This is a genomic window from Streptomyces regalis, from assembly GCF_001509475.1.
GTDB classification, from domain to species: Bacteria; Actinomycetota; Actinomycetes; order Streptomycetales; family Streptomycetaceae; genus Streptomyces; species Streptomyces regalis.
Genome location: NZ_LLZG01000047.1, coordinates 1 through 115,343 on the forward strand (window position 1 = coordinate 1; position 115,343 = coordinate 115,343).

83 protein-coding genes and 10 pseudogenes are annotated in these 115,343 nt (G+C 69.2%); 49 read left to right on the forward strand and 44 right to left on the reverse strand.

From position 1 onward, the window contains the following. Positions 1–4,516 (reverse strand): ATP-dependent helicase (locus ADL12_RS08850; RefSeq protein WP_062700323.1); only part of this gene is annotated, 4,516 nt, incomplete at its 3' end. Between the two features lie 169 nt (positions 4,517–4,685). On the opposite strand from ADL12_RS08850, the pseudogene ADL12_RS08855 reads away from it, so the two are divergent. The 3 genes and pseudogenes from ADL12_RS08855 (at position 4,686) to ADL12_RS08865 (ending at position 6,592) form a co-directional block, all read left to right on the forward strand. Next, positions 4,686–5,524 (forward strand): annotated as a pseudogene (locus ADL12_RS08855) (AraC family transcriptional regulator). 22 nt (positions 5,525–5,546) lie between these two features. Further along, entirely contained in the window at positions 5,547–6,287 is a 741-nt protein-coding gene (locus tag ADL12_RS08860) for an AzlC family ABC transporter permease (protein WP_062700325.1), read from the forward strand. Then, positions 6,284–6,592, forward strand: a complete 309-nt coding sequence (locus ADL12_RS08865; protein ID WP_062700327.1) for an AzlD domain-containing protein — start codon at positions 6,284–6,286, stop codon at positions 6,590–6,592. The genes ADL12_RS08860 and ADL12_RS08865 overlap by 4 nt, the downstream gene beginning before the upstream one ends. Positions 6,593–6,599: 7 nt before the next feature. Here the strand turns inward: ADL12_RS08865 and ADL12_RS08870 are convergent, their stop codons facing one another. Next, positions 6,600–7,544: a hypothetical protein gene (locus ADL12_RS08870; RefSeq protein ID WP_062700329.1), complete on the reverse strand. Its 945-nt coding sequence runs from the start codon at positions 7,542–7,544 to the stop codon at positions 6,600–6,602. 968 nt (positions 7,545–8,512) lie between these two features. Here ADL12_RS08870 and ADL12_RS53825 point away from each other — a divergent pair. Then, on the forward strand, positions 8,513–8,650 hold the full coding sequence (locus ADL12_RS53825) for a hypothetical protein (RefSeq protein WP_159053114.1): 138 nt from the start codon (positions 8,513–8,515) through the stop codon (positions 8,648–8,650). A 206-nt stretch (positions 8,651–8,856) separates the two neighbouring features. Here the strand turns inward: ADL12_RS53825 and ADL12_RS08875 are convergent, their stop codons facing one another. After that, positions 8,857–9,387 carry a secondary thiamine-phosphate synthase enzyme YjbQ gene (locus ADL12_RS08875; RefSeq protein WP_062700331.1) on the reverse strand — a complete coding sequence of 177 codons (531 nt, stop codon included), beginning with the start codon at positions 9,385–9,387 and terminating at the stop codon, positions 8,857–8,859. Positions 9,388–10,018: 631 nt separating this feature from the next. Here ADL12_RS08875 and ADL12_RS08880 point away from each other — a divergent pair. The 3 genes from ADL12_RS08880 (at position 10,019) to ADL12_RS08890 (ending at position 13,566) form a co-directional block, all read left to right on the forward strand. Next, on the forward strand, positions 10,019–11,902 hold the full coding sequence (locus ADL12_RS08880; RefSeq protein WP_208614499.1) for a PLP-dependent aminotransferase family protein: 1,884 nt from the start codon (positions 10,019–10,021) through the stop codon (positions 11,900–11,902). Positions 11,903–12,386: 484 nt separating this feature from the next. After that, positions 12,387–12,674 (forward strand): hypothetical protein, encoded by a 288-nt coding sequence (locus ADL12_RS08885; RefSeq protein WP_062700335.1) that lies wholly within the window; start codon positions 12,387–12,389, stop codon positions 12,672–12,674. Between the two features lie 52 nt (positions 12,675–12,726). Next, positions 12,727–13,566, forward strand: coding sequence for a transposase family protein (locus ADL12_RS08890; RefSeq protein ID WP_062700338.1), 840 nt, complete (start codon positions 12,727–12,729; stop codon positions 13,564–13,566). A gap of 432 nt (positions 13,567–13,998) precedes the next feature. On the opposite strand, the gene ADL12_RS53830 is transcribed toward ADL12_RS08890, so the two are convergent. From ADL12_RS53830 to ADL12_RS53835, 3 genes are read right to left on the reverse strand one after another with little or no spacing between them, the layout of a single operon-like run. After that, positions 13,999–14,163, reverse strand: coding sequence for a hypothetical protein (locus tag ADL12_RS53830; RefSeq protein ID WP_159053115.1), 165 nt, complete (start codon positions 14,161–14,163; stop codon positions 13,999–14,001). After that, complete coding sequence (locus ADL12_RS08895; RefSeq protein ID WP_079051926.1) at positions 14,160–15,446, reverse strand: M20 metallopeptidase family protein; 1,287 nt, start codon at positions 15,444–15,446, stop codon at positions 14,160–14,162. Before ADL12_RS08895 ends, ADL12_RS53830 begins: the two co-directional genes overlap by 4 nt. Further along, positions 15,443–15,613: a hypothetical protein gene (locus ADL12_RS53835; protein WP_159053116.1), complete on the reverse strand. Its 171-nt coding sequence runs from the start codon at positions 15,611–15,613 to the stop codon at positions 15,443–15,445. The genes ADL12_RS08895 and ADL12_RS53835 overlap by 4 nt, the downstream gene beginning before the upstream one ends. A 427-nt stretch (positions 15,614–16,040) precedes the next feature. On the opposite strand from ADL12_RS53835, the pseudogene ADL12_RS58410 reads away from it, so the two are divergent. Continuing rightward, positions 16,041–26,412, forward strand: a pseudogene (locus ADL12_RS58410) (amino acid adenylation domain-containing protein). Positions 26,413–26,523: 111 nt separating this feature from the next. Then, positions 26,524–28,815, forward strand: a complete 2,292-nt coding sequence (locus ADL12_RS08920) for an ABC transporter ATP-binding protein (protein WP_062700347.1) — start codon at positions 26,524–26,526, stop codon at positions 28,813–28,815. A gap of 121 nt (positions 28,816–28,936) precedes the next feature. Here ADL12_RS08920 and ADL12_RS08925 read toward each other — a convergent pair whose 3' ends face one another. From ADL12_RS08925 to ADL12_RS08940, 4 genes are all read right to left on the reverse strand, one after another. Then, the gene (locus ADL12_RS08925; protein ID WP_062700348.1) at positions 28,937–29,209 is read right to left on the reverse strand and encodes a DUF5132 domain-containing protein; all 273 of its coding nucleotides are present in this window, start codon (positions 29,207–29,209) and stop codon (positions 28,937–28,939) included. Between the two features lie 129 nt (positions 29,210–29,338). Next, positions 29,339–29,551, reverse strand: coding sequence for a hypothetical protein (locus ADL12_RS08930; RefSeq protein ID WP_062700350.1), 213 nt, complete (start codon positions 29,549–29,551; stop codon positions 29,339–29,341). A 145-nt stretch (positions 29,552–29,696) separates the two neighbouring features. Then, the gene (locus ADL12_RS08935) at positions 29,697–29,912 is read right to left on the reverse strand and encodes an MbtH family protein (protein WP_062700352.1); all 216 of its coding nucleotides are present in this window, start codon (positions 29,910–29,912) and stop codon (positions 29,697–29,699) included. After that, complete coding sequence (locus ADL12_RS08940; RefSeq protein WP_062700354.1) at positions 29,912–30,199, reverse strand: DUF5132 domain-containing protein; 288 nt, start codon at positions 30,197–30,199, stop codon at positions 29,912–29,914. The genes ADL12_RS08935 and ADL12_RS08940 overlap by 1 nt, the downstream gene beginning before the upstream one ends. Before the next feature lie 297 nt (positions 30,200–30,496). On the opposite strand from ADL12_RS08940, the gene ADL12_RS08945 reads away from it, so the two are divergent. The 13 genes and pseudogenes from ADL12_RS08945 (at position 30,497) to ADL12_RS08995 (ending at position 44,539) form a co-directional block, all read left to right on the forward strand. Beyond that, positions 30,497–31,636 (forward strand): acyl-CoA dehydrogenase family protein, encoded by a 1,140-nt coding sequence (locus ADL12_RS08945; RefSeq protein WP_062700357.1) that lies wholly within the window; start codon positions 30,497–30,499, stop codon positions 31,634–31,636. A gap of 4 nt (positions 31,637–31,640) precedes the next feature. Further along, positions 31,641–33,182: an amino acid adenylation domain-containing protein gene (locus tag ADL12_RS08950; protein WP_062700359.1), complete on the forward strand. Its 1,542-nt coding sequence runs from the start codon at positions 31,641–31,643 to the stop codon at positions 33,180–33,182. Beyond that, complete coding sequence (locus ADL12_RS08955; RefSeq protein WP_062700361.1) at positions 33,166–33,450, forward strand: acyl carrier protein; 285 nt, start codon at positions 33,166–33,168, stop codon at positions 33,448–33,450. The genes ADL12_RS08950 and ADL12_RS08955 overlap by 17 nt, the downstream gene beginning before the upstream one ends. A gap of 679 nt (positions 33,451–34,129) precedes the next feature. Next, complete coding sequence (locus ADL12_RS08960; RefSeq protein WP_062700363.1) at positions 34,130–35,359, forward strand: cytochrome P450; 1,230 nt, start codon at positions 34,130–34,132, stop codon at positions 35,357–35,359. Between the two features lie 38 nt (positions 35,360–35,397). Beyond that, positions 35,398–35,595 (forward strand): flavin reductase family protein, encoded by a 198-nt coding sequence (locus ADL12_RS58420; RefSeq protein ID WP_425265081.1) that lies wholly within the window; start codon positions 35,398–35,400, stop codon positions 35,593–35,595. 81 nt (positions 35,596–35,676) lie between these two features. Then, positions 35,677–35,958, forward strand: a complete 282-nt coding sequence (locus ADL12_RS08965) for a transposase family protein (protein WP_244187826.1) — start codon at positions 35,677–35,679, stop codon at positions 35,956–35,958. 227 nt (positions 35,959–36,185) lie between these two features. Beyond that, on the forward strand, positions 36,186–37,130 hold the full coding sequence (locus ADL12_RS08970) for a PLAT/LH2 domain-containing protein (RefSeq protein WP_062700367.1): 945 nt from the start codon (positions 36,186–36,188) through the stop codon (positions 37,128–37,130). Positions 37,131–37,299: 169 nt separating this feature from the next. After that, positions 37,300–37,611 (forward strand): annotated as a pseudogene (locus ADL12_RS49975) (transposase); the annotation flags it as partial. Between the two features lie 447 nt (positions 37,612–38,058). Beyond that, positions 38,059–39,792 (forward strand): NAD(P)/FAD-dependent oxidoreductase, encoded by a 1,734-nt coding sequence (locus tag ADL12_RS08975; RefSeq protein WP_062700369.1) that lies wholly within the window; start codon positions 38,059–38,061, stop codon positions 39,790–39,792. 31 nt (positions 39,793–39,823) lie between these two features. After that, on the forward strand, positions 39,824–41,515 hold the full coding sequence (locus ADL12_RS08980; protein ID WP_062700371.1) for a pyranose oxidase: 1,692 nt from the start codon (positions 39,824–39,826) through the stop codon (positions 41,513–41,515). A gap of 19 nt (positions 41,516–41,534) precedes the next feature. After that, a complete protein-coding gene (locus tag ADL12_RS08985; RefSeq protein WP_062700373.1) occupies positions 41,535–42,470 on the forward strand; it encodes a TIM barrel protein in 936 nt (311 codons plus the stop codon). Beyond that, complete coding sequence (locus ADL12_RS08990; RefSeq protein WP_062700375.1) at positions 42,470–43,783, forward strand: FG-GAP repeat domain-containing protein; 1,314 nt, start codon at positions 42,470–42,472, stop codon at positions 43,781–43,783. Before ADL12_RS08985 ends, ADL12_RS08990 begins: the two co-directional genes overlap by 1 nt. 354 nt (positions 43,784–44,137) lie before the next feature. After that, complete coding sequence (locus tag ADL12_RS08995; RefSeq protein WP_062700377.1) at positions 44,138–44,539, forward strand: PLP-dependent aminotransferase family protein; 402 nt, start codon at positions 44,138–44,140, stop codon at positions 44,537–44,539. A 392-nt stretch (positions 44,540–44,931) separates the two neighbouring features. Here the strand turns inward: ADL12_RS08995 and ADL12_RS09000 are convergent, their stop codons facing one another. The 6 genes from ADL12_RS09000 to ADL12_RS09030 form a co-directional block, all read right to left on the reverse strand. Then, positions 44,932–46,455 carry an AMP-binding protein gene (locus ADL12_RS09000; protein WP_062700379.1) on the reverse strand — a complete coding sequence of 508 codons (1,524 nt, stop codon included), beginning with the start codon at positions 46,453–46,455 and terminating at the stop codon, positions 44,932–44,934. Positions 46,456–46,695: 240 nt separating this feature from the next. Further along, positions 46,696–47,625, reverse strand: coding sequence for a cupin domain-containing protein (locus ADL12_RS09005; protein ID WP_062700381.1), 930 nt, complete (start codon positions 47,623–47,625; stop codon positions 46,696–46,698). 806 nt (positions 47,626–48,431) lie between these two features. Continuing rightward, on the reverse strand, positions 48,432–52,289 hold the full coding sequence (gene fxsT / locus ADL12_RS09015) for an FxSxx-COOH system tetratricopeptide repeat protein (protein ID WP_062700384.1): 3,858 nt from the start codon (positions 52,287–52,289) through the stop codon (positions 48,432–48,434). Beyond that, the gene (locus ADL12_RS09020) at positions 52,273–53,547 is read right to left on the reverse strand and encodes a TIR-like protein FxsC (RefSeq protein WP_062700386.1); all 1,275 of its coding nucleotides are present in this window, start codon (positions 53,545–53,547) and stop codon (positions 52,273–52,275) included. Before ADL12_RS09020 ends, fxsT begins: the two co-directional genes overlap by 17 nt. Positions 53,548–53,572: 25 nt before the next feature. Then, on the reverse strand, positions 53,573–54,418 hold the full coding sequence (locus ADL12_RS09025) for a macro domain-containing protein (RefSeq protein ID WP_062700388.1): 846 nt from the start codon (positions 54,416–54,418) through the stop codon (positions 53,573–53,575). Between the two features lie 26 nt (positions 54,419–54,444). After that, the gene (locus ADL12_RS09030) at positions 54,445–55,191 is read right to left on the reverse strand and encodes a TIR domain-containing protein (RefSeq protein WP_062700390.1); all 747 of its coding nucleotides are present in this window, start codon (positions 55,189–55,191) and stop codon (positions 54,445–54,447) included. Positions 55,192–55,354: 163 nt separating this feature from the next. Here ADL12_RS09030 and ADL12_RS09035 point away from each other — a divergent pair, with 163 nt between their 5' ends. Continuing rightward, positions 55,355–57,394: a KGGVGR-motif variant AAA ATPase gene (locus ADL12_RS09035; protein WP_062700392.1), complete on the forward strand. Its 2,040-nt coding sequence runs from the start codon at positions 55,355–55,357 to the stop codon at positions 57,392–57,394. On the opposite strand, the gene ADL12_RS09040 is transcribed toward ADL12_RS09035, so the two are convergent. Genes ADL12_RS09040 through ADL12_RS56240 form a run of 3 tightly spaced genes read right to left on the reverse strand, consistent with a single transcriptional unit; the run spans position 57,359 to position 58,460 of the window. Then, on the reverse strand, positions 57,359–57,934 hold the full coding sequence (locus tag ADL12_RS09040) for an IS3 family transposase (RefSeq protein WP_244187827.1): 576 nt from the start codon (positions 57,932–57,934) through the stop codon (positions 57,359–57,361). The genes ADL12_RS09035 and ADL12_RS09040 overlap by 36 nt on opposite strands. A 35-nt stretch (positions 57,935–57,969) precedes the next feature. After that, positions 57,970–58,299, reverse strand: a complete 330-nt coding sequence (locus ADL12_RS52535) for an IS3 family transposase (protein WP_107119865.1) — start codon at positions 58,297–58,299, stop codon at positions 57,970–57,972. A gap of 2 nt (positions 58,300–58,301) precedes the next feature. Beyond that, positions 58,302–58,460 carry a hypothetical protein gene (locus ADL12_RS56240; protein WP_244187828.1) on the reverse strand — a complete coding sequence of 53 codons (159 nt, stop codon included), beginning with the start codon at positions 58,458–58,460 and terminating at the stop codon, positions 58,302–58,304. Between the two features lie 77 nt (positions 58,461–58,537). On the opposite strand from ADL12_RS56240, the pseudogene ADL12_RS09055 reads away from it, so the two are divergent. The 3 genes and pseudogenes from ADL12_RS09055 to ADL12_RS58060 form a co-directional block, all read left to right on the forward strand. Continuing rightward, a pseudogene (locus tag ADL12_RS09055) lies at positions 58,538–59,080 on the forward strand (hypothetical protein). Positions 59,081–59,090: 10 nt separating this feature from the next. After that, positions 59,091–62,906 carry a hypothetical protein gene (locus ADL12_RS09060; protein ID WP_159053117.1) on the forward strand — a complete coding sequence of 1,272 codons (3,816 nt, stop codon included), beginning with the start codon at positions 59,091–59,093 and terminating at the stop codon, positions 62,904–62,906. A 157-nt stretch (positions 62,907–63,063) separates the two neighbouring features. Then, positions 63,064–63,234 (forward strand): annotated as a pseudogene (locus ADL12_RS58060) (transposase); the annotation flags it as partial. Between the two features lie 156 nt (positions 63,235–63,390). Here the strand turns inward: ADL12_RS58060 and ADL12_RS58065 are convergent. Both ADL12_RS58065 and ADL12_RS09065 read right to left on the reverse strand, forming a co-directional pair. Continuing rightward, positions 63,391–63,557: pseudogene (locus ADL12_RS58065) on the reverse strand (1-acyl-sn-glycerol-3-phosphate acyltransferase); the annotation flags it as partial. Positions 63,558–63,748: 191 nt separating this feature from the next. After that, the gene (locus ADL12_RS09065; protein WP_062700483.1) at positions 63,749–63,961 is read right to left on the reverse strand and encodes a hypothetical protein; all 213 of its coding nucleotides are present in this window, start codon (positions 63,959–63,961) and stop codon (positions 63,749–63,751) included. 420 nt (positions 63,962–64,381) lie between these two features. On the opposite strand from ADL12_RS09065, the pseudogene ADL12_RS09070 reads away from it, so the two are divergent. Further along, a pseudogene (locus ADL12_RS09070) lies at positions 64,382–65,857 on the forward strand (SpoIIE family protein phosphatase); the annotation flags it as partial. 215 nt (positions 65,858–66,072) lie between these two features. On the opposite strand, the gene sufC reads toward ADL12_RS09070, so the two are convergent. Then, positions 66,073–66,837 carry a Fe-S cluster assembly ATPase SufC gene (gene sufC / locus ADL12_RS09075; protein ID WP_062700395.1) on the reverse strand — a complete coding sequence of 255 codons (765 nt, stop codon included), beginning with the start codon at positions 66,835–66,837 and terminating at the stop codon, positions 66,073–66,075. 176 nt (positions 66,838–67,013) lie between these two features. Between sufC and ADL12_RS09080 the strand changes: the two genes are divergently transcribed. Continuing rightward, the gene (locus ADL12_RS09080; RefSeq protein WP_062700396.1) at positions 67,014–67,244 is read left to right on the forward strand and encodes a hypothetical protein; all 231 of its coding nucleotides are present in this window, start codon (positions 67,014–67,016) and stop codon (positions 67,242–67,244) included. 27 nt (positions 67,245–67,271) lie between these two features. Here the strand turns inward: ADL12_RS09080 and ADL12_RS53840 are convergent, their stop codons facing one another. Then, the gene (locus ADL12_RS53840) at positions 67,272–67,439 is read right to left on the reverse strand and encodes a hypothetical protein (protein ID WP_159053118.1); all 168 of its coding nucleotides are present in this window, start codon (positions 67,437–67,439) and stop codon (positions 67,272–67,274) included. Positions 67,440–67,848: 409 nt separating this feature from the next. Here ADL12_RS53840 and ADL12_RS09085 point away from each other — a divergent pair, with 409 nt between their 5' ends. The 4 genes and pseudogenes from ADL12_RS09085 to ADL12_RS09100 all read left to right on the forward strand — a co-directional run bounded on the left by ADL12_RS09085 (position 67,849) and on the right by ADL12_RS09100 (position 70,785). Then, positions 67,849–68,280 carry a DUF2267 domain-containing protein gene (locus ADL12_RS09085; RefSeq protein ID WP_062700397.1) on the forward strand — a complete coding sequence of 144 codons (432 nt, stop codon included), beginning with the start codon at positions 67,849–67,851 and terminating at the stop codon, positions 68,278–68,280. 182 nt (positions 68,281–68,462) lie between these two features. Continuing rightward, positions 68,463–68,672, forward strand: a complete 210-nt coding sequence (locus tag ADL12_RS09090) for a hypothetical protein (RefSeq protein WP_062700398.1) — start codon at positions 68,463–68,465, stop codon at positions 68,670–68,672. A 75-nt stretch (positions 68,673–68,747) separates the two neighbouring features. Continuing rightward, entirely contained in the window at positions 68,748–69,632 is an 885-nt protein-coding gene (locus tag ADL12_RS09095) for a universal stress protein (protein WP_062700400.1), read from the forward strand. A gap of 437 nt (positions 69,633–70,069) precedes the next feature. After that, positions 70,070–70,785 (forward strand): annotated as a pseudogene (locus tag ADL12_RS09100) (transposase). 16 nt (positions 70,786–70,801) lie between these two features. On the opposite strand, the gene ADL12_RS09105 reads toward ADL12_RS09100, so the two are convergent. Beyond that, a complete protein-coding gene (locus tag ADL12_RS09105; protein WP_062700404.1) occupies positions 70,802–71,371 on the reverse strand; it encodes an SMI1/KNR4 family protein in 570 nt (189 codons plus the stop codon). Between the two features lie 781 nt (positions 71,372–72,152). Here ADL12_RS09105 and ADL12_RS49990 point away from each other — a divergent pair. Beyond that, positions 72,153–73,190: pseudogene (locus tag ADL12_RS49990) on the forward strand (multicopper oxidase family protein); the annotation flags it as partial. Between the two features lie 155 nt (positions 73,191–73,345). Here ADL12_RS49990 and ADL12_RS09120 read toward each other — a convergent pair. Further along, a complete protein-coding gene (locus ADL12_RS09120) occupies positions 73,346–74,824 on the reverse strand; it encodes a SulP family inorganic anion transporter (protein WP_062700410.1) in 1,479 nt (492 codons plus the stop codon). 562 nt (positions 74,825–75,386) lie between these two features. On the opposite strand from ADL12_RS09120, the gene ADL12_RS09125 reads away from it, so the two are divergent. From ADL12_RS09125 to ADL12_RS09135, 3 genes are all read left to right on the forward strand, one after another. Beyond that, a complete protein-coding gene (locus tag ADL12_RS09125; protein ID WP_244187829.1) occupies positions 75,387–76,760 on the forward strand; it encodes a TrkH family potassium uptake protein in 1,374 nt (457 codons plus the stop codon). Then, complete coding sequence (locus ADL12_RS09130; RefSeq protein WP_208614501.1) at positions 76,753–77,478, forward strand: potassium channel family protein; 726 nt, start codon at positions 76,753–76,755, stop codon at positions 77,476–77,478. Before ADL12_RS09125 ends, ADL12_RS09130 begins: the two co-directional genes overlap by 8 nt. Before the next feature lie 111 nt (positions 77,479–77,589). Beyond that, positions 77,590–77,892 carry a hypothetical protein gene (locus tag ADL12_RS09135; RefSeq protein ID WP_159053119.1) on the forward strand — a complete coding sequence of 101 codons (303 nt, stop codon included), beginning with the start codon at positions 77,590–77,592 and terminating at the stop codon, positions 77,890–77,892. A 16-nt stretch (positions 77,893–77,908) separates the two neighbouring features. Here ADL12_RS09135 and ADL12_RS09140 read toward each other — a convergent pair whose 3' ends face one another. From ADL12_RS09140 to kdpF, 3 genes and pseudogenes are all read right to left on the reverse strand, one after another. Beyond that, positions 77,909–80,473 carry a sensor histidine kinase gene (locus ADL12_RS09140; protein WP_062700415.1) on the reverse strand — a complete coding sequence of 855 codons (2,565 nt, stop codon included), beginning with the start codon at positions 80,471–80,473 and terminating at the stop codon, positions 77,909–77,911. A gap of 56 nt (positions 80,474–80,529) precedes the next feature. Continuing rightward, positions 80,530–80,619: pseudogene (locus ADL12_RS52550) on the reverse strand (DNA-binding response regulator); the annotation flags it as partial. A 70-nt stretch (positions 80,620–80,689) separates the two neighbouring features. Further along, the gene (gene kdpF / locus ADL12_RS56255; RefSeq protein WP_244187843.1) at positions 80,690–80,755 is read right to left on the reverse strand and encodes a K(+)-transporting ATPase subunit F; all 66 of its coding nucleotides are present in this window, start codon (positions 80,753–80,755) and stop codon (positions 80,690–80,692) included. A 330-nt stretch (positions 80,756–81,085) separates the two neighbouring features. On the opposite strand from kdpF, the gene ADL12_RS09145 reads away from it, so the two are divergent. The 5 genes from ADL12_RS09145 (at position 81,086) to ADL12_RS09165 (ending at position 86,194) form a co-directional block, all read left to right on the forward strand. Next, a complete protein-coding gene (locus tag ADL12_RS09145; RefSeq protein ID WP_062700485.1) occupies positions 81,086–82,216 on the forward strand; it encodes a site-2 protease family protein in 1,131 nt (376 codons plus the stop codon). A gap of 176 nt (positions 82,217–82,392) precedes the next feature. Beyond that, positions 82,393–82,908: a hypothetical protein gene (locus tag ADL12_RS09150; RefSeq protein ID WP_062700416.1), complete on the forward strand. Its 516-nt coding sequence runs from the start codon at positions 82,393–82,395 to the stop codon at positions 82,906–82,908. 119 nt (positions 82,909–83,027) lie between these two features. After that, on the forward strand, positions 83,028–84,461 hold the full coding sequence (locus ADL12_RS09155) for a flotillin family protein (protein WP_062700417.1): 1,434 nt from the start codon (positions 83,028–83,030) through the stop codon (positions 84,459–84,461). 93 nt (positions 84,462–84,554) lie between these two features. Beyond that, positions 84,555–84,908, forward strand: coding sequence for a hypothetical protein (locus ADL12_RS09160; protein ID WP_062700418.1), 354 nt, complete (start codon positions 84,555–84,557; stop codon positions 84,906–84,908). Next, positions 84,905–86,194, forward strand: coding sequence for a hypothetical protein (locus ADL12_RS09165; protein ID WP_062700419.1), 1,290 nt, complete (start codon positions 84,905–84,907; stop codon positions 86,192–86,194). The genes ADL12_RS09160 and ADL12_RS09165 overlap by 4 nt, the downstream gene beginning before the upstream one ends. Positions 86,195–86,441: 247 nt before the next feature. On the opposite strand, the gene ADL12_RS09170 is transcribed toward ADL12_RS09165, so the two are convergent. After that, the gene (locus ADL12_RS09170) at positions 86,442–86,894 is read right to left on the reverse strand and encodes an Rv1733c family protein (RefSeq protein ID WP_159053120.1); all 453 of its coding nucleotides are present in this window, start codon (positions 86,892–86,894) and stop codon (positions 86,442–86,444) included. Between the two features lie 175 nt (positions 86,895–87,069). Here ADL12_RS09170 and ADL12_RS09175 point away from each other — a divergent pair, with 175 nt between their 5' ends. Beyond that, positions 87,070–87,570, forward strand: a complete 501-nt coding sequence (locus ADL12_RS09175) for a CBS domain-containing protein (protein ID WP_062700421.1) — start codon at positions 87,070–87,072, stop codon at positions 87,568–87,570. Positions 87,571–87,598: 28 nt separating this feature from the next. Here the strand turns inward: ADL12_RS09175 and ADL12_RS09180 are convergent, their stop codons facing one another. The 5 genes from ADL12_RS09180 to ADL12_RS09200 form a co-directional block, all read right to left on the reverse strand. After that, the gene (locus tag ADL12_RS09180) at positions 87,599–88,156 is read right to left on the reverse strand and encodes a hypothetical protein (RefSeq protein ID WP_244187830.1); all 558 of its coding nucleotides are present in this window, start codon (positions 88,154–88,156) and stop codon (positions 87,599–87,601) included. Positions 88,157–88,225: 69 nt separating this feature from the next. Beyond that, entirely contained in the window at positions 88,226–88,819 is a 594-nt protein-coding gene (locus ADL12_RS09185; RefSeq protein ID WP_244187831.1) for a hypothetical protein, read from the reverse strand. Between the two features lies 1 nt (position 88,820). Next, entirely contained in the window at positions 88,821–93,713 is a 4,893-nt protein-coding gene (locus tag ADL12_RS09190; RefSeq protein ID WP_062700422.1) for a DNA repair ATPase, read from the reverse strand. A 79-nt stretch (positions 93,714–93,792) separates the two neighbouring features. Then, positions 93,793–95,838, reverse strand: a complete 2,046-nt coding sequence (locus ADL12_RS09195) for a flotillin family protein (RefSeq protein WP_062700423.1) — start codon at positions 95,836–95,838, stop codon at positions 93,793–93,795. 118 nt (positions 95,839–95,956) lie between these two features. Then, positions 95,957–96,391 carry a hypothetical protein gene (locus tag ADL12_RS09200; RefSeq protein ID WP_062700425.1) on the reverse strand — a complete coding sequence of 145 codons (435 nt, stop codon included), beginning with the start codon at positions 96,389–96,391 and terminating at the stop codon, positions 95,957–95,959. 412 nt (positions 96,392–96,803) lie between these two features. On the opposite strand from ADL12_RS09200, the gene ADL12_RS09205 reads away from it, so the two are divergent. The 4 genes from ADL12_RS09205 (at position 96,804) to ADL12_RS09220 (ending at position 103,163) form a co-directional block, all read left to right on the forward strand. After that, positions 96,804–98,768: an NAD-binding protein gene (locus ADL12_RS09205; protein WP_062700426.1), complete on the forward strand. Its 1,965-nt coding sequence runs from the start codon at positions 96,804–96,806 to the stop codon at positions 98,766–98,768. 439 nt (positions 98,769–99,207) lie between these two features. Then, positions 99,208–100,728 (forward strand): potassium/proton antiporter, encoded by a 1,521-nt coding sequence (locus ADL12_RS09210; RefSeq protein WP_062700428.1) that lies wholly within the window; start codon positions 99,208–99,210, stop codon positions 100,726–100,728. Positions 100,729–100,836: 108 nt separating this feature from the next. Continuing rightward, entirely contained in the window at positions 100,837–101,661 is an 825-nt protein-coding gene (locus tag ADL12_RS09215; protein ID WP_062700430.1) for a hypothetical protein, read from the forward strand. A 440-nt stretch (positions 101,662–102,101) separates the two neighbouring features. Further along, positions 102,102–103,163 (forward strand): PucR family transcriptional regulator, encoded by a 1,062-nt coding sequence (locus tag ADL12_RS09220; protein ID WP_062700432.1) that lies wholly within the window; start codon positions 102,102–102,104, stop codon positions 103,161–103,163. A gap of 383 nt (positions 103,164–103,546) precedes the next feature. Here ADL12_RS09220 and ADL12_RS09225 read toward each other — a convergent pair whose 3' ends face one another. Both ADL12_RS09225 and ADL12_RS09230 read right to left on the reverse strand, forming a co-directional pair. After that, complete coding sequence (locus tag ADL12_RS09225; protein WP_062700434.1) at positions 103,547–103,963, reverse strand: SRPBCC family protein; 417 nt, start codon at positions 103,961–103,963, stop codon at positions 103,547–103,549. A 26-nt stretch (positions 103,964–103,989) separates the two neighbouring features. Next, entirely contained in the window at positions 103,990–104,352 is a 363-nt protein-coding gene (locus tag ADL12_RS09230; protein ID WP_062700437.1) for a VOC family protein, read from the reverse strand. Positions 104,353–104,479: 127 nt separating this feature from the next. Here ADL12_RS09230 and ADL12_RS09235 point away from each other — a divergent pair, with 127 nt between their 5' ends. Beyond that, on the forward strand, positions 104,480–105,349 hold the full coding sequence (locus tag ADL12_RS09235; RefSeq protein ID WP_244187832.1) for an AraC family transcriptional regulator: 870 nt from the start codon (positions 104,480–104,482) through the stop codon (positions 105,347–105,349). Positions 105,350–105,451: 102 nt separating this feature from the next. On the opposite strand, the gene ADL12_RS09240 is transcribed toward ADL12_RS09235, so the two are convergent. The 8 genes from ADL12_RS09240 to ADL12_RS09275 form a co-directional block, all read right to left on the reverse strand. Beyond that, positions 105,452–106,276, reverse strand: a complete 825-nt coding sequence (locus ADL12_RS09240) for a proline iminopeptidase-family hydrolase (RefSeq protein ID WP_062700439.1) — start codon at positions 106,274–106,276, stop codon at positions 105,452–105,454. A 272-nt stretch (positions 106,277–106,548) separates the two neighbouring features. Beyond that, positions 106,549–107,595 (reverse strand): SPFH domain-containing protein, encoded by a 1,047-nt coding sequence (locus tag ADL12_RS09245; RefSeq protein WP_062700441.1) that lies wholly within the window; start codon positions 107,593–107,595, stop codon positions 106,549–106,551. 4 nt (positions 107,596–107,599) lie between these two features. Continuing rightward, positions 107,600–108,031 (reverse strand): NfeD family protein, encoded by a 432-nt coding sequence (locus tag ADL12_RS09250; RefSeq protein WP_062700443.1) that lies wholly within the window; start codon positions 108,029–108,031, stop codon positions 107,600–107,602. 242 nt (positions 108,032–108,273) lie between these two features. Next, positions 108,274–108,684 (reverse strand): GNAT family N-acetyltransferase, encoded by a 411-nt coding sequence (locus ADL12_RS09255; protein ID WP_062700444.1) that lies wholly within the window; start codon positions 108,682–108,684, stop codon positions 108,274–108,276. A 374-nt stretch (positions 108,685–109,058) separates the two neighbouring features. Beyond that, positions 109,059–110,357 (reverse strand): ArsB/NhaD family transporter, encoded by a 1,299-nt coding sequence (locus tag ADL12_RS09260; protein ID WP_062700445.1) that lies wholly within the window; start codon positions 110,355–110,357, stop codon positions 109,059–109,061. Further along, positions 110,354–110,812: a CBS domain-containing protein gene (locus ADL12_RS09265; RefSeq protein ID WP_062700446.1), complete on the reverse strand. Its 459-nt coding sequence runs from the start codon at positions 110,810–110,812 to the stop codon at positions 110,354–110,356. The genes ADL12_RS09260 and ADL12_RS09265 overlap by 4 nt, the downstream gene beginning before the upstream one ends. Then, positions 110,799–112,040: a cation:proton antiporter gene (locus tag ADL12_RS09270; protein ID WP_062700447.1), complete on the reverse strand. Its 1,242-nt coding sequence runs from the start codon at positions 112,038–112,040 to the stop codon at positions 110,799–110,801. Before ADL12_RS09270 ends, ADL12_RS09265 begins: the two co-directional genes overlap by 14 nt. Positions 112,041–112,491: 451 nt before the next feature. Beyond that, complete coding sequence (locus ADL12_RS09275) at positions 112,492–112,953, reverse strand: GbsR/MarR family transcriptional regulator (protein WP_062700448.1); 462 nt, start codon at positions 112,951–112,953, stop codon at positions 112,492–112,494. A 74-nt stretch (positions 112,954–113,027) separates the two neighbouring features. Here ADL12_RS09275 and ADL12_RS09280 point away from each other — a divergent pair, with 74 nt between their 5' ends. Together ADL12_RS09280 and ADL12_RS09285 are read left to right on the forward strand one after the other, a co-directional pair. Beyond that, complete coding sequence (locus ADL12_RS09280) at positions 113,028–113,951, forward strand: ABC transporter ATP-binding protein (protein WP_062700449.1); 924 nt, start codon at positions 113,028–113,030, stop codon at positions 113,949–113,951. Between the two features lie 49 nt (positions 113,952–114,000). Then, on the forward strand, positions 114,001–114,789 hold the full coding sequence (locus ADL12_RS09285) for an ABC transporter permease (protein WP_062700450.1): 789 nt from the start codon (positions 114,001–114,003) through the stop codon (positions 114,787–114,789). The last annotated feature ends 554 nt before the right edge of the window (positions 114,790–115,343 follow it).

Below are 115,343 nucleotides of genomic sequence, written 5' to 3' on the forward strand. Positions count from 1 at the left end.
GCCGGGCGGGGCCTTGGGGGGTGCGGCCGCGCTGGGGGGCCAGGTCGCGGGGGGAGACGTAGTCGCCTGGGCCGAGGTGGGCGTCCAGGAAGTCGTGGTCGAGGTCCGGGATGTCGTAGGTGGGGGTGCCGTCGGGGTTGTCGTACGCGGGGGTGTTGCCTTGGTCGGCGCCAGTGGTGCCGAAGCCGTCGAGGGTGCCGTAGGTGTCGGATGCGCTGAAGTCGTCGGGGGCACCGCCGGTGTCGGGGGCGCCCGGGGCGGGCAGGCCGTCGCCTCGGTCGCGGGCGTTGGCCACCGCTCGGAGGCGGTCGACCGCGCCGTCCATCGCGAACTGGGCGGCGCCGAGCCCTTCGACCACATAGCCGCGGCGCGCCTGGCCGCTCTCCTCGAAGGCGGACAGGATGCGATACGTCGCCGAGAAGCCGCCCTCGACGCCCTCCGCGGCGACCGCTCCCCGGGTCACCACGCCGTGTCGGTCGAGGAGTGCGCGGGCCAGGGCGTGGGCGCGCACGGTGGGGTCGGGTTCGTGTGCTGGGAGCAGGGACCAGCGGCCGGCGACGGTGGGCGGGCCGGTGCGGGAGGCGGGGCGTGCGGCGGCTGTGAGGGAGCCGTAGCGGCCGCGCGGGACCGTGCGCTTGGCGCGGTGGGCGGTGGAGCCCGCGGTGCGGCCCGAGCCCAGCAGGGAGCGCATGGGGGCGAGCGTGTCGTTCGTCAGGCGCCCCGACCAGGCCAGGTCCCAGAGGATATCGGCGAGTTGGGGGTCGGTGACGTCGGGGTGGGTGGTGGCACGGACCTGGTCGGCGATCTGGCGGAAGAACAGCCCGTAGCCGCCGGACAGGGTGTCCAGGACGGACTGGTGCAGTGCCGTCAGCTCCAGGGGGTGGGGCTGTGGCAGGAGCAGGGGGGCCGCGTCCGCCATGTACAGGGAGACCCAGCCGTCCTTGCCGGGGAGCGAGCCCGCTCCGGCCCAGACGACCTCGCCGGCTGCGGTGAGTTCGTCGAGCATCGCGGGGGTGTAGTTGGCGACGCGGGACGGCAGGACGAGCTTCTCCAGGGCGGACGCGGGTACGGACGCGCCCTGCAACTGCTCGATGGCGCGGACCAGCCCGTCGATGCCGCGCAGCCCGTGGCCCTTGCCGATGTGCTGCCACTGGGGCAGGAACTGCGCGAGCGCGGCCGGTGGCACCGGCTCCAGTTCATGACGCAGGGCGGCGAGGGACCGGCGGCGCAGGCGGCGCAGCACCGCCGCGTCGCACCACTCCTGGCCGATGCCGGCCGGGTGGAACTCGCCTTGTACGACCCTCCCGTTCGCCGCCAGCCGCTGGAGGGCGCCGTCTGTGATGGCCACGCCCAAGCCGAAGCGGGCCGCCGCCGTGGCCGACGTGAACGGGCCGTGGGTGCGGGCATAGCGCGCGAGGAGGTCGCCGAGCGGGTCCTTGACCGGCTCGGTGAAGGCTTCGGGGACGCCGACCGGCAGGGCCGTGCCGAGGGCGTCGCGCAGGCGGCCCGCGTCCTCGATCGCCGCCCAGTGGTCGGTGCCGGCGATGCGGACCTTGATCGCGCGGCGGGCGGCGGCCAACTCCTGGGCCCAGTGCGGTTCGGCGCCCCGCTCGGTCAGCTCGGCGTCGGTGAGCGGGCCGAGGAGACGGAGGACATCGGCGACGCCTTCGATGTCCTTGACGCGACGGTCCTCGGTGCGCCACTGGAGTTCTTGTTCCAGCTCGGTCAGTACCTCGGCGTCGAGCAGCTCGCGCAGTTCCGCCTGGCCGAGCAGCTCGGCCAGCAGCCGCGAGTCCAGTGACAGGGCGGCGGCGCGGCGCTCGGCGAGCGGCGAGTCCCCCTCGTACAGGAACTGGGCGACGTACCCGAAGAGGAGGGAGCGGGCGAAGGGGGACGGCTCGGGGGTGGTGACCTCGACGAGGCGCACCTTGCGGGACTCGAGGTCGCCCATGAGCTCGGTCAGGCCCGGGACGTCGAAGACGTCCTGCAGGCATTCGCGGACCGCCTCCAGGACGATCGGGAACGAGCCGAACTCGCTTGCCACCTGGAGCAGTTGCGCGGCCCGCTGGCGCTGCTGCCACAGCGGGGTGCGCTTGCCGGGGTTACGGCGCGGCAGCAGCAGTGCGCGCGCGGCGCACTCGCGGAAGCGGGCCGCGAACAGGGCCGAGCCGCCCACCTGGTCGGTGACGAGCTGGTCGACGTCGCCCTTGTCGAAGACGACGTCCGCCGCGCCGACGGGTGCCTGGTCGGCGTCGTACTCCGTGCCGGCCTTGGTCGGTTCCTGGTCGAGGAGGTCCAGGCCCATGAGGTCGGCGTCGGGCAGGCGCAGCACGATGCCGTCGTCGGCGTGCATGACCTGGGCGTCCATGCCGTACCGCTCGGAGAGCTTCGCGCCGAGGGCGAGTGCCCAGGGGGCGTGGACCTGGGCGCCGAAGGGGGAGTGCACGACGACCCGCCAGTCGCCGAGTTCGTCGCGGAAGCGCTCGACGACGATGGTGCGGTCGTCCGGGACGTGGCCACAGGCCTCGCGCTGTTCGTCCAGGTAGGACAGGATGTTGTCGGCCGCCCAGGCGTCCAGGCCGGCGGTGAGGAGGCGGAGGCGGGCGTCTTCCCTGGGCAGCGAGCCGACCTCGCGCAGGAACGCGCCCACCGCGCGGCCCAGTTCGAGCGGGCGGCCCAACTGGTCGCCCTTCCAGAAGGGAAGCCTGCCCGGTACGCCCGGGGCGGGGGAGACCAGGACGCGGTCGCGCGTGATGTCCTCGATACGCCAGGAACTGGTGCCGAGCGTGAAGACGTCCCCGACGCGGGACTCGTACACCATCTCTTCGTCGAGTTCGCCGACCCTGCCGCCGCCCTTCTTGGGGTCGGCTCCGGCGAGGAAGACCCCGAAGAGGCCGCGGTCGGGGATGGTGCCCCCGGAGGTGACGGCCAGTCGCTGTGCGCCGGGGCGGCCGGTGATCGTGCCGGCCACGCGGTCCCAGACCACGCGTGGGCGAAGCTCCGCGAAGGCGTCGGACGGGTACCGGCCGGCCAGCATGTCGAGGACCGCGGTGAAGGCGGATTCGGGGAGGGACGCGAAGGGGGCGGCTCGGCGGACGCTGGCGAGGAGGTCGTCGAGCTGCCAGGTGTCCATCGCCGTCATGGCGACGAGCTGCTGGGCGAGGACGTCCAGGGGGTTGGCCGGGACCTTGAGGGACTCGATGGACCCGGTGCGCATCCGTTCGGTGACCACGGCTGCCTGGACGAGGTCGCCGCGGTACTTCGGGAAGACCACGCCGGTGGAGACGGCGCCGACCTGGTGCCCTGCGCGGCCCACGCGCTGCAGGCCGGAGGCGACGGAGGGAGGTGATTCGACCTGGACGACGAGGTCGACCGCGCCCATGTCGATGCCCAGTTCGAGGCTGGACGTGGCCACCACTGCGGGGAGGCGGCCCGCCTTGAGGTCCTCCTCGACCAGGGCGCGCTGTTCCTTGGAGACCGAGCCGTGGTGGGCACGCGCGATGACCGGCGGTGCGCCCTGGGCCGCGCCCGAACCGCCCATGAGCTCGGCCGGGGCATGGTGCTCGTCCAGGGTTTCGCCGGTGGCCCGCTCGTAGGCGATCTCGTTGAGGCGGTTGCACAGGCGCTCCGCGAGCCGGCGGGAGTTGGCGAAGACGATCGTGGAGCGGTGGGCTTGGACCAGGTCGGTGATCCGCTCCTCCACGTGCGGCCAGATCGAGGGGCGTTCCGCGCCTTCGGAGCCGTCGGCGACCGGGGAGCCGCCGAGTTCGGCGAGATCCTCGACGGGGACCACGACCGAGAGGTCGAATTCCTTGCCCGACTTCGGCTGGACGATCTCCACCTTGCGGCGCGGGGAGAGGTAACGGGCCACCTCGTCGACCGGGCGGACGGTCGCGGAGAGGCCGATGCGGCGGGCCGGCTTCGCAAGGAGCTCGTCCAGGCGCTCCAAGGAGAGCGCGAGGTGGGCGCCGCGCTTGGTGCCCGCCACCGCGTGGACCTCGTCGAGGATCACCGTCTCGATGCCGGTCAGGGCGTCGCGGGTCGCTGACGTCAGCATCAGGAAGAGGGATTCCGGGGTGGTGATCAGAATGTCCGGGGGGCGGGTCGACAGGGCCCGGCGCTCTGCGGCGGGGGTGTCGCCCGAGCGGATGCCGACCTTCACTTCGGGCTCGGGCAGGCCCAGGCGTACGGATTCCTGGCGGATGCCGGTCAGAGGGCTGCGGAGGTTGCGCTCCACGTCGACGGCGAGGGCCTTGAGAGGGGAGACGTAGAGGACGCGGCAGCGCTTCTTGGGGTCGGCGGGTGGGGGTGTGGAGGCGAGTTGGTCCAGGGCGGCGAGGAAGGCGGCCAGGGTCTTGCCGGAGCCGGTGGGGGCGACCACCAGCACGTCCGAGCCCTCGCGGATGGCCTGCCACGCGCCTGACTGGGCTGCGGTGGGCGCGGAGAACGCCCCCGTGAACCAGCCGCGGGTCGCGGGGGAGAAGCCTTGCAGGGCTCGGGCTGCTGAGCTGACCATGCGTCCATCCTGCACCCGGGGACTGACAATGGGGCTGAGCTGGGGAAATGTCTTCGGCACGCGGCTGCCGCCCACGGAGGTCCGGTGGTTGGGCCGGGGGTGCCTGCGGCGGCCCTGGGCGGCTGGGGGCCACCCGGACGACCGCCGTCGTCCCGGCGAGAATGGATGCATGGCGGGTTCAGGCGAGCGGGCGCGGCACTGGCGGTACGCCGAATTGCCCGGAGTCGATCTGCTGCGGGCCGGTACATCCGGAAGACGTTCGTGCGGCACACCCACGAGAGCTTTGTGATCGCCGCCATCGCCGATGGTGTGGAGGTCTTTCACTGCCGGGGTGCCGATCAGTACGCGGGGGCCGGTGCCCTGGCCCTGGTCAATCCGGATACGCCGCATACGGGGCGGGCGGGGGTTCCCGAGGGGTGGCAGTACGGGGCTGTGTACCCGTTGCCGGAGGTGGTGGCCGAGGTCGCGGCCGAGACCACCGTGATCCGCGGGACACCGGGGTTCATCAGGCCGGTGCTCGATGATCCGTACACCGTGGGGCTCGTGCATCAGGTGCTGCGTGCCGCTGACGAGGGCAACGCGCTGGCCGCCGACACTCTGTTCCGGGTCGCCGTGACCCGGCTGCTGCGGCTGAACGGTGGGGCTCTGCCGCAGCGGGAGGTGCGGACGGCGGGGGCCCGGATCGCGCTACGCGCGCGTGCGGTGCTGGAAGGGCGGATGGCCGAGCCGCCGAGTCTGGAGAGGCTGGCCTCGGATCTCGGCACCGGTCCGTTCGCTTTGCTGCGGGCGTTTCGGGATCTGTACGGAATGCCGCCGCATGCCTGGCTGACCGATGCGCGGGTACGGCGGGCTCGGCTGCTGTTGGAAGCGGGTGTCTCGCCGGCGGAGGCTGCCGTTGCGGTGGGATTCACTGATCAACCGCATCTGAACCGGCACTTCACCCGGATTGTCGGCGTTCCTCCGGGGGCCTACCAGCGGGAGCGCAAGAACGTACAAGACGCCGGGTGACAGTCGGCTTAGCGTCGCGGTCGTGGCAGAACAGAGAACTCTCTCAGAGCTCCGCGCGGACGGAGGCAAGCCCGATGCCGTCGTCGTACGGGATGCCCTGGGCGTCGGAGTCGCCGTCGGGCTGTCCGGGTTCGCCTTCGGGGTGACGTCGGCGGGCAGCGGGCTCACGCTCGTGCAGACCTGTGCGCTCAGCCTGCTGGTGTTCACGGGAGCGTCGCAGTTCGCGCTCGTGGGGGCGCTCGCGGCCGGCGGCGGTGCGCTGACCGCGGCTGCGGGTGCCTTCTTCCTCGGAGTGCGCAACGCCTTCTACGGGCTGCGGCTGTCGCAGTTGCTGAGCCTCACGCGCGCGGTGCGGCCGTTCGCCGCGCAATGGGTGATCGACGAGACGGCGGCTGTCGCGCTGGCCCAGCCGACGCGGCGCAGTGCGCGCATCGGCTTCGTGGTGACAGGGCTCAGCTTGTACGTGCTGTGGAACCTCACCACACTGCTCGGTGCGCTCGGGGCAGAGGCAATCGGTGACACAGATGCCTGGGGGCTCGATGCGGCCGGGCCCGCTGTGTTCCTGGCGTTGCTCGCGCCGATGCTGAAGTCCGCGACCGAACGTGCTGTCGCCGGTCTTGCCGCGCTGCTGGGGCTGGGGTTGTTGCCTGTGCTGCCCGCCGGCGTGTCTGTACTGGTGGCCGCGCTCGCAGCGCCGCTCGTGCTGTGGGCGGAAGGGCGTCGCAGGGGAGACGGCACAGACGTACGGGAGGGGGAGCGGTGAGCATCTGGGGCGCCGTCGCAGTCACCGCTCTGGGTTGTTACGCCGTCAAGCTCGTCGGGCTGCTGGTGCCCGCGGGCGCTCTTGAGAAGCCTCTCGTCCGGCGTCTTGCCGCACTGTTGCCGGTGGCCCTCCTTGCCGCCCTCACGGCCCAGCAGACGTTTGGCGACGGGCAGGCGCCGGCGCTGGACGCGCGGGCGGCCGGAGTCGCTGCGGCCGCGGTGGCGCTCGTCCTGCGGGCCCCGTTCCTGCTCGTCGTCGCGGCGGCCGTGGTGGTGACGGCGGGGGTGCGGGCCATGGGCGGGTGAGGGCGGGTCAGCCGATGTGGCGGCCGTATGCCCTGAGGGTGCGCAGCGCCGCGATCGTCACCATGGGGCGTGCCTCCAGGGCGGTGCCCGGCGCCCACTGGCGCCAGTTGATCGGCCAGCCTCCGTCCTCCTGCTGTTCGCCGGCGAGGTGGTCGAGGGAGCGGCTCATCTCGTCGTCCGTGAACCACGCGCGCGCGAGGGAGCGCGGCGTCCGCGCGTAGTCGTGCGGGAAGTGGTGCTCGCCGGGGGCGTAGCCGGGTGGGACCGGGTACGCGGCGAGGTCGTCCGGCTCCAGCGCCGCCAGGCGCTGCTCGCGCACCAGGCGGCCCAGGCGGTCGGCGGCTGCCTCCGCGCGCGTGCGGTCGGGAGCGGAGTCCAGGAAGGCCACGGCGGCCTCGATCTCGTACGGATGGGACTTCTCCAGGGATTCGACCGCCTGCCAGCAGAAGTCCGTGGCCCGGAACAGCCAGGCGTGCCACACCTCGTTGCGGTGCAGCAGACCGACCACCGGCCCGGTGGCCAGGAGTGAGCTGGGCGGGTCGTCCACGATCGGGATGAAGGGGGCCGCGGGGTAGCCGCGCTGGCTGGGGTGGATGGCCGGGAGTGCGCCGTCCGCGGTGGAGACCGAGGTGAGGTAGCGGCACACGCGGTCGACGCGCTGCCCGCCGCAGCGTTCGATGGCGTCCAGGATGTGCAATGCGTGGCCGGTGTGCAGTGGCTGGCTGACCGGGCCGCGCAGATCGGGCTCCAGCGCGTGGCCGTACCCGCCGTCCTCGTTGCGATAGGCGTCCAGCGCGGTCTCCACCGCGTCGGCGGCGCCGTTCAGGAAGTGATACGCGAAGAGGCGCTGTTCGAGCACGCGCGCGGTGAGCCAGACGAACTGCTCGGCGCGGAAGAGCGGGGAGCGCGCCGGGGGCGTCGCGGGGAGTGGGGAAGCTCCTGTTTCGGCCATGGGTCAGACCGTAGGGCGGAAAGCGGTCTCGGCAAGCGGTCCCGGCGCAGGCCCACTCTCAGGGGCGGGATACTGGACGCATGCGGTTGACGGTCTTCTGGCAGCGGAGGCGCCGCCGACCTGCGGAGATCTTCGCGAGTTAGTGCGATGACCTGCACTGTTGTGCGGAATCCAAAACCCTCCGCGTCCCGGCCCGTCCCGGGCTGAAACTCCCTGGAAACCCCCTGGGTGAGGGTGCGACCAGGGAGTTTTGTGCCGTCGGCTTGGCCTGATGGTGACGACTCTCTGTGACTGTCTGTGTGCTTTACCTTCTGGTGCTGGTCTACCGCCAGCTACCTGGATGAGGGCGTGCGGCGACGACCCGACGAGCTTCTCGGGGCGGCCGCGTACGACGCGACACCGCGGCGCCGGGCGTACGGCGCCTCTATGTCTTCCGTCAAGTGAGGCGTGGGGTTCGACTCCCCTAGGCTCCACTTGGGAATGCCCTCTGACCTGCGGAAACGTGGTTTCAGAGGGCATTTCTCGTGCCCATCGGTGGGCGCGGTGGTGCCCATCAGGGGTAGCGGAGTCCTTGATTCCCAAGGGGTTTGCAGGCTCGCGTCTCCCCCGCTGATCCCCTGGAACCTGTAGCGAAGCGAGACCTGGGTCGGTGCGAGGTGTCGCCGTCGCCGACGTGCAACGGCTCGCCGTGCCCCATCTGCTCTCCACTCCGCGGGGCGTCGTCTGGGAGATCTCCACCGCCTCCGCGGCGCAGACCCGGCGGCTGTTCGTCGCCGAGCCGGACGGCAGGGTCGTCGGCGCTGTCCGCGCGTCGCTGCTGCACGACACCAGCGTCCCGGGCCAGGCCGAGGGCCACCCCTCATGTCCATCCGGACCACCGCCGCCACGGCGCCGGCCATGCCCTGCTGGCCTCTACCGAGGCCACCGCGGATGCCCTGCACGCCACCGCTGCCTGCGCCCGTTTCCTGGTGGAGGAGAAGCAGGCGCACTACCTGCTGGTGGTCAAGGCCAACCAGCTGGCGCTGTTTGCGACGCTGCGGGCGCTGCCCTGGCGGGAGGCCACCGGCTGCGGAACAACGGCGCGGATGTCCCACAGCCGCAGGTGACTGCGTGGCTGGCACGGGAAGAGTAGGCCCGGCCTGCAAGAACAGTGAACTGATCGGCTGACCCACCAGCATGACGAGCGCCTCACAGTTTCAGCTGCGAGGCGCTTGCGCTACATCGGACCGAAACGATCAGCGCATCCGCTCAGGCGAGCCTTCCCCTGGCACGAGCTCGGGCGGCTGCGCGGGCCAGCTGCCCACGGGTTGGGTCAGACAGGGTGGCCCAGGTCGTCGTTGATACGGACGAGGAGTTCGCGGGTGCGGGGGCCGTCGTGTTCAGCCAGCATGATCGCCTGCCACTGGCCGAGGTAGAGCGCACCCTCGGTAATGGGGACATGCAGTTCGGGGTGGGTAGCGATCACGGCGCGCAGGTGGGCGTGGCCGTTGTCCCGCTCACCGTGCAGGGTCCGTTCTGCAAGGGTGCGGTCCTTGTCATGGTTGTAGGGGTGGCGGCTGCTGTGCGGGAGGAGGCGTTCGAGGGCCCGGCCGGTATCGGCCTCCAGGCCAACGTCGAGCTCATTGACTAGCAGCCCGCAGGTGGTGTGCCCGCAGTACACGTGCACTGTCCCCTCGATCACGTCGGCCTCGGACACGAGCTGGTGCAGCTGCCCAGTCAGATCCACCGTGCTCTCGGGGCCGTTGGTGGCCACCCGTAGCTGGGCCGTGAGGATGAGGCGGCTGCCCGGAGGCATGACGTGGCGGGAGGTAACGTCGATGTCGGCATGTGACACGGCGGTCATGAAATCTCCAAATGCGGCGGGTTTCAGTGTCTCCTCTGCCCAGGGTGGATGCCGCCTCGCTCACCGTCGCGAACAATGGCCCAAACAGGTGAATCATCGGTGAAGGGACCGACCGGTCGCCGTGTCACTGACGGTTGGCATGTTTGTCCGGGGGTTCGGAGAGCGCGGTGAGCCCGTCACCTGACCCTCGGACAAGCCTTGGTAATGCAGTGGGATTTCACTATTCCCGTTGGTCAGAAGCGCAGTTTCGAGCCCAGCGAGCTGACGGCCCATCAGTGTCGGCTTTCGGTAAGCCGGTCGGTTCGGCGGCCTTCAGGCACGGGTGCGTCGGAACTGGGCAGTGCGTTGAGTAAGGGCCGCGAGCTGCCGCACGGGCCTGCGGGCCGACGCGGGCGAAAGCGGTCCGCGCAGCACGGTGTGCCAGGGTGCCGACGTCCCGCACGCTCCTGTCGGGATGGGAAATCGCCCCGATTACTCTGCCGGCTCATTCCGGAGCCTCGCTCGGGGGTCGTGCGGTCCGGTCATCACTCGATCGATCGGCGTGTGTGGCGGGTACTCCTTTGCGCCTGAAAGATCTGTTTCGAGCGGATGTATACGCATCCCATCGCGGACGTCTCTGGAGGATGAGCGCATGACGCATACAGGGCGCACGGCTGGAGTCCACCACTCCAGCGTCCCCTACGGTCCGGACCACATGCCCTGGTCGCAGATCTTGATGTCGCAGGGGCTGGCGGACGGATTTCCGGCTCCGATCAGCGACCCGGTGTTCGACCCGTGCACCGTGTATCCGGCGGAGGAGGAACTACCCGACGAGAAGTACCAGCTCCCGCCGTCCGGGCTGACCAAGGAACAGCGGCGGAAGGCGCTGGACAACCTGGACGAGTATCTGATCCGCAAGCGGGAGTACATGCTCGGCTACCAGGTCAACCAGGACATGGACGGCTACAGGCTGGACCTGTCCCGGTTCATGGAGCACCACGTCAACAACGTCGGCGACCCCTTCCGCTCGGGTGGCTACAAGCCGAACACCAAGGTCATCGAGCGCGCCGTGCTCGACTACTACGCGGCGCTGTGGAACGCCAAGTGGCCGCACAAAGCCGATGACCCGGAGTCGTACTGGGGCTACATGCTCTCGATGGGGTCCACCGAGGGCAACATGTACGCCCTCTGGAACGCGCGTGACTATCTGTCGGGCAGGGCGCTGATCGTCAACCCCACCCGTCCGGCCGACGGCATGCTGTATGTACAGGGCCAGGTCACGGCCGAGACCTTCGCGGCGGAGGACAAAGAAGAGGCGGAACGCAAGCGGCGCAACGCCTTGCGGCCGGTGGTCTTCTACTCGGAGGACACCCACTACTCCTTCACCAAGGCCGTCCGTGTGCTGGGCTTCCAGACCTTCCACGAGATGGCGATGAGCGAGCCCCGGTACACGAACGCCAATCCGCTCGGCGGGGCATGGCCCACCGAGGTCCCCTCACTGACCGGCACCGAGTCCTCGGCCGACGGCCCAGGGGAGATCGACATCGACAAGCTGGCCACCCTGGTCGAGTTCTTCGCCAACAACGGCCACCCCATCATGGTCAGCCTCAACCTGGGCAGCACCTTCAAGGGCGCGCACGACAACGTCGGCGCGGTCTGCGAAAAGCTGCTCCCGATCTTCGAGGAACACCACCTGGTCGAGCGCGAGATCGAGTACGAGAAGGGCAAGAAGGACATCCGGCGCGGCTTCTGGATCCATGTCGACGGCGCGCTCGGCGCCGCGTATGCGCCGTTCCTGCGCATGGCGGAGGACAACCCGGGCTATGCGCATGTGCCGGAAGTGAAGATGACCGAGTTCGACTTCGGACTTCAGCTGCCGCGGGTGGGCGTTCCCGAGGCACCGCCCGTGGACATGATCAGTTCGATCGCGATGAGCGGGCACAAGTGGCCCGGGGCGCCATGGCCGTGCGGCATCTACATGACCAAGGTCAAGTACCAGCTCAAGCCGCCCGCCTCACCCCAGTACATCGGTGCGCCGGACACGACGTTCGCGGGCTCGCGCAACGGCTTCTCACCGGTGATCCTCTGGGACTACCTGGCCAAGCACTCCTACGACCAGCAGATCTCGGGAATCCTGCGGGCGCAGCGGCTCGCCCGCTATCTGGAGCAGCAACTCAAGCGCCTCTCCCACAACATCGGCATCGATCTCTGGGTGGCACGGACTCCGGGGACCCTCACGGTCCGCTTCCGCAAGCCCAACCCCGAGCTGGTCGCCAAGTGGTCCTTGTCCTCGCAGCAAGTGGTCATGAATCCGCAGGAGAAGAACCCGAAGAGGATCCGGCGGCGTGACTATGCGCACGTGTTCGTCATGGCGTCGACGACGGAGGAGCAGATCGACGCACTGATCAAGGATCTGCACCGGGCGGACGCGTTCCCGGAGCAGATCATTCTGCCGATCATCGAGCCCGTACCCGAACTACTGGATGAGGCAGTGTCATTGGCCCTCGTGCCGGAGGCCGGCCGAGGGTTCGAGTGACGCCTCCGTTCCACAGCTCCCCGGGCTCGGGGCAGGGCACCGCGCCCCTGCCCCGAGCACAGGACCCGCGAACGGTGCGGCGGGGTAGGCGTTCACCACGAGCGAGTCGACGGGCATGGACGCTCGTGAACCGTTCCCGAGCGGAAGGGAAGTCCTCGCCGAGTCGGCCAGCAGTCGGTCCCGAAGAGTCTGGCGATGGTCATCCGGCAGGTCCCGGTCCGGGACCAGCAGGATGGTGTTGGATACGGCTCCTGTGGCGGTGTTGATGGGGGGCGATGTGTGGGTCCGATCCGGGACCGGGGTGGCGGACAAGTGCGCCTGCGGCACGGCTGTTCACCAGGAACGGGGAGAGGACGAAGGGCACATGTGCGTCTGTGCGGAGGCCTTCAGGGCTTCGAAACGGCATCCAGGTGCTGTCGGGCACGAGTCGCCGTTGCAGGACGAGCGTGTGCTCGGCTGAGCGCTTCATCAGCAGGTCGAGCCAATGCTTCTCGGTGACCTGGTGACCGGCGACAAAGCCGGAGCCTCCGCGACCGCAAGAGGGTTTGACGACAAGATCAATCCGATGCCGGACGGCCTGTGCCGCGATGTGCCGACGCCGGGTGGCGGACTGCGCCGGTCCCAGCCACGCCGTCCATGGCACGTGGCTGAGGATCAGGTCGCGGTCCGCGGGGGCGAAGAGTTCCAGATCCGGCGGGCGAAGATGACCAAGCTCGCCGACCGCGGCTGGCTGCACAAGCGGGGCGACAGGCGGTTCACGGCACGTCCGTAGTCGCGCGGGGCGCGCCCATAACTGACGGGCCTCCGACGGCAGTTGAGTTTGTGTGACGAAAAAGAACAGCTCCATCGAGGGCCCTGACGGACTAGTCTGCACCGCCCGCCTGCCGCTGTCGAGTGCCACCCTGAACTGGCTCGCCGACCTGATACGTGGCCACCTGAAGAAGATCGGCTCCAGGTGGCGTGCCCTGCCCGCGGGGAAGATCGCCACCATCGTGCTGGCGGTGCTGCGCTGTGACCAGCGGCCCGGCGACCTGGCCGGCGGCAACGGAGTGCACCGCACCACCGTGGCCCGATGGGTCCGGGAGGTCGTCGGCCTGCTCGCCACCCGCGCCCCACGGCTAGACCGGGCCCTGAAGAAGATCGCCCGAACAAGCGGCGGCATCGTGCTGCTGGACGGATCGGTGATCCGCACCCGGCGCGGAACCGGGAAGGACAACCGGAAGAACTACTCCGGCAAGAACAAATGCCACGGCCTGCTCGTGATCGCCCTCACCGACGACCGGGGCCGACTGCTGTGGATCTCGGCGGCCCGCCCCGGGCGCACCTCGGAGATCACCGCCTGCCGGCACGACAAGCTCACCCAGAAACTACGGGAAGTCGGGCTCGGAGCCATCGCCGACCTCGGATTCGTCGGCCTCGACGGCGGCGGCCCCGACGCCGACCCGGCGGTGATCACCGGCTACAAGGCCGCCCGTAACCGGCCCCTGACGCGAGGCCAGAAGCTGTCCAACGCGGCACTGGCGGCCGTCCGGGCACCCGTCGAGCACGGCTTCGCCCACCTCAAGAACTGGCGCGTCCTTGGCAAGGTACGCACCGACCCCGCCTGGGCGACCGCCCTGGTCCGGGCCTTGCTGGTCCTCACGAACCGCGAAGTCGCCCGATGACCGACGATCTTCACCAGAGCCACCTGCCAGCGACCAGTACGAGCATCCCGAACCCCGCGCACACCAGCCCCGTGACCAGCAACTTCAGCTTCCACACCTCTCACTGGAGAGCTGCGGCTGAACGCGGCCACCATGCGCGGTTGCAATGGCCATCGCCGAGCTGCTCTGCGCGGCAAGGCAGCGAGTTGGCCACGATCCGGCGAAGGTTGCTCCCTGCCCAGTGGTCGTCATCGTCGGCTCTCCCATGCCTCAGAAGACTTGACCCGACGGAGGCTCATTCGGCTCGCTGGAAGAGAGCCCCCGAGTTACGAGCTCACCACGAGGTCATGGACGTGGAGGGCGGACGCGGGGTCGGCTTCGCCCCACCATTCGGGGTCGGCACGCTCGTGGACGGTGATGGCGGCGACGGCCTGGCCGACGCGGAAGGCGAGGTTAGCAGTCGCCCGTCTCGATCGCTTCCTCCGCGCGCCACCGACGCGGCGGGCATTGCCCCTGGTCGAGGCCCCGGTCGGCCCGCCAGCGGCTCGTCTCCAGCCACGGCCCCTCGACCTGCTCGAGTTCGGCGGGGAGAGCGACGCGTCTGTCGGAGGCCGTCACGGCGCGGGCTCCGGTCCGGCTCCGGCAAGGAAGGCCAGCGCCACGGCTGCGTGGCAGGCGATGCCCGACGCGATCGCGTTCTCGTCCATGTCCATGCGGGGCGAGTGCAGTGATGGGGCCTCGTGCGGTGCCAGGCCCGGTGGGCACACGCCGAGAAAGGCCAGGGCGCCGGGGACTGCCCGGAGGACGTAGGAGAAGTCCTCCGACGTCATCTGCGTAGCTGTCAGGACGTCCACATTCTCTGTTCCGAGCACGCCCGCGGCCGTTCGCAGGACGAAGTCGGTGAATCCGGGGTCGTTGAAGGCGGCCGGATAAACCGGCTCGACGATCGCATCGGCCTTTGCTCCGTGAGCCGCGCCCACGCCCTCGGCCACCCTGATGATCCCCTCGTGCAGCCTCTTCCGGGTCGGCTCGGACAGGGTGCGCAGGGTACCGCCCAGCTCCGCTGTGTCCGGGATGATGCCCATGGCCGTACCCGCGGTCAGGCGCGTCACGCTCAGAACGGCCTTCTCATCGGCGGACAGGCTGCGGGTGACCATCGTCTGCAACGCCAGCACGATCTCGCACGCCACGGGCACCGGGTCGCACGTCGTGTGCGGCGCGGAGGCGTGGCCGCCGCGCCCGCGCACGAGGACCCGGAACCGGTCGGAGGCCGCCAGCTGCGGGCCTGGGCGCAACCGCAGCGCGCCCGCGGGCAGGTTGGGGTGCACATGGAGGGCGAAGGCGGCGTCGGCTCTGCGTCGGGACGCCTCCAGCACACCCTCCTCGATCATGTGGCGGGCTCCCTGATGGCCCTCCTCGCCAGGCTGGAACATGAACACCACGCGTCCGGCGATTCCTTCGCGCCGCTCGGCCAGCAGCCGTGCGGCGCCCACGAGCATCGCCGTGTGAGCGTCATGGCCGCACGCGTGCATGAGCCCGGCGGTCCGCGAGGCGAACGGCAGGCTGGTCTCCTCGGCGACCGGCAAAGCGTCCATGTCGGCACGCAGGAGGATCGTCGGGCCGTCGGCCGCCCCGGTGAGGACCGCGGTGACGGAGGACAGCATGCGGCCAGTGCGGATCTCCAGGCCGAGGCCGTCGAGCGCGCCCAGCACCAGGTGTTGCGTCGCCGGCAGGTCGAGACCCAGCTCCGGATTACGGTGCACTGCGCGGCGCAGGGCAACCGCTTCGGGGGCCAAGCGGCGAGCCTCATCGAGGACAGACGGGTCTGCGGTGGACTCGACGGCCTGCCGCGCGAGAGCGGCATTCAGCGCGCGGTGCGAAGCCCGAGGCGGAGGTGTCATGCAACCGTTCTCCTTCCCGCACGCGCCCCGCGTACTGACAGGATGGCGGATTCCGTCTGCTGAACAGGCAGCGACGCGCTGACGTCCGCGTCGAGGCCGACCATGAGGTCGCCATCCACGGTTGGATCCACGAGCGCATCGAATTCGGCAAGGAAATACACTGCCACGCTCGCAGCAGAAAGGATTCCTCAACGGCGAGAACGGAGACGCGGGAACTTCTTCACCGATTGAACATCGACGAGGGCGCGCATTGGGGAATCCCGGAATGCGCCGGCCGAGGATTCTGAAAGCAATCCAACCCGCTCGCGGTATCGCCCCGGAGAGCTTTCACCGACACCGTGCAGCAGCTCAAGTACCCTTACAGTAACTGAAGTTGATCCAGCACCAGAATACCGCGAGCCCGATGAAGCAACTTAGTGCTACAACAGCGTCTGCGGTGCCTGCATTCGGGTGGCAATTACGTGCACGTGCCCGAACTCACTCTCGTAGCTGGCACGATGAGTGCACGATCGGAAGGCCTTGCCATACGGGGTGTCTTCTCCGTCGTGTGAGTGTGTCGTCATTTGGGCCGCACTCGGTACTGCTCCGCTGGAAATGGTGCGGGCGTGGGCAGGAATCTCGGACATTGCAGGAGGTTGCCCCGTGTTCCCTCGTGAGCTCTCCGCCAGCTCGGCACCGACCGTGGAGTGCGCTGCGGATTCGCCTGCCGGGGTCCTGCCGCTGACCGCAGCACAGCGCGAGATCTGGCTCGCCGACCAGCATTCCCCGAGCGCGGCCGCCGCGCTCCGCATGGGCGAGTACCTGGACATCCGCGGGCCGGTCGACCCCGCCGTGTTCGAGGCAGCGCTGCGTCAGGTCGTGGCCGAGACCGACGCGCTGCGGGTCCAGGTGGTGCCCGGCGAGGACGGCCCGGAGCAGCTTCTGAAACGCGAGCGGTGCTGGTCGCTGTCGCTCGTCGATGTCAGCGACGCATCCGACCCGGAGGCGACCGCACGCACATGGATCGCCGGGGACCTGGCCCGGCCTATGGACCTGGTGTCCGGCCCGCTCTTCAGCTTCGCGCTGCTCCAGCTGGCGCCGGACCGGTTCTGGTGGTGCCACACCTACCACCACGCGGTCATGGACGCGTTCGGCCTGTCCCTCTTGGCACGCCGGACCGCCGAGGTGTACACGGCCCTGGCCTGTGGGGAGGAGACCGGCCCCGGTACCTTCGGCCCGTTGTCGGCTCTCGTCCAGGCCGACCAGGACTACCGCGCGTCGCAGGACTGCGCCGTCGACCGGGAGTACTGGACGCGGCGGCTCTCCGGCTGGACGCAGGGGGCTGCGATTCCGCCTCGTCCGGGGTTCACGGCACCGGACCCCGGCGCCGCGGTGAAGGGGCCGTCCTCCGGGCGCCCGGTTCTCGGGCCCGCCCGCACAACCGGCGTGCGACCGCTCCCGCGCCAGAAGGCGCTGCGGGCGGCGGCTTGGCGCGCCGACGTCCCCCCGAACCGGTTCGTGGTCGCCGCGGTGGCGCTGTACGCGCACCGGCTGACGGGCGCTCGGGACGTGACGGTCGGGCTGGCCGTGGCCGGCCGCCTGGACCGAGCGTCCCGCACCACGCCGGGCATGCTGGCCAACGGGGTGCCCGTACGGCTGGTCGTACGACCCGACATGCCGCTGGAAGAGCTGTTGGCACAGGTCGACGACCGGCTGCGCGAGGCGGTGACGCACCAGCGCTACCGCGGCGAGGACCTGTTCCGCGACCTCGGTCTGCCCCGAGGCGGCGGCTCGGCATTCTCGCCGGTGGTCAACCTCATGGGGTTCAACTACGACATCACCTTCGCCGGCCACCGGTGCACCGCGCACAATGTCTCCGCCGGACTGCTCACGGACCTGATGGTCGCTGTGTGGGACCGCCGGGACGACGTCGGCCTGCACCTGGAGCTGCACGGCGCGCCCGAGGTGTACGGCGAGGCCGACCTCGCGGACCATCAGCAGCGGTTGCTGCGCCTCCTGGCGGACATGGCGGTCTTCGATCCCGGTCTACCGGTCGGCGTGCTGGATGTGTTGTCGGTCGATGAGCGGCGGCGTCTGCTCGGGGCGGGTGACACCACCACGGCCGGGGCTCCCGCCGCTCCCGTACCGGTGCTGTTCGAGGCCCAGGTGCGAGCCACTGCCGACGTGGTCGCGCTGGTGGCAGACAACACCACCCTGACGTACAGGGAGTTGAACGCGCGGGCCAACCGGCTCGCGCACGCGCTGGCCGCCCGGGGTGTCGGGGCCGAGGACGTGGTGGCCCTCGTCCTGCCACGCAGCGTGGAACTGGTGGTGGCGATCCTGGGCGTGCTCAAGGCAGGGGCCGCCTACCTGCCCGTGGACCCCGCCTATCCACCGGCGCGGATCGAATACATGCTGACCGACGCCCGCCCCGCCCTCGTCATCGACGCCCCGCACACGCTCACCACACTCACACGGGACCAGCCGGACACCGACCCGGAGATCACGATCGACCCCCGCCACCCCGCCTACGTGATCTACACCTCCGGATCCACCGGGCAGCCCAAGGGAGTCGTCGTCGCCCACACCGGCATCACCAACCTGGTCACCGCCCAGGCCGAACGGTTCGCGATCGACGCCGACAGCCGCGTCCTGCAGTTCGCCTCACCCAGCTTCGACGCCTCTGTATCCGAACTGTTCACCGCCCTGCTCACCGGAGCCGCAGTCGTCCTCGCCCCCACCGCCGACCCCCTCTCCGCCCTCACCGACCCCGACCTGCGTATCACCCACGCGACCGTGCCGCCCTCCGCACTGGCCGCGGTGACCGAGACGGACGCCGATGTGCCGACGCTGGTCGTCGCGGGAGAGGCATGCCCGCCAGGACTGCTGGAGCGGTGGGCACCGGGACGGCGGATGATCAACGCCTACGGACCCACCGAGACCACCGTATGCGCAACGATGAGCGAACCGCTGGCCCTCTCGGACACGGCACCGCCCATCGGGCAGCCGATCCCCGGCACCCGTGCGTATGTGCTGGACACGGCGTTGCGGCCAGTCCCGCCGGGTGTCGCGGGCGAGCTGTACGTCGCCGGGATCAATCTGGCCCGCGGCTACCTGCGCCGACCAGGCCTGACCGCGCAGCGGTTCGTCGCCGACCCCTACGGCCCGCCCGGCACCCGGATGTACCGCACCGGCGACCTCGCCTGCCGACGGCCCGACGGACAACTGGACTACCTCGGCCGCGCGGACCACCAGATCAAGATCCGCGGCCACCGCATCGAACCCGGCGAGATCGAAGCCACCCTCACCACCCACCCCACGGTCGCCCACGCCGCCGTCACCACGCACCAGGACCAGCTCGTCGCCTATGTGGTACCAGAGGCCGGGGAGGGTACGGACATCACCCTCCTCCGCGACCACGCGCGGGCACAGCTGCCCGCGCACATGGTGCCTTCCGCCTTCGTGGTGCTGGGGGCGCTGCCGGTGACGCCGAACGGGAAACTGGACCGGGCCGCACTGCCCGCGCCGGACTTCACCACGGCTGCGGGAAGCGGCCGCCCCCCGCGCAGCGCGCACGAGCAGGTGCTGTGTGAGCTGTTCGCCGAGGCACTGGGGCTGCCCGCTGTCGGGGTCGACGACGACTTCTTCGCCCTCGGCGGCCACTCCCTGCTCGCCACCCGCCTCACCAGCCGCATCCGGGCCGCCCTCAGCACCCACGTCGACCTGCGCACGCTGTTCGAGGCGCCCACCGTCGCCGGCCTGGCGGCCCGGCTGGACGGCGCGGACCGGGAACGGCCGGCGCTGACCACCCGTGAACGACCCGATCCCGTGCCGCTGTCGTTCGCGCAGCGGCGCCTGTGGTTCCTGCACCACATGCAGGGCCCCGACGCCACGTACAACATCCCCCTGGTACTACGTCTGAACGGCCGGCTCGACCCGGAGGCGCTGGAGCGGGCCCTGGGCGATGTCGTTGCCCGGCACGAGAGCCTGCGCACGATCTTCCCCGAAGTCGACGGTGAGCCCTGCCAGCGGGTGCTGGACGCCGCCGCGGCCCGGCCAGAGCCGCATACGGCCCTGGTCGGCCGGGCGGAACTGCCGCACCGACTGGCGGAAGCCGCCCGGTACGCGTTCGACCTGGCCGCCGAACCCCCGCTGCACACGGAGCTGTTCGCCCTGGGGCCGACCGAGCACGTGCTGCTGATCGTGATCCACCACATCGCGGCCGACGGCTGGTCGATGGCTCCCCTGGGCCGCGACCTCGCCACCGCGTACGCCGCCCGGCGCCGCGCCCCTGCCGATCCAGTACGCCGACTTCAGCCTGTGGCAGCGCGAACTGCTCGGTGCCGAAACCGGCCCCGACAGCCTTCTGGGCCGCCAGCTCGCGTACTGGACACGGGCCCTGGCCGACCTGCCCGACGAACTGAGGCTCCCCTGCGACCGGCCCCGGCCTCCAGTCGCCTCGCACCAGGGCGCGCAGGTCGTCTTCGGTATCGACGCCGAGCTGCACGCGGAGTTGGCGGCGCTGGCGCGCCGGTCGCATACGAGCCTGTTCATGGTGCTGCACGCGGGCCTGACCGCGCTGCTGACCAAACTCGGCGCGGGCACCGACATCCCCATCGGCAGCCCCATCGCCGGACGCACCGACCAAGCCCTCGACGACCTGGTCGGATTCTTTGTCAACACCCTCGTGCTGCGCACCGACACCTCCGGCGACCCCACCTTCACCCAGCTCCTCGGACGCGCTCGCGACACCGCACTCGCCGCCTACGCCCACCAGGACACGCCCTTCGAACACCTGGTGGAGGCGCTCAACCCGGTCCGGTCACCGGCCCGGCATCCGCTGTTCCAGGTCATGTTCTCCGTCGACAGGGCGGACACCGTCGGGGCCGGGCGGTTCGACCTCCCGGGCCTGGAGACCTCCGCCGCGCCGCTGTCCACCGCGACGGCCAAGTTCGATCTGGACGTCTCCGCCTGCGAACAGCGCTCCACGGGCGGGGAGTGCGCCGGGCTGGACTGCGCGATCGAGTACGCCACGGACCTGTTCGACCGCGCCACGGTCCAGGACCTGGCCGTGCGCTGGGTACGTCTGCTGGAAACGGCCGTCCAGGATCCGGACCGGCCGATCAGCCGCTTCGACGTGCTGTCCGCCGACGAGCGCCGCCGCCTCCTCAGCGGCACCGAACGGGCCGTGTCGGCGCGGCCGCCCGCGGACACGCTCACCGAGCTCTTCGCTACCCAGGTGCAGGCCACCGCGGACTCGGTCGCTGTCGTGGCCGACGACGCCACTCTCACGTACGCCGAGCTGAACGCCCGGGCCAACCGGCTCGCCCACGAACTGACAGCTCGCGGCGTCGGGCCCGAGGACGTCGTCGCCGTCGCACTGCCCCGTTCGGCGGAGTTGGTCGTGGCCCTCCTCGCCGTGCTCAAGGCAGGGGCCGCCTATCTGCCGCTGGACCCGGACTATCCGGCCGCGCGCATCGCGGCCATGGTCGAGGACGCCCGTCCGGTGCTGTTCCTGACCAACACCCCCACCGCCGCCGCGAGCGGAACCGGTCCCGAGGAACCGCGCACCACGACCGGCACGGATCCCGGTGTGCCACGCCTGGTGCTCGATGCGCCGGGGACCGCCGGGGCGCTGAGAACACGGCCGGACACCGACCCGGTGACGGGACTGCTGCCCGGCCATCCGGCGTACGTGATCTACACCTCGGGGTCGACCGGCATGCCCAAGGGCGTCGTCGCGCGGCACTCGAGCGTGGCCGACCTGGCGGACCAGTACCGACAGCAGGTGTTCGCTCCGGCGGCGCGGCGGGCCGGAGGGCGGCGCCTGCGTGTGGCGCTGACCGCGTCGGTGTCCTTCGACGCCTCCTGGGGGCAGCTGGCGGCCCTGATGGACGGCCATGAGCTGCACGTGGCCGACGGCGCCACCTGGGCGGACGCTGAGCGGTTCACCGACTGGCTGATGGACCACCGCATCGACTCCGTCGACGTGACCCCGGCGTACATGCGTGTCCTGGCCGACCGGGGCCTGTTCACCGACGAGCGGTGGCGGCCGGGCGTGGCCGTGCTCGGCGGCGAGGCCCTGCCGGACGGGCTGTGGCGGGAACTGCGGGCCGTGGACGGGCTGGTGGCCTACAACATGTACGGGCCGACCGAGTGCACGGTGGACGCGATTCGCACGCGGCTCGACGCCGCCGCGACCCCGGTCCTCGGGCAGCCGGTTCCCGGCTCCCGCGCCTATGTCCTGGACGACGCGTTGCAGCCCGTACCGCCGGGGGTGACCGGGGAACTGTACGTCGCCGGGCCGGGGCTGGCACGCGGCTATCTGCGCCGGCCAGGCCTGACCGCCCAGCGGTTCGTCGCCGACCCCTACGGCCCGCCCGGCTCCCGTATGTACCGCACCGGAGACCTGGCCCGCCGGGACACCGACGGCCAACTGCGCTTCGCCGGCCGCGCCGACGACCAGGTCAAGATCCGCGGCCACCGCATCGAACCCGGCGAGATCGAAGCCGCCCTCGCCACCCACCCGAAGGTGGCCCAGACCGTGGTGACCGCCCGTGAGGCCGGCCCCGGCGACCCGCGTCTGGTCGCCTACGCGGTGCCCGCCGCCGGAGCCGGGACGGATCCGGCCGAACTGCGCGCCTTCCTGCGCACGTGCCTGCCCGACCACATGGTGCCCTCCGCGTTCGTGATCCTCGATGCACTGCCGCTGACGCCGAACGGGAAGCCGGACCGAGCCGCGCTGCCCGCCCCGGACCTCACGACGGCCGCCGGAAACGGCCGACCCCCGCGCACCCCGCGCGAGCAGGTGCTGTGCGACCTGTTCGCCGAAGTGCTCGGCGTACCCGCCGTCGGCATCGACGACGACTTCTTCGCCCTCGGCGGCCACTCCCTGCTCGCCACCCGCCTCACCAGCCGCGTCCGGGCCGTCCTCGGCGCGGAACTCACCGTACGAGCGCTGTTCGAAGCCCCCACCGTCGCCGGGTTGGCGGCCCGGCTCCACAACGACACGGAGCCCCTACGCACCGCCCCGGTGCCCATGCCGCGTCCAGAGAGGGTGCCGCTGTCGTTCGCGCAGCGGCGTCAGTGGTTCCGGTACCGCCTGGAGGGGCCCAGCGCCCTGTACAACATCCCCCTGGTGCTGCGCCTGTCCGGCGAACTCGACCGGCAGGCTCTGGAGCGGGCGCTGGGCGACGTCGTGGCCCGGCACGAGGCCCTGCGCACCGTCTACCTCGAGACCGACGGCATCCCCTGTCAACAGATCATCGACGCGGGCGTGGCGCGTCCGTCGCTGCGGGTCGCCGAGGTGGACGAGGACGGGCTCCCGTCCCGGCTGGCCTCAGCCGCCCAGTACGTGTTCGACCTGTCGGCGGAGCCGCCGGTGCGGACGGAGTTGTTCGCGCTCGGGCCCGCTGAGTACGTGCTGCTGATCGTGATCCACCACATCGCGGCCGACGGCTGGTCGATGGCTCCCCTGGGCCGCGACCTCGCCACCGCGTACGCCGCCCGGCGCCGCGTGTGGCAACGTGAGCTTCTGGGCGACCCCGCCGACCCCGACAGCCGTATGGGCCGCCAGCTCGCGTACTGGACCCGGGCCCTGGCCGGCCTGCCCGACGAACTGACGCTTCCCTTCGACCGCCCCCGCCGTGCCGTCACCTCGCTTCGCGGCGCCGACGTGCCCGTGCGCATCGACGCGGAACTGCACGCCGGGCTGGCGGAACTGGGCCGCCGGATGGGGATGAGCCTGTTCATGGTGCTGCACGCGGGCCTGGCCGCACTGCTGACCAAGCTGGGCGCGGGGACCGACATCCCGGTCGGCAGCCCCATCGCCGCGCGCACGGACCCGGCCCTCGACGACCTGGTGGGGTGCTTCATCAACAACCTGGTGATGCGGACCGACACCTCCGGCGACCCCACCTTCACCCACCTGCTGGAACGCGTCCGCGAGACCGCACTGGCCGCCTACGCCCACCAAGACGCGCCCTTCGAGCACCTGGTGGAGGCCCTCAACCCGGTCCGGTCACCGGCGCGCCACCCCCTCTTCCAGGTCATGCTCAACCTGCAGAACAACTCCGAGGACTGCTTCGACCTACCGGGACTGCGGGTGCGCGAAGTCGTCGTATCCACGGGAACGGCCAAGTTCGACTTCGCGATCGGCCTGGAGGAACAGGTCCGTGCGGACGGCAGCCCAACCGGCCTGAAGGGCTTGATCCAGTTCAGCACCGACCTGTTCGACCGGCAGACGATCGACGGTCTCGGCGCGCGCTGGGTACGGCTGCTGGAAGCCGCAGTACAGACACCCGACCAGCCGTTGAGCCGACTGGACGTGTTGTCGGCCGATGAGCGGCGAAGCCTGCTGGGGGCGGGTGACGCCCTCGCGGCCGAGGCTGTTCCGGTGCCGGTGCTGTTCGAGGCTCAGGTGCGGGCCGCCCAGGACGCGGTCGCGGTGGTCGCCGACGACGGTACGGCCCTGACGTACCGGGAGTTGAACGCGCGGGCCAACCGGCTCGCGCACGCGCTGGCCGCCAGGGGTGTCGGGGCCGAGGACGTGGTGGCCCTCGTTCTGCCACGTGGCGTGGAGCTGGTGGTGGCGATCCTGGGGGTGCTCAAGGCCGGGGCCGGCTACCTGCCGGTGGACCCCGCGTATCCGGCGGCACGCATCGAGTACATGCTCACCGACGCGCACCCGGCCCTCGTGATCGACGACCCACACACGATGGCCACGCTGACGCAGGATCAGCCGGACACCGACCCGAACATCACGATCGACCCACGGCACACCGCCTACGTCATCTACACCTCCGGATCCACCGGGCAGCCCAAGGGAGTCGTCGTCGCCCACACCGGCGTCGCCAACCTGATCGCCGCCCAGGCCGAACGGTTCGCGATCGACGCCGACAGCCGCGTCCTGCAGTTCGCCTCACCCAGCTTCGACGCCTCCGTATCCGAACTGTTCACCGCCCTGCTCACCGGAGCCGCAGTCGTCCTCGCCCCCACCGCCGACCCCCTCTCCGCCCTCACCGACCCCGGTCTGCGTATCACCCACGCGACCGTGCCGCCCTCCGCGCTGGCCGCGGCCGACCCCGCGGGCGTGACCGTGTCCACGCTGGCGGTGGCGGGAGAGGCATGCCCGCCGGGGATGGTGGCACAGTGGGCACGCGGGCGACGGATGATCAACGCGTACGGGCCGACCGAGAACACCGTCTGCGCCACGATGAGCGGCCCGCTCGCCCCCTCGGACACGGCACCGCCCATCGGACCGCCGATCCCCGGCACCCGCACCTACGTCCTGGACGGCGTGTTGCAGCCCGTACCGCCGGGGGTGACCGGGGAGCTTTATCTGGCCGGCATCGGGCTGGCACGCGGCTACCTGCGCCGGCCGGGCCTGACCGCCCAGCGGTTCGTCGCCGACCCCTACGGCCCGCCCGGCTCCCGCATGTACCGCACCGGCGACCTGGCCCGCCGCCGGCCCGACGGACAACTGGACTACCACGGCCGCACCGACGACCAGGTCAAGGTGCGCGGCCACCGCATCGAACCCGGCGAGATCGAAGCCGCCCTCACCACCCACCCCACCGTCGCCCACGCCGCCGTCACCGTGCACCAGGACCGGCTGGTGGGCTGCGTCGTTCCGGCGTCCGACGGCACGGCCGACACCGGGACATTGCGTGAGTTCCTGGGGTCCCGGCTGCCCACGTACATGGTGCCCTCGGCGTTCGTGTTCCTGGAGGCGCTGCCGCTGACGCCGAACGGGAAACTGGACCGGGCCGCGCTGCCGGCCCCGGACCTCACGACGGCCGCCGGAAACGGCCGGCCCCCGCGCACCCCGCGCGAGCAGGTGCTGTGCGAACTGTTCGCCGAGACGCTGGGGCTGCCCGTCGTCGGCGCCGACGACGACTTCTTCGCCCTCGGTGGCCACTCCCTGCTCGCCACCCGCCTCAGCAGCCGCATCCGGGAGGTTCTGGGCGTCCCGTTGGGGCTGCGCACGCTCTTCGAGGCACCGACCCCGGCAGGGTTGGCCGAGCGCCTCGGCACGGACGACTCCGGCGACGCGTTCGACGTCGTCCTGCCGCTGCGGGCGCAGGGCGGTCGGCCGCCGCTGTGGTGCGTCCACCCCGCGACGGGGATCGGCTGGTCCTACAGCGGCCTGCTGCGCCACCTCCCCGCCGACCAGCCGGTCTACGCGCTCCAGGCCGAGACCCTGGCCCGGCCCGAGTCCCGGCCCGCCACGCTGGCGCAGATCGCGGCCGGGTACGTCGAGCACATCCGCAAGGTCCAGCCCCAGGGGCCCTACCGGCTGCTCGGCTGGTCGGTCGGGGGGCTGCTCGCACACGCCGCCGCGGAGGAACTGGCCCGGCTGGGAGAGCGGACCGACCTCGTCGCGGTCCTTGACGCCTATCCCCCTGAGCCCATCCCAGCGGGTGCCTCGTCGACGCTGACCGCGTCGCCCGTGCGCGAGATCCTCGCGGAGGCCCTCGGCTGCGACACGGACACCATGTTCCCCGGCCCCGCGGACCTGGGTCCGGAGGACGTGATCGACGTACTGCGCGCAAGCGGCCATCCGCTGGCCACTTGGCCCCCGGACCGCGTCGCCGCGGTCATCGCCACCGCCCGCGGCCTCTCGCTGCTCGGGGCCCTGCACACCCCAGGGGTGATCGAGGGCGACCTGCTGCTGTTCACCGCCGCCCAGGACGCGACCGACCAGGCGCCCTCACCGGAGGCGTGGCGCCCTCACGTACGGGGACGGCTCGAGACCCACGCGGTCGACGCGCCACACCTCGGGATGACCGAGTCCGCCGCGCTCGCCCACATCGGGCCGGTCCTGGCGAGGGAGCTCGACCGGCTCGACGCCCTCCCTACCTCGGCCAAGGCCGAGGACCGCATTCCCGGCTTCCGCGGCTGTCCCGGCCTTTGGCGGGAAGGGCCGGCATACCTTGCCCGGCCCTGGATCAGCACGTGTCTGCGGGGCATGGGCAACAAGCCGTGAGCGCGGACGCGTTCGTCGAAATGATGATGAGAACGAGAGATGGCTGACATGCTGTTGCTTGAATCCCCGCCCGCCAGAACCTCGGTGACCCCTCGTCCGGACGAGGGGAACATGCCGCGAGTCCGGTCGGTGATCCCCGGCCGGCAGCGCTGGGATGTCCCCGACGTCTGCGGCAGACCGGTCGTCGCCCGCCTGATCGAGAGTCTCCTCAGCGAGCACGAGGACGTCGTCGAGGCACACGCGAACCCGGTCACCGGGCGGGTGCTGGTCCGGCACGACCCCGCCGTCCCGCCGCAGCGCATCGCCGGGCTCGTGCGCGAGGCGGTGACACTGACCCGGCTCTACGCGCGGTCACACGCCGTCCGCACCACCGCATCGGCCGCTGCCGCCAACCGCCCGGATGCCGGGCACCCGGGCGAACCCGCCGACCCGACTCGCCCTCGGAAGCTGTCTGCGGCGCTGGTTCGCGGTGGTGCCGTCGCGGTCGCGGCCCTGGCCTGTGGCAAGTACTGCATGGCGCTCCTCGCCCGCCCCCTCGTCAGCCTCGGCCTGGCCGGCGCGGCCACGGCCGTCGTGGTCAGGAAGGCGTGGTCGCGCTCCGATCGCGCGCGGCAGCGGACGAAGGACGGAACGACCCCACGCCACCATCCGCTCCGGACCATCATCGGCCGGCACAAGCGGCAGCTGGGCATGGCGACGCTGCTGTCCGTACTCGCCCAGCTGGCGGAAATGGCGCTGTACGCCTTGGTCCCCTCAACCGTGCTGCTGCTCGCCAAGGGCGAGAGCGCGACGCTGGCCGCGCTCGGCGTGGCGGGCGCCACGGCCCAGCTGTCGGTCCTCGTCGGCGCCGCCCTGGTGGCCTGCCTCGCCATGGCCGCCCTGGGCTACGGCGCCGGCGTCGCCTGGCGCAAGCTGGGACAGACGGTGGAGGACGACTGGCGCACCCGTACCTACGCCCACGTCCAGCAACTGGCACCGGCCGACCTGGAGAGCGAGCGCACCAGCCGGGTCAGCACCGTACTGGCCGAGGACATCAGCCAGCTGGGCAACTTCGTCGGCGGCCACCTGCACGAGACGGTCCAGCTGGCGACGAGCCTCGCGGCGCTCATCCCGGTGTACCTGCTGCTGGCCCCGCAGATCGCCTGGGTCGCCTTCGCGCCCGTGCCGCTGGTCACCTGGCTCTCCTTCCGCTTCCACGAGCGCGCGGTAGCCGACCACATCGCCTCCGGTGAGCACCGGGCCCGGTTGAGCAGCGGCATGGCCGACAACCTCCAGGCCCACACCACCATCAAGGCCGCGTGCACCGAGGAGTACGAGAGCACGCGCATCGCCGAGCTGAGCCGGGAGTACCGAGAGGCCAACGTCTCCACCGACCGCAGCGCGGCGGCCCAGGCCCAGACCCTGCGGCTGGCCGGCTGCTCGGCGCTGGTCGGCACCCTGCTGCTGGGCGGCCGGGCCGTGCTGAAGGGCGAGCTGGCCTCCGCGGCGTTCGGCCCGCTGATCGAGCTGCCGGGCATCGCCCTGGTGCGGCTGACCCGGCTGGGCGGCATCACGGACCAGTACCAGCGCACCCTCGCCGCCCTGGAGCGGGTGCAGTACCTGAACGATCTGCCCGTCGAGTCCGGCACGGAGGGATGCCGACTGCCCGCCCAGCAGGTCAGCGGGGACATCGAACTGCGGAAGGTGACCTTCGCGTACCCCGGTCGCCCGCCGGCGCTCCGCGACGCCTCCCTCACCATCGCCCCGGGCCGGACCACCGGCATCGTCGGCGCGACCGGCTCGGGCAAGACCACCATCGCCAAACTGCTGCTGCGCTTCCGTCACCTAGACGAGGGGCACGTGCTGCTCGACGGAACCGATGTGCGCACCCTCGCCCTGCCCGACCTGCGCCACGCGATCGGGTACGTCTCCCAGGAGCCGTTCCTGTTCGACTCCACGATCGCGGAGAACATCCGCTACGGCACCTTCGACGCCACCGACGAGCAGCTCGTCGAGGCCGCCCGCACCGCCGGGGCACACGCCTTCGTCGACGCCCTGCCCGACGGCTACGACACCCTGGTCGGCGAACGCGGTGCGGCGCTGTCGGGAGGGCAGAAGCAGCGCATCGCACTGGCCCGCACCATCCTGCGCGACCCACCGGTCGTCGTCCTCGACGAAGCCACCTCCGCCGTCGACAACGAAACCGAGGCCGCCATCCAGCACGCTCTTCAGGCGTTCGGGACCAACCGCACGATGATCGTCATCGCCCACCGGCTGTCCACCGTCCGAAGCGCCGACCGGATCTATGTCCTGGGCTCTGGCGGCCTGGTGGCCGAATACGGGACACACGACGAGCTCGTGGCGCGGGACGGCACCTACGCCACCCTGTGGCGGCTGCAGGCCGGCCTGCGGGTACCGGCCTGAGGTCGCGGGCCCGCACCACAGGCCGGTGGGACGCCAGTGGCCCCGTTCCGACTGCGAGGCAGTCGGAACGGGGCCACTGTGCGCAGAGCCCAGGGAAGCACCGTTACGCGTCGGCGCGGGCTCAGTCCGCCTTGGCCGCACCAGTCCGTTTCTTCGGGGTCACGACCCCGTCAGTGGGCCTCTCGGACGCGGTCTCGGGAGCGTCGTTCTTCCCAGCCGCATCGACTACGACGTCACGCATCCCCTCGGCCGCCCTGAGTGAGGCATGTTTGACGTCCATGACCAACCCCACCGAGGTCTTCACCGCGCCACGTGCGATGGGCTTGGCGATCCGCTGAACCAGCGGCGCCGCGATCACGCCCACGATGAAGGGGGCGACAGGAACAGGTGACATGGTGATCTCTCTTCTTTCGGTCTCTACGCCGTACCCGCATCTACGCCTTCCCCGCGTCGGCGGCGGAGAGACGGGTGCCGGGCGCAGGACGAGCCACACGGACCAGGACATTCACCCCAGCGGACGCTGTCAGTGCCGCTGGAGATCAAGCTTGGAGAGGTACAGGGGAATCTTCGCCACTGTTCTGCCGGGGACCGTCGTCGTCTGCAGGGTGCCGCGCACCAGGTCCCGCACGATGAGCGTGAAGATGCCACGGTCGTGTACGAGGTCGGCCCTGTACAGAAGGTTCGCGGTCGCGCCCTCCTCTCCTGCCTCGATCACGAGATCACGGCCTTCAGCCATGCGTTCCACTCCTTTACAGCCTTGTCCGGGTTGACGTAGGTGGCTCACACAAGGAACTGGGGGACCACATCGCAAGGGCGGGTCGCCTGCTGCGGTGCGGTCCCCCAGACTCTCGTGACCTGGGCGCGCAGTTGTCGCGCCCGCTCTACCGACCGCCGTCCTTGGCCTCGGCAAGGCTGCGCGGCCGCATGTCGGTCCAGGTGCGCTCGATGTACTCCAGGCACGCCTGTCGGCTGTTCTCCGGCTGGGCCACGGTCCAGCCGTCGGGCACATCGGCGAAGGCCGGCCACAGGGAGTACTGGTGCTCGTCGTTGACCAGCACGAGAAAGCGGGCGTCCTCGTCCTCGAACGGGTTGGTCATCAGTCGCCCCTGCCGCTCGCGGCACCCGCGGTGGCCGCGGCGGGCCGAGGCTTCACGGTCCTTTCCACAGGCTTCGCGTCATCCCGCAGCTCGGCGTTGATCATCTCGGCGGTCACCTCCGCGGCGATGTCCTGGAACTCCTCGCCGGCCTGGTGCGCGGCCTTTTTCATCTCCATGGCCAGGCTCACGGTCGTTTTGATGGTGCCGTGCACCAGCGGCTTGGCGAGGCGCTTCGCCAACGGCGCCAGGACGAGACCGAGCAGGAAGGAGGGGATGACAGGGGGCATGGTCGGGCTCTCTCTGCGCGTGAGGGACGGTACGGGCCGCAGCCTTACAGCCTGGATGGGTAGTCAGGCCCTGAATGAAATAGTGGCGCCCCGACGCCACCAATTCCTACGCGCACATCCAGCTTCACCCTTGCGGGCGAAAAATATCTATCATCCATTGAGCTCGATCGAAATACAATTCACAGACACGCGGGGACTCGCCCATTCGTGTGCGCAGGCAGCAGGGTGCTGGACGTTTGAGATAACGTCGCTCGGGCGCCCGGTTCCGGGCCACGAAAAAAGAGAGGAGATCGGCGCGTGGATTTCGCGCTGACCGCCGAGCAGGAGCTGATGCGCAAGGAAACTCTGCGCTTCACTCAGACCCGACTCGCCGCCGATTCACCGAGTGGCGACCGCCCCTTTTCCCGCGAGCTGTGGCAGCACTGCGCCGAATTCGGCGTCCAGGGCATGCCCTTTCCTCATGAGTACGGCGGCCAGGGCGCCGACCTGCTCACCACCGTTCTGATGTTGGAAGAGCTGGGGTACGGCTGCGACGACAACGGACTGCTTTTCTCGCTGGGCGCTCATATGTGGTCCTGTGCGCTGCCAATATGGCGTTTCGGTGACGCCGGGCAGCGAGAACGCTATCTGCCGTCGCTGTGCGACGGTTCGATGATCGGCGTCCAGGCGGTGACGGAGGTCGGGTCCGGGTCCGACGCGCTCACGGTCGGTACCACCGCCCGGCAGATCGGTGACGGCTACGTCCTCGACGGGGTCAAGACGTTCATCACCAACGCACCGGTGGCCGACGTCTTCGTGGTGCTCGCCCGGTCCGGCGAGCCCAAGGACGTGGGCGGACTGTCCGCGTTCATCGTCGAGCGGGACCAACCGGGCGTCTCCGTGGGAAAGCCCGTCGAGAAGATGGGGCTGTCCTCCTCCCCGATGGGCGAAGTGGTTCTGGACGGCTGCCGGGTGCCGGCATCGGCCCTGCTGGGCGGCCCCGGCGCGGGCATGACCGTGTTCAACACCACCATCGAGTGGGAGCGCAGCTTCATCCTGGCCACCGCCGTCGGCACCATGCGCCGCCAACTGGAGGAGTCGGTCGCCCACGCACGGACCCACACACGGTTCGGTGAGCCCATCGGCCGGAAGCAGTCGGTCGCCGGCCGCATCGTCGACATGCGGGTGCGACTGGATGCCGCCCAGTTGATGCTGTACCGCCTGGCCTGGCTCAAGGACCAGGGCAGGCGCACGAGCCTGGAGTCCTCCATCGTGAAGTTGTATCTGAGTGAGGCGCTGTGCGAGTCCAGCATGTCGGCCTTCGCGACCCACGGTGCGTACGCCTACATGTCCGGCACCTCGCAGGAGCGCGATGTCCGCGACGCACTGGCGAGCCGCATCTACTCGGGCACGTCCGACCTCCAACGCGTCGTCATCGCGCGGATGCTGGGGCTGTGAACTCATGACCGAACTGCTGCACCACCTGCTGCGCCGAAGCTCCGCCCGTGCCCCGCACGCCACCGCGGTGATCGACGACGGCGGTCACATGACCTACGCCGAACTGGACCGGCGTGCCAACCAACTGGCCCGACTGCTGCTGTCGCTGGGCGTCCGGCCCGGTGACCGGGTGGGACTGCACCTGCCTCGCACCGCCGACGCCCTGGTCGGGGTGTACGGGGTGCTCGCCGCCGGTGCTGCCTATGTGCCGCTGCCCCTCGGCGTTCCGGTGTCCCGGCTGCGCACCATCGCGACCGACGCCGGGATCCGTGTTGTGGTGGCGGCGCGAGAGGAGGCCGACCGGGTGCGGGCGGACCTTGGCGGGCCCGGCTCCCCGGTCGCCGAGGTGGTCGCCCCGCACGAGGCGGCCGAATGGCCCGGTACGGCGCCGGAGATCGCCGTGCAGCCGGACGACCTGGCGTACGTCCTGTACACCTCGGGCTCCACCGGCAATCCCAAGGGCGTGATGATCTCGCACCGCAACGCGGTGTCGTTCGTGGCCTGGGCGGCACGGGAGTTCGAGGTGACCGAGGCGGACCGGCTGGCGAACCACGCGCCGCTCCACTTCGACCTGTCGGTGTTCGACGTCTTCGCCGCCGCGTGGGCGGGTGCGGCCGTGGTGCCGGTGCCCACGACCATCGCCGCCTTTCCCAGTGTGCTGGCCGAGTTCGTCCGTGACCGGCGGATCACCGTCTGGTACTCGGTGCCCTCCGCGCTCAACCTGCTGGTGTCACGCAGCGGCCTGAACGCCGGTGACCTGCCCGATCTACGCCTGGCCCTCTTCGCCGGCGAGGTGTATCCCGTACCGCTGCTCAGGCGGGCGATGGAGCTGCTTCCCGACACGCGTTTCTACAACCTCTACGGGCCGACGGAGACGAACGTCTGCACCTACTACCCGGTGCCGCGGCCTCTCCCGGAGGACTGCGCGGCTCTTCCCATCGGGCTCCCGCTGCCCGGGGTCGAACTCTGCGCGGAGAGCGACGACGGCCGCCCGGCCGGGGTGGGTGAGACGGGCGAACTGTGCGTCCGCGGCGCGACGGTCATGCGCGGCTACCTCGGCGACGCGCCCCGCACCGCGCAGGCCCTGCGCCCCGCCCCCGACCAGCCGGACATCCCCGCCTACCACACCGGCGACCTGGTCACCCAGGACGCCGAGGGCCACTGGCACTTTCTCGGCCGGCGCGACTCCCAGATCAAGACCCGCGGCTACCGGGTCGAACTCGGTGAGGTGGAACGGGCGCTGGCGACCCACCCGGCCGTGCTGGAGTGCGCCGCCGTCGCGGTCCCTGACGACGAGTTCGGCCACCTCATCGCGGCCTTCGTTGTGCCGCGCGAGGAGGTGGCGGCCGCCCGGCTGACCGCCCACTGCCGCTCCGTCCTGCCCAGCTACATGGTCCCGTGGCGGCTCCGGACAGTGGCGGCCCTGCCCAGAACCACCACAGACAAGATCGACTACCGCCGCCTCAAGGCGGACATGGAGGTAAGCGCTCATGCGCAACACCGCTGAACAGGTGCGGAAGTTCATCGTGGAGGACCTCGGCTGGGGTGGTTCCCCGTCCGAGCTCACGGACAACCTGCCGCTGATTGAGAAGGGCATCCTCGACTCCCTGGGCCTCCTCTCACTGGTCACCCACCTAGAGAACAGCCTCGGGATCCAGGTCGACGACCGCGACATCGTCCCCGAGAACCTGGGCACGCTCAGGACCATCGATCAGTACGTCGCCCGCAAGCTGGAAGAGGCACGGTCGCAGAAGGCAGCCTCAGCGCCGATGTAGTTCTGTGACGGATCAACCCCCACGGGGGACTTCGCGGCCACGGACCGGGGGTTCGTGGCCGCGCACATCCGTCCCCGTGGCGGCAGAGTCGGCTCGTGGCGCGGCATAGGCTGTATGAGGTGGACGGCGGAGTCCATCAGGTGCGCGGGCTCGAACTCTCCGACATCACCTTCGTCCAGCGCGAGCGCGATGTCGTCACGGACCCGATCGCGTTGAGGCAGCTGCGCAGTGCAGGCGCCGCGCCAGCCCGAACGACCGACGATCCTCTCTTGCCGAACTCACCCCTGCTCACGACTTCTCCGCACGCCTCTCCGGCGGGGTCTGCGGCATCGCCGGCGTCTTCACCGTCCTCGACGACCTCGTGGACTTCCTGCGCTGCATGCTCGATACCGCCGCCTCCCGCCACACCAGTGCCGACTTCGGGGCCCAGTGGAGCACCTGTTCCCTGACTACCCAGACCGGTGAATCCAGCCCGCCCGTGGCCTGTTCTGGCGCCCCGCCCCCGGTACGCCACCGGACAGGACGCGTGGGTCCACTACTGCTTCACCAGTACCGGCATGCGGGTTTCACCCCAGGTCGCGCGGTTCACCGTTCTGGCCGAACTTTTCGTCACTGCGTCAGATACCCGGGCATCAATCGAAGATCGACACACCGCACTACGGCGTCTGCGAGGTCTTCCATGGCAGAACTGATGAACATCACCGGTCCGGCCGCCCCGGCCGCCCTCGTCACCTTCCCGCAGGACCGCACCTGCCCCTACCGCCCGCCCACCGGATACGAGCCGCTGCGCGACGGGCGAGCCCTGTCCCGCGCCACCCTCTTCGACGGCCGGGAGGTCTGGATGGTCACCGGGCACTCCACCGCCCGGGCGCTGCTGGCCGACCCCCGCCTGTCCAGCGACCGCCGGCAACCCGGCTTCCCCGCGCCCACCGCCCGCTTCGCGGCCGTCAAGGACCGGCGGCTGGCCCTGCTCGACTTCGACGGCCCCGAGCACCACCAGCAGCGGCAGATGATGGTCCCGTCCTTCACCCGCAAACGCGCCACCGAGATGCGGCCCGGGATCCAGCGGGTCGTCGACGGGCTGCTGGACGCGGTGATCGAGCAGGGCCCGCCCGTCGAGCTGGTCTCCGCCTTCGCCCTGCCCATGTCGTCCATGGTGATCTGCGGCCTGCTCGGTGTGCCGTACAGCGACCACGATTTCTTCGAGGCGCAGTCCCGCCGGGTGCTGCGTGGCCCGTCGGCCGCCGACGCCCAGGGTGCGAACGACCGGCTGGAGGCCTACCTCGGCGACCTCATCGACCGCAAGGCCGCGCAGCGCGAACCCGGCGACGGTGTCCTCGACGCCCTGGTCCACCACCAGCTGCGCGATGGCACCCTGACCCGCCCCGAAGTGCTCTCGCTGGCCGTCATCCTGCTGGTCTCGGGCCACGAGAGCACCGCCAACATGATCTCCCTGGGCACCTACACGCTGCTCCAGCACCCCGAGAGGCTGGCCGAGCTGCGGGCCGACCCGGCCCTGCTGCCCGACGCCGTCGAGGAGCTGATGCGCATGCTGTCGATCGCGGACGGCCTGCTGCGCGTGGCCCTGGAGGACATCGAGGTCGACCGCACCGTGATCCGGGCCGGCGAGGGCGTGCTCTTCACGACCTCGGTGATCAACCGCGACGCGTCCGTGTACGACGACCCCGACGCCCTGGACTGGCACCGCCCCGCCCGCCACCACGTCGCCTTCGGCTTCGGCATTCACCAGTGCCTGGGACAGAACCTGGCCCGCGCGGAACTGGAGATCGCCCTCGGTACCCTGTTCACCCGGCTGCCCGCCCTGCGGCTCGCCGCCCCGGCCCAGGAGATCCCCTTCAAACCCGGCGACACGATCCAGGGAATGCTGGAACTCCCCGTGACCTGGTAAGGGCCCCTGCGCGTGGACATCGACATCGACAGGAACGTCTGTATCGGCCGGGCCGGTGCGCCCCGCGAATCACCGGGGCTCACGCCTGGGTCGAGTGCGGCATCACCCAGGAACTCGCCGGCGGCGACCACGTCATCGTCGTCGCCCGCGTGCTGCGGATGGACGTCGGATCGGGTGATCCCCTCGTCTTCCACAAGGGGCGTCTCGGCAGCCACCAGGAACCCAGCGGGGCCTGAGCCGCGAGGAGGCTGGGCCGAGCCCCGTTATGTTTTTCGCGGTCCTGCAAGGGGGCCGCTGGCCTCCGGGCCCGGCACATCGTGCTCGCGGTGCTGCGCTGTGACCAGCGGCCGGGCGACCTGGCCGGCGGCAACGGGATACACCGCACCACGGTGACCCGGTGGGTTCGGGAAGCCGTCGGCCTGCTGGCCGCCCGCGCCCCGCGCCTTGACCGGGCCCTGAAGAAGATCGCCCGAACGGGCGGCGGAATCGTCCTGCTGGACGGCACGCTGATCCGCACCCGCAGGCGCACCGGAAGGGAGAACCGGAAGAACTACTCAGGCTGTGAGGATGATGGTCGTGTCGTTCCGGCCGTGGCTTGACTCGTCCTCTGGCTGGCTGCTTGTGCCTTGTGTTTGATCTGTCGGCGACTGTCCTGGTCAGGTCCCTGCTGGTCCTCACAAACCGCGAAAACTCCCGGTGACCGGTGATCTACGCCGAAGTCATCCGCCCGCGACCAGCCCGAGCATCCCGAACCCCGCGCACACCAGACCCGTGACCAGCAACTTCACGATGCACACCGCTCAATGGATCCGCCGACGGGCGGGTCGTGATCGCGGACGAGTCCATAGCCAAGAACTTCGGCGAGATCGGCGACGGAAGCTTCAGCGGCATGGCTACCAGCGTGGTGAACAAGACCAAGCGCACCCTGGAGTTGTTCGAGCACCCCGATCTGAAAGGTGAATGCCTCAAGGTGCCGCCGGGCGGCCCCTACGAACTGCGGGACATCAAGAACGAGCGCGGCGCAAGCCTCAACGACCACGTCTACTCCGCGCGCCTCGGCGACCTGCCGTTTCAGGGGCTGATCAACCGGTTCCGCAACACCGGCTATCAGGCGTTCGGTGGCAAGGTCGACAAGGAATCGGGCAAGGCCGAGGGCGCCTCCGGCGGCGTGATCGGAGCCGTCGCGAACCTTGGCTACGTGGCCACTGGCGGCAAGATGGCCGGCAAGGACCAGCAGTCCGAACTGATTGCTGCGCAGGAGAGGGCTGCAGCCGCAGCGGTGAAGCCGCTCAGGTACGTGGTCCGTGTCATCACCCGGAAGTTGGACCGGTCCGGTACCGACGATGACGTCTTCTGCCAGTTCGCCAGAGGCGACAGAAAGTCGGGATGGGTGAAGCTGGACACGCCCCGCTACAACGACTTCGAGAAGGGTGACGACGACGAGTACGAGGTCACCACCCCAGGCCACTTCGGCGACCCCCAGCGCGTCGAGTTCAAGATCAGCGGCGATGACAAGTGGCTGCTCCAGTGGGTCAACATGCGCAACTGGGGCAACAAAGACTCCACCCGGCATTGCCCGCTACTCAACGTGACAAAAGTGTGGCTGAGTACAGCGCACTTCGAGCTGGGTGAGGGAGCAGGCGGCATACACCCCGGGGCCGAAATCAGCCTTTTCCTCGCACTCGGTGCGGATGCAGTGCAAAACGAACCCAACCCGGACGCGGAGAAGTGGGCCAGGGCGATGACCAAGGGGATGGTGCGACGACGCTAGGCGGCTGCCCAACCCAGCGCTCCCACCATCAGCGTGAGCCGCAGAGCGGCGACGGGCACCCTGCCCGTCGCCGCGTTTGTGACGTCCGCCGGGCCGCGCCGCACATCGCGGGACGATCGCGCCCGGGGCCGTCGGAAAAGGGCCTGGTCACAGGCACCTCGCTGGCGGTATCCGCTGTGACTCCGGCGGCGGGACGCACGAGTTCGTCGACTGGCTGTCCGCAGGCGGGAGGTGGCTGTCGTAGTCGGTCGGGATGACCATCACCGACGTCATCCACGCCGCCGTCCTGAAGAACCCCGCCTCGGCCTGGACGGCTGCCGTCGAACCAGGTGGTGAAATCCGCGACGGGGCCTGGGTGGCCGAGCTCGGCGGCGACGTGCTGGACGGCTGGCCGACGGGGATGCGGCTGATCGTCCGCAACGAACGGCCGTACCCCGGCGCCCAGTTGCGCTTCACCGACGCCGAGGGAATGCGCCTGACCAGGGCCGCAGTGCCGGCCCTCCGGCGGGGGGCATCGATGGGCCTCCCGCCCGGTCCTCGCCGGAAGCCGGATAGGCCACGTCCCCGGGAGTTCGCAGACGCGACCTCGCCCACAGCAGACAAACCGGCCCGGCGACTTTTACCACAACCGGCATACGCCACCACGCGTGACTCTCCTGGCCCCGCCACGCGCCGACGACGAGCGTGGCGAACCCTGGCGAGTCAAGCCCGCTGGAGGCTCAACTGGGTGACAGGCCGCGCCGGACAGGTGACCCGCCCTGCCAAAGGCATATGACGCTGGCTACCCGGGTCATCCATAGAGTCATGGACCTTCCCCACCCTCCCCGCCTCGCGCGCCCTCGGCGCGCTTCACGGTCGCCCCGGGCAGCCGGCCTCACCCCACAGCCTCGCCCGCTCACCGCCGACGTGGCCGCCCCGGGAGGCGACCATGTCCGGTGAGCAGCCGGTCGTCATGCTGGTGCACTCCGACCCCTGGAAACGACTCGAGCTGTCCAGGGAGCTGGAGACGTGGTACGGCGGCGGCCTGGAGATCGTGGCGGCCTCCGACGGCGAGGACGCCCGGGCAGCACTGAAGAGGGTCAAAGACTCCCGACAGCGCCTCGCCATCGTGGTCAGCGCGGACAAGCTGACCGACGGCGACGGAAGCACATTCTTGGGCGAGGTGCACGACTCCTTTCCGGATGCCGAGCTGGCGTTGCTGTCAGCGAAAGGAAAGGCGGCCAAGGACGGAATTTCCTTTGTTCCGGAGGCGCTTGTCCCCTTCCTGAAATCCATTGAAGAGTTGTTCTTCGACTGGCATCCGGCCCTCCCCGAGGTCGAGGTGACCGGCGACGCGACCACCGAGCGGGCCTACCAGCTCAGACGATTCCTCCTCCTCAATGGCGTCCTTTACCGCTGGGACGACCAGAAGGTCGCCGACATCACGGTGAAGGTCTCCGGAAAAACACTGGTCAATCCGACGCTGAGCCGGTTGTCCCGGGAACTGAAACTCATTCCGGAAGCCCGACACCGCCTCGACCACCCCTATGATCTCGTGGTCGTGGGCGGGGGGCCGGCAGGGATGTCCGCGGCGGTGAATGCCGCTGCGATCGGTCTGACCGTTCTGGTCATCGAGAACGAGGCACCCGGCGGCGAGGCGGTGACCAGTATCAATGTCATCGAGAACTATCTTGGATTCCCCGAGGGAATCCTCGGGTCCCGGCTCGCGCAATCGGCGCTGCACCAGACGAACCGCCTCATGGTCGACTGGCAGCCCACCCTGACCGCCGGCCAGCTGCTCATCGACGAGGAAATGGAAGGCCCGGGACACGACGGTCAGCGCGTAAAACTGAATCGCTACAAGATTAAGGTACTGGAAGACAAAGAATACAAGGGTGCCGTTTCGGCAGGCATGGTGCTGTTGGCGGGTGGTCAGCGGCCCAATGTGCAGGGCGGGGAGAACGAGGGGTCCTTCCGCAACAGGGGCGTGTACTACACCGTACTGCCGAACGATGCGCCGCGTGAAAAGGGAAAGAACGTGGTCATCGTCGGCGGCGGGGATTCGGCCGGTCAGGCCGCCTTGCTTCTCGACAAGCACGGGGCACACGTGACCATGGTCATCCGGAAGAAGCTGAGAGACAGGATGGCCGGTGCGCTGGCTGACCAGATCTGTTTCACCAAATCTATCGCGGTCCTGGAGAATTCCAAGGTGATCAAGTACGTCGGCGCCCAGGGCGACGAGAAGCGGCTAGCGCAAGTGGACATCGCGGACACGGGGAAGAAAGTGCTGCGGGCAACAGTCAACGCGACCTCCGTCTACGTTCTGATCGGGGGCAGTCCGAACACGGAATGGCTGGATCGCATCGGATTCACACAGAAGAAGATCGACAAAGACAAGGGTGGATACATCAAGACCGATGTCTACCTGGACGCCAAGAAACTGGAGAGAAACCCGCTGTCCTTCGAGACCAGCCTGCCCGGCGTCTTCGCGGCCGGCGACACCCGGATCGGATCGCTGCGGCGGGTGGGACAGGCGGTCGGGCAGGGCGCCGCGGCGGTGGCCTCCATGGACAGCTACCTGAAGAAGAACGCGGTCAAGGTACTGGCCGACCAAGCCAGCCCGGCGTGGTGGCACTACCGAAACATGGCCTACCTCTGGCTGGGCCCGACCGCCGAGCACTGAGAACACACAGCACCGGAAGGAGTGTTTTGCCATGGCCGAGTACAAGGGCTTTGACACCCTGATCATCGGTTCCGGCCCAGTAGGGTGTGCCTTTGCCCGCAAGCTGGTGAAGGCGGGCAAGAAGGTCCTGATGATCGAAGCCGGGGCCCAGCTGTCCCAGAACTACGGGGAGCACCTGAAGAACAGCTTCTTGTACCAGCGGAATGTCGACCTCTTCGCCTCGGTGATCCGCGGCCATCTGCACCCGCTCTCGGTCTCCACCCGCAATGACCCCATGGTCACCCTGGACGCTTCGTCCTACCGTTATGACCCGGAGGACTACCCGGGCTTCATCCTCAACAACCAGAACCCGGAACAGCGGGAGAGGGACAACCTCGGGGCGGCGGCGACCACTTACGCGGTGGGTGGCATGGCGACCCACTGGACCTGCGCCCTGCCGGAATTCCATCCGTCCCTGGAGCGGAGCTGGGATGACGGGAAGACCGTCCACGATTATCCCATCAACGACACCAGGATGAAGACTCTGTACGCCGAGTCCACGGCCCTGTTCAATCGCAAAACCAGCGTTTTCCAGGGGTCGACGCGTCACCAGCTGGTGAAGAAGATCCTGCGGGACGCGGGATTTCCGATCGAAGAGCTTCCGCTCTCGGTCGAGAGCCGGGCCGACGACTCGAGGATGGTCAAGTGGGGTGCCGCCAACACCGTCCTGGGCGATCTCGCCAAGCCCGGGGCCTCCGAGAACTTCAAGCTCCTTCCGGACCACCAGTGCACGCGGCTTGTGCTCAATGCCGAGAAAACGAAGGTGGAGGGCGTCAAGGTGCGCAACCTGCGCAACCTGAATGAGACGGTGTCCATCCCCGACATCAAGCGGTACATCGTGGCCTGTGGCGCGGTGCTCACCCCGCAGTTGCTGCACGTCTCCGGACTGAGCGAGAAACTTCCCGCCCTCGGGCGGTACTTGACCGAACAGCCGATGGCCTTCTGCCAGGTGGTGCTCAGGCAGGAGTACATCGACAATCTGGAGAAGCTGCTGCGAGAGGTGACCGGAACCGACAAGGAACACGCCGAGAAGGCGGCAAAGCGGGTGGAGGACTACCGAAAAAAGCAGTTGGAGATCGTCAAGAGGAATCAGAGCAAGTCCGTCCGGGACCCTGCGGACCCCCTCCCGATCCCCAAGTACGAGCTGGAGCCCAACCTCACCATCGCCGCTTCACCGACCAGGCCTTGGCACTGCCAGATCCACCGCGACGCCTTCAGCTATGGCGCCGTTCCGCCGAGCGTCGACACCCGTCTCATCGTGGACCTGCGCTGGTTCGGCATGTCCCGCCCCCGGGAGAGCAACTGGGTGGAGTTCAGCAAGACCGTCAAGGACACCTTTGACATGCCGCAGCCGACCTTCCACTTCCAGCTCGACGACCAGGAGCGCCAGTGGGCCGGCGAGATGATGGCCGACATGATGCGGGTCGCCTCCTATCTGGGCGGCTTCATGCCCGGATCGGAACCGCAATTCCTCGCTCCCGGGCTTCCGCTGCACATCGGCGGGACCACGCGCATGGGCACATCCAAAGACACCAGCGTGGTCAACCCTGAGTCGCAGGTGTGGGGCATCGAGAACCTCTGGCTCGGCGGCAACGGGCTGCACCCGTTCGGCAATGCCGGAAACCCCACGCACACCAGCGTGGCCATGGCCATTCACGCGGTCGAGAAGATGCCGAAGAACTAGGAAGAACAAGGAGAGAGTCATGGTGGATCAGGTGAAGCTGAACGTCAAAATCGGGATCACTCCCACCTGTTGGCGGAACGCGGACTTCGAGGAGATCGGGAAGTCCATCAAGCCGCAACAGATCGTCAAGGAAATCAAGGAGGCCGGGTATCTGGGGTGCAGTCTGGCCCCTTATTTTCCGGGGAACAAAGCCAAATTGGACGAGCTTCTGGGGCAAAACCTGGTCATCACCGAGCCTTGGGTAGGAACCCTGTTCACCCAGGACGGCGGGCTGAAGAAGACCATCGACGAGTTCCGGAAGAACCTGGAATTCTGGAAGCAGATGGGCGTACGCCGGATCGGCGCCGCGGAGATGGGAGGCGCAGTCCATCTCCGTGAGATTGGCATCAACAAGCGGCCGAAGTTCTCCGCGGGGCAGTGGGACAGCCTGATCACCGGACTCAATACGCTGGGTGCCGAGGCCACCGAGAGGGGCATCCAGCTCTGCTATCACCCGCATATGGGCACCGGAGTGCAGACCCAGCAGGAGATGGACCGCGTCATGTGCGCCACCAATGCCAAAGACGTCCATCTGCTGCTGGACACCGGCCACCTCACCTGGGCCGGAGGCGACCCGGTCGAAGCGGTCCGCCGACACGGGCAGCGCATCAAGCATGTGCACCTGAAGAACGTCCGTAAGACGGTGCTGGAGAATAAGGCACTTGATCCGGCGAAGACCAGCTTCCAGACATACATCAAGGAAGGAATCTTCACCGTCCCCGGAGACGGGGAAGGAGTGGTCCCTTTCGACGCCTTCCTCAAGGAGCTGGAGGCGATCAAGTACAACGGGGACTGGCTGGTGGTCGAGGCCGAGCAGGATCCCGACCGGCTGAATAAATTCAACAAGACGCCGAAGTGGTACGCGGATAAGGCTCGCAAGTTTCTGTCCACCCGCCTGGAGAAGGCAGAGGTGTGATGATCCAGGTGAAGCAGCCTGCGTTCTCGGACCCGCAGGTGATCGACGCCAAGCCCGAGGACGGGTACTGGGTCCATGCCATGGACATCGACGGGGACGGGAACACCGATCTCGTGGCATCCGGACTGACCAAGGGAAGTGTCGTCTGGTACAAGAACCCGGGCAAGAAGGACCGCACCACTGCCTGGACGAAGCACGAGATCTCGGTCCAGGACAAGGGCGGCGTCAAAAAGCCCGTGGCCATGGACATCGCCGTCCTGGACGGCAACAGTCATCCTGACATCGCCCTGTGCCATGACTACGGCCAGTGCATGTTCAACTGCGGCAAGGAAGACGGGAAGATCTCCTGGCTGACCAACCCCGGTAATTCCGGCGGGGCTTGGCAGCGGGAGAAGATCGGAACCCTGGTCGCCACCCACCGGCTCCGGCTCGGCCACTTCACACCGACAGGAAAGCTGCAGCTCGCGGCCTTCCCGGTGGTCGGTCCGACCGGGGGCAAAAAGGGTGTCGGGGATCCCGCGTTGATCAAGCTGTACGAGAACTCCTCAGACGGCGAGTGGACTTCGACCGTCATCGACGACCAGAAATTCCGTATCGTCCATGCGATCGTGGCCAGGAAGTTCCCTGGCACCCCACGCCCCGATCTCGACTCCTTTATCGTGGCCGGAAAGGAAGGGCTCGCCTGGCTGGGCTACGGCTCCGACGGAAAGTGGGTGCGCAAGCCGATCGGCTCGGGTGCTACCCCGGCGCAGCAGTCGAGCGAGATCCCTTACGAGTTCCAGGGTACCGGAAACGTCGCCATCGGACGGGTCGGCGGCCAAGAGTACGCCTGCATGCTGACGGTAGAGCCCTTCCACGGCAATATCCTGGCGGCCTACACCCGGCCCTGGGGGGTCAAGCCCTTCGACCGTCCCTGGAACCGTACCGTGGTCAGGCAGTTCAAACAGCCGGTGTACGGGAAGGACGGACAGCCCAAGGACGCGGTGGGGCACCATGTGGTCGCGGCCGACTTCGACGGCGATGGCGATGACGAGTTCCTTGTCGCGATGCGCGGCCCGGACCCGCAGGGCGTCTTCTACTACAAGTTCAGCCCGGCCGGAAAGGTGTTGATCGAGCAGCAGATCAGCACCGACTCTGCGGCGCGCATCGCTGTGGCCGACTTCGACCGTGACGGGCGCCTCGACTTCGCCACCACCACCTATGAGACAGAGGGCTACTACAAGGCCGGAAACCCCAAGGTGCGGGTCTTCTACAACGACATCACCGGTGCGCACAAGGACGATCCCAAGGCCCCGCCCGGCGCCGACGGCTGATCTTCAGTCGACGGCCGGACCGGTCGTACGAGCCGTTCGCCCCGGGCGCCCCTACGAGGAGCGCACTCGGCGCACTTCGCCTGCCCGTGCGCTCCGGAACGCCTCCCCGTTCCAGTGGGGAGGGCACCTTATACCTCCTACGCTTCCCCTCCAGGAAGTCGCGACCTCCACCCGTGACGCAACCAGCGACCATCGAGCGTCCTTCGCGATAAGGCGGCTAAATCAGGTCATTTTCGCGGGACCTGCACGGGACCGCGCGCCTAACTTCGCGCTCTCGCGGAGTGGACCGTCCGACAGGTGATCAGGTAAGCGAAAAGTTTCCCTGACCATCGGCAATGAGGATTGTCGAGATCCTTGTTCCCGCCGTCGCCGGACACCACGTTCGCCGGATCGCACAATGGCTTCTCGCCGCTGGTGTTCTGGGACCACCTGGCCAGGCATTCGCACCAGGAGCATTTCAACAAGATCAAGGAGGCACAGCGCCTCACCGAGTTGCTGCTGAGGCAGCTTCAGAACCTGGAGAGCACCCACGGTCTCGATCTGTGGCCCGCCGGCAGCCCCGGTGTCCTCACCGTCCGGTTCCGCAGACCCAGCGACACTCTGGTCGCCAAGTGGTCGCTGTCCTGCGAGGACGTTCTGATGAACCCGAAGGATCCCACGAAGCCGGAGAGCTGGCGCAGTGAGGAACCTGCCCGAGGAGTGGACGAGCAGGTGGCAGCCGGCGTCCTTGTCCCGCGTCCGGGTGAACAGGCCTGACCTCGGGTATGGCTGTCATCGTTCTGCCGCTGTTGTGGCTTGAGGGGATTGGCAGCCCGGGGTGACGCGACGACTCGGCCACTCATTGGGGTGCGCGAACTGAATCGCTTCGTATGGACACGTCGGCGAGGTTGTCTGCTGGGACACGTACACGCACGACACCTCGGAGGTGACCGTGCCCGAACTGTGGGCCGGTACAGACGCTGGCAAGGCCGAGCATCACTGCACGCTGATCGACAAGGACGCCCTCCACCCGCAGCTGCGCGGTCGGCTCCCGTTCCTCCAACAACTCCACGACCCAAGGCACTTCGGCTCTAGGGACGAGACGACACCGTGTCCCGCCTCTGCCGCACCGCTGCGGGGGTCATGCCTGGTCGGCGGAAACGCAGCGATCATGTTCGGTAGGACAACGGCTGCTCAGCGGAGTTCGCCTGCTCCCGCAGCCGTTGTTTGTCCGGCTTGCCCTGGGGGGTCAGGGGGATCTCCGCGCACCAGAACACGGTCGTCGGACGGTGGGCCGGTGCGAGGGCCTGCTCCACCAGGTCACAGGCCTCGGCTGCCACCGCCGCGGCGTCGGGGGCGCTGCCGGGCGCCGGGACTAGGAAGGCGCAGACCTCCTCACCGGTCGATGCACTTACCCGGCCCACCACCGCGGCCTGGGCGACCGCAGGATGCCGGGTCAGGGCCGCCTCCACCGGCAGGCAGTAGACGTTGTTCCCATTGACCATCACCACGTCGACGAGCCGGTCGTCGAGGTGGAGGTAGCCGTCCGCGTCGATGTGCCCCACATCGCCGGTACGCAGCCAGCCGTCCCGGATCGCGGCAGCGGTCAGGTCGGGGCGTCTCCAGTAGCCGGTCATCATCGCCGCTGATCGCGTCCAGACCTCGCCCGTCCGCCCGGCGATCAGCGGCCGCCCGGCCGCTTCGCGCACCTCGACCTCTACCCCGGGGGCCGGCCGCCCGGCCGAGGAGAGCAGGCTTGGCCGGCCGGCGACGGCGGCCTCGTGGTCCGAGGGGGTGAGGCGGCAGATCACCGCGGACTCGTTCGTCCCGTATCCTTGCTGCCAGCGGCCTCCCCAGCGGGTCACGGCCTGCCGCAGCCGCTCCGGCAGGATCGGCGCGGCGCCGTACGAGATCACGCTCAGCCCCGGAATCCCGGCGGCTGTTTCGGGATCGTCCAGCAGGCGGTAGACCATCCCCGGCATCAGGTACGTCGATACGGGCCTCAGCCGCCGACAGGCGGCCGCGAACTCCCGCGGCTCGAAGGCGGCCAGTACCTCCGTACGGCCGCCGCAGCGCAGCTGCTCCAGGGTGCGTCCGCCGGCGCGCTGGGCCAGCGAGGTGACGGAAACGTATGTCAACGGCTCCCCGGATTCGCGGCTGCCGCGGCCGTCGGCCCGGGCGGCGAGCGCCCGGTACGTGGACGCAATGCCCTTGGGTACGCCGGTAGTACCGCCGGTGTAGGTCACCCGGGCCACGTCGTCCTCCCGCGCCGCCACGGGCAGCGCCACCGCCTCCCGGCTGGCGGCCGCCCCCAGCAGCTCGTCCAGTCCGAGCCTGGCCGCCCCGGTGTCCGGGACCGGCATGTCGTGCACCACGAGGCGGGGCTGGCAGTCCCGCAGCACGAAGTCCACCCCGTAGGTGTACGGATGGACGACGATCTGGGTCAGCCGGGCCCCCAGCAGATGTGCCGCCAGCCGCACCTGGAGCACCTCCGGCCGGTTGCCGCCGAAGACGCAGGCGAGCCCGGCCCCCCGGCAGACCCCGCGCTCGGCCAGCTCGCCGGCCAGCCGGTACACGAGGTCCAACAGCTCGGAGAAGTCCAGCACGCGGTCCCCGGCACCGAGCGCCGGTCGGCCCGCGTACCGCTCCAACGCCCCGACCAGATCGGCGACATACCGTGCGACCGTTTCCATCATCTCCTCGCGAGTGGAGGCGACCGTACAAGCTCAGCCCTTGTTCCGCCCGTCGGCTGGCCGGCCAGCCGGTGCACCGCACGCTGTTGCAGCGGCACGGTGTTGACGCGTCCTGTACCCGGCCGACCATGGGCGGCATGAGGGACGTATCCCGAGCACTCTCGTTCAGCTCCATGGCCGCTGGGCCCGGGCGGGATCAGCGGCCGTCCCCGCCCGGGCTACTGCCATCGATCGAGTGCGTCAGTCCAGCTCGGTCTCCGCGAGGACTCTGCGGAGCACGTTCCAGGAGAGGTCCGAGTAGGTCTTGAACTCCTCCTTCTTGTGGGTGATCTCGTCGATGTACTCGAACACGTCGCGGCCCAGGTCCGCTGCGGCGAGCGAGTCCATGGAGAGTTCGTCCTCGTTCAGGTAGACGTGGAAACTGGCCGCGAACTCCGAGGTGGCGTTGAGGTATTCGGGGCCTGTGGGCCCGTTGTCGCCGTCCATCGGGCAGTAGACCTTGTGCACCGCGAACTTGTCACCGGACAACCAGGCACACTGCCCCGGGGTCAGGGTGACCAGGCCCTGCTTCCGGGCGTCCCAGGCCAGCTCTCCGTAGGCCATCACGTCGAGTTGACCGGCCAGGCAGTAGACGATTCCGGTGGTGTGGCCGTGCGAGTGGATGGGCGAGTAGTGCTGGGCCGGCCAGATCTCGAGGACGACCGGTGAGCCGTAGTCGCCCGGTTCGACACCCAGGTCCCGTGTGTAGCCGTACTTCGTGGCCCAGTCGTCGTAGACCCCGGTACCGGTGCAGGCCACCCGGATGTACGGCGGGTGGGTGCGGTCCTTGTCCGCCTTGTCGAGCAGGATCCTGCGCAGCAGTCCCAGCTTCGTGCCGGGCTCGTCAGCCGTGAGGGGACCGGGTTCGAGGTGCTTGCGCATGGCCTCGACCTCCCAGGCTGCCAAACGGATGTTGGCGGCCTTGCGGGCCAGGTCCATGATCGCGGGAGGCACCATCAACTGCTGGACGTACTCGTCGAACGACGACGGCTGGGCGATGACCAGCGCCGGAGTCAGCCGGTCGGCCTGGATGCGCAGCTGCCGTTCCTCCTCCTTGGTCACGTGGAACGGATGCCGCGCACCGTTCGAGTCGGTCGGCGTGGTCCTCGATACCGAGTTCTGGACTGCCAAGGATGCCTCCATCTGCCAGATGCCGCCACATCGGCGTGCGATGTGCGACGGCTGTGCGTACAGGGGTGCGTGTGCCCGGGTGGGTGGCATCCTCCCAGCCCGGCGGTACCGGGAGCAGCAGCGGCTGAGCCGAACGGAGCAGCTGCGAGGGGAGTGCAGAAACCCTCCTGCTCGTGTGCCCCGGACAGCGCTGCCGGTGTCTCCGGCCAATCGGAAGATCCCCCGGTGGAGTGCCCTACTCGTAACCCTGGACCGGCCCTCGTCGCCGAAGCCGACCCTGGACCGCAGGACTCGGCGGACGCCAGCACCCGCCGCTGGCGTCCCGCCGGGGGCACCGTTGGCGATTTCGGCGGCTGCCTGTGTCGGGGCGGAGCAGGATGAGGGTCGCCGGGGAGCCGCCCGGACTGTCCCCGGGCCGCGGGCTCTCCCGCTCTATCTCGGCTCCCGATCTCCTACTGGAACAGCACGAGCTCGCCGCTCGCCATCGAGTCGACGGACTGCGTGAGGAAGCCGACCGCATCCAGGCCGAGCCGGCCGCGGCCGAGCAGGAATGGCAGGAGTGGGCGATCGCCCGCAGGCGGGTCGACACGATGCTGACCCCGGACGATGGCATCACCGCCGAGACGGAGGTCACCGAAGATCGCGGGATACGGACCCGCAGTCGGGGCCCCGGGATGTGGCCCACAGGTGCCGGTGTGGCGCCAGGGCCTCGTCCCAGTCAGGCCAAATCACCGGGCTCACCTTCCACGTCCATCAACCCCCGAACGCTGGCCCGGGCTGAGTCGCTTCGGTCGGGGGCGCAGTGACTATGCAGGCAGCAACGGTTCGAGATCCCGGTCGATGCGCTGCCATCCCCGAGCCGCCGCTGTCCAGGCATGTTCGTCACCCAGCCGTTGGGTAAAGGTGGCCACGACCCGGTCCCGCAGTCGGCCGGCTTCCACCGTGCGGCCGAGCGAGTGCAGGGTGACCGCCAGGCCCAGCTCGGCGATCAGGGTGTCCGGGTGCTTGTCCCCCACACGGTCACGCAGAGCCTTTGCGCAGGTCCGTGACAGCTGCTCCGCTTTGTCGAACTGCTCCAGATCACCAAGGGCGTTGGCCAGTGTCAGCCTGCCGCACAGCGTGTACGGATGAGCGTCGCCGAGGTGCTCGCCGAGCGACTGCACTGTCCGGGTGGCCGACGCCAGAGCCTTGTCCGTCTCCCCGGCCGCGCGCAAACAGACCGCATAGTTGTGCTCGCAGACAGCGGTGTCCGGGTGCTCGGCACCACAGACCCGAGCGAAGCGGTGCTGGAGAGCACTGATGGCGGTGCATGCGCTGGGTAGGTCACCCGCCCAGGCCGTCACGAGCGCGAGGTTGATTTCGCAGGCCAGCCGATGGGGATCGTCCCCTTCCCAGGCGGCACGGTATCCCTTGTCGGCGGCCAGGGCGAGCGCGTGGGCTTCGTCCCGCTCGCCCATGCGGCGCAGGGACACCGAGAGGCTGACGGTCGCACGCAGCGCGCCGGGCTTGCCCCCCCGCGTATCCTCCAGGGCGGAACGCAGCACGGGAACGGAACCCGCGTAGTCGCCCACCTCACGCAGGTCGCGGGCGAGGCCCAGCGCTGACACCAGAGCCGACGTGTGCCCGTGCGCCGATACTCCGCGCTGCATCTGCAGGGTGGCCAGGCGGCGCTCCCGCGCGGCCGCATAGTCTCCCACTAGACGCAAGGACCGCGCCAGGGCTTCGGAGGCCGTCAGCGCCTGCGGATGCTCCTCACCGAACGACTCCCGGAATCCGGCGGCAACCTCCCGTGCCAGTTCCAGCGCCTCGGCGAACCGGCCCAGCGTCCGCAGGTCCTCCGCAAGGCCCGCCGCGGTCATCAGCGTGTGCGCGTGGCCCGCCGGCAGCAGCTTGCGCTGTCGCCTGAGCGTGTCGGAGTCCAGGTCGTATGCCTGGGTGTACGCACCCAGGTCCCGCAGTGCCGCAGCCTGGTGACCGCGCAGCAACAGCACCTGGTGGTCGACGTCGTTGCCGCCCCGGGTCCAGCTCCGGTCGAGACGACGCCCCAGTTCAAGAGCTTGCTCCGGCATGCCGCACTGAACGGTGCGGCGCAGCCGCTCGATGAGGATGGCCCGGGTGTCATCGTCCTGACACTTCTCGGCCTCGGAGTGGTCGAGGTGGGGCCACAGCTTTTCGAAGGCCCGGTCGACCGCGTCGGTGCCGGAGCCGTCGCGCCGCGGCCCGGCGGCGCTGAGCAACTGGTGCGCCTCGTGCCGGACCTCGTCGACCTCATGGGCGGGGAGAGCAGCCAACACCAGGCTCTGCACCGCGGGGTGCACTTTGAGGGTGTGACCTGCCTGGTCGACCTCGACCAGGCCGAGTCTGCTGATCTCCTGCACCACTCGGCCCAGCAGCATCGGCTCGTGCAGCGTGCCGTCGTGCGGTCGCAGGACGCGCAGGGCCGCGTCGCTGTACACCATGGGCAGCGGCACTGGCAGCGGTGCGAGGTGGCTGCACAGGGCGAGCAGTCGCAGGGACGCGGGAGCGCGTTCACCCAAGGTGGCCAGCGCCACCCGTGTACTGACGGCGACCGTGGGGTGAGCGCGGCCCTCCGGAGGGGCCGCGGTGGAGCCGTCGCTTTGCTCGGCCAGTTTCGACAGATACTGCTCGGCCGACGCCGTCTGTGCCAGCCACGCCCCGGCCTGCGCGACCGCGAGTGGCATGTCCTCCACCGCTGCCGCGATCCGGTCGGCGTCGTCGACCGTCAGCTCCGGAAGCCGTCTGCGAAGCAGCTCGATGCTCTGCTCCCGGGTGAACGCGTCGACCTCCACGGTGTCCATCGTTGTGCTCCATCCCCGGTCCCGGGAGGTCACCAGCACATGCCCGTGGACGCTGGAGGGCAGCAGTCCGGAAAGGCTTTCCGGGCCGCGCGCATTGCCGTAGATCAGCAGCCACCTCCCGTGCGGTGTGCCCCTGTCCAGCACGTCGAGGGCCCGGCGCGCGGCCTCGGGCACGCCGGTGCCGTCGCGCAGTCGCAGGCGGTCGGCCAGCTGCGCCAGTGACAGCAGGACCGACTCGCGGCTCTCCGCACGGATCCACCACACCAGGTCGTACGAGGCCTGGAACCTGTAGGCGTATTCCACCGCGAGCTGAGTGCGCCCGGCGGCACCGAGCCCGTCACGGGGGAGGACCACGGCCCGGTGGCCGCTCACGTCGAGTGTGGCGTGCAACCGGTCCAGCAGCCGATCGCGGCCCACGAACAGCGGATTGCGCGGCGGGGCCTCCCAGACGGCCGGCGTGTGTCCGGGGAAGCGGGGCCGCGCAGGCGGCAGTGGTCGGGAGACCGTCTCACCGGGCAGTCCGAGGCTACGCAGGACGGCTTCGGCCGTTCGCGGCTCGTCGAGGGAGGTCAGGTCGACGGGGTCGTAGTCGCTGAACGGCGCTGTCAGGGCGACGGATTCGACGCGAAAGGGGATCAACGGTCGCGGAGCGCCGGGGTCTGCGTCGCCGATGCTCTCCCACAGCGTGCGGGACTGCGGTGAGCGGAGGAAGGACGACGACAGCAGCGCCACCGTGCGGGGTGCCCTGCCCGGGGTGGACGGCTCGGCGCCGACGGCTGGAGCGAGTACCTCGAAGCCGGAGTGCGTGAGCAGTGAGTTGATCCACTCTGCCCACATCCGGTCCTGAGGCGCATACGACAGCCTCAAGGGAGTCGCGACGGGAGACATCGGGCGGACGTACGAGGCGAGGTGACGTCGGCGCAGATCGTCGTCGAGGGCCGGGAAACGTCGCACGCGTCCTTCGGTGATCCGGTCCGTCAGCCGCTCGAAGGCGGTCAGCAGACTGTTCGGGTCACCCGATGGATCCCCAAACGTGGCGAGCGTCTCCTCGTAGGCATATTCCGGCTGGTGTGGGATCTCCATTCCGGCCCAGTAGTCGGCAGGCAGACGCGGGAAGGAGGAGCGGACCAGCTCCCGCGCGGCGGCCAGGCGCGTGCCCCGGCCGTCGCCGACCCGCATGGCGACCGGCAGCATGCGCAGCGAGCGCGGATGGGCCTCCCGGGCGATGGACCGGGCCATGACGGCGGCACCCTCGATACTCTGCGAGCTCAGCGTAAAGCAGTTCACCAGTACGTCCGGCAGGTCAATCGTGCACAAGCCCACGAGATCGCTCACCCCGCACCGGCTGTCTATGAGCGTGTAGTCGTAACGGCTCTTCATGTCGTGACGCAGCGCGTCCAGGAATCGGGTGCCGCCGAACAAGTCGGTGAACTCCCGCCAGCTGAAGTCCATCAGATGGGTCAGGTACTCCCCGTCCTGCCGCCCCGCGGGCATGTAGTCGAGGGTCCCGCCGCTGGGGAAGATCCAGTCGACCGAAACCGCGTGCGGCAGCACTCGGGCATGACGCTGCCTCAGGTCGGCTTCTGGCTCGGTGCTGGTGTGCCAGTCCGCGACGTATTGGGCGAACAGGTTGAGCACGCCTGTGGTGGCGCCGGAGGTCGTGGCGTCGAGGAACGGATGGAAGTAGCGGTGCAGGCCGGGCGCCTCGATGTCCCAGTCCGAGGCAAGTACTCGGTAGCCGTTGGAGGCCAGGATCCAGGCGATGTTCGCCACGGCCATGGTCCGACCGGTGCCGCCCTTCTGGGAGTAGAAGGTGATGATCTGCCCGTCACGCCCGGCGGTCATCGGTCGCCTCCTCCAGGGGCCCCCTCAGCCGGGGCCGGGCGATCGCTGGGCCCTTGGGCGGATGGACCGGGGCGTACCGGATGAACTGCGCCGCCGCCCACTGGATCACGGTCGGCAGGATGGCGGCGAACGCCTCCAGCGACGGCACCCCGCCCGTGGCCGCCCGGGAGACGCTTCGGCCACGTTGGATGGTGCGCGGGAGGGTCTTCTCCAGGACGGTCTGCAACTCGTACGCCGCGGATGTGTTGTCCGGGTCGGATCGGTTCCACGGCACGATCACACTGACCCACGGTTGCGCTGCCAGGTCCACCCGGGCCAGCAGTTCTCGCTGCCCGGGGTCTGCCAGAGCCCACCTGTCGAGCAGCACCAGCGTCGGCCCGTCCGGCGGCCGGTCGGTGAGCAGACCGTCGGCCGCCTCGCTGAGCGGCTGGATCGCCGTCCGGTAGTCGAGTCGGCGCACCTCCTCGGCGGCGAACTCGGCGAGCGGACGGGTGGCGTCCGCATCGCTGACCCGGTACGGATTCCAGTCGACGGCGGAGGGCCCGTAGCAGTGGGGCGAGCGTCCCCGCGGCAGCTCCTGCATGCTGGGCGCCGCCACGACGATGCGCAGGCGCCGCGAGCCGGACCGTCGCCCGAAGGCATTGGGCAGATCGGCGAAGTCGAGTGGTTCCCCGGTGGGGATCGGATTCTGCTCGGCCGTGACGACGATCGCCCTGGCCAGCTGGTAGACCGCACGCTCGTACTCGTCGCGGAACATCCGCAGTTTCATCAGGCCGTACAGGCCTTCGGTGGCGTAGTCCCGGCCGAACTTCTCGTGATCGTATTGCAGGGCTTCCGCCGCGTCGGGAAGCTGTTCGGACTGCACCGGTACCCAGAGCGCGGGCACGATCGCCGGGTCGGCAGTGGCGCCCCTAGACCTCCGGTGTTCTTGGCGCTGGGAGAAGGCCCACCATTCCTTGCCGCACACGTCGCTGACGAAATAGCGCGGCGAGTAGAGCGGGACGAACACCCGGCAGGTCGCGAGCGCCTCCGACAAGCGATCGCTCCAACGTTCGCCGATACGCATCTCTCTTGCCATGAAGCCGATCGGCTGGCCCGGCGGATGGTCCGTCAGCGCCATGATGTAGTCGCACAGGTCCCGGAACAACTGGTGGACCCAGTGGTCGGGGTCCGCGGATGCGTCGAACCGCGGCGTGTGCGCGTAGCTCAGAAAGAAATACGGCGCCTGCCGGTCCGACCGATCCGGTTGCTGCCTCACACGAAGCCTCCCAACGGGCCGGCGGTCACAGCGTCCGCAGGAACGCGGCCAGCTCCAGCATGTCGACGCGCTCATAGTCACCCGGGTGGACCACGATCGTCAGCTCCTTGCACACGACCGACTGCCGTGACCTGGTGACGAATGACAGCAGGATCAGCTTGACCAGGCCAGCGTGGTCCATGCTGTCGATCCGGGCCAGGTCGGATCCGATGACCGGCATGGCCACGGCCTCCCGTCGTGCGTGCAGATGCACCGCCCGCCACAGTTCTCCCAGACTAAGCCAGAGCTGGTCCGGCCCCGAACTGACCGTCAGGTCGTTGCACATGGCGCCGTAGGCGGTGAGGAAGTACCGCTGTCCTGGCGAGCCAAGCAAGGCGACCGTGCCGACGGGGTAGCGAACGAGCTTTCCAGCACGTTTCGATGTCCGCTCCTCCACCCGAGTCGGCTGTGTGCCGAACAGAGCAGTATTGAGTTCATCGTCCAGCCGGGCGACGTCGCCCGCGTAGACCCTCTGCAGAAACTGGCCCTGCACACTGCGGCGCACGATCAGTAGATCGTCCTGGGTGTCCGTGTCGAATACGTCGTTGCTGCCGATGACGAGATGGCACGGCTGGTCGAACAAGTCGCCCACCGCAATGGTGACCCGGAAACCCGGACGGACGAACTCGTGGCTGATGCGATCCCGGGGCCAGGACCGCAGAGTGCCGCCGACCAAGGCCAGACAGGCAATGGCAAGAAAGGTCGCACCGCGAGGCAGAGAACTGTCCGGCCAGAAGGTGAGATACAGCTGAGCGGCACCCGACAACAAGCCGAACTGCACGGCGCAGGCTCGGCCCGCCGTGGACAGACCGAGCCGGGTACCGAACAGCATCCGCAACCGGTGTCTGATCGCCGGACTCATTCCGTCTCGCCCAAGCCCGACGTGTCGGTCGCCGGATCGGCGATGCGGACCGACTCGTCGTAGACGCCCGTGAACCTGGTCCGCTTCCTAGGAGGGTTGGCCTGGCCGTTGCGCAGCGCGTCCACGGCCCGCTCCAGGTCGGTGATCCGGTTGATCTGCTCATGAACCAACGAACTCAGCTCTTCCAGGATCTCTTCCGGCGACCTGCGCGGCGGCCCCTGCTCGTCGCTGTCCGCCGTCAGGTCGATCGTGGCCAGGCCGTCTCGCAGTTCGGGCCACACCTTACGGAACAGGTTCTTGACCCGGGTGTCGTCCGGGTGGCGGTTGGCGGACTCACGCAGGACCGCGTTGATGGTCTTGACCATCTTCAGCACATCCGCCTCGTCGTGCGCCCGCGTCGACTGGAATTGGCGCAGCGGGCTGCCCGCCACCTCCAAGTCCTTGTGGCTGCCCTCCAGCAGGAACGGCACGACTTGGCCCTTCCGCTCGTCGACCTCCTTCGACAGTGCTCCCGATTCGAAGGTGATCCAGGGAGCATCGATGTTGGCCCGGGTGATGCAGGCGATTCCAAAGGAGCTCTCGTCAAGCTGTTCCTTGAGCTCCGTCAGCCCGCGTGCCCCTTTCCTGATGCTGTCCGAGGAGACGAAGGGTTCAAGCTCGTCACTGAAGTAGGGCAACCACGAGGCAAGCAGTTCGGCACACGCCTGGGAGGCCGAACCGGACCAGCTCAGAAAGATCTTCATGAAGTCCCCCGGACCGCGACCTTGCATCGAGGATAGTGCCAACAGGGATCAACTGCCCCTGAAACAAGGCCTGTAGGTGTTCCGGCGGCTAGGCTGTAAGGCCCGGGAGCGCTCCGATCCCGGGCTGCGCTGCGAATCCGATACTGCATGGCAGGGAGCGGCAATGACCGATGGCCGTGACGGACGCGTCGTCACGTTCTACTCCTACAAGGGTGGTACGGGCCGCACGATGGCGCTGACCAACACCGCCTGGATTCTCGCCGCCAACGGCAAGCGAGTCCTCGTGGTGGACTGGGATCTGGAGGCGCCGGGCCTGCACCGCTTCTTCCACCCCTTCCTTGACCCCGCGGTGCTGGGCGCCACCACCGGCGTGATCGACATGATCACCGACTACGCGTGGGCCGCCACCGAGCAGCCGACCACAGTTGCCGACTCCTGGCATCTGCCCTACACCCGGATCCGGACCCATGCCGTCTCCCTGAACTGGGAATTCCCTGAGGGCGGGACCCTCGACTTCGTCTCGGCGGGTCGGCAGAGTCGAGAGTACTCGGCTCTGGTCAGCGCCTTCGACTGGGACAACTTCTATGAGCGGCTCGCGGGCGGTCTCTTCCTGGACGCCATGCGCGAGGAGATGAAGCGGCACTACGACTACGTTCTCCTCGACAGCCGCACCGGCCTCAGCGACACCGCGGACATCTGCACGGTGCACCTGCCCGACATGCTGGTCGTCTGCTTCACCCTCAGCGACCAGAGCATAGATGGCGCAGCTTCCGTCGCCCGCGAGATCAGTGAGCGCTACGGCGACCGTGGGATCCGGATCCTGCCCGTGCCGATGCGCATCGACGAGGGCGACAAGGAGAGGGCCGACGCCGGCCGAGCCCTCGCCCGGCGGAAATTCGAGGGTCACCCCGAGGGGTTCACGGCGTCCGGTCTGGCTTCCTACTGGGCTTCAGTGGAGATCCCATACCGGCCCTTCTACGCATACGAGGAGATACTGGCGACCTTCGGCGATGAGCCCGGTGTCGCCAACTCGTTGCTCAGCGCCTTTGAACGTCTCACCGCCTTTGTCTCCGACGGCGAGGTCACCACCCTGCCACCGATCGCGGAGACCGCGCGCCGGCGCACGTTTGGCATGTTCGTGCGCCCTCGCGCCCCCCTGCTCACGGATCTCTGGCTCGCGCACGTCCCCGAGGACCGGATGTGGGCGGACTGGACGGAGAGTGTCCTGCTCAGGTCGGGCTTCCTCGTTCGAGCTGTGGGGGTCGCGCCACCACCGGACAGGGAAATGGGGAGGGTGGTTGTTCTGCTGTCCGCGGCGTATATGCGCTCCACGTCGGGTCGCGCTCAGTGGGAGGCGTTGAAGGGCCTGGACGGCACCGGTGCATGGCGTGAACCCGTCCTGATTCGCGTCGGCGACGGCCCGCTGTCGGGCAGCGACCCGGTGGACCTGACAGGGCTGGACGAGGACACTGCGGCTGCGGCACTGTTGCGCGCTCTGGACCGCCCCGCTCTGCCGAACCATGATGCGGTGCCGACTCCCCGCTTTCCCGGCACAGTGCCCGCGGTGCAGAACGCTCCCGTACGCAACCATTTCTTCACCGGCCGCCAGGTGATCCTGGATGCCTTGCGCGATCAACTCGTAACAGCGTCGGCGCCATTGGTGGTGCAGGGGCCGACTGGTGTCGGCAAGTCACAGGTCGCACTGGAGTATGCGCACCGCTTCTTGGCCGACTACGACCTGGTGTGGTGGGTACCTGCCGCCGAGGCCGAGCAGGTGGTCGCCTCACTGGCCGAACTCGCCGACCGCCTGGACGTCCCGAGCGCCCCCGACGCCTGGTCCGCCGCCCGACAAGCCCTGGACGCGCTGAACAGGGGGAGGCCGTATGCCCGATGGCTCCTGGTGTACGACGGCGCGGAGGACCCTCAACAGATGACCCCGTACGTCCCCGAAGGCGGCCATACCCTGATCACCACGCGGAACCCGCACTGGGGTCGGCTCGCCGCCACTCTCGATCTGGATACCTTTCTGCGGGAAGAGTCCGTGGAGCACCTACGGCGCCGCGTCCGGGATCTGTCGCTCGAAGGCGCCCAGCACGTGGCCGACGCAGTGGGCGACCTGCCGTCGGCGGTCGATCAAGCCGCCGTCTGGCTGGACGAAACGGCGATGTCAGCCGACGCCTACCTTGAGCAGTTGCAGGAATAGGCCCAGCCAGTACGGCCGCAGCCACCCGAAAATCAATGCCGGCCGGAACCGGGTGAAGCCAGCGACTGTCAATCCCCTCCGAACGTGGAGACCTTCCAAGAAGTCGGTGATCCAGGTGGCGATCCTGATCTGGGCCTCGGCGCGGGTGGCGAAGGTGTGCCGGTGGACGTATTCGACCTTGAGCACGCTGTTGAACGCCTCGCTGACGCCATTGTCGAAGCATGATCCGACACGGCCCATGGACGGGAAGACGTCCAGCCTGCGGCAGGCCCGCCGGAACCTGCGGCAGCCGTACTCGCTTCCGCGATCACTATGAAGAATGACGCCGCGCACGTCACCGCCGCGGGTGGCTGCGGTCATGTTGAGGGCGGCGACTACCAGGCAGGCGTCGTGACGCTCTCCCATTGCATAGCCGAGCAGGCGGCGGGAGAACAGGTCGATGACCGTGGCCAGATACAACTTGCCCTCGCCGGTCTCGATCTCCGTCATGTCCCCGCACCAGACGAGATCGGGCCCCTCTGCGGTGAAGTCCCGCTTCACGTAGTCCGGTGCGGCGGGCCGTTTGCCCGGCCGGGTCAGCCCCCTGCGTCTGCGGACCTCCGGGCAACCAGGCCGAGTTCGGCCATGAGTTTGGCGATGGTGTTGACCGACACCCGCCAGCCCTGCCGCATCAGCGTGATCCAGATCTTCGGCGAGCCGTAGGTGCCGCCGGACTGGGTAAACACCTCTTTCACCGCCTCGGCCAGCTGCTGCCGGCGGACCTCACGGCCGGTGGGCCGGCGGCTGCGGTGCTTGTAGAACCACGACTCGCTCACGCCCAGGGCGCGGCAGGAGACGCGGTGCGGGATGCCGCGCATGGTCCTTTGGCCGCCGATCGCCCCGATGACGGACGTCGGGTCCGCCACGGCTACTTCACCCACAGGACCATGCAGCGTTTGAGGACATCACGCTCCATCGCGAGTTCCTTGTTGTCCCGTTTGAGCTGGGCGTTCTCCCGCTGCAGCCGCTCCAGCTCGTCATTCCCGCCGCCCGGAGCGTGCCCGCGCGACCGGCCCGCGATATCCAACTGGCTAGCGTGGTCTCGTTGATCCCCAGATCCTTCGCGACCTCGGCGACAGTCTTGCAGGGAGAAGGCGGTGGTCTGTGGCGGATCCGGAAGAGGGCGTCAACATCGGGCAGTTGCTGCTTGCTGTGTACCAGAGCGTCAAGGACGAGCAAGGGCGGGTATCCGGTTCCGCGGCAACCTTCTTTACGCGACGCTCGCGGTCACCGCGACGATCACCACGGTCGCGGCGCAGTCCGATCCGGCATCGATGCTGGCCGCCCTGCCGCCGGTGTGCATCGTCCTGGGGCGGACGCACCTGGTCAACGACGAGAAGATCTCCGCGATCGGACGTCCGCAACGAACTGGGCCCCCGTCTGTCACAACTGGCGGGGTCCAGCGGTGACTTCGCGGCATTCGGATGGCAGAGGGCCCATCGCAGCGACGCGCGCCGCCGCTCTCGCAAAGCCTTCCAGTGCGTGGTGGACTTGGCGGTGTTCTACGTGCTGCCGCTGGTGGTGTTCTGGGCTGGCGGACCGGGCGGCGGGCTGCTCGTCGCCCTGTCGGTGCTGGAGGCGCTGGCGGTGGCCGGCCTCGCCGTGCAGGTCGTGCTGTACGCCAGGCCAGCGCGCGGTGCGGCCTGAACCTCTACCGTTGACCTACGGCTCCGAGCGGGCCGGTTGTGTCGAGCGGGGGAAGGGGCAGATGGACGAGTCGTTGCCGACGTCGTTGCTGGCGGCGTTGGCCGAAGGCGCCGGCGGGGAGGCCGGGCGCCGGCTGGTGGAGGAACTGGCGCGGGCGCTGGCACAGGACCCGAGTGCCTCCGCACAAGTGCTTGCCGAGGCGGCTGCCCAGCCCGCCCGGCAGGAAGCGGTGCGGTCCTGGGTCGACCGGTTGGCAGCCCTGTTCGTCGCCGATCCGCAGATCGCGCAAGCGGTTGCGGAGGCTATGCAGCGGCATACGCCGGGGAGCGCGGAGACCTGGTATCTAGGGGACCACATCGACTTCCGGGGCGGAGTCTTCCTGGGCGATGTGGTCGGCACGCAGGTCGTGATCCAGCAGAACGGGCCCGCGGAGTCGGATCCCTGGATGAAACCCGACGACTACCTCCGCCAGGTGAACCAGGGCTCGGTCTACACGCACCGCTGGCGACTCGTCGGACGTACTCAGACCATGGACAGCCTCGTACCGTTCGCCACGAACGAGCAAGGAGGCGTCGCGCTCCTCATCGGTAGGGGCGGAGTCGGGAAGACGAAGATCGTGACAGCTCTGTGCGAAGCGCTGCGCGAGGCAGAGCCCGCCGTCGAAGTACGGGTGCTCGGCCCCGACTCCGCCATCGGCCCGGGCTCGTTCAGGGAACTGCCGAGCACAGGCAGTCTTCTGGTGATCGTCGACGACGCACACGACAACACCCTCCCCCTGGAAAAGGTTGTTTCCGCGGTCCGGAGCGCCAACGGCTCCGCCAACGTACTGCTCTCCCTACGGCCCTACGGCGTGGCCCACGCCCGTCGCGCACTGGCCCAGGCCGGCCTGCACGCGAGCGAGGCCACCATGGTCGAGATCGGGGACCTGGACTTCGACGACGCCCTCTCCTTGGCCAGCGAGATCCTGGACGAAGTAGTACGGTTTCACGCACCGAGGCTCGCCACCGCGGCACGGGATTGCCCGCTGCTGATCGTCACCGGCGCATCGCTGATCAACAGCGGAGCCCTGGACCCCAGGAGATTCGAGGGCGACGAGCAACTCCACCTGGAACTCACGGACCGGCTTGCCGAGGCGCTGACCGCCGATCCGGCATCCGGGCAGGTACCCCAGGACCTGCTTTTTGCCCTCGCCGCGTTCCAGCCTGTGCGGCTTGCGGAACCGGAGGTCCGCACGTCGCTGGAAGCCCTGATCGGCTTGCCGTTCGACGTCTGCGCCCGGCACTTGGCGACCCTGGAGGGTGCCGGGGTGGTGCTGAGCCACGGCACCACCGTGCGTCTGGTGCCGGACCTGCTGGGTGACGCCCTGCTCGTCAAGGCAGCGCTTCACAGCAGCACAGGGCTGCCCACGGGCTACCTCGCCAGAGCCATGGAAGCCGGCCAGGGGAGTGCGCTGGCCCACTTGGTGGTGAACACCGGCCGTGTGGAGTGGCAACAGGGCACCGGAACCGGCGGGCTGATCCAGCCCCTGTGGGAGCAGATCACGGCAGCGTTCCGCGCTGCGGACGCACGGGAGCGGGTGAGTCTGTTGGAGGTCGTGGTGAAGGTCGCCTTCTTCCAACCACGGCGGGCTATCGACCTGGCCACGTGGGCGGTGGACAACCCCTGCGACCCCGTCACCGCGGAAGTCGGGTTCGGATTGACCCACACCTGGACCGACACGGATGTGCGCTATGCCCTGGCCCCTGTCCTCCAGGCTGCCGCTCATTCTCTGGAGTTCCTGCCGCAGGCGGCCTCCCTTCTCTGGTGCCTGGGCCGCGACGACCAGCGCCCCCTGCCTCAATACCCCTTGCACCCCTTGCGGATTCTGGCGGAACTGGCCGGCTACACCCGCTGGGGCCCCACCGAGTACCAGCAGATCCTCGTCAGCCAGGTCGAGCGCTGGCTGGCCCGCGCACCCGCCACTCCGTCCGTCCACCAGCCGCTGAGCGTGCTCGCCCCTGTGCTGACCACGGAAGACCATGACGAGCTGTGGACACCCACGACCTGGACCCTGACCTTCCGCCCCTACGTGCTGGACCCCACCAGGGAGGTCCTGGACATGCGCGGCGCGGCGCTGGACCTGGCGTTCGAGGAGCTGGGACACCCGCAGCTCGAACGCGCCTCCGCGGCCCGCTCCCTCATCGGCAACGCAATCAGCCTGCCACTTGGCGGTTTCGGGCTGACGGTGACGGACGCCATGTGCCAGCCGTGGATCCCACACCTCGCGAGCACCATCGACCGGCTGCACCGATACATCGTTGAGCACCCCCTGCCGCCGGCAATCCTGCTCGCCGTGCGCACTGAGCTGCGCTGGCACGCACAGCACGGCCCCGACGGCCTCCGTCGCCTCGCCGAAGACCTGTTGAGCGCAATCCCCACCTCACCGGACAACGAACTCGCCCGGGCGCTACACGGCGGACCGGCCGACCCGGCCGTCTACTCCGACGTCTCGGACTCGCGTGCGGCGCAAGACGCGCTGTTCAGCGACGCGATGGCCGCTCTCGCCGACTGGACAGACGAAACGATCGCCGCGCGCGTCGATGTCTTGCTCAGCGAGAACGACAGGGTCTTCGGCACCGACAGCGGACGAGCCCGGTCCTTCATCCGGACGCTGGTCACCCACCGCCCGTCCGTCGGCGAAGCCATCTGCGAGCAAGCCATGGCCGCGCCCGAGTGCTCGCTGGCATCGCTGGTGTCGGTCACTCTCGCTGCAATGGGACACTCCGCCGGCGACCGCGCGGTCCACTGGGGTCGAACGCTCATGGGCTCGGAGAACACCGAACTCACCCGGGAAGTGGCACAGGCGTTTGGTAACCAGCGCGGTCGCGGCGATCTGCTGGACGGCGAGGCGGACCTGCTGCGCGAACTCGCCATCCACGGGGACAACATCGTGCGCAGGGCCACTCTCGGCGCCGTGCACGTCATCGCCGCGCAGCACAAGGACCTGGCCGTCGAACTGCTCACCGCATCGCCCGCCATGGAGACAGCGGACTTTGAGGCGTTCGCCATGGCTGTGGCCGGTGCCCCATACAGACCGATGTCCTGGTCGGATCTCTCCAATGACCAGCAGGAGGCATTCCTCACCGCCCTGACCGCAGCACCGTCCATCGACGGCTACGAGATCGGCCGGTTCCTCGCAGAACTTGCCAGCGCCGAACCCCTTACCGTCATCGAACTGCTCGAAGCAAGGGCGGAGTCCTCACCAGGCCAAGCGACTGGCATGCACTCCGCCCTGCCCTTCCGCTGGCATGTGACACCGCCGTTCCTCGATCACGACGACTTCCCGGACCTGCTGCGACAGATCCGCGACTGGATCGCCGCCGACCCGGAGTCCGCCCGCAGGCGCTACCTGGGAGCCCACCTCTTCGAGCTTGTCGCCGGGTCTTATGACGCCCGGGTCACTGATGTGATCGGCGAGTATCTCGACGACAGCGACCCCGTGAAGATCACGGTCGCCGCGGCAATGCTGTCCAAGGCACCCCGGACGCTCGTCTGGGACGTCGGGTTCGTACGCTGCTGCCTGCGTGCCGCGGACCGCCACGGAGACGACAGCCTGAAGAGAATGAGGGGCGCCCTGTACGACGCTTGCATGGGCGGGATGCGTTGGGGGACGCCTGGCGAGCCCCACCCCGAGGATATAGAGCAGCAGGCGAAGGCCACTGAGTTGGCCGACGGATGTGTCCGGGGTAGCGTCGAGGAACAGTTCTACCGCGATCTCGCGCACGCCGCCCTGGACCGTATGCGGGATGAAACGGACGAGCTCCCCCCGGACGGCCGAGACTGGTGAGGTCGAAGAGATGCCATTGGGGGATTTCCTCATAGAGGGCGGTTACCTGATCGGCATGCCCCTGCACGCATGACGGCAAGGAAGTCGAGCTCTAAACCACTCTAATAGGACTCCGTTAGGTCTTCCTGTCGGGCCTGCTCCGGAGCATGTTGGGTGTGTGGACGCACATGAAGTGAACCGTGTACGGGCGAAGTTGGCGTTATACGTGGCGGATGTGTTCGCCTCGGTGCCGCGCAAAGACCAGCGGGCCAAGGGCGACTGCTATCTGCGCGGACTGATGCTGGACGGTCGCCGCAAGTCCATCCAGGCCATTCGCCGACCGGTGCCGGTGCGTCCGCAGGGCGGCGGGCCGACTCTTCATACGCCCAGCCTGCCCACAGGCGGAGGCCCGTGTGCGGGCCCGCCGCAGGAGGGGACGTGGCCCCGGCAACCCGTTGGGCGGACATCGAGCGCTACGGACGACAGATCACCACCACGCTGCTCCTCGCACTTGCAGGACCGCGGGCATGAGGAGGGGGTCAGCGAAGGACAGGTGATTCCCGGCGACGATCGCCGCTGCGCCGGAACATGCTCGTGCCCCTCGACCCGCGGCCGGAACAGCAGCCGCAGCAGCGGCCCGAGAAGGACGTACTTGAGCACGTGATAGAACACGGCTCCCCACTGCCGAATCAGGTGCTGTGGTTGGCCCGCGTGGCCCTCATCTCTCCTACGCCCGCCGTCCAGCTCGCCCCGCCTGTGCCCGTGACCCGGATCGTCTCCCCAGGGCGACGTCGTCACCGGCTACCTCATGCAGTCGGCCGACGCCTGTAAGACGCCAGACCGCGGTACGGGCCGTCACTGAGTCAGCGGGCGCAGCCGACGTCCAGCACTACGACCACGTCACCATGGCGGGTGTATACGAGCCAGCACCATTCACCGAACGCTGCGGCCAGGTCCGAGACCTTTGTCGTCGGGTCCACGGCCACAGCGGTGATGAGCGCGATGATCTCCGCATGCACGTCGTCCGGGACGTCGAAGAGCACGTCGGCCGCCGGTTGGATCAGTTCGACTTTCATGGTGACTCCCGCGGACAGCAGGAGCGGCACGGTAGGGAGCCGTTCATTGCGCCCGGGACTGTGGGCGACTACCACCAGAATCCCTCCGGACACGAGTGCTTGGCCACTCCCCGGCGGGGTGGGTCCGGCCGTCGGCCGTGTCGGCCCCGCTCTGCACCCGCCGATGGGCCAGAAGTCGCGCCCCGCCGCCGGCCCGCGACCCGCCGCCGGCCGTTCGCCCGCAATGCCCTTTGTCCTCAGGCCAGCAGCCCGCCTCGGCGTCAGCAGCGGGACATGGCGCGGGTCGCCGTCAGGCTCTGACACGACCAGCAGCCTTGGCTTGTGCACTTCTGCCCATTCACCATCTGAAGTGCGCGTCGGGCCCCGGTAGCACACTGGAAGGAAGGGGGTGAGGGCATGTACGACCACACCCTGGCGGCGGAAAACGCTGCGGCTGCCGTGGACGCGCGGGGCGTCGTCGCGGCGTGGAGCCGGGGTGCCCGGTTGCTTCTCGGGTACGAGCCGGTCGAAGTGATCGGACGTCCGGCGACTGATCTTCTTGCCGCGCGCCTTCCGGATTCGGCGTGGCGGAGCCTGTCACAGCAGGAGCCGTGGGCCGGACGGGTCGCGCTGCGGGACCGGGACGGTCACACGATCGAGGCGGATGTGCGGGCCTACCCGCTGGTAGGTGCCGATGACCACGTCGGATGGTTCATCCACGCCGCCCCACCGGAGACCGACGGTGCGGACCTGGCCCTGCAGCGTCGCCTGCTTCTGTATCACCGGCCCGCGCAGCCGGCGGTGGACGCGGCGATGCGTTACCTGCCCGCGGATCCGCGGGCAGGTGTGGGTGGCGACTGGTTCGATGCCATCCCTCTGTCCGGTGCCCGGGTGGCTCTCGTCGTCGGCGATGTCGTCGGTCACGGCATCCATGCTTCCGCCACCATGGGCCAGCTGCGCAGTGAGATCCGCGCCCTGGCGGATGTCGATCTTCCTCCCGACGAACTGCTGACCCACCTCGACGACCTCGTCCTCGAAGAGATCGAGGAGGGCATCGAATCCTCCGGGGAGGTCGGCGCGACCTGCCTGTACGCGGTCTACGACCCGGTCTCCCGCCACTGCACCCTGGCCAGCGCCGGCCACCCCGCCCCGGCCGCCGTCATGCCGGATGGCTCCGTGGACTTCATCCAGCTGGCACCAGGGCCCCCTCTGGGGGTGGGCGGCCTGCCCTTCGAGGCCACCGACGTCCGCCTGCCCGAAGGCAGCCTGCTCGTCCTGTACACGGATGGACTGGTCGAGGCCCACGGCCGGGACATCGACAGCGGAATGCAGGAACTCGCGCACGTCCTGGCCGGACCCGCCCCCTCGCTGGAGGCCGTCTGCGACAACCTGATCACGGCACTCCTGCCCGAGCACCCGGACGACGACGTCGCCTTGGTCGTCGCCCGGACCAACGCGCTGGGTCCCTCGCACGTGGTCACCTGGGACCTGCCCGCGGCGCCCGTCATCGTGGCCGACGCGCGCCGACGGGTTGCCGACCAGCTCACGACCTGGGGCATGCACGACGCCGTCCCGATCACCGAGCTGATCGTCAGTGAGCTGGTCACCAACGCCATCCGGTACGCCGAGGCCCCCATCCAGCTGCGGCTCATCCGCGACACGGCGCTGATCTGCGAGGTCTCCGACGCCAGCAGTACCTCTCCCCACGCGCGCCGTGCCCGTGTCCTGGACGAGGGCGGCCGTGGCCTGTTCCTGGTCGGCCAGCTCGCCGAACGCTGGGGCACCCGTCATACGCCGACAGGAAAGACCATCTGGGCGGAGCAGCTCAGACCACTCTCTCGCCCCCGGCCTCAACGCCTGCCCGCCGGGAGACCACATGCAGCGGATCACGTGGTGGGATCACGACAACCAGCGTGAGGACCCCGCGTGGCCGACCGACAGGTTCGACCTGCCCACCAGGGATGGCGGCGATCGGGAGTGCCGGAAGTCTTGATCGTGTCGTTGCGCGGGAGGCGCGCATACTGATCTCACTCGGTCCGAGGCTCGCGTCAAGGCGAGCCCGGTGGGCCCCGTATGGCGGTGGACCGAGTCTCGCCTTGCCTGACGGCTGTTGTGGGGCGCGGGCCGGCGGCTCAGCCCCTTGCGGCGCCCTTCACGTACGCCTCGTAGCCCTCTTCTTCCAGCCGCTCGGCGAGCTCCGGGCCGCCGGAGTCGGCGATCCGGCCCTCGGCGAAGACGTGGACGTAGTCGGGGTGGATGTAGCGCAGGATGCGCGTGTAGTGGGTGATCAGCAGGGTGGCAACCTGGCCGGTGGCGCGGACGCGGTTGACCCCCTCGGAGACGATGCGCAGCGCGTCGACGTCCAGGCCGGAGTCGGTCTCGTCGAGGATGGCGATCTTCGGTTTGAGCAGTTCCAGCTGGAGGATCTCGTGGCGCTTCTTCTCGCCGCCGGAGAAGCCCTCGTTGACGTTGCGCTCCGCGAAGGACGGGTCGATCTGGAGTCGCTCCATCGCCTCTTGGACCTCCTTCAGCCAGAGGCGCAACCTTGGGGCCTCGCCGCGTACGGCGGTGGCGGCGGTGCGCAGGAAATTGGACATCGACACGCCGGGGACCTCCACCGGGTACTGCATGGCGAGGAACATCCCGGCCCGGGCCCGTTCGTCGACCTTCATGGCGAGCACGTCCTCGCCGTCCAGGGTGACGGTGCCGGAGGTGACGTGGTACTTGGGGTGCCCGGCGAGTGCGTAGGCGAGGGTGGTCTTGCCGGAGCCGTTGGGGCCCATGACGGCATGCGTCTCGCCCTGTCGTACTGTCAGGTCGACTCCGTGGAGGATTTCACGCGGCCCGCTGTCGGTGCCGACCGAACAACGCAGGTCGCGGACAGTAAGCGTCGCCATGGGTCTCACCTCTTTTGTAGGTGGGCGGGGTAACGGGTCACGGTTCGTGCGCGGGTTACAGGTACTGCATCTTCAGCATGCGCCTCGCGCACCCATCGGTTGGCCCTGGACGGCGAGTGGCAGTGGTGCCGGCACCCGCGGGGCCCTACGTGTTGCCTCTCTGCCAGGGAGCATCGGTGTGGGAGACGTACCCGGTGTCGCTGAATCTGATGGGGCTATTTGAGCGCCTCCGTTACACCCAGCACGCCGAGCCCGGCCAGCGGTTCACCCCCGACGCCTTCGATGGCCAGGTCAGCAACACCGTCGCCATGAGCATTGAAGGCCGCCCCGTCGAGGGCGGCTGTACTGTCGTCGAAGCGGAGGGCTCCGCAAGCCTGAAGAGCGTTCCCTGCCACCCGCCCCTCTGAGAAGGCCAGGGCGCCGGGACGTGTGACCTACTGTGCGGTCTTGTCCATGTCCGGACTCGGGGTGTCGCCGACGTAGTGCACCTGGATGCCCGGCTCGAAGCCGGCCTGCTCGATCTTCGCGTCAGTGCTGTTCGTCCGATGGCGGCAGTGCACACCCTCCTTCGCAGGGTGCGGAATCCGGATCTCGCCCTCCACGAGCCTCAACGTGCCGCTAACGCCCTGGTGCGGGCCCCATGACGTAGTAGCGCATGCCCGCACCCTGCCTGTACTCCACAGGGAGCTCAACAGGCCCATCGGCGCGAGCTGGGACCAGTCCTGCCACGGGGACTGAAGGCCCGGGGCGCCGCCTCAGTGGCCGTCGTGATGCCGTGCAGTGGCGCGGCTGCCAACCGGTTCGGGCCGCCCTAGCATGGAGCTACGGGAGGACACAGAAGCCACCGCGCGCACCTTGTGCCGCGCATGCGGTACGGCACCGGGCAGGTGCCGCCCGACCCGCGCCACTACTGCATGCGCTGACCGTTCGCAGAGCCGAACACCGCCCACGCGGAGGCGCGGCAACCCCGGACGCGCAAAGGCGCCACGGAAAACCGGAAGGGGAAAACCGATGCCCCCAACACATCCACCTGACTTCGAGCACGCCATCCACACCGCCAACATCTGGCTGAAAGCGGTGTCCGAGGCTCTGGAAACCGAGGACCGCCACCTCGCCCACCGGCTGCTACGCACCTGGCTGCACACGCTCCGCGACCGGGTCACCATCGACGTGGCCGCCCACTTCGCCGCGCAGCTGCCCGAGCTGCTGCGGGGCGCCTACTACGACGGCTGGGACCCCAGCACCGTACCGATCAAATACGACCGCGAAGGCTACGTGAACCGCTTCGTCCAGGAAGCAAGGGTCACTGCCGAAGAGGTGCCCCGGATCGTTCCCGCAGTCACCGCCGTCGTACGCGAGCACGTCTCGCCCGGGCAACTGGAGGCGGCACTGGAGCAACTTCCGCACGACATCCGCGCACTCCTCCTCCAGCCGACGGCCTGACCGAGCCCTTCGCACACGGTAGCCAACAGCATGGCGTCACTGCCCGATCGCCCAACACCACTTCTTGGCCTTGGGGCACGGACGTCGCTCCTGCACCGAGTTCGACCGACAGATGCACGACGGCCTGATCACCCCTGCGGAGTAACGGCCAGGCCCGTCACCGCCTCGCAAAGGAGCACGACATGACGCAGCACCCCTCCCCCGAGCCCGACGCCGCACCCGGGCCGGAAGCGCGGCTGAGCCGGCTGGAGGCACAGGTCGCGACCCTGGCCGAGGCCATCCGGGCACTCGCCCGTGGGCTGGAGAACATCCCGTCACAGGACGTTCCGCCCGAGGAAGCGGCACGCGGCGCACGACTCGCCCACGAGCTCCTGCTTTCCCAGGGCCTGTAGACGCAGCGTCGCTGCTGTGGCCGGCACCAGCACCGGGACCGACGGGCCGGTCGAAGAGATCACTGGGATTCGGCGATGACACATACAGAAGGACGTAGACCAATCGTGGCCGGCGTCGACCCCGATCCGGGGAAACGCACGGCACTCGCTTGGGCCGCCGACGAGGCGGCCCGACGGCGCCTGCCACTGCTGCTGGTCCTCGCGCAGAACGTGCCGACCCCCGGATACCGGCCGACAGGCGGTCGACCGTCCTGGGAGGAGTGGAACGAGGCGCTGCACGCGACGGGGAATCGCGTGCTGGAAGATGCGGTGGCCTTCGTGGAATCCCGGCATCCGCAAGTGCGGGTGTCCGGGCTGCTGGCGGAGGGACATCCGGCATGGATACTGCGCGAGCAGGCGCAGAACGCCACTCAGGTCGTGCTCGGTTCCTGGCATCTGAGTGCCGTCCAGGAGCTTTTCACCTCCGCCTCGGTCGCCCTGCCGGTCATCGCCCACGCGCCCTGCCCGGTGGTGGTCGTACCGGAGCCGGAACACATCCCCCAGCAGCAGCCGTACTACGTGGTCGGGGCCGACGGCAGCCCTCAGTCCGCCGCCGCCGTCGACTTCGCGTTCGAGGAGGCCGCCCTGCGCGGTGCCGCCCTGCGGGCCCTGTACGTGTGGCAGCCTCCGCGGCTCGGAGCCCTGGACGAGGACGCGGCCGTCCAGGAGTGCCGCAGGCTGCTGTCGGAGACGGTTGCCGGGCGTAGCGCCGCCCATCCGGAGGTGGAGCTGCACCACGAGGTCGTCAGAGGCCACCCGGTACAGGTCCTCACCAAGAGGTCCGAACACGCCCTCGGGCTGGTCGTGGGCACACGCGGGCACGGCGGCTTCACCGGCATGCTGCTGGGCTCCGTCGGTCAGGGCGTACTGCACCACGCACGCTGCCCGGTCATCACCGTCCCGCACACGCACAACCAGTAGCCGGCTTTTCACCGGCTGTGGCTCCTCGCTACAAGGCGCCGGGCCGCGAGCCGGGGCCGGTGCCAGTCGGCGGAAGTGACAGAGCACGGGTGTCGTCCGCCCGCCTCGAACGCCCAGGACGCGGGGACAGTACGGGAGCTCTCCCAGGGGCGGACGGTGGAAAGATCACCGGCCTGAACGAGCCCAGCGCCCACCTGCACGGCAAGCTCAGCGGGGAACTCGCCGCCAGCCACTGACCGCCGCCGACGGGCCGGCACCCACCTCACCGTGTGGACGCCGGCCCGTCGGCGTGCTGTGCCGCGTCGTCGCGTAGGCGTTCTGCGAGGAACGGGCGAGCTTCCGACTCCAGGCCAGGGGCTGGTCTCCCGCAACGCACGAGACTTCTGTGCTGTTGAGAAAGGTGTTCGACGTCTCAACTCATCAGCTCAGGAGCCTCGTTGGTTCCCTGTCGTGCCGCACTCGATCTGCCGCATGCTCTGGTTGAGTGGGTAACCATGAGTGGGTAACCATGCTCATCGTTACCCGTGAGGGTGACCGCCGCTGCAAGCTCCCGCCTCACCAGCGCGCTCTCGTCGGCCTGGTCTACCTGCGCCGGCACGACACGCTCGCGCAGATCGCCGCCGGTTTCGGCATATCCGTCGGCACTGCCCACGCCTACGCGACGGCCCTCGTCGGTCACCTGTCCCGGCGGGCGCCGGGGCTGCTGTGTGCCCTGCGGGAGAGCGATCCCGAGTACGTCCTGCTCGACGGAACCCTCGCCGAGTGCGACCGTGTCGGTGACGGCCGGGCCGACTTCTCGCAGAAGCACCGCCGCCACGGCGTGAACGTGCAGGTCGTCGCCGATCCCGCGGGCAACCTGCTGTGGATCTCACCCGCACTGTCCGGCCGCACCCACGACCTGACCGCGGCCCGCACACACCGAGTCATCCGGATCTGCGAGCGCCAGGGCATTCCGGTCCTTGCCGATCGCGCCTACATCGGGGCCGGCCCCTGGGTGACCACGCCGATCAGGCGACTTCCGCACCAGGACCTCAGCCCGACCCAGCGGACGGTCAACCGGGCCCTGCCAGCGGCGCGAGCACCCGTCGAACGAAGCGTTGCGAGACTGAAGTCCTGGCACGTCTTCCGCAAAGCCCGCGTCAGTTGGGACTGACGCGGGATCTTTTGTTTCACGACCAGACGAGTCGCCCTTCGGCGACCTCACAGACCGGATAGTTTCCATCGGCGATCTTCGTCAGCATCTCCGCCACGGAGTCGAAATAGTGAGCCAGCGATTCGTACTCGCCCGTGATCGTGATCTCACCCACGAACCACCTGCCGACACGCCCGTCCCGCACGTCGATGAACTTTCCCATCCAGCCGTCCTGGTCCGACAGGAACGGGATCCACTCATTACGCCAGAACGGATTGTCCGGCCGGTCCGGAGGGTCGAATCCACCGGGCATGAAGCGGTTCGCGTAGAGCTTCTCCATCGCCCGGATGCCCAGAAAGAAGCTTCCCTCATCCGGGAACCCGGCGAAGCCGCAACAGACCACATCGTCGTCCACTTCTTCCTCAGGAAGATCCAGATTGTTCTGCAGCAGCCACGCCCGCAGATCCTGAGGGAAGGGGATACCCATCCGTTCCTCGGCGGCCGCGAGCATCTGTTCCGTAGCGGGCCCAGGCAGATCCGCGTGATCGGCCGGGGCGTGCTGCCGAAGAAGATTCATCACGCGGGACCAGCTCTCCGCCACACTCATTCCCCTCTGCCCTCTCTACACGGATGCCCCCATACGACTGCGCCACTGCGGGGGTTGCGGAGCGTCGACCCAAGAACCTCGCAGGGATGGTACTCCGAGCAGGCTTCCTGCCCCCGAGGTGACCGCCCGCCAACTCCTCACAAAGAAGGCCGTTGTGCCCGGCGGGCCCAGCCGAGGAACCTCCATGGCACCAGCGAGGACGACATCCGCCGTGGCGTCCTGCACGAGGAACTACACCGGCCGCCTGGCGAGCCGGTCGAATACACAGACCGAACCGCCCTGCTCCTGCGCTTCCTTGTCGAATTCCTCTCGTGCCCCCCGACCAGCTGGCCGGAGCCGCATCAGCCCCTACCGCATGACGTCAGTCGCCAAGGCCGTCCTCACCCTGGAGTGGCGAAGCTGAAAACGCTCATTGAACTCTTCAACCGGTGGGCCGAGATGAGGCGCAGTCTTCAGTCCTCATCAGGCTTTGTCTGTGAATGAGGAGTTCGCGGTGTCCGCGACGGTCAACGAAGCAGCGGCGAGCGGCGAGCGGCGAGCTACGACTACGACCGGTTCGGCCGGCTGGAATCGGTCACCGGCGGCGGAAAGGTCGTGGAGCGTAACACCTACGACGGTTTCGACCACGTGGTGGCGCACTCGACGCTGCAAGCCGACGGCTCCCAGTCGGTCTCTAGTGCGCGAACACGACGTCGCTGACGTATGACGTCAACGGCAACATCGACTCGACCACGCCCGACGTCACCTGGTCGTCGTTCGAGTACGACGTCCGCGACATTGATTGGTCAACCCTTCCGGCTCGGCGGTCGTCGCGGCCGAGAAGAATCGGAAAGGCACCGGCAGGACGCAGAAGGTGACCTTGACCGCCGCACCCGCCATGCTCGACCTCGGCGGCGGGGTCATGGCCAAGAGCTGGGCCTTCAGTGGCCAGGTCCCGGGCAAGGAGATCCGGCTGTCCGTCGGAGGCACCCTGGTAGCCGAACTCTCCAACCGGCTGCCGAACAAGACCACCACATCCATCCATTGGCACGGCATCGCCATGCGCAACGACATGGACGGTGTACCCCCGGTGACGCAGCAGGCCGTACGCGCGGGTGCCAACTTCACCTACCGCTTCGTCACCGACGCACCGGGCACGTACTTCTTCCACCCCACGTCGGCGTCCAGCTCGATCGAGGCCTGCCCGCGCCGCTGATCGTGGAGGACCCCAAGGAACCGCTGTCGTATGACGACGAATGGGTCGTCGTCCTGGACGACTGGGTCGACGGAGTCACCGGCACCCCGGACGAGGTTCTCGCCGAGCTGCGGCAGGGCATGGGCGGCATGGACATGGGGGAGGGCTCCTCGTCCCCGTCCGCCTCTGCCTCGTCCGGCGGGATGTCGATGAGGTTCATGATGATGGGCGCGGAGAGCGAGCTGCTCGGCGGCGACGCCGGCGACGTGAAGTACCCCCACCACCTGGTCAACGGTCTTGTTGCCGCCGCCCCTGACGTCTACCAGGGCAAGCCTGGCCGGTGGGTCCGGTTGCGCATCATCAATGCGGGCGGTGACACGGCCTACCGAGTGGCGCTCGGCGGCCACAAACTGACCATCACCCACACTGACGGGTTCCCCGTCGAGCAGCAGCAGGTCGACGCCCTGCTGATCGGCATGGGGGAGCGTTACGACGTCCTGGTCACCCTCGGCGACGGCGTCTTCTCTGCGCGCGGCCGACGACGTCCGCCTGCCGTCCAAGAAGGTGGACCGGGTGCACCGCGTCGAGCTGACCGGCGGCATGGACAAGTACAACTGGGCCATCAACGGTGAGGCGTTCACCATGGGATGCCGGAGCGGAGGCCTGGCGGGTTCTGGACGTCCTTGCCGGGGAGCCCGCCCCTGGGCTGATCCGACCGGCCGTTACGTTTCGTCGCCTGAGCCCAAGGGCCATACGGCATCGCTACGAACACCGGGCAAGCTTCTCTGCCGCGGCCGTGGTCAGGGGGTTTCGGTCGCCAGGCGATTTTCGACGACGGTCATGAGCTTGTCCCGCTGTTCCTCGTCCGCGAGTGCGATCAGCCTGTTCTCGACATGCGGTGGCAGGTCTTTGACGCCGAGCTCGACGCCGGACTTGTGCGAGTGGTCGATGAAGGTCAGCAACGCCTTCGCCCCGGACATGTCGATGTAGTTCACGTTCTTCAGGTTCAGCGACAGGTTCGACCGGTCGTCGCGCAGTGTGGAGAAGACGCGGTCGACGGACAGGAACGACAGCGGTCCCTCGACGAGGTAGGTGCCGGTGCCGTCGTGGACGACCGAGGCTTTGTGCCGACGGGACTGTACGGCATGAACGACGAGTGCCAGGGCGACGCCAACGGCGACCGCCACGGTCAGGTCGATGAGTACGGTGATGATCATCGTTGCGAACATCACGACGACGTCACCTCTCGGAGAGACATGCGCTTTGCGCAGGCTCTCCCAGTCGAACATGCCGAACGCGGTCACAAGCAAGATCCCTGACAGCACGGCGAGGGGAATGTACTGGACGACGGCCCCGAAGCCGGTCACGAGAACGAGGAGGATGACGCTGTGCGTGGCCGCCGACAGTGCAGTGCGGCCGCCGCTTCTGACATTGACCACGGACCTGACCGTCGCGCCGGCGCCGGCCAGACCTCCGAACAGTCCGCTGACGGCGTTGCCGAGCCCCTGGCCGATCAGTTCCTTGTTGCTGCGATGCCGGTTGCCGGTGATGTTGTCCATGACGACCGAGGTCAGCAGGGAATCGATGGAGCCCAGCAGTGCGATGCTGAGGGCGGGCAGGACAAGGGTGAGGATCAAAGACCCGCTGAACTCAGGGATGGCGATCGAGGGAATCGACTCCGGGATCTGGCCGATGTAGTCGATCGTTGCGTTGAGCGAGACCGGTCCGACGCGCACGTCCTGCAGCAGAGAGTCCCCGAACCGCAAGGTCACGGTCATGATCACGAGCGCGATCAGGCTCGCCGGAATCGACTTGATCACTCGCGTGGACACGAGCATGAGCACAATCGTTCCCGCTGCCACCAGGAAACTTCTCTGCACCTTGTCCAGTTCGCCCAGGATGATGATCAGCGCGATCCCGCCCATGAAACCCGACACCACCGGGTGGGGTATGTAGCGGATGAGCGATCCGAGGCGGCACAGTCCGAACAGGATCTGGAACACGCCGGCCATGACGAACGCAATGAACGCGGCGTCGAGTCCGTGCGTGGCGATGACCCCGGTGGCGACGACGGTGATGGGGCCTGTGGGGCCGGTCACTTGGCCGGGCGTACCGCCGAACAGTGCCGCGAAGAATCCGGCGAAGATCGCGCCGTACAGTCCGACGAGCGCGCCCTCGGAGGTGCCGGTCGCTGTGATGCCGAAGGCTATGGCCAGCGGCAACGCCACGATCGCCACAGTCAGGCCGGAGAGAACCTCTTTCGCGACACGCTGGAACATCGGCTCCCACTTTGGTCGACAGCATTCTGAACTCGGCCCACGGCGGACCGAGCTGCCGACCAGGCTTCCCGGCACTCCGCGAGTAAAGATGCCATATGGATTGCGTCAAGGAAAGGCCAAAGATCGCCATCTGGGATTTGCAGACGTGCGCCATCAGCAACCGATGTCGGTGCCCTCTGGGGAGCTTTGTTGCGCGATCACTGGCTGTCGACGTCACCTACTGGCTGCGGCCCGACGCCCACACGTCACCGGAGCCGGTCCCGCGCCACACCTTCGGCCAGGGCAACGAATTGGCCTGCCCGCGCCCACCAACTCACCACACGAGCTCCCACACGTCGTAGCGGGGCCCGGCTGAATGTCCTCAGCGGCCACTCGGTCGGGCCTGCTCACGAGGGAGGCCCACTGAGACGCCGAGCGCCTCGGAGCGTGCCCCTGCAGCGTCGGTGCTCATGCCCGCCTGCCTGGTTGCACTGAGGTGGACCTCGGTTAAGGTAGCCCGCTGGATCTTGACTGAATGCTGGTGGATCCTTGATGGAACATTGGCGGGCAGGAAGGCCGGGTAGTGGCAGGACGCGCGGTGCGGATGTGGCAGTCGCTGTTGATGGCGCATCCCGCTCGTACGGTGGTCATGGGCTTCGCCGCCGTGATCCTGCTGGGGACGGTACTGCTGATGCTGCCCGTCGCCGCCGAGGACGGCCGAAGTGCCGATGCGGTGACGGCGCTGTTCACTTCCACGTCCGCGGTGTGCGTGACGGGTCTGGTGGTGGTGGACACCGGCACCTACTGGAGCGGCTTCGGCGAGGGCGTGATCCTCGTGCTGTTCCAGATCGGCGGCTTCGGCATCATGACGATGGCCTCGCTGCTGGGTCTGCTGATCTCCGGGAAACTGCGGCTTCGGATGCAGCTGACCGCGCAGGCGGAGACCAAGAGCCTGGACATCGGCGATGTGCGGCGGGTGCTGCTCGGGGTCGCCGGATGCACGCTCGCGGTGGAACTGGCGGTGGGCGCGCTGCTGGCGCTGCGGCTGCGTTTCGGCTACGGCGAGTCCATCTGGGATGCCTCGTATCTGGGGTTCTTCCATGCCGTGTCGGCGTTCAACAACGCCGGGTTCGGGCTGCACGCCGACAGCCTCACGAGGTATGCGCAGGATCCGTGGGTGACGCTGCCCATCGCCGTGGCCGTCATTCTCGGCGGAATCGGTTTTCCTGTGCTGCTGGAATTGCTGCGGCACCGCAATCGAGCCCGCGTCACGGGCCGGCGTCGCTGGTCGCTGCACTTGCGGCTGACGGTGTTCACCACGGCCGTGCTGCTCTTCGCGGGGACGCTGCTGACGTGTGTGCTGGAGTGGACGAACGAGGGCACCCTGGGCCCGTTCGACTGGCACAAGAAGATCCTTGCGGGGTTCTTCCACTCGGCGATGTCCCGGACAGCGGGGTTCAACAGTGTCGACATCGGGGCGATGACGGATGCGACCCTGTTGTTGACCTGCATGCTGATGTTCATCGGTGGCGGCAGCGCGGGCACCGCGGGCGGCATCAAGGTCAGCACCTTCGCGGTGCTGGGTGCGGCGATGCTCGCCGAGGTGCGCGGTGAGCCCACGTCCGCGGTGATGGGCCGCAGGCTCGCACCGCACGTGCTGCGGCAGGCGCTGACCGTGGCGCTGGCCGGCGTGGGCTTCGTGATGACGGCGACCCTCGCCCTGCTCGCCGTGGTGGACAAGCCCTTCGAGGAGGTGCTGTTCGAGTCGGTCTCGGCCTTCGGCACGGTCGGGCTGTCCACCGGCATCACCGCCGACCTGCCGACCGTCGGCCGGCTGATCGTCATCCTGCTCATGTTCGTCGGCCGGCTCGGCCCGGTCACCCTGGTCTCGGCGCTTGCCCTGCGCGAGCGGAAGCGCCGCTACGAGCTACCCGAGGAGCGACCCGTCATTGGCTAACTTTCTGCACTCCCTGCACCGTCGCCGCCGCAAGCGCCTCGCCGACCACGCCGCCGACTCCGGTCACGGGGACCAGCGCGTGGCCGTGATCGGGCTCGGCCGCTTCGGCAACTCGTTGGCTCATGAGCTGATGCGGCGTGGCTGGGACGTTCTCGGCGTCGACACCGACCCGCACCTCGTCCAGCGGATCAGCGACGATCTCACCCATGCGGTGGTCGCCGACTGCACTGACCCCGAGACGCTGCGCCAGCTCGGCGTGCACGAGTTCAGCAGCGCCGTGGTCGGCATCGGCACCGACATCGAGGCCAGCATTCTGATCGCCTCCAACCTGCTGGAGGCGGAGGTGCCCAACATTTGGGCGAAGGCCATCAGCCGTCAGCACGGCCAGATTCTCGAACGTCTGGGAGTGCATCATGTCGTCCTGCCCGAGCACGAGATGGGCGAGCGCGTCGCCCACCTGGTCACCGGGCGGATGCTGGACTTCATCGAGTTCGACGACGACTACGCGCTGGTGAAGACCGTCGCCCCGGCCATCGCCACGGGCATGCCGCTCGGCGAGAGCCAGGTGCGCAGCAGATACGGGGTGACAGTCGTCGGCATCAAGCGGCCGGGCGAGGGGTTCACCTACGCCACCGCCGAGACGGTCATAGAGAAGGGCGACGTCATCGTCGTCACCGGCAAGATCCACGATGTGGAGTCCTTCGCCGAACTCAGCTGAGTGCAGAGGCCGCATCACTGCCCCCCGCTCCATCGCCGCCGCTCACGAGTCCAGGGAACCTGCCCGTACGGAGTTCGTTAAAAGGGCGGTCTGACGGTAGGGGTGCTCAGCGTGGCGAACGGGCTCTCCGACCCGCTGCATGCCCTGCTGGTGCTGTGTGCCCTGGCGGCGCTGCTGGGAGTGTGCGCCCGATTCGTCGCGGCGCCGGGCACCGCCGCGGTGTGCTGGTTCTTCCTCAATGGCTTCGCGGTGCCCCCGCAGGGGGAGCTCACCTGGCAGGGGTATCCGGATGCGGGGCGGCTCGTCTTCCTGATGGTCGCGGCGCTGCTCGGCACGGTGATCGCCCGCCTCGTCAACGCCCGAAGCGCGTACCGGCGGATCACGCCGGACGGGGACCGCGACGCTGGCTCCTGAGCGGCCGCTGAGGCCGCTACGAGGTGAAGTGGGCAGGCAGGTCGGGTGGCACGGGTGGGCGGCCCGCGGTGCCCTTGAGGGTGAGGACCATGGTCATGCCGCCGCCAGGGGTGTCTTCGGCGATGAGGGTGCCGCCCATGGCCTCGGCGAAGCCGCGGGCGACCGCGAGGCCGAGACCGACGCCGGCGCCGCGAGGGACGTCGCCGTACCGTTGGAACGGCTCGAAGATCCTCTCCTTGGCCTCGTCGGGCACACCGGGGCCGCGGTCGACGACCCGCAGCTCGACCCGGTCGCCGAGCGTGCTGGCGGAGACCAGCACGACTTCGTTCTCCGGGCCGTACTTGACGGCGTTCTCCACGACATTGGCGACGGCCCGCTCGAGCAGGCCGGGGTCGGCCGTGATCATGGGCAGGGTTTCGGGAATCTCCAGGGCGACGGAGCCTTCGGGAACGCCGCCGAGGGCCATCGGCACCACTTCGTCCAGGTCCACTTCGCGGATCAGCGGGGTGACGGTGCCGGTCTGAAGGCGGGACATGTCGAGGAGGTTGCCCACGAGGTGGTCGAGACGGTCGGCGCCTTCCTCGATGCTCGCCAGGAGTTCCGCCTGGTCCTCTTCGGACCATTCGACGTCGTCGGAGCGCAGCGAGGTGACCGCGGCCTTGATGGTGGCCAGCGGGGTTCGAAGATCATGGCTGACGGCGGCGAGCAGCGCGGTGCGGATGCGGTTGCCCTCGGCCAGCTCGCGGGCCTGTCCGGCTTGCTGCTGGAGCCGCTGGCGGTCGAGGACGACGGCGGCGTGGGCGGCGAAGGCGGCCAGCACCCGGCGGTCCTCGGCGGGCAGCACCCGACCGGACAGGGCGAGTACGAGACGGTCGCCGACCGGCATGTCGACGTCGGCGTCCTCGGGGCGTTCGATCGGACGGGCCGTCCCGGCGCGGCCTGCGCAGGTCCAGGGCTCGATCTCGCTGCCCCGCTCCAGCAGCGCCACCGACTCCATGCCGAAGGTCTCCCGCACCCGCTCCAGCAGAGACTCCAGACCGTCCTCGCCCCGCAGCACACTGCCCGCCAGGAACGACAGCGTCTCGGACTCGGCGCGCAGCCGGGCCGCCTGGTGGGTGCGACGGGCGGCCAGGTCCACCACCGACGCGACCGACACCCCGACCCCGAAGAAGACGATGATGGCGAGGACGTTCGCCGGGTCGGCGATGATCCAGGTGTGGGTGGGCGGGGTGAAGAAGTAGTTCAGCAGCAGCGAGCCGGCCGTGGCCGCGGCCAGCGCGGGCAGTAGTCCGCCGAGCAGTGCGGCGCCCACGGTCAGGGTCAGGAAGAGCAGGACCTCGTTGGCGAAGCCGGGTCCCTCGTCGGCGGGCCGGGTGTTCCACACCGAGGTGAGAAGCAGGGTGAGCAGTACCGGACCGACCACGCCGACCAGCCATCCGGCGATGATGCGGGGGCGGCCGAGCCTGCCGCGCCGCGCGACCGGCAGTCCGCGGCCTTTGGCGGCCTCCTCGTGGGTGACGATGTGGACGTCGAGGTCCGGTCCGGACTCGCGGGCCACCGTGGCGCTCACCCCGGGCCCGAGGGCGTACTGCCAGGTGCGCCGACGGCTGACGCCGAGCACGATCTGGGTGGCGTTGACGCTGCGGGCGAAGTCCAGCAGGGCCTGGGGGATGTCGTCGCCGACGACATGGTGGAAGGTGCCACCCAGGTCTTCGACGAGGGTGCGCTGCACGGCGAGTTCCTTGGGCGAGGCGGAGGTCAGCCCGTCGCTGCGGGAGATGTACACGGCCAGTACCTCACCGCCGGCGCCCTTCTCCGCCAGCCGGGCCGCTCGCCGGATCAGCGTCCGGCCCTCGGGGCCGCCGGTCAGCCCGACCACGATCCGCTCGCGCGCCTGCCAGGTGGAGCGGATGTCGTGTTCCCCGCGGTACTGCTGCAGATACTCGTCGACCCTGTCCGCAGTCCACAGCAGCGCCAGTTCCCGCAGTGCGGTGAGATTGCCCGGACGGAAGTAGTTCGAGAGCGCCGCGTCGACCTTGTCGGGCTTGTAGATGTTGCCGTGCGCCATCCGGCGGCGCAGGGCCTGCGGTGACATGTCGACCAGCTCTATCTGGTCCGCCCGGCGCACCACCTCGTCGGGTACGGTCTCCCGCTGTCGTACGCCGGTTATCGACTCGACGACGTCGCCGAGCGACTCCAGGTGCTGGATGTTGACGGTCGTGATGACGTCGATGCCGGCGTCCAGCAGCTCCTCGACGTCCTGACATCGCTTGGGGTTCCGGGAGCCCGGCACATTGGTGTGGGCCAGCTCGTCCACCAGAGCGACGGCCGGCCGGCGCTTCAGTACGGCGTCCACGTCCATCTCGGTGAACACCGCACCCCGGTACTCCAGCTCCCGGCGCGGGATCTGCTCCAGGCCGTGCAGCATCACCTCGGTGCGTGGCCGGTCGTGGTGCTCCAGGAAGGCCACCACACAGTCGGTGCCGCGCTCCACGCGGCGGTGCGCCTCGGACAGCATGGCGTACGTCTTGCCGACGCCCGGCGCCGCACCGAGATAGATCCGAAGCTTGCCGCGTGCCATGGTTCAGGGTTCCGATCGTTCTGCGCTTGCCAGGCCGGTACGGGACCGCAAGGAGATCACACCTCGAAGCGGTACCCCATGCCCGGCTCGGTGATGAGATGTCGTGGTTCGAGGGGGTGCGTCTCCAGTTTGCGCCGCAGATGTGCCGGCCCGAGGGTGAGCACCACCACATGCGGCGGCACGGCGGCGGTCAGCCGGAGGGCCGTGGTGCCGTGCTCAGAACCTATTCGGGAAGATCAGCGCGAGGACCAGATAGCCCGGCAGGGCCACGGCCACGATCAGCCCGACGACGTTCTCGGCGCTTACAGCCGACCCACCCCTCGGGCGATGAGTGCCACCAGGGCGAACAGCGCGACCGTGGCACATACGAAGGCCACATCGGCCATCGCGAGCTCCTAGACGAGATTTGGAAGGGACGGACCTCTGGAAGTAACCCCACTGCAACGCCAATTAACCCCTCGTTGACGCCGTTCCTACGTCCGCGGCCGCTTCTTTGACGCGTTTCTAACGCGGTCGCGCCCGATCTGCGAAGTTAAAAGGGTTCGTCATCCCGCCCCCGGACGCGAGGGAGACTGTCAGTAGGGGGACACACACCGTCCGCGGGAGATGGTGATGAAGGGCTCGGTACGGATGGGACGCGTTCTCGGGGTGCCGTTGCGCCTCCACTGGACGGTGCCCCTGCTCGTGGTGCTCTTCGGGTACGGCCTGGGCAGCCGGACACTCCCGGCCGGGGTTCCGGACCAGTCGAACGCCACCTATACGCTCGCCGGTCTGGCCGGTGCCCTGCTGCTTCTTGCGAGCCTTCTGGCTCACGAGGCCGCCCACGCGGTCACGGCCCGCAGGAAGGGCATCCCGGTCAAGAGCATCACGCTGTGGGCGTTGGGCGGGATGACGGAGATGGACAGGCCGCGTGCCGCCGATGCTGCCTTTCTGGTGGCCGTGAGCGGTCCGCTCACCAGCCTGATCGTCGGTGCGGCGGCGTTCGGGGCGGGCATCGGGCTGGACGCCATCTCCAGCTGGCAGGTTCCTGCAGCGGTCCTGCTGTGGCTCGGCTGGGTGAACGGCCTCCTGGCCGTGTTCAATCTGCTGCCGGCCGCGCCGCTCGACGGAGGACGCGTCGTACAGGCGGTGATGTGGTGGCGTACCGGAGACCGGGACCGGGCCGAGCGGGCAGCCGCCCGCAGCGGGCAGGTCCTCGGCATGCTGCTGATCGCCGTCGGCTGGATCTCCGTCCTGTACGGCGTCTGGAGCGGTCTGTGGCTGGCAGTCATAGGCTTCTTCGTCCTGATCGTCGCCGGGGCGGAACGTCAGCGCGCCCGGATGGCCCCGGCCCTGCGCGGAGTACGAGCGGCCGATGCCATGTCGACTCCCGTGGAGACCTGCCAGGACTGGCTGACCGTGGAACGCTGCATCGAGGATGTGGCCCTTCGGGCCCACCACTCGATGCTGCCCGTGATCGACTTCGGAGGACACCCCAGCGGCCTGCTGCACCTGCCGCGGCTCGCGAGGATCCCCGCACAGCAGCGGGAGACACTGCGTGCGCGTGACGTCGCGACCCCGCTGTCGCAAGGGGCCACGTGCGCGCCGGACGACCTGCTGGAAGACGTACTGGAAAAGCTCTCCCCGGGCAGCGGCATGCGCATCCTCGTCATCGAAGGACAGCGTCTGGTGGGCATCATCACCGCGCGTGACATCTCCCGGATCGTCCAGCGTCACGCGCTTCGCGGCACGGAGGGCCGGTGATCTCCGGCATGATCCGCCGGGCAGTTCCACCTCCGCTCCCGCGAGCCCTCCGATGTGAAGAGCACGGCATCAAAGCCGTATAAAGATTGCCGGAACAAGGCAATGTCCTTGGTGGAGCCTTCGTGCGAGCATGCGGTCACTGGCCAGGTGACGGCGACGAGAGGCGGTGAACGCGGATGGCCTGGTTTCTCGGACTGGGCATCGCGGGGGTCGCACTCCTCGTGCTGTCGCTCGTCTTCGACGGTGTCCTCGAGGGACTCTTCGACGGTGTCGACGTACTGGACGGACTGTTCGACGGGTGGCTGTCGCTTCCGGTCATCGCCGGATTCGTCTCCATGCTCGGCTTCTCCGGTGCGATCGCCATGGGCACCACCGGGCTGGGCGCCGTGGGCGCCACCGTGATCGGCGTACCTGCCGGAGTCGGCACAGGTTGGCTCGCGTATCGCCTCAGCCGTGCACTGATGAGCGACCGGTCCGGTGCCGCCCCTCGCGACGACGACCTGATCGGCATCCCGGGATCGGTGGTCACCGCCATTCCGGCCGACGGCTACGGCGAGGTGCTGGTCCGCCTGGCCGGGCAACCGGTGAAGCTCGCGGCGAAGAGTCCGATCCCCGTGGCGCGCGGCGCGGAGGTCTGGGTGGAGGAGGCGCTGTCGCAGACAGCGGTCTCCGTACGCCTGGTGGAACGCTGATTCACCGCGCCGCCGCGCATGCCCGGTATCGAACCAACGGTGCCGATCTATCCACATGAATCATCCACACGTACCCATATCGATCTGCCGTCCCCTGGGAGGGCTGAGGGGAATTCGTCATGAGCCCAGTCGTGATCGCCGTCATTGGCGTCGTCGTACTCCTGGTCCTGCTCGGCCTGGTTGTCGTCACCCGCTACAAGGTGGCGGGGCCGAGCGAGGCGTTCATCGTCACCGGACGGCGCGGCAAGAAGGCGACCGACCCGGAGACCGGCCGGGTCTTCACCGACAACAGCGGCCAGAAGGTCGTGGTCGGCGGCGGTGTCTTCGTCGTGCCGTTCGTGCAGCAGAAGTTCACCCTCGACCTGTCCTCGCGGCACATCCCGGTCGCGGTGCGTGGCGCCGTCACGCTGCGCGGGGTCAAGGCCCACCTCGAAGGCGTCGCCATCGTCAAGGTCGGCGGCAGCGAGGACTCCATCCGCGCTGCGGCCCAGCGGTTCCTGATGCAGCAGGACGGCATCGTCGGCTTCACCCAGGAAGTGCTCTCGGGTGCGCTGCGCGCCATCGTGGGCCGGATGTCGGTGGAGGACATCATCCGCGACCGGGCCGCGTTCGCGGGCCAGGTCGCCGAGGAGGCCGAGGCGAGCCTGTCCGGGCAGGGCCTGGTGCTGGACGCCTTCCAGATCCAGGACATCACCACCGAGGGCTCCTACCTGGAGGACCTCGGCCGTCCGGAGGCCGCTCGCGCCAAGCAGGAGGCCGACATCGCCGAGGCGGTGGCCCGGCGTGCCGCCGAGCAGGCGCGGCTGAAGGCCGAGGAGGAAATCGCCATCGCGCAGCGGACGTTCGCGCTCAAGCAGGCCGAGATCAAGGCCGAGACCGACGAGGCCGCCGCGCGCGCCGCTGCCGCGGGTCCGCTGGCCGAGGCCGCCCGGTCGCAGGAGGTGCTGAGCGAGCAGGAGAAGGTCGCCGAGCGGCAGGCCGCGCTGACCGACCGTGAGTTGGACACCAAGGTCCGCAAGCCCGCCGACGCCGCGCGCTACCAGGCCGAGCAGGAGGCCGAGGCCCGCCGGATCGCCCTGGTCAAGCAGGCCGAGGCGGATGCGCAGCGGTCCCGGCTGACCGGTGAGGGCGAGAAGGCGCACCGCGCCGCGCTCGCCGACGCGGTCCGTATCGAGGGCGAGGCCGAGGCCGCCGCCATCGGCGCCAAGGGTGCCGCCGAGGCCGAGGCGATGCAGAAGAAGGCCGACGCGTTCGCCCAGTACGGCGACGCGGCCGTGCTGCAGATGCTGGTCGAGGTGCTGCCGCAGGTCGTCGCCAAGGCGTCCGAGCCGCTCAGCGCCATCGACAAGATGACGGTCATCTCGACGGACGGGGCGAGCCAGCTGTCGCGCACCGTCGCCGACAACGTCGCCCAGGGCGTCGAACTCCTCAGCTCCACCACCGGAGTCGACCTCGCCGGGCTCCTGAAGAACATCACCCAGCGGGCCGGCGGTTCACAGCCCGCGACCACGGCACCCGCCGAGGTCAACGGGAAGGTCGAAATCACCGGCTGACATCAGTACTGAGCAGCGGAGCGAGCCCGGGCGGCCCTTGAGCCGCCCGGGCCTGTGGTCGCTGGGTGGTTTCCCGGAAGTGGAGTGTGAGTGGTGTTCCTGTGGCTTTGGCTGATCGGCTGGTCGGCGTTCGTCCTGCCCCTGGCGTTCGCCTCGTTGCGCGGCTGGGCGCCCAAGTCGGTCCGGCGCCGGACCACTCCGTGGGGCATACGGGTACGGGGAGTCGCTCTGCTGGTCTTTTGGGCCGGCGGGCTGATGGTTCCGCTGCTGCGGCAGAGTGGCTTGGACACCGAGGACGCCGCGTTCCTCGGGTCCATCGTGCAGGCCGGCTTCTTGATGTTCGGAGCCGGGCTGATGGTCGGCTCGCAGTTGGGGGAGTGGTTCTACCGAAGGGCTGTTCAGCCGAAGGCACTAGACGAGACGCCGGGCAGCGGTGGGCGGCCATGACGCACACGACGACCGGGATCGCGCATCCCGCGACGGCGTTCGCTCTCGCCGGGTTCCGTCGGCGCGCCTGGAGCTGGCTCGGGGGCGGACTCGGGGCCATGGTTGTCGGGCTGATGGTCGGTCCGCCCGCCGACGAAGCCGGAATCGGCTGGCTGAACGACATCGCCGTCTTCTGTGTGGGAGGCGGCCCGGTCGCTGCCGTCGTCGGCGTGGCGGCCCTCGTCAACTACCGCCGTATGCGGCGCGCCTTGTCCGCCCACCCATGGATCGCCTGCTCCGCCGTGGGCATCCCACCCCGACAGGGCAATCCCCGCACGGTACTGCGCCACCCATTGACAGGTGACGTGATCCCGCTGTCGGTCCGTACGCTGCCGCAGCGGTATCACCTGGCCAACCCGGATCCCGGAGGCGTGCTGTGGTGGTGCGGCGACGCGCGCACCGGTGGAGTCCTCGCGCAGCCCGGCGGCGTCGACCTGCTGTGGGCAGGCCGCACCCGAACCGGGCGGCGACGCCGCAGGGATGCGTCGACGGCGGAACGAGAGGGTCTTCTGAACAGGCCGCGGCCCCGGCAGCCGCAGACGATCGGGGGCGACCAACTCACCCAGGGCCGGGAGCCGGATCTGTCGTACGCGGCCATGGCCGAAGCGGCCCGCCGACTGGCAATCGCGGACGAGGACGGAACCGCCCCGCACCGCGAACCCGACATCCGTGGCGTGCCCTGGTGGCGCGTGCCCGCCCTGCTGGAGATCTCGTACGTCTGGCCGACCGTGGTCAACGCGGCTTTCGCGATCGCGATGGCGCTGACGTGGTGGCTGCTGGGCAAGGACCGGGACATCGCGGTGCCGCTGATCCTCGCGGTTCTGTCCGGCTTCAACGCACTCCGGTTCGGGCACCGGATGATTCGGGGGATGCCCGGGGTGAAGGCCTTGGTGCGGGCCGCCCGGGTGCCCGTTCCCGTACCCAAACGCTACGTTCTGCTGTCCGGCCCCGACGACGGACTGGTCCTGGTGCTCTTCGCCGCACATGGTGGCCCGGACGATCCGCCGGAAGCCGCCATGGAAGTCAACCCGCCGGGCCCGCGCAGGCATCCCAGGCGCGGTATGCCCCCGGTGGTCGGCACGGTCGATCTGCACGGCTGGCTCGACGCCGGCCCCGTCGTCGTCCCGTGGATCGAGGGCCGACCCCTATGGCCACGGCACGCGTACGAATCGGTGAACCTCAATGACCGGCAGGACCGGGACTACTTCGCAGCCCTGGTCGGAGGCGTGGGTGCGAAGGCGACATGAGTCGGACGGGTCCGGATGCTCTCGTTCGTGAGGGTGAAGGGCGTTGCATGGCGGGCGCCGGCCGATGCGCGCAGCTCGATCTCGCCAGGGGGGCCAGCCGTCCCGGTCGAGGTCCCAGTGCGTTCGTCCCACGGTCACCTGACCGTCCTGCTCCAGACGGGGTGGCCGGCTGCCGTCGCACCTGGTCGACCACCGCGTCCGTCGGGCGCAACGTGCGAGGCCATGTCCGGCACCCAGGGGCGAAGGCTCAGCCGGTCTTGCGCCCAAACCGTGTGCCGACGCGTTCCCACTCCGCGGCCCACTGCTGCATACGGCACCGGTTCAGGTACAGCCGCGAACCCCACGCCACGCCCCACACGGCCCCACTCGCGCCCGCAGCGGCCAGGACGCCTCCGAAGGCCGCGCGGAGCCGCGCCTCCCCGTCGGTCAGGGGCTCGGACGTGAGATTGCCGCTCTTGTCGGTCCACACGGTGACGGCGCTTCCGGCCCGGGCACCGGGAGGCACCCTGGCCTCGTCCGTGCGGGTCGAACCGTCCGGCGCGGACCAACGGACGGTGGCCCACACCCGGTGGTCGCTCACCGTTCTGTCGGGAACCCTGTCCTCCGCGTCTTCGGCGAGTACAGCCGAGACCGCGCGGTTCTCGGCCCGCCCCCGATCGGCGGCCCGCTCCACCGCATCCGCCGCGCCCAGACCCGCCAAGAGACCGACCACCTCCCCGGCGCTCTTCGGAGGGCGAACGCGCTCGGTAATCAGAGTGGAGCGATCCGTGTTCATCCAGGTCGCCGCGCATGTTTCGCATCAATGGCCTGGCCGGAGCCCCCGCGGGTGTACGACGCTGAGGGCAGGAACATTTCCAGTAGATGAGGAGCCCGCCGTGCGCGCTCGTGACCTGGCGGTCGAATACGAAACGGTGAGCGTCGACAGTGACGCCATGGACGCGGCCCGGCTGATGGCCGAGCACAAGCTGCCGGGCTTGTTGGTGCTCGACGAGCGGGGTGAGCCGAAGGCGATCCTGCCCGCCTCCCAGATGATCAAGGTGCTGGTGCCCGAGTACGTGATCGAAGACCCCACACTCGCCGCTGTCGTCGACGAGAAGCACGCCGACCGGCTCTGCCAGGTGCTGGCCGGCCGCCGCGTGGGGGACTGTCTGTCCAGCAAGGCGGCCCCGCCGCCGGTCGCCGACCCTGACGACACCGCCCTGGAAGTGGCCGCGCTGATGGCGCAGGTGCGCAGCCCGCTGGTGGCGGTCGCCGAGAAGGCGAAGGCCGGGCGGGGTGGGCGGGACGAGGGGGGCACGCATTTGCTGGGCGTGATCACCGCCTCGCACCTGCTGCACGAACTCCTCGGCGCCGCAGGGGCGGTGAGCCCCAAGTAAGCACCTCCGGGCCCGTCGTCGCGCAGGGCTACTCCAGGGCGGAGTTCCGGAGGATCCCGCGGCACATCTCGACGTCGATCCGCCGCCCCAACTGCTCCAGTACCGGGATGCCACACCGCAGGGTCCCCTGCTCAGCGGACTGGCGTGCGCCCTGATCCAGTTGGTGCCACAGCAGCGGATTGGCGACCAGGCAGCGTGGGTCCAGGATGAGCCGCGCGCCGGACGTGTCCGTGAGGATCAGCCGCGGGCTGACCCCCTGGGACACGCGTACGGTGACCAGGCGGTCGGTGCGCACCCAGGAGTGGGTCACGAGCCCGCGTGAGTCGAGGCCGCCGTTGGCGGCGCTCACCCGCGGCGGCGTCAGGATGATCAAGAGCAGCACGGCGAGCGCGGCCCACCACCCGGCGCGCACGACGGTGAGACGAAGAAGCCCCCAGTCGAGCAGCACCAGTGCCCCGAAGAGCAGCACGCCGCAGAACACCGCGCTGCGTACTTCCTGCGCCCAGTAACGGTCTTCGACCCTCCGAAGGGCATCCGCACGGGGAGGACCGTCCACTGGGGCGCGCTTCTCACTGCGCCGTCCCATGCGGGCCAGACTAGACACGGCACCGGCTTGTGTCTCCGGGTGTGACAAGCCCGGTCTCGGGTCGCCTGGTCAGCCGATTCCGCCCACCTCGAGCAGCGCCACGAGGTAGGCGCAGATGGCCCCCACCTGAGCGAGGAACACAAGCACGGTGTGGACGGCGAGATGGCCGGGCCGCCCCGTCCCGAGGCAAGCACGAGCTGCCCTGCTCACGCGCGGACGCCGCAGTGTCGTGTCCCCTGTCTGCCGTTCGAGCGCCCTGCACAGGGCACGACGCCCGGCGGCCGAGGTGACGCCGAGCCGTACCCCGTGTCCGTCGCGGACGACAACGGTGCGGTAGGTGCTGCCGTACGAGAACGTCGTCAACAGCCGGACGCTGGTGATGTGGTTCAGGTCGACGGAGCGCACACCGGTCAGGGTCCGTGCGGTCATCCTGTTCGTGCTGTGGCGCGCCGGAGGGCGTTCCTCGCAGAGCTCGCCGAACAGGAGGAAGGCGAGAGGGCAGGTCAGCAGGCCCAGTGCCGCAGCCGCCTCGGCCAAGCCGCCGGCGGCGAAGGGCAGTACGAGCAGCCCCACTGCCAGGCCCGCACCCGCACGTGCCCGACGGCGGACCGTGCCGACGTCGGGCAGTTCCCGGGGCAGCGGTGCCGGACGGGTGCGCGGCACCTCAGTGCTCCTCGTGGCCCGGGTCGGGGCGGGCCGCGTGTCGGGCGGTGGGGTTGGCGATGAGGTGGCGTGGGTCGGCGGCGCGGTTGATCGCCGTCTCGACGGCCGCGATCCGGTCGGCGAGCAGGCCGAGGGTGGCGACCGCGCGGGTGAGGGGGTCGTCGTCCGGTCCGCCCAGGGCCTGGGTGCGGACGTACGCTGTCTTCAACTCGGCCCAGCGCATTGCCTGTTCGGCCGTGAGCGTGCCGCGCAGCTCCGCCAGTTTCAGCAGGTTGGACTCGGCGCCGGTGGTGAGGGTCTGGGCCTCGGCGGTGTAGTGGTCGTCGATCAGCGCGGCGAGCTCGGTGTCGTTCATGACCGGCTGGATGCGCTGGACGATCTTGTTCATGTTGCGGTAGGAGCCCTGGAGTTGGAAGGGCGGTTCGGTGCGGGTGGCGTCGGACTGGGCGGCGGAGGCGATGTAGGCGGCGTTGACCGCGAGGACCGTTTCGCGGGCCGTCAGCAGGTGGCGCAGTACGGCCAGGATCCGCTCCAGCTCGGCGGGCGCGTACGAGTGCGTCAGCCGGTCGGCACGGGCCGTCGTGTCACCCTCGGCGAGGCGGATCAGCAGGTCGAGGTCGGTGCGGTCGCGCCCGGCGAGCGGGGCGAGGACCGGGTTGGCGGTGAGCGCGTTCTCGATGAAGCTGAGCGCGAAGGCGTCCTCCTTGCCGGTCAGGACGTCGCCGAGGTTCCACACGTCGGCGCGGTTGGAGAGCATGTCGGGCACGCGGAAGCGGCTGCCGGACTCGGTGTAGGGATTGCCGGCCATGCAGACGGCGAACCGCTTGCCCCGCAGGTCGTACGTGCGCGGCTGCCCGTCCCACACGCCCTCGATGCGGCGGGTGGCATCACACAGCGGGATGAACTTCTGCAGCAGCTCGGGCGAGGTGTGCTGGATGTCGTCGAGGTAGAGGAGGGTGTTGTTGCCTGTCTCCAGCGCGAAGTTGATCTTCTCGATCTCCTGGCGGGCCGTGGCGTTCGGGGCCTCGGCCGGGTCGAGTGAGGTGACGGCGTGCCCCAGCGCCGGACCGTTGACCTTCACCAGCATCAGGCCGAGACGGTCGGCGACGTACTCCATGAGCGTCGTCTTGCCGTAGCCCGGCGGTGAGACGAGCAGCAGCAGGCCGCCGGTGTCGGTGCGCTTGGACTCACCCGTGGTGCCGAGCTGTTTGGCGAGGCTGTCGCCGACCAGCGGGAGGTACACCTCGTCGATGAGCCTGCTGCGGACGAACGCCGACATCACGCGCGGCCGGTACTCGTCCAGGCGGATCCGCGTGCGCTCGGCAGTCACCAATGCGGTACGCCGGTGCTGGTAGGCGCGGTGACCGGTCACCTCATGGGTGCGGAACACGTGTGTCCGGGAGAGGAGTTCGTCGATACGGACAGCGAGCGTGCGGCCGGTGATGTGCGGATGGGCACCGAGCAGCCCCTGGACGGTCTCGGTCAGCGGCGCGTCGGACTCATGGCGGGGCAGGTCCGGGCAGAGCTCGGCGGCCACCGCCTCGGCCAGGTCGCCGGCGGCGATGTCCGTGCCGGTGGCGGACGTGTACGAGGAGAGCCAGGCCTCGACGAGCTGCTTGCGTTCGGCCAGGTCGCCGAGTGCGGCGAGGTCGTCGTCGTATGCCGAAGTGCCCACCGTACGGCGGAACTTGTCGAGCAGCGTGCGGGCGCCGACGCTGATGACGAAACCGTCGGGGCCGCTGGTCAACTCCTCGAAGAGGTATGCGGCGGCGGCATCCGCGACCTCTCCGGTGATCGCTTCTGCCAACTCCTTCTGCAGGTCGGCGATCGCAGGCGCCAGACCGAACGTGTCCCGGGCGCGTGCGAGCGACACCGCGCGCCGGGTCCAGCTGTCGCGGTCTCCCTCCGTCGTGCCGTGCGCCCAGAACAGCTGGGCGGTGGCGCGGGCCGCGGGCTCGTGGCGCAGCATGCCCGCGCCGTCGTGCAGGCGCAGGAGTGCGGCGAGGATCAAGGTGGCGTCGTGGTCGTGGACGCCGCGCTCGTAGCCCTCGTCGTACGCCGCCTCTGCCGCCTGCCTTACGAGCGCGGGTAGGTCGGCCTCTGCCAGGGCCGCCGGGCCGTGTTCGTCCAGCAGGCGGGCGGCGAGGTGCTCGGCGCGGTAGACCTGCGGGGACTCCGAGGGCAGCGGGCGGTCCCAGTAGGGGCGGGTGGCCGTGAAGTCGGGGTCCGCGATCGGAGCGCGGTAGTCGGTGCCGGTGAGTGCGAAGGCGAGGGTGTCGCCGTGCGGGACCAGGGTCAGGTCGAGGGGCTGGGTGTTGACGGCGAAACGGTGGGTGCCGAGGCGCAGGGTACGACCGTCGTCGGTGTACAGGTCGGTGCGGTCGCGCAGGGCACGCAGGGCCTCCTGGCGGGCGGACTTGAGGCGGCCGTCGAGTTCCTCCGCCCTTACCTGGTCGCCGAGTTCGCGCAGCTCGTCGGCGAGGCGGCGGACCTTGGTGGGCATCGGGTCGGAGGTGAAGTACGTGGCGACGGCGTCCGCGTCGGGAAGAGTGGCGGCGCGACGGGTGACCGTCTGCAGGACGCGGGTTGCCGAGTCGGCGAGGCGTTCGGCGCGGCGGGAGCGCGCGTCGGCGAGGGTCTGCTTGCGGGCGGTGAACGCCTCGTGGACCTCGTCACGCTTGTCGGCGAGGTCGCCGAGGAAGTCGTCGAACTCGGCGAACCGGGACTCCAGGTTCTCCAGCTGCACCAGCACGCGGGCGAGTTGCTCGTCGCACGCCTCGGGGCTGTCGGCGGCCGCGAGCGCGCCGGTGACGGACTGGCCGAGCAGCGCGAACTCGGCGGCGAACTCGGCGCGTCCCTCGTGGTCGAGGAGCTCGCGGCGGCGGCCGTCGAGGGTGGCGCGGGCGCGGTTGACGCCGCCGAGGACCTCGGCGATGCGTTCCAGGATGGACGTACGGACGGTGGCGTCGCCGATGTCCAGGCCGGCGACGACCTCGGTCACCGTGGCCAGCCCGTCGGCGAGCTCATCGAGACGGGCGGCGACGGGCGCGGCCTCGGCAACGGTGGCGATCGTTTCGGCGTCGGCGACGAGTTGCTCGATGTCGGCCTGGTGGTCGGCGAAGGCGTCCTCGCGGGCGAGGTGGGTGACCGCCCGCTGACCGAAGGTGGCGAGGTCGGCCTCGACGTCGTCGGCGAGCTCGTCGATGCGGGCGGTGTCGGCGTACCGCATGTCTTTGAGCGTGAGCAGATGCCCCTGGGCGTGCCGGAGTTCGGTCAGGCCGAAGACCCAGGCGGCGGCAGTGCGCGGGGCCTCGCCGCGCAGGCGTCGTACGACCGTGGCGACCCGCGCGGCGGCCTCCGCGAGTGCTTCGGCGGCGCTGCGGGTGAGGGCCTGGACGGTCTCGAACTCGGACAGCACCTGCTCGGCGGTCGTCCGCACCTGCGCGAGCGGCGCCAGCAGGTCGCCGAGTTCGGGCTCGCCCAGCCAGTGGTAGGAATCGGCGGCCCGGACACACGCGGCGGCCAGTGCCTCGTACACCTCGCTCGTCGGGGTGGTCTCGGCGACCGCGCGCGTGATGGACAGGCAGTCGGAGATGCCGCGCACGAGGTCGGCGTTGCCGACGCGGCCGAGCGGGCCGGTGCCGACCGGCTGGGCGGCGGCATGGGTGTCCGAGACGTACGGGGAGTTCCACAGCTGGAGCGGGTGCACGCGCTGCGGCTCGTCGGTGATTCCCGCAGGGTCCGCACGCAGCACCATCAGCGTGCCGTCGCCGAAGAGCGCCCAGCCGTGGCAGGACAGCGGGGTGGCGACCTCCTTGCGGATCACGTTGTACGGCAGCAGCAGGCTGCGGCCCTCCACGCGCGCGTGGAAGGCGTACAGCACGTCCTCGCCGTTCGGTGAGCGGACCTCGCGCTCGAACTCCAGCCCAGCCGTGTCGAGTTCGTACGTCTTGTGGTGGCCCGTGGCCAGGCAGTAGCCGCCGGGGAAGACGATGCCCTGGTCCTCGGGGAGGCGGCGGCAGGCCTGGCCGATGCCGTCGAGGCGGACGACGGTCCTGGTGAGGGTGTTGAAGACCAGGTAGCGGTCGGTCTCCTCCTTGTAGGGGCGGATGCGCAGCAGGATCAGGGCGCCCACGCGCGCGTGGGCGATGTCGGCGTCGGCGAGGGACTGGAGGGGCTCGGCGACGGGCTCGGCGTAGATTCCCTCGCCGGTCTCGGTGTTGTTCTCGACCTTGACGGTGAGGGTGCCGCCGACGGTCTCGACGAAGACCTCGCCGACGATGGAGACGTGGGGGTGGCGGCCGAGGACGTGGTCCTCACGGGTCGCCGGAGTCCACTCGAAGTCATGGGAGGACGGGAAGACGTGGTCGCGGTCGCCACGCGCGTCAAGGAAGTCGGCCTGTCCGTCGTCGGTGAGCGCCCAGCGCAGCACGCGGATGTCGCCCGCCTTCTCGCCGGTCTGGAAGACGGCCAGCAACTTGCCTTCGACGCGGCGGAGCTGGAGCAGGTGAGCCTGCCGGTAGTAGCGGTAGAGGGCGGCGAACTCGCGCCGGAACGACGGGTCGTCGAGGAGGCCGGGCACGGCGTCGTCGGGCAGCCGGTTCAGGTCACGGTCGTGCAGTGCGAAGACGTCGCCGACGGTCGTCTCGGGCTTCAGGCCCAGGAAGACGTTGTGGCCGAACAGCAGCGCGTCGCCGATGGAGACGATGTCGCGGGGCACGCAGGTGTGCTCGGTGCGCAACCGCTCGGTGCCGGCGAGTTCGAGCCGCATCGAGCCGAACTCCTCGGTGCGGCGGGCGTTGAGCGCCTCGGCGCGGCGCGCGAGTTCGGCGGCCTGCGCGGCGAGCCGGTCGCGCAGCACCTCGTACGTGCCGGTGTCCAGACCGGTGGTCATGGCATCCCTCTCAGGAAGTCGGAAAAAGCGCGGTCCGGAGCTGCCGTCCCCTGTGCGGCAGCTCCGGACCGCGGGTCGGTCAGCCCTTGGCGCTGCCGTTCAGGGCGGTGAGGGAGGTGTCTGCGAGGCCCAGCTCGCCTGCCTTCTCCAGCAGTTGCCGGAACTGTCCGGCGTTGTCTCCGCCGGACTTCATCAGCTTCATCAGCAGGGCGGAGACGGTCAGATTCTGCACGTCGGCTGTCGAGACCGAGCCGAGGACACGGCTCAGGTCGTCGGTGAAGCTGGAGGTGCCGTCCAGCCAGGGCCCCGCGAGGGCCTGCGCGGTCTCGGAGTGCTGGACGAATCCGTCGACGCTCTTGCCGAGCGCGATGGAGGACATCAGCCGGTCGAAGAAGACCGACTCGCCGCCGACGATGTTGATGTCGGCGTTCTCCAGCCCGGTGGCGAGCACCGTGGCCTGTGCCTCGGCGACCTGCCGCTGCACGTCCAGCCCCGCGAGACGGATGTCCTTCTCGGCCTCCAGCCGCAGCCGGTACTCCTCGTGCCCGCGGGACGCCTCGTCCAGCGCGGCCATCGCGGCGGCCTTCTCGGTCAGACCGGCTGCCTCGGCCTTCAGCTTCTCGCCGATGCCCTCCGCCTCCGCGAGCGCCTTCGCCCGGGAGCCCTCCGCCTCGGCCCGCATCCGCGCCTCGGCTGCCTCCGCCTCCGCACGGCCGGCCTTCTCGATGACCTCGGCCTCCTTGTCGCGGACCTGCACGGCGGCCAGGCCCTCGGCGGCGGACTCCGCCTGGATGCCCTCGGCGAGTCGCAGCTTGGCCTGCGCGTCGAGGTCAGCGCTCTTCAACCGGGCCTCGGCCAGGGTCAGTTCCTCCGCCGCGCGGTGCACGGCGGCCTGCTCGGCGGCCTCGGCGGCCTTGATGTCCTTGACCAGCTTCTCCTGCGCCTCGGCCTCGGCGGCGATGATCACGGTCTGGCGGCCACGCTCGGCTTCCTCCACGGCGCGCAGCTTCTTGATGGACTCCTCCTGCTCGGCGACCGTACGGTCCACCGCCACCCGCTCCCGGATGACCTCGGCGATCTCCCGCTTCTCCGCCTCGACTTCCTTCGAAGCGGCGATCCGGGTCAGCTCGGTCTCCCGTTCCCGTGCGATGACTTCGAGGAGCCGGTCCTTCTCGATGCGCTCGTTCTCGATGGCGATGACCCGCTCGCGGTTCTTCTGCGCGACGGCGACCTCGCGGGCCTGGTTCTCGCGCTGGATGCCGAGCTGCTCCTCGGTCTTCAGGAAGGCGCCCTGCGAGCGCAGTCGCTCCTCCTCGACGACCCGCGCGGTCTCGGCCTCCTCGCGGGCCCGTACGGTGTCGATCTCCCGCCTCTGCTTGATCTCCGCGTCTGCCTGGCGGCGCTCCAGTTCCAGGATGGCCTCGCGGGCGTCGACGTTCTGCCGGGTGATCTCCTTCTCCTCGGTGCGCTGGGCCTCGTTGGTGCGCACGTGCTCCACGGCCGTCAGCTCGGTGATCTTGCGGATGCCCTGGGCGTCCAGGACATTGGCCGGGTCGAGCTGGGACAGAGGCGTCTGCTCCAGGTAGTCGATCGCCGCGTCCTCCAGGTGGTAGCCGTTCAGGTCGACGCCGATGACCTCGATGATCCGGTACCGCAGTTCCTCGCGCTTGGTGTACAGGTCGGTGAAGTCCAGCTGCTTGCCGACGGTCTTGAGGGCCTCGGAGAACTTCGCGTGGAACAGCTCCTGCAGCGTGTCCCGGTCACTCGCCCGCGCCGTACCGACGGCCTGCGCGACCCTGATGACGTCCTCCACGGTCTTGTTGACCTTCACGAAGAACGAGATACGGATGTCGGCCCGGATATTGTCCTGACAGATCAGCCCGTCCCGGCCGGCCCGCGTGATCTCGATGGTCTTCACCGAGATGTCCATCACCTCGGCCTTGTGCAGCACCGGCAGCACGACCTGCCCGGTGAAGGTCACATCGACCTTCCGAAGCTTGGAGACGATCAGCGCCTTGCCCTGCTCCACCTTGCGGAACAGGCGGGAGACGACGAACAGCACGGCGACCGTGACGAGCAGGGCGGCGGCGACGGTCACGCCGATGCCCACAGTGGTGGCATCCATAGGAAATCCTTGAAGTCTGCGATGAGTTGACGCCTCGACGGCGAGGCGAAGCGGCCCGCACGGCCGCGGACAAGTGCGTCACAGGCGTGGCCCAGCGGTTCCACCGCGGGCAGACCCGTCAGCTGCGAGCGCTGCGACTGCCAGGGTCGAACGGAGTGCCGTTCGCCAAGTCCCGTTGTCGCGGCCTGTGTTCGGCGGAGAACTGCCTGGAGAGCGGAGCCGCGAGGCCATGTGTCACCGACCAGGCGACGAGCGCGGACAGCGCGAGCAGAGCGACGCGGGCCACGGCGGCGCCGAACCCTGTCACGTCGGCCCGGTCCATCACGACCAGCCCGGTGAGGCTGACGAGCCAGCCGCACACCGTGACGACGAAGGCGGCGACGGCGACCGGTACTCCTCCGAGCGCATTGGCCAGCGCTGGGGCGTCGGCATCGAAGTCGCGTACGCGGGCGCGGCCCAGCAGGACCAGAAACCAGAAGCCGAGTGCGACCACCAGGGCAGAGGTGAAGATGACGGTGGGGAACTGTGCGGCGGCGCCGATGATCTCCTGCATTCCGCACCCCCAAGTCTCGCTGTAGCGTCCAGGTATCCAGGTACGTTGCCGGAGCTGGGCACCGGAACATCCCCGCTTTTGAGCCAAGACCATTGTGAAGTGGCGCCGTTCCCACCGCATTGCCGCGTTCCGGCAGTCTTGACGTCTCGTTGATGCCGGACTGCGATACCCGGACGGTCGACCGAGCCGGCGGTGGCTACGCGGCTCATACGCCATGATCAGTTCCGGTGGCGACGGCGTGCACTCTGCTGTCGCCGTCGTTCACGCCGGCATCGGGGGAGGGAGAAAAGGTGGGTCAACACGCAAACGGCGCCGCAGTAAGCGGCTGTCGTACGGAACTCCGTCGGGTGGAGGGAGATCCGGCTCGCAGCCAGGGACGACAGGCGGGCCCCGGCGGAAGGAGGTGCGCACCATGAGGCGCGTGCCCTCGCTTCCCGACCAGGCCCGGCACCCGGCGCTGCCGGGCCACATGGTGGTGTGCGGCGACGACGCCCTCGCCGAGCGCCTGGCGGCTGAACTGCGCGAGCTGTACCGCATGCGGGTCACCGTCGTCGTACCGTCGCTGCCCGGTAGCGCCGACACCGGGACCGGTACGGCGGGAGGGGCGCGGGCCGCCTCGCTGCTCGCCCGGATGCAGGCGGTCGTCAACCGGGCCGCCGACGCGGAGTCGACACCGGCCGTGCGTGTCCTTCAGGCGCCGCTCCTCGACGAGGAGAGGCTGGCCGAGGCCGGTGTCGCGCGCGCCGACGCACTCGCCCTCGTCCATGACGACGACGAGACCAACATCCGCGCCGCGCTCGCGGCCCGCCGCCTCAACCCCCGCCTGCGCCTGGTCATCCGGCTCTACGACCGCAAGCTCGGCCAGCACCTGGCCCACCTGCTGGACCAGGCCGCCGCGGTCGCGTCACCCGGTCTCGATCCGGCCGCCCTGGACACCTCCACCACCGTCCTCTCGGATGCCGACACCGCGGCCCCCGCCCTCGCGGCCACGGCCGTAGCGGGCACCAGCAAGGTCGTGCAGGCGGACGGTCTGCTGCTGCGGGCCGTCGAGCGCACCCCGCCGGGGCGCGGCGAGGTCGCCGACCCCGGCCTGTGCACGCTGGCCCTGCTCTCCGCCACCGCCAACGACCCGGCGGGAGCGGAGGGTTCGGACGCCAGCGGCCAGGACGGACCGCTGCTGCTGCCGGACGACCGAACCGTCGCCGCCGCCACCGGTCGCGGCACCGTTGTCCTGGAGACGGTCACGCACGACGGCCCCGAGCGCGTCCCGGGCCGCGGCCTGCCGATCGGCTCGCTCTTCTCGCGCCGTCTGCGCTGGTCCCTCGCCGGGCTCGTGCTGAGCGTCCTCGGCCTGGCGGTGGCCTCCTGGCTGACCAGTGACGACGAGCATCCACTGCACGCCGCCTATCTCACCCTCCTCGACCTTTTCGCCATCGGGGACCCCGCCCTCGGCGAGCCCGCCTCCCGCCAAGTCCTCCAGCTCCTGTCCGGGCTGACCGGACTGCTCCTGCTGCCCGTGCTCCTCGCCGCCGTACTGGAAGGGCTCGGCACCTTCCGCACCGCCTCCGCGCTGCGCCGCCCGCCCCGCGGTCTGTCCGGCCATGTCGTCCTGCTCGGCCTCGGCAAGGTCGGCACCCGCGTCCTGGCCCGGCTGTGCGAACTCGGCATCCCCGTGGTGTGCGTGGAGGAAGACCCCGAGGCACGAGGCATCCCGCTGGCGCGCCGACTGCACGTGCCCACCGTGATCGGCGACGTCACCCAGGAAGGCGTCCTGGAGGCCGCGAAGGTCCATCGCGCCCACGCGCTGCTCGCCGTCACCAGCAGTGACACCACCAACCTCGAAGCCGCCCTGTACGCCCGGTCCATCGAACCCCGCGTACGCGTGGCGCTGCGCCTGTACGACGACGCGTTCGCCGCCGCCGTCTACCGCACCCTGCGCGCCGCTCACCCCCACGCTCTCACCCGCAGCCGCAGCGTCTCCACCCTCGCAGCGCCCGCGTTCGCAGGGGCGATGATGGGCCGCCGGATCCTCGGCGCCATCCCCGTGGAGCGCAGAGTCCTCGTGTTCGCCGCGCTCGACGTGGCGGGCCATCCGCAGCTGGAGGGCCGCACGGTCGCCGAGTCGTTCCGCCCCGGTGCCTGGCGCGTCCTGGCCATCGACTCCGCCGCCCCCGGCGAACGCCTGCCCGACCTCGCGGCCTCACCGTCCGACGACGGCACCGGGCACCCCAGCGGCCTCCTCTGGGACCCGCACCCGGGCTACGTGCTGCGCCCGCAGGACCGCGTGGTGCTGGCCGCCACTCGCCAGGGCCTGGCCGAACTGCTGGGCGCCGGCTCGCGGACCCGCCCACCCGCCACGGGCGCGTCGTCCTCTTGACCCCTGCCACACGCCGCCTGTTCGGGGTGGACGTTTTTTAAGAGGGGAGGATGCTGCCGCCCACAGCAACCGGTCTTCGGCAGGGACGCGCCTCGTTGTGCCCCGAAGGCGCCGCCGCACCGCGTTACCGTGACGACCTGCTATGTCCTGATCGTCAGTACTGCCCTCGTGGCCGTGCCCCTGTGCAGGACTTGTAGACGTGGTTCGTGGTTCGTGGTTCGTATCGAGCGGCTGCCAGTGAGGAGGGGCCCGTGACCGGCGAAAAGGTCTCCCCTCTCGCTGCCCGCGGCAGAGCCGAGCTGCGGCAGCGGCGCCGGTCCCGGCGGAGACGGCCGGGTCCGGGATCGATCCACAGCGGTTGTGCTGTTCGTACGGCAGTCGTCCGCCCCGGCGGCTCAGCGAGTTGCCGACGCGCCGGTCTTGACGTGGGGGCAGTCCTGTGATGTTGCAGGACCTCTACCTGACCCTGCTCATCGGCGGCACCGTTCTGCTCGCCAGTGTCGCCGCCGCCCGCACCGCCCACCGGGCCGGTCTGCCCAGCCTGCTGCTGTTTCTGGCCGTCGGCGTGGTCGTCGGGGAGGACGTGCTCGGCCTGCACTTCGACGACGCCCAGCTGGCACAGGCCCTGGGCACGGCGGCTCTGGCCGTCATCCTGGTCGAGGGCGGTCTGACATCGAACTGGCCCGATGTCCGGCGCCTGTTGTTGCCGGCCGGCGTGCTGGCCACCGCAGGGGTCGCCGTCTCCATCACGGTCACGGCGGCCGGCGCCCACTGGATGCTGGGCATGAACTGGCAACTGGCGCTGCTGCTGGGCGCGATCGTCTCCTCCACCGACGCCGCCGCGGTGTTCGCCGTACTGAGGTCCCTGCCGCTGCCGCAGAAAGTCACCAGCCTGCTGGAGGCCGAGTCCGGATTCAACGACGCCCCGACCGTCATCCTGGTACTGGCCTTGAGCACCGCCACCGCCGACGTGCCCGGTCCGGCGGACATCGCCGGTCATCTCGTCTACGAGCTGGCAGTGGGCAGCGTGCTCGGGCTGGCGATCGGGCGCCTGGGAGCCGCCGCCCTGCGGAACATCGCCCTGCCCGCCACCGGCCTGTATCCGCTGGCCACCGTCGGTTTCGGCATCGTGGCCTTCGCCGCCGCCGGAGCGGCGCATGCCAGCGGCTTCATCGCCGCATACCTGGCCGGGCTCGTCCTGGGGAACGCCCAGCTGCCACACCGCGCCGCCACGCGCTCCTTCGCCGAAGGCGTCGGCTGGCTCGCCCAGATCGGTCTGTTCGTCATGCTCGGCCTGCTCGTGGACCCCAGCGAACTGCCCGCCACGATCGGCCCTGCCGTCACCGTCGGCCTGGTCCTGCTGCTGGCTGCCCGGCCCTTGTCCGTGCTGGCCTGTCTGCTGCCGTTCCGCGTCCCCTGGCGCGAACAGGGCTTCATCTCCTGGGCGGGCCTGCGCGGCGCCGTGCCGATCGTGCTCGCCACCTACCCCATCGTCGAAGGGGTGAGTGGCGCCCGGGACCTGCTGAACATCGTGTTCGTGCTGGTGGTCATCTTCACCGTCGTCCAGGGCCCCAGCCTGCCCGCCGCCGCCCGGCTGCTGCGCCTGACCAGACCGGGCGCCCTGCGCGACATCGAGGTGGAGGCCGCTCCGCTGGACGCCCTGGACGCGGACCTGCTCACCGTGAGCATTCCCGCCGGGTCACGCCTGCACGGTGTGGCCGTCTTCGAACTGCGCCTGCCGTCGCCGACCGTGGTCACGCTGATCGTCCGTGACGGCGCCACCACCGTCCCCGGCCACGACACCGTGCTGCGCGTGGGCGACGAACTCCTCCTGATCACCACCCCGAAGGTGCGGCAGGCCGCGGAACGCCGCCTGCGCGCGGTCGGCCGCCGCGGCAAGCTCGCCCGCTGGCTCGGTGAGCACGGCGACCCGGAGATCACAGAACAGAACAGCTCCTGATGACCGGGAACACCGAGCGGAGCGCCCGGAACCCGGCAGCCAAACCGAGCCAGTCACTGCCTGACCGCCCCACTGACCCAGCACCCGTAGAACAGTGACCCTTGGCACATGGCTCGCTTTCAGCACACCGTGACGCTCGCCCCCGTGCCCCGCCGCTGGTTCGAGTCGTGCGTCGTCACGCTCCACGACCTCGCGGAAAGCATCGAAGCCGAAGGTGCACTGCTACGGCTGCCCGACGGACGGAGGCTGCCCGAACTACTCCTGGCGGAGGGAACACACCTGCGACCGGGCGCCCGCTACCACCCCGAGAACGACGACGGCAGCGGACCGGACATCGACCAGACGCTCACGATCCTGGCCTGGGAGCGGAAGCGGGAGACAGCCCTGGAACTCGTCACGCTCGACGACGATCCCGGCGGCCCCGGCCACATGGCCTGCACACTCCGGCTCACGAGCGCCGAACGGCCGCGCGAGGCAAGCCTCTCGATGAAGGCGCAGGCAGGCGGCGGCTCATGGACGAGGTACGCCGGCGGCAGCGGACGCCTGCACCTCGACCTCGGCAAGTGGTGGCCGTCGGCAGCAGGTCGCGGCCGCCCGAGGGCCACACCCCTGACCGGCAGACTCGACCACGCGCTCGTCCGCGCCACGGTGACGGCCGTGCCGCGCCCAGCCGGCGACGGACGCTGGCGCGTCACCGTCACGGTACGAGTCAGGGGCCGCTCCTTCGCCCGCCTGCTGCTCCCCCTCGCCATGACGTTCATGGGACGGCGGGCACGCGGGGCCTTCTCCGCAGCGCTGGACGACGCGGCGAAACAGTGGAACGACCAGGTACCGGAGCTGGTCCGCAAGGACATGCAGCAACTGTCCCTGGAACTCGTCGAGTCGCTGTTCGCCACCGATGAGCAACGGACAGGCCCCTCGCTCGGCACGTGAAGGAGATCCGGGCAGCCTCCGGAGGTCTGACCGGGATGACGGGGACGAACGAACGAACAGTTCGTGGACTCGTTGCCGAAGACAGCCCTGCAGCGAGCACATCGGGACGGGCGAGCCATTGGGTCCGAGGCCGACGCGAGGAACTCGTCCGGCCGGCCACGGCCGGTCGCGCGCGCTCTACGACTCGGGCCGCCTGAATCCGGCTACACCGACGCGCGCGGCGGGGACCTGATGCCGGATTTCCGTAGCCCGGCACCGGACTCGCCCCCGTATCCGCCAAGAGCATCGTGGCAGCGACACCGCCCATTCCGCATTGCCCAACACCGGCAACGTGGACGCCTGCTTCATGCCGGGCTCTCTCACCCTCCGTGGGTCTGCCACTCTTGTCCCTCGTGCGTTAGGAATACGCCAGCAGCGCGTCAAGAACAGAGGAGACCTGGGTGACGGGGCGTGAGGTACCCGAGCAGTATCTGGAGGGCTATGCCCAGATACTGGCGGAGGCGTGTGGGACAGGCCGTCGCCTCACGCGGGACGAGTTGGAGTCCCTACGGGCCCGGGGAGAGCGCGCCGCCGAGGCCGGCCTTGGGCTGCGCGTCCTCGTCCGCCGGCATCTGTCCGTGACCCGGGAGAGCTGGCCCACCCTTTCCTCTACGGACACCGATCGCGTGCTGGCCGTCGTCGAGCAGGCGATCGATGCCTTCGCCGAGGGCCATGAACGGGCGCAGAGGCTAGCCGTACGCCAAGAGGAAGGCGTGCGCCGGGAGTTCATCGACGATCTGCTCTACGGCCGCAGCGACCTGGGCCGCCTGGCCGAGCGTGCCGAGCGCTTCGGGCTGCTCCTCTCCCGGGCCCATGCGGTCGCCGTCGCTCAGGGCGGGAAGCCGGTGGAGGACATGCATCCGGCCACCCGGCAGGTGGAGAGCGCCGTGATCAGCAGGTTTGGTGAGCGACGCATCCTGCTCACGACGAAGGACGGGCGGCTGGTCTGTATCGCCCCCGGAGAGCAGGACGAGGTCCTGGCGTTCTTCGCCAAGCAGGCATACGCGGCCACCGACGGAGGCCAGGTCGCCATCGGACGCCCTCATCCGGGCGCCGGGGGAGTCGTCCACTCCTACGAAGAGGCCCTCAACGCCCTCGATCTGGCCCACCGGCTGGACATCACGGAACCGGTGCTGCGCGCCGCCGACCTCCTTGTCTATCCGGTGCTGACCCGCGACCGGCAAGCCATGGCCGACCTCGTGCGCAACACTCTGGGCCCGCTGCAGTCCGCACGCGGCGGCGCCCAGCCGCTCGTCGACACGCTGACCGCATACTTCGACTCGGGTTGTGTGGCGGCCGAGGCGGCCCGCCGCCTGAGTTTGAGTGTGCGTGCCTTCACCTACCGCCTGGAGCGGATCCAGAAGCTCACTGGTGCCAACCCGGCGGACTCCGTCCACCGTTACACCCTGCAGACCGCGGTGATCGGCGCCCGGCTCCTGGGCTGGCCGGACAACGAGGTGTGACCTGGCGGCCTGCGCCGCCATCCTGCGGGGACGCCGGGTACGGCGCCGGCGTGCGGGGCCCCCGCTCCACCAGAGTGATGGTCCGGGGCCTCTCCGTCGCTTCTGGCCGTACCCACATGGCCAGGTCGCACAGGGCGGTGTCCATCAGCGGCCTCCGGCCGCGGGGGCCTCCCGGGCCCGGACCACGCACAGGATGCGTGTCGCCGCCCCGGGGTCGAGTACGCCGGGGACCAGCTCGCCCAAGACCGTTCGGGGCGCGCGGCTGAACGGGACTCACTCCTGCTCAGTCTTGAGGAACGGTCTGTTGCGCACGGTGGTCGGGCTGGCGGCCGGCCCGCTCGCTCTCCTACCGGTCGGCGAGTGTGAACGGTCAAGGCGTTCGGTCAGTTGTCCAGTGTGGCCGGGGTCTCCAGCGTCTGCTTGATCACGCGTGCTCCCTGGTCGACCATTTCGGCGATGGGGCCCGCGAGGTCATCCGGCGTCACATCGGTGATCCAGACGAACCGACTGTGTTCCGTGCCGTCGGCGAAGACCTGCATGGACGCATGGTGGTGCTTGGGGGTCAGTGACCCGCCGACCACCGCATAAGCGACCCGGCGGGCTTCGTCGTCGATGTCGACGAGGAGCTCGTGCACCACGACGCCGTTGGCGAAAGTCACCACTCTGGTATCCGCCTCAAGACGCGTGTCCGTGACGAACCCGGGTGCCAGGCGCCGGTGCACCGCGCTGACGTCGCGGACTGCCGCCCAGACGTGGTCGGGAGCGCTGTCGATCAGGAATTCCTTGTGGATGTGAGCCATGTGATCTTCTCCTGTCGGGTGACGTGTCAGGCGCCGGTGGTGAGGCAGAACGGGTGCCCCTCGGGATCGGTGAGGACGACCCACTGGCCCTTGCCGGGCTGGAACTCGGGCCTCGACGCTCCAAGGGCGAGGATCCGGCCGGCCGCCTCCTCCAGGTCGGTGACCGTGAAGTCGAGGTGGGCGTGCTTGCCGTCGTCGGGCCAGCCGGGGGCCCGATAGCCCTCGATGCGTACGAAAGCCAGGCCGGGGTGCTCCCCGCTGCCCACGGAGGCGTAATCCCCGCCGCTGTGGGTGATCTCCCAACCGGTGACCTTGCTGTAGAACTCGGCGAGCCGGACCGGGTCACCACAATCGATGACGACGGTGCTGATCTTCGCGGGAGCGGACATGACGGCGACTCCTTGAGCGCGGTACGGGGTTGAGTACGACGCCGCTGAGCTTGCCTGCCCTGCCCCACCCCGGTCTTGAAGATCCTTGCGCGGAGCCGATGTCCGACCCCCGGCGTAGCGTTCAAGAGTGCTCACCTCCACCGCTCTCGCTACCCGCCCCGACTTCAGCATCACCGCTGTGACGTGCCAGGACGACCACACCCGCTGGTCGGAGGCCGAAGTACGCGACGACTACCGGGTGGTGCTCGTGCGCCGTGGCCGGTTCCGCAGGCGCGCAGCCGGCACCCACGCCGATATCGACCCGACGATGGCCTACGTCGGCGTGCCGGGCGAGGAAGAGCACTTCGCCCATCCCGCCGGAGGCGACGACTGCACATCGATCAGCCTGACGCCGGCGCTGTGGCAGGACATGACCGGCGATGCCACGCGCCTGGCCAGGCAGAGCGTGTACGTCGATGCCCGCCTCGACCTCACCCATCGCCGGCTCCTCGCGACCGCCAGGACGGAGGACATCGACTACGCACTGACGGAAGAGTTGCTCAACCTGCTCGCCACCACCGTCGGTCAAGTCGTCTCCGGGCCCACACCGCTCGGCGCACCAGCCCCCAGAACCGAAGCGGCTCTCGTCGCGTCAGCCCGCCAGGCGATCAACGACGGCCACCCAGCCTCGGACGGACTGCTTCCGCTCGCAGAGCTGCTCGGGGTCTCGCCGTACCGCTTGAGCCGGTCCTTCACCCGCGAACTGGGGGTGTCCGTGACCCGCTACCGCAATCGCATCCGCATCGGCCGGGCCCTGGACCGCTTGGAGGAGGGCGAGACCAGCCTCGGCGTCCTCGCCGCAGACCTCGGCTTCGCCGACCAGGCACACCTGAGCCGACCATGCGCCAGTACCTGGGCCGTACCCCGACGGCACTCCGGCGCCTGCTCGCCCCTCGGACACCTTGACGATCTCCGTTGCTCGACAACGACTTCGCCCGGGGAATTACGTGACGCGTAAGCCATCGAACGCGGGGAATTACTTGACCGTCGACAATCCTCGCCCTGCGCAGCAACTGCCGGTTCTGGAGCGTCAACTCGGCAAGAAGAAGGGGCCGTCCCATCAGAGCCCCGGATCAGCTGCTTCCACTCTGCTGAGAAAGGACTCGAGGACCTGACGGAAGCGTTCCGGCTCCTCGGCCGAGGGCAGATGTGCGCTCTGCTCGAAGACCACCCACTCGGCGCCCCGGATGCCGTCGGCCAGCGGGCGGACCACTGCGGGAGTCGTCACGTCGTAGCGCCCGGAGGCGATAAGAACGGGCACGTCCAGCTCGCCCAGCCGGGCGGTGACGTCCCAGTCCTTGAGGTGGTGATCGGGCCACGGATCCAGCCGGCAGAGCCACCGCTTGTAGAACTCCATGGCGGCACCCTCATAGGCGTCGTCACCGGTGGTGCCCTCCGCTTCGTGCCGGTCGATGATCTCTTGCACCTCGGGGGGAAGGGATTCCTTCAGCCGGCGGGCCTCTGCTTCGTAAACGGGAGCGCTGGCCAGCGGACCGGCGAGAACCAGACCGGCCAGCCCGGCCGGTCGGCCGAGGGCGTACTCGAGGGCCACCTGGCTTCCCCATGAATGGCCGAGGAGATGCACCCGGTCGAGCCCGAGCCCCTCCCGCACGGCGGCGACCTCCTCGACGAAGGTGGCCATGACCCACAGGGCCGGGTCGTCCGGGTGGTCGGACCGGCCGCAACCGAGCTGGTCGTAGAAGACGACCGCGCGCCCGCTCTCACCGGCCAGCGCCGCCAGGTCCTCCAGGTAGTCGTGGGGGCAGCCGGGCCCGCCGTTGACCACGAGCAGCGGCAATTTCCCGTCGGGCGCGGGCAACTCGCCCACGACCTGATACCAAGTGCGGTACCCGCGGAACGGCAGAGTCTCTTCGGCCGCCGCCATGGCACGCCTCCTGGTGGCTTCGGCACGTTCCATCATGGAGAGACCGGGCATTCTCTGCCATTCGGCTCGCTCGTCACCGTTCCCTTCTCGCCGGATCAGCCATGGCGTTCAAGCTGATCGAGGCCGACCAGGCTCGCTGACGCGCGGTCCCCCCGAACTCGTCGCATGCGTCTGCGCCGGCGCCCGCTTCAGCACGCCGCGGCTCGCCACCGTCGGCTTCTTGGCAATCATGCCCGGCGTCGGCCGATGGTGTTGTGGGCGTCCGGTCGTTGTCACCCGCTGTCAGTGAGGCGGTGGGACGGGAGGACGTCGGGGGTGGCGCGATCGGCCTTGGCTGCCTCGGTGAGGGCCGCGGCGGCGGCTTCTGCGGCCTGCGCCGCGTCGTCGGCGGCCTGGGCGGCGCTGTCGTCCGACGGTTTCTCGCGGGTGGCCGGCGACTGCGGCAGCACCTCGGTGAAGGCGCGGGACACGCCCTGGAGTGCGGAGGTGATCTCGCTGGGGATCACCCAGAAGTTGTTGCCCGAGCCTTGTGCGAGTTGGGGCAGTGTCTGGAGGTACTGGTAGGCCAGCAGTTTGGGGTCGGGGTCGTTGCGATGCACGGCCTGGAAGACCTCGTCGATGGCCCGGGACTGGCCCTCGGCCTGGAGGATCGCAGCAGTGCGGTTGCCCTCCGCGCGAAGGACAGCGGCCTGCTTGTCGCCTTCGGCGGTGAGAATCTGCGACTGGCGTTGCCCCTCGGCCCCGAGAATCGCGGCCCGCTTGTCCCGCTCGGCTCGCATCTGCTTCTGCATCGCGTCCTTGATGGACTGCGGAGGGTCGATGGCCTTGATCTCCACCCGATTGACCCTCAGCCCCCATTTGCCCGTGGCCTCGTCCAGCACGCCACGGAGCTGGCTGTTGATGGTGTCCCGTGAGGTAAGCGTCTTTTCCAGGTCCATGGATCCCACAACGTTGCGCAGGGTGGTGACGGTGAGCTGCTCGACCGCCTGAAGAAAATTCGCGATCTCGTAGAAAGCCGCTCGTGGGTCGGTGACCTGGAAGTACAGGACGGTGTCGATCTCGACGACCAGATTGTCCTCGGTGATGACCGGCTGCGGTTTGAAGGAGACGACCTGTTCCCGCAGGTCGATCACCGGATGGACGCGGTCGATGTAAGGGATGACGAGGCTGAGGCCGGGAGTCAGAGTCCGGTGGTAGCGGCCGAGTCGCTCGACATTGCGAGCGCGTGCCTGGGGAACGATACGGACCGCCCGCACCACGGTGAAAACCGCGATCAATGCGACGATCAGGCCGGCAATGAGGAACGCCGAGGTTTCCATGGTTTCAGTCCCGGGGGTAGACGATCGCGGTGGCGCCGCTGATCTCCATGACGTCGACGGTCTTTCCAGGAGGAATCACCAGCGTCTCGTCGTAGGCGCGGGCCGTCCACTCCTCCCCGTCGATACGGACCCTGCCGCCCAGGCCCGTCACCTCCGAGGTGACATAGGCAGCCCTGCCGACCAGCGCATCCACTCCGAATCGCTCCACTTGGGGCTGGAGCACATGGCGTACCGCAATGGGGCGCACGAATATCACGGTGATTGTGGCGACGATGGTGAACACCAAGAACTGGAAGGGCAGCGGCAGCCCGACCGCAGCTGTTCCCGCCGTGACCAACGCGGCCGCACTCAGCATTCCGAGCGCAGCAGTAAGGGTGAAGATCTCCGCCACAGCCAATACAGCTGCGATGATCAACCAGATCAGCCATAGATCCATTGCATGCCTCTTCTGACCGGCGCGGGTGCGGAAGGGCTTTGACTCTCACCATTGGACCCCGATACGGGTCAGCCGCGATACCCCTGGGAAGGGAAACCCTGCCGAACGATCGGAGGTGTCCTCGTGCACCGCACCCCGAGCGACTGGTTCGCGCCTTTTCAAAAATTTTACCCGGACGGAGAATGCCTGGGTGATCGGCGGCCTCGACGACCGAGATGTGCATGATCGCCCGCACCGAAACGTCACTGGGCGCCCGGTCGGCGGGACGGCGGCCAGTGGTCCAGCAGACCTCGCCATGTTCGCCGGATCGAACCCATGAGGTGGCGGCACAAGGGGCGACCATGGGGTAAAGCCACCGTGGTCTCCTGGGCCATCGCCAGGAAGAAGACCCGCCCCGCCCGGGTTTGCAACGTCGTGCTCCACCGGTAGCCCGGGCGACGGGCGAGAAGGGAATGAACGAGCTCGCGTCCCAGCCCCTGACGCTGCCAGGCGTCGTAGACCCAGATCTCCAGGATCCGCCCTGTACGGCACGTCGGGCAGACGCGGAAGCGCAGCCGCCCAATGAGGTGGTCGTCGTGATCGAACAGGACGATCTCGGTAGGTGTTCTCGCGGAGGGAGCGACAGGGCCGTTCCACCACACGGACGGACCCATCCGGACCACCTCTCCCGGTGTCTTCGGCGCCTCATCTTCGGGGTAACGATGCGGAGCACCATGGAGCACCTGTGGGCAACTGCTGAAGGACGGGTTCGGCGGGGGCGCGCCCAGGCCCTGCCCGCGGCTTCAACGACGTTCGCCGTTCTGGTCCCCTGTCCTTTCCGCTTCCGGTGTGGTGGACAGATGGACGAGGTGGGCGACGAGTGCCCCGGCCGGCACCGCCCACGCGACGGAGGCGATGCCGGCTGCCCAGCGCGGTTCGGATCACCAGCATGGCGACGACAGCCACCGGTGCCAGCAGCGATGCGTCCATGCGCATACCTCCTTCCGGCCCGGGCGGCCGTTCCTGTGGCGGTTCGGCAGACGACAGGTCAGGCGAGCGCGAAGTAGCGCAGCCACACATAGCCGAGGGCGATGACCACGGTGACGAAGGTGACGACCAGCCCGTACTTGGTGAACTGCCAGAAGGAGATGGGCTGGCGGTTGCGTTCGGCGATCCCGAGGACGACGACGTTGGCGCTGGCGCCGATGGCGGTGGCGTTGCCGCCCAGGTCGGCGCCGAGGGCGAGGGCCCACCACATGACGTGGTCGCTGCCGCCGGCCATGTTCTGCACCAGGTCGCTGGTGATGGGGGCCATCGTGGCGACGTACGGGATGTTGTCGACGATGCCGGAGAGGACGGCGGAGGCGCTCAGCAGGATCATGGAGCCGCCGAGTTCGTTGTCGCCGATCGCGTCGGCCAGGGATTTGGAGACCTCGCTGATCACGCCGGTCTCGATCAGGCCGCCGATCATGATGAAGAGCCCGGCGAAGAAGGCCAGCGTGGGCCACTCCACCTCCTTCAGCACGTCACCGGTCTCCGCCGAGGAGACGGCAATGAGCAGTCCGGCGCCGAGCAGGGCGACGACACTCGGCTCGTAGTGCAGCACCGGATGCAGGACGAAGCCCGCAACGACCAGCGCGAGCACGATCAGGCCCTGAACGAGGAGCCGGGGATCGCGAATGGCCTCGCGCTCCTCCAGCTCCATGATCTCGGCGGCGCGGTCCTCGTCGTAGAGGAAGGCCTTGCGGAACATCACGCGGCACATCAGGACGAAGACGACGACCAGGATCGCCGAGATCGGGGCGAGATGGACCAGGAAGTCGTTGAAGGTGAGGCCGGCGCGGCTGGCGATGATGATGTTGGGCGGGTCGCCGACCAGGGTCGCGGTGCCGCCGATGTTCGAGGCCATGACCTCGGCGATGAGGAAGGGGGCGGCGGGCAGGGCCAGGCGCTCGCAGACCAGCAGTGTCACGGGTGCGATGAGCAGGACCGTGGTGACGTTGTCCAGCAGTGCCGAAGCGACCGCCGTGATGACGACGAGCATGGCCATGACCCGGAAGGGTTTGGCTCGTGCTCGCTTCACGGACCAGATCGCCAGGTACTCGAACATGCCGGTCTTCTTCAGCACACCGACGATCATCATCATGCCCATGAGTAGGAAGATGACGTTCCAGTCGACGCCGCTGTGCTCGGAGTAGAAGGCCGACTTGTCGTCGGTCGCCCTGATGGCCAGCATCAGACCCGCGCCGCCGAGCGCTACGGCGACCCGGTGGATCTTCTCACTGATGATCAGGGCGTACGCGCCGACGAAGACGACGATTGCTGCCCAGCTGTGCCAGTCGTTCACGATCCTCCGATGAAGTGTTCCAGAAGGGCGGCCGCGGTGATCGCGCCGATCAATGTGGCTTTGTCGCCGTTGCGCTCGACGACCGCGACGAGGGGGGTGTCCTTACGGGCCATCAGCGCGGCGATCTGCGAAGGCGCAGCGTCCGGGCCGACGACCGGGGGTGTGATGCGGCCGCGCGGCAGCCACTCTGCCACCGACGTTCCGGCCATCGCCTCCCTGGCCTCGTCCTCGGAGTGATCGTCGACTTCGGCGGCGAGGATCGGCCCTTCCCGCAGGTACCAGGGCAGCAGAGCGCTGACCACACGGGCGGACGGCACGGCTGCGTACGGGTAGTCGTCGCGGTCGAGGACCAGCAGCGCGGGCAACTGGTCCCGTACGAGCAGGCGGGCCGCGGCGAGCGCGTCGTCGTCGGCGGACACGGTGGGGTAGGTGCTGGCCAGTTCACGTGCGCGCATCGGCCCGGGGCACCTTGGCGTGTGGGTCGGCGTCCTCGCGCCCGGACGGGATTCCGGCCAGCTCGTCGACATCGAACGCGCGAGCGATCGGTACGTCCGTCGAGCTGTGCGCGATGATCGAGAAGGCGATGCACACCGCGATCAGCGTGAACGCCTCCTCCGCCTGCGGGATGCCGGACTGCAGCACCAGCAGGCCGTAGACCACGGATGCGAAGCCCTTCGGACCGAACCAGGCCGCCACCAGCTTCTCCTTGCGGGAGAGACTCGTGCCGATCAGCGAGAGCAGCAGCGAGGCCGGCCGGATCAGGACGATCGCCAGGACCACCGCCACGTAGCCGCCGAACGACAGGTCACCGAACAGCTGCGGAGTCAGCAACGCGCCGAACACCAGCAGCGCCGCGAACTTCGCCAGCTCCGCCAGCGCCTCGCCCAGCGGCTCGAAGGACTCCTTCGCCTCCGGGGACACATGCACCAGCGCCGCGCCCGCCGAGAACGCCGCCAGGTACGGGTTGGCGTGGGTGAGGTGGCACACCGCGTACAGGATGATGCCGGTCGCCAGTGGCAGCAGCGGCTGCAGCTTCGGCTCGGCGCCCAGAAGGCGGAAGCGTACGAGGCCGTTGACCAGCAGCGGCAGCGCGACACCGAAGACCAGGCCGAGCAGCAGTTCCAGTGCGATCTTCCCCGCCGACGCCTCTGCGCTGTCGGCCGTCGGACCCGCGGCCGCGATGAGGATGAGTACGACCGGCAGGGCGAGTCCGTCGTTGATGCCGCTTTCCACGTTCAGCAACTGCCGCAGCTTCGCCGGCACTTCCCTGCGCCCGACGATCGCCGAGGCGAACACCGGGTCGGTCGGAGCCAGGACGGCTCCGACAAGGAACGAGGTCGTCCAGTCCAGGCCCACCAGGAAGTGCGTGATCAGGGCCATGAAGACGAAGGCCAGCGGCATGCCCAAGCCCAGGGCGCGGGCGGGGTTCCTCCAGTTGGCCCGCAGCTTGGGCAGCGATACGTGCATGCCGTCGGTGAACAGCACCGCGAAGAGCGCCAGATCGGCCGTCACGGCGACGATCTCGCTGTCCGGAGTGATGTGGATCAGGCCGAGGAACCCGTCACTGACCAGGGCTCCGCCGACCAGGAAGAGGAAGGACGTGGAGAGCACCGTGCGTGCCGCCAGACCTGACAACAGCACCGCCACCAGCAGTGCAGCACCGAACACGGCCACGAGCACCATGACGGAGACCCCCGATCGGAAGAGAGATTGATCCCTTACTCGCCGACCAGGCTTCCCGGCACACCGAGGGGAACCATACCTGCCCTTGACGCGTTTTTGACAGATCGCTAATCGGCACAATGGGCTGTGCACCATTGCCGGATCCCGGCAATGGTGGTGGCAGGGCTGGATTCGAGACCCGCTGACACCGTTCGGCTCAGTAGTCGGCCGGCTTCCGCGGCGGGCACGGTGACCTGCGCCTACGCTGACCCTCAGGTGCGCCGGGAAGCCTGGTCGGCAGTTGGCCGCCCTCTGCTTTGGAGCCCCCGATGCCAGACCTTTCAGGGGCACGGCAACACCACGGGCACCGGAGACCGCTGAGTGCGGGAAGTCTGCTGCGCCCGTTCCGCAGTCGTCCGTTCAGGGTCGAATCCACCCCGCTGTGCCTGTCGTCATGTGTCCTGCGCCGGCGTCATCCCTGGTACTGCTTGCGCCAGCTCTCGATCTGGGCGGGCAGCTCGCGGGCCATGAAGGTGTAGAAGTCCTGCATCTCGCGGAGACGGCGAGCGGTGGGCGTGCCGTCTCCCGTGGCGTCGATGCCTTCCTGGGCCGCGTGGAGCATCACGTTCAGCATGGTGTTCTGCTGGGACATCAGGGTGGCCCAGGCGCCTTCGCGGAAGCGGTAGTGGTCGCGGCGGCTGCCAGGGGCGGGGACGCGTTCGACCAGTCCGACGGGGATGAGCTGCTTGATCGCGGTGGAGACGGCACCCGAGCTGATCGACAGCTCCTCGCACAGGTCGGCCGCGGTCATGGTGTCCTGCTCGGTGTAGAGCAGGGCGGTCATCACCCGGGCCGTGGTCTTCTGCATGCCGCCCTGGGCCAGCGTCAAGGCCAGCCTCTCCGCTGCGTCGCGCAGCTGCTCCTTTGCGTCCATGGCTCTCAGGATAGCGAACATTGCGAAGTCTCAGTATGTTTACAGATCTCTGAAAGCTCGATACGTTCTGAGGTATGGAGAATGCCATCGAGCTCCGTGAGCTCACCAAGACGTATGGCTCCCGCCGCGGCCTGGCCGGGCTGACCCTCGACGTCCGCGTCGGCGAAGTCTTCGGCTACCTCGGCCCGAACGGCGCCGGCAAGTCCACCACCATCCGGCTGCTGCTCGACCTGATCCGCCCCACGGTCGGCCGGGCCACCGTCCTCGGCCTGGATCCGCGCGCCGATGGTGTGGAACTGCGCTGCCGCCTCGGCTACCTGGCCGGCGATTTCGTGGTCGACGGACGCCAGCGGGTGCGTGACTGCCTGCGCTTCCTCGCCGACCTGCGCGGAGGCGTGCCGCAACAGCGCATCGACGATCTGACCGACCGGCTCGGCCTCGACCAGAACGCCCACATCAAGAAGCTCTCCAAGGGCAACCGGCAGAAGATCGGCCTCGTTCAGGCCTTCATGCACACCCCCGAACTGCTGATCCTCGACGAGCCCACCTCCGGACTCGACCCGCTGGTCCAGCAGACCTTCCTGGACCTGGTCACGGAAGCCGCCGCGAACGGCCAGACCGTCTTCATGTCCAGCCACATCATGGACGAGGTCGAGGCGGTCGCCGACCGGGTCGGCATCCTGCGCGACGGGCGCCTGGTCGCCCTGGACAGCGTCGCCCAGTTGCGTGCCGGAGCGGTCCGGGAGATCGAGATCACCTTCGCCGAACCGGTGCGGGCCGAGGAGTTCGCCCGCCTGCCCGGCGTACGCACCCTCGTGCTCGACCCCGCGGGAACCACCCTGCGCGGACAGCTCACCGGAGAGCCCGACGCGCTCGTGAAGGCCGCTGCCCGCCACCACGTCACCGCGCTGCGCGCGAGCGAACCCACCCTGGACGGCCTCTTCCACGCCTACTACGCGGACGCCGAGGCGGCGCCGCGCTCTACCGCCGCCGTCTGACCGGCCGTGCCGTCACCCACTTCACCTTCGTCGAAGGAGTCAACTCGCCATGCGTGCCACCGTGTTCACCAAGACGCTCCGCGACAACCGCCGCTCGCTGATCGGCTGGACAGCCGGCACCACGCTGGCCGCCGCCATGTACGCGAGTTTCTATCCCCAGATGGCCACCGGCGGTGCCGAGTCCGTGCAGAACTTCCCGGAGGCGATGCGTGAGGCGTTCCACCTCGACGACCTGACCTCGGCCGCCGGATACCTGCAGTCCTCCGTCTTCGGCCTCATCCTGCCGCTGCTTGCCCTCTTCTACGGGGCGGCAACCGGAGCACGTGCCACAGCGGGCGACGAGGAGTCCGGCACGCTCGACCTCCTCCTCGCTCACCCCGTCACCCGGACCCGCCTGATCCTGCAGCGGTTCGGCGCACTGACCGCCGGAGCCTGCGGCATCGCCGCGGCGGTGTGGATCGCGATGCTCGGCATCCGGGAGAGCGCCGACCTGACCTCCATCAGCCCGCTCGAGTTCCTGGCCCAATGCCTCAACCTGGCCCTGCTGGCCGTGGCGTTCGGCGCGCTCGCCATGGGCATCGGCGCCGCCACCGGCCGCCGGGCCCTGGTCTTCGCCGCTACCGCCGGCATCGGCATCCTCACCTACGCCGCGCACACCTTCGCCGGCCGGCTCGGCGCCGAGTGGGCCGCGTACTTCTCGCCGTTCCACTACTACATCGGCGGCGAGCCGCTCAAGCACGGCATCCAGTGGGGCGACGCGGGCGTTCTCGCCGCGGCGTCCGCGGCGTTGGTGGTCGCCGGGACGTACCGCTTCAACCACCGCGACCTCAACGCCTGACGAACGGGCGGATCTGCGGCCTCCTCTCGCACAAGTCAGGGGGAGCGATCTGTTCCGGGAACGGGGCGTGCTGCTGAACAGCGTCGGCCTGGAGTTCATGAAGATGGCGTGGGCGGACGAGACGGCGACCGGGCTGATCTGCTGGCGATGCGGATTCCGCGATGGACTCCTCCTGTGCTGACCGACTCACCCCGTGCGGGGCAGGCGGGGCACCACTCCCAGAAGCAGGACGAAGGCGGCCATGGTGCCGAGGACTCGGCAGGCTCGGCGGCGTCTGGCTCGAGCATCCATGTCGCGCCATGCCGGGCCGCTCCAGGGGGCCTCCGGTGTGCTCATGGACGGGCCCTGTCCAGGCGCCTCGCTGTTACGAGAACTCACCGCGACCGTCGCCCTCCAGCAGTCGGTGAAGATCGTCGGTCACCGGGAGACTCCGCGGTTCGTCAGGACCAGCAGGTCCCCCCGCGGCGGCGGGGCTGGGTGGGGAAGTCCCAGGACATTTCCCAGAGTTGAAGGTGTTACGTTCATGAACATGCCGATGGGATACGTGGCGACGA

Bases quoted from the DNA above. Each gene is read 5' to 3' on its own strand.
- ADL12_RS09090 (WP_062700398.1), top strand. From the start codon at position 68,463: ATGACGCAGCACCCCTCCCCCGAGCCCGACGCCGCACCCGGGCCGGAA.
- ADL12_RS09140 (WP_062700415.1), bottom strand. From the start codon at position 80,473: ATGGCACGCGGCAAGCTTCGGATCTATCTCGGTGCGGCGCCGGGCGTC.
- ADL12_RS09230 (WP_062700437.1), bottom strand. From the start codon at position 104,352: ATGTCCGCTCCCGCGAAGATCAGCACCGTCGTCATCGATTGTGGTGAC.
- ADL12_RS09145 (WP_062700485.1), top strand. From the start codon at position 81,086: ATGAAGGGCTCGGTACGGATGGGACGCGTTCTCGGGGTGCCGTTGCGC.
- ADL12_RS09085 (WP_062700397.1), top strand. From the start codon at position 67,849: ATGCCCCCAACACATCCACCTGACTTCGAGCACGCCATCCACACCGCC.
- ADL12_RS09250 (WP_062700443.1), bottom strand. From the start codon at position 108,031: ATGGATCTATGGCTGATCTGGTTGATCATCGCAGCTGTATTGGCTGTG.
- ADL12_RS08985 (WP_062700373.1), top strand. From the start codon at position 41,535: ATGGTGGATCAGGTGAAGCTGAACGTCAAAATCGGGATCACTCCCACC.
- ADL12_RS09205 (WP_062700426.1), top strand. From the start codon at position 96,804: ATGAGGCGCGTGCCCTCGCTTCCCGACCAGGCCCGGCACCCGGCGCTG.
- ADL12_RS09165 (WP_062700419.1), top strand. From the start codon at position 84,905: ATGACGCACACGACGACCGGGATCGCGCATCCCGCGACGGCGTTCGCT.
- ADL12_RS09270 (WP_062700447.1), bottom strand. From the start codon at position 112,040: ATGGTGCTCGTGGCCGTGTTCGGTGCTGCACTGCTGGTGGCGGTGCTG.
- ADL12_RS09275 (WP_062700448.1), bottom strand. From the start codon at position 112,953: ATGGACGCAAAGGAGCAGCTGCGCGACGCAGCGGAGAGGCTGGCCTTG.
- ADL12_RS08875 (WP_062700331.1), bottom strand. From the start codon at position 9,387: ATGACCGCCGTGTCACATGCCGACATCGACGTTACCTCCCGCCACGTC.
- ADL12_RS09280 (WP_062700449.1), top strand. From the start codon at position 113,028: ATGGAGAATGCCATCGAGCTCCGTGAGCTCACCAAGACGTATGGCTCC.
- ADL12_RS08870 (WP_062700329.1), bottom strand. From the start codon at position 7,544: ATGGCCGAAACAGGAGCTTCCCCACTCCCCGCGACGCCCCCGGCGCGC.
- ADL12_RS08880 (WP_208614499.1), top strand. From the start codon at position 10,019: ATGACGCATACAGGGCGCACGGCTGGAGTCCACCACTCCAGCGTCCCC.
- ADL12_RS08975 (WP_062700369.1), top strand. From the start codon at position 38,059: ATGTCCGGTGAGCAGCCGGTCGTCATGCTGGTGCACTCCGACCCCTGG.
- ADL12_RS08895 (WP_079051926.1), bottom strand. From the start codon at position 15,446: ATGACACCTCCGCCTCGGGCTTCGCACCGCGCGCTGAATGCCGCTCTC.
- ADL12_RS09245 (WP_062700441.1), bottom strand. From the start codon at position 107,595: ATGGAAACCTCGGCGTTCCTCATTGCCGGCCTGATCGTCGCATTGATC.
- ADL12_RS09215 (WP_062700430.1), top strand. From the start codon at position 100,837: ATGGCTCGCTTTCAGCACACCGTGACGCTCGCCCCCGTGCCCCGCCGC.
- ADL12_RS08885 (WP_062700335.1), top strand. From the start codon at position 12,387: ATGCTTCTCGGTGACCTGGTGACCGGCGACAAAGCCGGAGCCTCCGCG.
- ADL12_RS09025 (WP_062700388.1), bottom strand. From the start codon at position 54,418: ATGCTGTTCGGTACCCGGCTCGGTCTGTCCACGGCGGGCCGAGCCTGC.
- ADL12_RS09030 (WP_062700390.1), bottom strand. From the start codon at position 55,191: ATGAAGATCTTTCTGAGCTGGTCCGGTTCGGCCTCCCAGGCGTGTGCC.
- ADL12_RS09225 (WP_062700434.1), bottom strand. From the start codon at position 103,963: ATGGCTCACATCCACAAGGAATTCCTGATCGACAGCGCTCCCGACCAC.
- ADL12_RS08925 (WP_062700348.1), bottom strand. From the start codon at position 29,209: ATGTCACCTGTTCCTGTCGCCCCCTTCATCGTGGGCGTGATCGCGGCG.
- ADL12_RS09190 (WP_062700422.1), bottom strand. From the start codon at position 93,713: ATGACCACCGGTCTGGACACCGGCACGTACGAGGTGCTGCGCGACCGG.
- ADL12_RS09200 (WP_062700425.1), bottom strand. From the start codon at position 96,391: ATGCAGGAGATCATCGGCGCCGCCGCACAGTTCCCCACCGTCATCTTC.
- ADL12_RS09035 (WP_062700392.1), top strand. From the start codon at position 55,355: ATGACCGATGGCCGTGACGGACGCGTCGTCACGTTCTACTCCTACAAG.
- ADL12_RS09105 (WP_062700404.1), bottom strand. From the start codon at position 71,371: ATGAGTGTGGCGGAGAGCTGGTCCCGCGTGATGAATCTTCTTCGGCAG.
- ADL12_RS09150 (WP_062700416.1), top strand. From the start codon at position 82,393: ATGGCCTGGTTTCTCGGACTGGGCATCGCGGGGGTCGCACTCCTCGTG.
- ADL12_RS08920 (WP_062700347.1), top strand. From the start codon at position 26,524: ATGCCGCGAGTCCGGTCGGTGATCCCCGGCCGGCAGCGCTGGGATGTC.
- ADL12_RS08955 (WP_062700361.1), top strand. From the start codon at position 33,166: ATGCGCAACACCGCTGAACAGGTGCGGAAGTTCATCGTGGAGGACCTC.
- ADL12_RS08930 (WP_062700350.1), bottom strand. From the start codon at position 29,551: ATGGCTGAAGGCCGTGATCTCGTGATCGAGGCAGGAGAGGAGGGCGCG.
- ADL12_RS09195 (WP_062700423.1), bottom strand. From the start codon at position 95,838: ATGGATGCCACCACTGTGGGCATCGGCGTGACCGTCGCCGCCGCCCTG.
- sufC (WP_062700395.1), bottom strand. From the start codon at position 66,837: ATGGCGACGCTTACTGTCCGCGACCTGCGTTGTTCGGTCGGCACCGAC.
- ADL12_RS09255 (WP_062700444.1), bottom strand. From the start codon at position 108,684: ATGGGTCCGTCCGTGTGGTGGAACGGCCCTGTCGCTCCCTCCGCGAGA.
- ADL12_RS08990 (WP_062700375.1), top strand. From the start codon at position 42,470: ATGATCCAGGTGAAGCAGCCTGCGTTCTCGGACCCGCAGGTGATCGAC.
- ADL12_RS09095 (WP_062700400.1), top strand. From the start codon at position 68,748: ATGACACATACAGAAGGACGTAGACCAATCGTGGCCGGCGTCGACCCC.
- ADL12_RS09285 (WP_062700450.1), top strand. From the start codon at position 114,001: ATGCGTGCCACCGTGTTCACCAAGACGCTCCGCGACAACCGCCGCTCG.
- ADL12_RS09000 (WP_062700379.1), bottom strand. From the start codon at position 46,455: ATGGAAACGGTCGCACGGTATGTCGCCGATCTGGTCGGGGCGTTGGAG.
- ADL12_RS08980 (WP_062700371.1), top strand. From the start codon at position 39,824: ATGGCCGAGTACAAGGGCTTTGACACCCTGATCATCGGTTCCGGCCCA.
- ADL12_RS08935 (WP_062700352.1), bottom strand. From the start codon at position 29,912: ATGACCAACCCGTTCGAGGACGAGGACGCCCGCTTTCTCGTGCTGGTC.
- ADL12_RS09180 (WP_244187830.1), bottom strand. From the start codon at position 88,156: ATGGGACGGCGCAGTGAGAAGCGCGCCCCAGTGGACGGTCCTCCCCGT.
- ADL12_RS09240 (WP_062700439.1), bottom strand. From the start codon at position 106,276: ATGGCGGCGGCCGAAGAGACTCTGCCGTTCCGCGGGTACCGCACTTGG.
- fxsT (WP_062700384.1), bottom strand. From the start codon at position 52,289: ATGACCGCCGGGCGTGACGGGCAGATCATCACCTTCTACTCCCAGAAG.
- ADL12_RS09065 (WP_062700483.1), bottom strand. From the start codon at position 63,961: ATGAAAGTCGAACTGATCCAACCGGCGGCCGACGTGCTCTTCGACGTC.
- ADL12_RS09265 (WP_062700446.1), bottom strand. From the start codon at position 110,812: ATGCGCGCACGTGAACTGGCCAGCACCTACCCCACCGTGTCCGCCGAC.
- ADL12_RS09120 (WP_062700410.1), bottom strand. From the start codon at position 74,824: ATGTTCCAGCGTGTCGCGAAAGAGGTTCTCTCCGGCCTGACTGTGGCG.
- ADL12_RS09155 (WP_062700417.1), top strand. From the start codon at position 83,028: ATGAGCCCAGTCGTGATCGCCGTCATTGGCGTCGTCGTACTCCTGGTC.
- ADL12_RS08960 (WP_062700363.1), top strand. From the start codon at position 34,130: ATGGCAGAACTGATGAACATCACCGGTCCGGCCGCCCCGGCCGCCCTC.
- ADL12_RS08950 (WP_062700359.1), top strand. From the start codon at position 31,641: ATGACCGAACTGCTGCACCACCTGCTGCGCCGAAGCTCCGCCCGTGCC.
- ADL12_RS08940 (WP_062700354.1), bottom strand. From the start codon at position 30,199: ATGCCCCCTGTCATCCCCTCCTTCCTGCTCGGTCTCGTCCTGGCGCCG.